The organism is Kitasatospora kazusensis (assembly GCF_039529945.1).
Taxonomy (GTDB): domain Bacteria; phylum Actinomycetota; class Actinomycetes; order Streptomycetales; family Streptomycetaceae; genus Kitasatospora; species Kitasatospora kazusensis.
The window spans coordinates 1-114356 of the sequence record NZ_BAAANT010000017.1; the positions used below are offsets into that span (position 1 = coordinate 1).

Below are 114356 nucleotides of genomic sequence, written 5' to 3' on the forward strand. Positions count from 1 at the left end.
ACGAGCCGCTGGTCGACTACATCTCACCCACCGGCGGCGGCTACTTCTTCGTCCTGCCCGGCGTCCGGGACGACGCCGACTGGCTCGGCCGCGGGCTCTTCGCCGCCGCCTGACCGCCCCTCCACGGCTCCGGCCCCCGGTCACGACCGGGGGCCGGAGCGCTGCTTTTCTTCCGGCCTGTCACAGGTACCGGCGATGATGGTCCGGATACGACGACCGACGGACGGAAGGACACCCCCACATGAGCTGGTGGAAGGAGCCACTGGTCGGCTTCGATCTGGAGACCACGGGCACCGACCCGGCCGAGTCCCGGATCGTCACCGCCGCGCTGGTCGACACCCTCGGCGGCCATCTGGAGCTGGTCACCAACTGGCTGATCGACCCGGGCGTCCCGATCCCGGCGGAGGCCGCGGCGATCCACGGCATCACCGACGACCAGGTCCGGGCCAAGGGCCGGGGGCCCGCCGAGGCGGTCGAGGAGATAGCCGAGGCGCTCTGCGCCCGGCTGTCGGCGGGGCGGCCGGTGGTCGCCTTCAACGCCCCCTTCGACCTCTCGCTGCTCGACGCCGAGCTGCACCGCCACGGGCTGCCGAGCCTGTCCGAGCGCCTCGGCGGCGAGGTCGGCCCGGTGGTGGACGCCCTGGTGATCGACCGCTCGGTCGACAAGTACCGCAAGGGCTCCCGGACGCTCCAGCACGTCTGCTCGGTCTACGGCGTCGAGTTGGCGGACGCCCACGAGGCCGGCAGCGACGCCCTGGCCGCCGTCCGGGTCGCGGTGGCCCTCGGCGAGCGCTACCCGGCCCAGGTCGGCGGCCTGGCGCCGGCCGAACTGCACCGGCTGCAGGCCGGCTGGTACCGGGACTGGGCCGAGGGGCTGCAGTCCTGGCTCCGCAAGGGCAAGGACGCCGAGGCGGTCGTCGACCGGCGCTGGCCGCTGCGCTAGCCGCCGTGCCGGCCGCTGCGCCGGCTGGGAGGGTGCCGGGCCGCCGCCTTCCGCCAGGGGAGGGCGGGTCAGAGGGCCGGGAAGTCGAAGGTGTAGCCCTGCGCGACCAGCCAGGGGAGCAGTTGGCGCAGGGCCGCGACGGTCTGGGCGCGGTCGCCGCCGCCGTCGTGCATCAGCACGATGCCGCCGGGCCTCAGCTGGTGCTGTACGGCGGCGACGATCGCGGGGGTGCCCGGGCGGGCCCAGTCGCGGGGGTCGACCGTCCAGCCGAGCGGGCGCATGCCGTCCTGGGCGGCGATCAGGCGGTTCTCGGCCGTGAAGTCGCCGCCGGGGGCCCGGAACCACGCCACCTTGGAGCCGGGGCCGCCCGCTGTGGTGATCATGTCCTTGGCGGCCGTGATCTCGTACACCTGCCGGTCGTGCGGCAGGGTGTGCATCGGCTGCGGGTGGTGCACAGTGTGGTCGCAGAGCTGGTGGCCGTCGGCGAGGATCCGCCGGACCACCGCCGCGTACGCGGTGGCCTGCGGGCCGATCTCGCAGAAGGTGGCCCGCACGTGGTACTGCGCGAGCAGGTCGAGGATCTGACCGGTCGCCGGGCCCGGGCCGTCGTCGAAGGTGAGCGCGACGCTGCGGCCGCGGGAGGCGGTGCCGTACACGATCGAGGTCGAGCCGGCCGGAGGCACCGATCGCGGGGAGGGGCTCGCCGAGCGCAGGCCGGGGGCCGGGTCGTCCGAAGGGGCCGACGTGCCGGGCCGGGGCACCGAGGGGGCCGGCGCGCCGGGCCGGGCCACCGACAGCTGCGCCGTCGCGCCGGCGGGCGTGCCGGAGGCCGCGCCGGGCCCGCCGCCCGCCGGGGCGCAGCCGGCGATCAGGGCGGGGGCGAGCAGCGTCGCGAGGCCGTACCGGCGGATGCGTCGGATGTGGTTGTCGAGTGCCGGCCGAGGGCTGGGTATCCGCATCGCGAGGCCTCCTGACGACGTGTCGGCGCCCTTGGGCGGGCGTCTGTGCGCAAGGACGCCGTGGTGCACGAACCGGTTCCGCCCGTCCCGAGCGGTTCCGCGCGGCTCCCGGTGCGCTTCGGTACGGGGGACGCCTACCGGTGGCGACCGGTCAGAAGGGGTACCAGCGAACGGCCGTCTGCCCGTCCCGCAGTGAGTCGACCCGGCGCCGGAACTCGGCCGCCGCCGCCGGATTGCCCGGCACCCGCTGGGCCACCCACGACGCGCTCGCCGTCTCCCGGGCGCCGCGCAGCACGGCGAAGCCGGGCCAGTCCCGGACGTCCCAGCCGTACCCTGCGGTGAACGCCCGGTACTCCTCGGCCGGGACGCCGTAACGGTCCTGGCTCAGGGCGAGCACCACCAGGTCGTGCTCCCGCAGGTCGGCCGAGACGGTCTCCAGGTCGAGCAGGACGGGCCCGTCCGGGCCGACGTGCACGTTGCGCGGCAGCGCGTCCCCGTGGATCACGCCGGGGACCAGCTGCGGCGTCAGCCCGTCCAGCGCGGCGGCGAACTCCTCCTTGCGGTGGCGCAGGAACGCGGCGTCCGCAGGATCGACGTGCCCTTCGGCGGCGGCCAGCCAGCGGTCCACCGGCGCGAGCAGATCGCGCCGCCCGAGCGGGAAGGGCGGCGCGGGCAGCCGGTGCAGGGCCAGCAGCAGCGGGGCGAGGTCGGCGGGGCGGGCCGGGGCCACCGCCGGGGCGAGCCGGTGCCAGAAGGTGACGGGGTGTCCGTCCGCCGTCCACACCCCGGCCAGGTACGGACGGACCACCGGCACGCCCTCCCCGTCCAGCCACCGGGCCACCGCCAGCTCCTGCCCCGCCCGTCCGGCGAGTTCGGCCCCCCGCCCGACCTTGGCGACCACCGCCGGACCCGCGAGCTCGAACACCGCGTTCTCGCCCAGCGCCAGCAACCGGGCACCCGCCGGCTCCGGCAACCCGGCCGCCGCACAGGCGGTGGCCAGCAGGGTCCGGGCGAGCGGTTCGTCGAAGGGCGTCATGTCCCGAAGCTTAGGGACCGGAGCCGCCGGGAGGCCGCGCCGCTCCCGCACCGGCGGCAGCGCCCGGTCCGCTCCCACACGCGTCCTCGGTACCGGACACCCGTGCCGGGGGCCCCGTACCGCAGGGCCCCCGGCGCTGTCCGTCAGTGCGGGACTGTGCTCGTGCGTTCCTCAACCCGCCTGTGCTGTACGGGAGTCCGAGGTCCGGGGTGGCGTTCGGAGCGGCGCCAGTTGCGTTCGCCGAGCAGGCTCATCACCGAGGGGAGCAGGACGCCCCGGATGATCGTGGCGTCGATCAGGACGGCCACCGCGAGGCCGACGCCCATCTGCTTCATGGACTGCATGGAGAGGGTGCCGAAGACCGCGAAGACCGCCACCATGATCGCCGCCGCGCTGGAGACCACCCCGGCCGTGTTGCGGATGCCGTAGGAGACGGCGGCCCGGGTGTCCAGGCCCCGGTCGTGGGCCTCCTTGATCCGGGAGACCACGAACACGTGGTAGTCCATGCTCAGCCCGAAGAGGATCACGAAGAGGAAGAGCGGGACCCAGGACTCGACCGCCCCGGCCCCGGCGGCGCCGAGCAGTGAGGCGCCGACCCCGTGCTGGAAGACCAGGGTGAGCACCCCGTACGCCGCGCCCACCGAGAGCAGGTTGAGCACCACCGCGGTGAGGGCGATGACCGGCGAGCGGAAGGAGGCGAGCATCAGCAGGAAGGCGAAGGCGACCACGAAGCCGAAGACCGGGAGCATGCTGCCCGACATCTGCCGGTTGAAGTCGTACGAGCCCGCCGTGCTGCCGGTGACGGGCGCCTCGGTGCCGGGGACCTTGAGCAGGGTGCCGGGCACCACGTCCTCGCGCAGGCTGCGCAGGGCCGCGGTGCTGGCGGCGTCGTTGCCGGAGCCCGCCAGCGGGACGTCGATGGTGGCGACGTTCTGCGCCTTGTGCAGGGTGACCTGGATCGGGCCGTGCATCCGGCCGCCGGCCAGCGCCTTGGTCCGGAAGTCGGCGATGGCCTGTCGCATCGCGGGGGAGTCGATGTCGGTGGCCTTGACCACGACGGTCGCGGGATCGGGGCTGCCGGGGAAGGCGGCCTGGATCCGGGCCGAGGTGGCGGCCAGCGGGTTGCCCGGGGGCAGCAGCTGCTGGAAGGTCAGGTTGGCGGTGTGCATGGTGAGCAGCGGCGCGGCCAGGCCGAGCAGCAGGCCGCCGGCGAGCACGGTCGCGGCCAGCGGGCGGCGCAGCACGGGGGTGAGGACGGCGTTCCAGATCCGTCCGCCGTCACCCCGGTCGGCCTTGCGGAGCTTGTGCAGGAAGGGCACCCGCCCCTTCTCGACCCGGTCGCCGAGCATCGAGAGCAGGGCGGGCAGCACGGTGAGCGAACCGAGCACGGCGGTGACCACGACGACGATGGTGGCGAAGGACATCGCCTGGAAGTCCGCGATCCCGGTGAGGAACATCCCGGCCATCGCCACCACCACGGTGACACCCGAGACCAGGACCGCCCGGCCCGAGGTCGCGGCGGCGATCCGCAGCGCGGCTTCGGGGGAGTGCCCGGCGGCCCGCTCCTCGCGTTCGCGGCGCAGGTAGAAGAGGCAGTAGTCGACGCCGACGGCGAGTCCGACCAGCAGCATGACCGAACTGGCGTCGTCGCTGGTGTGCAGCAGCCCGCTGCTGAGCGCGACCACCCCGCCGGCCGCGACGAACGCGGTCATCGCCAGCACCACCGGCAGCACGGCGGCGACCAGCGCGCCGAAGGCGATCAGCAGGATGCCGAGGGCGAGCGGCACGGCCGTCCACTCGGCGCTGCTGAAGTCGTTCTTGAACTGGTCCTGGACCCACTTGCCCGAGCTGGCCTCGCCGAGCTCCACCACGGTCAGGTTCCGGTGCCCGGCCTGGACGGCGGCCACCGCGTCGAGCACGGCGGGCACGTTCTTCACCGCCTCCTGGTTGTCGGCGCCCACCACGGTGAACTGCACCAGCGCGGAGTGCCCGTCGGCCGAGACGGCTTTGGTGTCGTACGGGCTGCGCAGGTCGGCGGCCTTGCCGGTGGCGCCGACGGCGGCCACCGCCTGGTCGACCACCGCGCGGAAGGCGGGGTCCTGGGCGGTCAGGGTGGCGCTCTGGACCAGGACGGTCTCACCGGCCGGGCGTTTGATCCCGGCCTCGTCCAGGATCCTGGCGGCGCGGGCGACCTGCCCCGGCATCGATTCGGAGTCGGTGACCGTGGTGCTGCCGTGCGCGCCGCCGAGGTAGGCGGCGAGGACGACGAAGAGCAGCCAGCCGAAGACGGCGGTCTTTCTGTGCTTGGCGCTCCAGGCGCCCATTGCGGCGGCGAGTCCCAGTTTCACGGTGTTCTGTCCCCCCGGGGAGAGCGGCGGCCGGTGGTACGTCCAGGGCCGCCTGCGCTGTCGCCGGGCTGTGGTCCGGCGGTGCAACCGAGCCTAGAAAGAGGGGACTTGGAGCGGGATCCGGCTGGCAGGTGAGTGCCCCCGGTGCTTTCCCCCAGAAAAGGGGTGGGGTTGTCCCTACCCCTCTCAGGGGGCGCTCTCCTTCTTCGGGGCGGCTCCGGGCCGGCCGAGGTCCACCCTGAGGGGGACGAGTCTCCACCCGGAGTACGAGGTGGAAAGGGGTGGGCGCGGGTCAGGATGGGCCGAGGCCGGTTTCCCGGTCTCCAGGGGCTCACACCCGACGGGGGTCGCTTGCCGGGCGGCAAGCAAGCTGCCGTAGGATGCTCACACTTATCACTTACCTGCCGACCGGCTAAGGGCGCACCGCTCTGCCCGGTCCAGCCGTCGCCCGGCTTCCCGTCCCCCCAGGGCTGCGGTGAACCATGCCCAGGAGGCACACGAGCATGTTCCACCGGATAGGACAATTCGTCGTCAGCAAGGCCTGGTGGGTGATCGGGGCCTGGATCATCGCGGCGGTGGCGATCATCGCCACCGCGCCCACGCTGACCGCCCAGACGGACGAGAGCAGTTTCCTGCCCAAGCACTACGAGTCCATCCAGGCCTCGCTGGTGCAGGAGAAGGCGTTCCCCGGCAACTTCACCCCGGCCGCGATGCTGCTCTTCGAGCGTACCGACGGCGGCACCCTGACCACGGCCGACAAGGCGGCCATGGACAAGGTGGTCCAGGGCCTCGGCGACAAGCACGTCAACCTGGTCGAGAAGGTCGTCCCGGTCAGCGCGCAGACCACCTCCAAGGACGGCAAGTACGCCCTCTCCATGATCGCGATGGAGAAGAACTCCGAGCACAAGCCGGAGGCCGGTGACACCGCGAAGCAGCTGCGCGACGACGCCCAGCAGCTCGCCGCGGGCACCGGCCTGAAGGCCCAGCTCGGCGGCACGGCCGCCCAGGTGCTGGACCAGAAGGACTCCTCCGACCTCGCCAACAAGCTGATCGGCATCGGCACGGTGGTGATCATCCTGCTGACGCTGGGGATCATCTTCCGCAGCCCGATCATCGCGCTGCTCCCGGTCTTCCTGATCGCGATCTTCTCGATGGTCGCCAACGGTCTGATCGCGGACGCCAGCAAGCTGTTCGGCCTCCAGGCCGACCCTTCGGTCTCGGCGATCCTCATCGTGGTGCTGTTCGGCGTCGGGACGGACTACTTCCTGTTCCTGATGTTCCGCTACCGCGAGCGGCTGCGGGCCGGTGACGAGCGCAAGCAGGCCATGGTCAACGCGGTCGGCCGGGTCGGCGAGGCGATCGCCTCCGCCGCCGGCGCGGTCATCGTCGCCTTCAGCGTCCTGGTGCTCTCCAGCCTCGGCATGTTCAAGGCGCTCGGCCCCTCGCTGGCCATCGCGGTGGCCGTCACCGCCCTCGCCTCCGTCACCCTGGTGCCGGCCGTGCTCTCGCTGATCCCGGAGCGGGTGCTGTTCTGGCCGTCCAAGGCCTGGCAGCGCGAGCCCCGGAACGCCAAGTTCGCGGTGCTCGGGAACCTCGTCCAGCGCCGCCCGGCCCTGGTCGCGATCGTCTCCGGCGCGCTGATGGTGTTGCTGTCGTTCGCCGCCCTCGGCTACAAGGGCACCTTCGACCTCGCCTCCGGCTCGATGCCGAAGACCAAGGAGTCGATGGTCGTCCAGGACACCATGATGAAGGCGTTCTCGGCCGGTGCCTCGGACCCGAGCCACGTCTACCTCACCAGCACCCAGGACGGCGTCAAGCTCGACCCCGCCTCGCTGGACGGCTACACGGCCGCCCTCGGCAAGGTCGACGGGGTGGCCCAGGTCAACCCGAAGCCGAACCTCAGCAAGGACGGCGCGACGGCGGACTTCACCGTCACGCTCAAGGACGCGCCGGCCACCAACGCCGCCATCGACACCGTCGGCAAGCTCCGCAGCACCGCGCACGCCTCCGCGCCGCAGGGCACCCAGGCGTACGTCGGCGGACAGACCGCCGTCTACAAGGACATCAACACCGCGATGGCCCGCGACTACTCGCTGGTCTTCCCGATCGCGGCACTGCTGATCATGCTGATCCTCGGCCTGCTGCTGCGCAGCGTGGTCGCCCCCTGGTACCTGATGGCGGCGGTCGGCCTCGGCTTCGGCGCCACCGTCGGCGCCACCAGCCTGCTCTTCCAGCACGTGCAGGGCGAGGCCGGCCTGATGTTCATGCTGCCGATGTTCATCTACCTCTTCGTGGTGGCGATCGGCACCGACTACAACATCCTGATGATCGCCCGGCTCCGCGAGGAGGCCGCCGAGGGCCACAGCCCGCGCGAGGCGGCCGGCCTGGCGATCCGGCACGGCGGCCCGACCGTCGCGGCGGCGGGCAGCATCCTCGCCGCGACCTTCGGCACGATGCTGCTGGCCGGTAACTCGCTGTTCAGCCAGATCGGTTTCTCGGTCGCTTTCGGTATCGCCGTCTCGGCCTTCGTGATGGCGCTCTTCTTCACCCCGGCGCTCACCGCGCTGCTCGGCCGGGCGGCCTGGTGGCCCGGTCACGGCGAGGTCTCCGGGCATGCCGAGCCCGCCGGGCTGCACCTCCTCCAGGGCGATGCCCAGGGAGAGCCGGAGCCGGCCGGCCGTCGCTGACGGTCACCACCCGTCACCGGGCTGATTGATCTTCCCTGTGGGGAGACCCGCCCTGGTCAGGGGGCATGCGGACGCTCGCGCCGCGTGCCCCCTTCGGCGTTCTGGTAAACCCGATCCGGGGCAGATCCGCGCTCGGATCTGCGTGAGGAAAACCTCTTCGATCACCCGGGTGCACCGTGCTACAGTCGAAGCAGTTGCAGTTTTGGTTCCCATGAACGTACGTGTGCGCCTGCTGGTACCAACCAACAGGCGCATTTGTTTTGTCCGGTGTTTTGTCTCCGGATGGGGATCGCGGCTACTTGGGGTCCACGAGGTGTGGGCTCTGATGCCCCAGAGAAGGAGACGGTTATGGCTACCGGCGTCGTGAAGTGGTTCAACAGCGAAAAGGGCTTCGGCTTCATCGAGCAGGAGGGTGGCGGCCCGGACGTCTTCGCCCACTACTCGAACATCGCTGCCCAGGGTTTCCGTGAGCTCCTTGAGGGCCAGCACGTCGAGTTCGACGTGACCCAGGGCCAGAAGGGCCCGCAGGCCGAGAACATCCGCGTCATCTGAGTCCAGCTCCACAGCTGACTCACAGCGCGAGGCGAGGGCCCGTACCGCACGGTGCGGGCCTTCGCCCATGCCGCCGAACGGCCGAGGCGGCGCCTCTCGAGATTCCTTCCTGTCGGCCGACCCCATCCCCCAGCCTCCGGCCGGGGGGCCTCCAAGGTCTTCTGCCGCGCGTCCTCGTACCCGCGGCCTTCGGCCGATCAGGAAAGTGAACTCTGCATGTCAGATCAAGCACGCCCGCAGCGCGACCGTTCCGCCGACCGCTCCGGCGGCCGCAGCCAGAGCGGTGGCGGCGCCCAGGCCGGCCGTGGCCGTGGCCGTTCGGGTGCCGGCAGCAGCAGCGGCGGTTTCAGCGACGCCCAGCGGCGCAGCGGCACCAGCAAGGGCGGCCTGCGCAGCGCCGCCGGCAGCACCGGCCGTGGCCGTGGCGGCTCCTCCTCCCGCGAGCGCGCCGTCGAGGCGCCCGCCGACTTCGCCGTCGTCGAGGGCACCCCGGCCCGCCCGCCGGCCGCGACCTTCGCCGAGCTGGAGATGCCCAAGGGCCTGCTCTCGGCGCTGACCCGCGAGGGCGTCACCGAGCCGTTCCCGATCCAGTCGGCCACCCTGCCGGACGCGATCGCCGGGCGCGACGTACTCGGCCGTGGCCGTACCGGCTCCGGCAAGACCCTGGCCTTCGGCCTCGCGCTGCTGGCCCGCACCGCGGGCAAGCGCGCCGACGCCCGCCGTCCGCTGGCCCTCGTCCTGGTGCCGACCCGCGAGCTGGCCCAGCAGGTCACCGACGCCCTGACCCCGTACGCGACCGCCGTGAACCTGCGGATCGCCACCGTGGTCGGCGGGATGTCGATCACCCGGCAGGCCAACGCCGTCCGGCGTGGCGCCGAGGTGCTGGTCGCCACCCCCGGCCGGCTCGACGACCTGATCAACCGCCAGGACGTCCGGCTCGACGACGTGCAGATCACCGTGCTCGACGAGGCCGACCAGATGGCCGACATGGGCTTCCTGCCGCAGGTCACCAAGCTGCTGGAGCAGGTCGCCGAGGGCGGGCAGCGGATGCTGTTCTCCGCCACCCTGGACCGCAACGTGGACCGGCTGGTCCGCCGCTTCCTGACCGACCCGGTGACGCACTCCGTCGACCCGTCGGCCGGCGCGGTGACCACCATGGACCACCACGTGCTCCAGCTCGACGCGGCCGACAAGGCCTCGGTCGCGGCGCACATCGCGGCCCGCGAGGGCGGCGTGATCATGTTCGTGCACACCAAGCACGGCGCCGACCGGCTCGCCAAGCAGCTGCTCGCCACCGGTGTCCGGGCCGCGGCCCTGCACGGCGGCAAGTCGCAGCCGCAGCGCAACCGGACCCTGGAGCAGTTCCGCGAGGGCCAGGTCACCGCGCTGATCGCCACCAACGTGGCGGCCCGTGGCATCCACATCGACGGTCTCGACCTGGTCGTCAACATCGACCCGCCGATCGACCACAAGGACTACCTGCACCGTGGCGGCCGCACCGCCCGGGCCGGCGAGTCCGGCACCGTCGTCACGCTGGTGCTGCCCGAGCAGCGCCGTGACGTCACCAAGCTGATGAGCACCGCCGGCATCCGCCCGACCACCACCAAGGTGCGGCCGGGCGACGTCGAGCTGGCCCGGATCACCGGCGCCCGGACGCCTTCGGGTGTCGCGGTCACCATCGCGGTGCCCGCGGCGGCCGCCCCAGCCCCGGCGGCCGTCGGCGCCCCGCGCCGCCGCCCGGTCAAGCGGTCCGGTCTGCCCGCCGACGTGGACATCAACGGCAACGCCCGCCGCCCCCGCCCCAAGCAGCGGATGGGCGCCGCCGGTGGCGGCACGGCCGGCGGTTCCGGCGGCTCCCGTACGGCGGCCGGCTTCCTCGGCAAGTCCTCGGCCGGTTCCAAGCCGGGCTCCGGCTCGCGCAGCGGTTCCAACTACGCCACCGGCCGCCAGCGTCGCAAGACCGACTGACCTCAGAGCGACCGAACAACGCCGCAGGGGCGCCGGATCCACGGGATCCGGCGCCCCTGCGGCGTTCCCGCCGTCGGCTGCCGTCAGCCGTGGGCGGCTACGGACGGCGCAGCGCCCAGGGCAGGACGAACCAGAGCCCGGTGAACATCAGCGCGGTGGCCGCCGTGATCGCCACGGCCGCCGGGCGGCCCAGCACGACGTCCATCAGCAGCAGCACGGCGCCGTTGAGCGCCAGCGCGAGGAAGAGCAGTCCGGCCAGGGTGAAGCGGGCGGACAGGGCCACGATCCGGCGTTTGGCACCCCGGTGGAACAGGCCGCGGTGCACGGCGACGGGCGTGGCGAGGACCGCCGAGGCGACGACCGTGAGCAGCAGCGTCGTGACGTAGATGTCCTGCTGCGTGTCGTCGAGCTGCGCGAAGCGCGGGGTGAACGCCACCCCGAGCAGGAAGGCGAAGACGATCTGCACACCGGTCTGCAGCACCCGCAGCTCCTGGAGCAGCTCGACCAGGTTCCGGTCGGCCCGTTCGTCGGCCGTTTCGTGGCGCGGCTCCGGGGTGCTCTCCGGTGGTACGGACATGGGTCCCGCTCTCTGCCGGAGCCCGAGCCGGCCGACGGTGGGTCACTCGGCCCGGACCTGTGACGCCTGCATGCCCTTCTGCCCCTGCTCGGGGACGAACGAGACGGCCTGCCCCTCGACGAGGGACTTGAACCCCTCCGACTCGATCGACCTGAAGTGCACGAAGAGGTCCTCCCCGCCACCCTCGGGGGTGATGAAGCCGAACCCCTTCTCGTCGTTGAACCACTTCACTACCCCGCGCTGCCTGTCCGCCATTGCCGCTCCTCAGCTCGCACACCGCTCACCTCGGCCACTACGGGCCGTCACGAACCTGATCATGCCTCGGGCGGCCCGTCGGTAAGCGTCGGGTAACCTGTTCGGCCGCAGTCCGCCCACCCTGTGCCGGTCGGTCCAGGGTGCAGGGCCGGAGCGGGTGACCGAAGGACGGGTACGGGATGGATCAGGGCGCGCGGCTGACCTTGCAGGAGAGCTGCCTCGACGGGCTGCTCGCGGAGCTCGGCCTGGAGTGGGCCGAGGCCGAGGACCCCCGGATCACCGCGCTGGCGGCGCGGCAGCCGCTCTTCCCGCAGTACCACCGGATCGGGCACAAGCGGCAGTTGGCCGTGCAGGCGTTGACCGGGGACCGGGCACTGGTCCAGCGGCACTACGAGCGGGTGCTCGCGGTGCTGGTCCACGACGACGACCCGAACTCGCCGCGCTGGCTGGCCGCCCTGCTGGTACCGGCGATGGGCCGCCGCCGGGTGCTGGAGGACCTGCTCCGGGTGGTCGAGGACGGGACGCCGTACCGGCGGGCCTGCGCGGCGGCGGCCTGGAAGTGGGTGGAGCCGCCGCTCCGGTACGCGAGCGAGGACGCCCTGCGGGCCGGGCGTCCGACGCCCAGCAGCCTCGCGGAGCGGGCGGCGTTCGCCGATCTGGAGCAGCGGTTCCGCGAGGGGTGCGCGCGGCTGTAGCCCTCGGGGGGCTCTCCCGGGACGGGTCCGGGGCCGTCGCTCCGCCGCCTGCCCCTGGCCGGGTCAGGCGCTGAGCGCGGTCACGGCCGGGAGCGCGAGGCGGGCCCGGTCGTAGCGGTGCAGCAGCAGGCGGGCGATCTCGGGGGCCGCGCCGAGGACGGGGGCGACGAGGTCGGCGGAGCCCGCGGCGGCGGCGATCCGGTCCGGCAGGACTCCCGGTGCCAGCAGGTACGGTGCGACGGCGACCTGCCGGACGTCCGGGCGGGCGCGCAGGGCCGAGACGGCGTCGGGCACCTGCGGGGGAGTGGCCGAGGCGTACGCGACCTCTACGGCGGCCCAGCCGCGGGTGCGCCGCCACTCGGCGGCGACCGCGCGGGTGGCGGCGTTGGCGGCCCGGTCCGAGGATCCGGCGGCGGCCAGCACGACTCCGGTACGGGCCCGCACGGCGGCGGAGCGGACGTCGAGCCCGGTCTCGGCGAGCCGCCGGTCGAGTGCGTCGAGCAGCAGCGGCGAGGGGCCGAGCACGTCCGCGAGCGGGAGGTCGGCGCCGGCCGCCCGCAGCGCGGCCGGGATGTCGCTCTTGGCGTGGAAGGCCCGCCCGAGCAGCAGCGGTACGGCCACCGCGTCGTCGAGCCGGCCGAGCACCTGCGGGATCCGCGGCGCGCAGTGCTCCAGGTACGCGGTGGCGGTCTCCAGCGAGGGCCGCAGCAGCCGGAGCCGTCCGGCCAGCGCCTCCACGGTGGCGGCGTGCCGGGCGTCCCGGCTGCCGTGCGCGATCAGCAGCAGAGCGGGCTGGGAGCTGTCCATCTGCCGTGCCCTCAGCGGTTGTTGGCCAGGAGGCCGCGGCTGCGCAGCACGCGGCGCTCGACGGGTGTGAAGACCAGCAGGTCGATCGCGATGCCGACGAACAGGATCAGGATGATGCCGAGCAGCACGCCGGCCATGTCGTTGGACTCGCGCTGGTTCTCCAGGTACCGGCCGAGGCCGAGGCCCAGGTCGGGGGAGGAGGCGACGAGTTCGGCGGCCATCAGCGAGCGCCAGGAGAAGGCCCAGCCCTGCTTGAGGCCGGCCAGGTAGCCGGGGAGGGCGGCGGGCAGCAGGACGTGCCGGGCGCCGGCGAACCCGGTGGCGCCCATCGTCCGTCCGGCGCGCAGGAAGAGCGGCGGCACCTGGTCGATGCCGGCCACCAGGCCGTTGGCGATGGAGGGGACGGCGCCGAGCAGGATGACGGCGAACATCATCTGGTTGTTGATGCCGAGCCAGATGACGGCGGCGGGCACCCAGGCGACCGAGGGCAGCGACTGGAGGCCGGAGAGGATCGGGCCGATCGCGGTGCGGACCGGCTTGACCCGGGCGACCAGCAGGCCGATCGGGGTGCCGATCACCACGGCGGCGGCGAAGCCGGAGACGCCGCGCCACAGGCTGGTCCAGATGATGTCGAAGAGCGTCCCCGCCTGCCAGAGGTCGACCACGCTCTGCCAGACCATGCCCGGGCTCGGCAGCTTGTAGGAGTCGGTGACCTTCAGCGCGAAGGCGAGCTGCCAGGCGCCGAGCACCAGCAGGACGGCCAGGACGGGCGGCAGCACCTTCTTGCGCAGCGTCTCGGTGAGCGGGACGCGGGGCAGGACGACGGCGTCCAGGGCGTCGAGGCCCGCGCCCAGGTCGTCGGGCGGGGTCTCCTTGGCCAGGGAGGGCGCGGAGGTGTCAGTGCTGGACATGGCGGCGGATCTCCCCACGCAGTTCTTCGGTGATCTCGATGGAAAGGTCCGCGACGCCGGCCGACTCGATCCGGCGCGGCTGCGGCAGGTCGATCTTCCACTCGCGGGCGACCCGGCCGGGGCGGGAGGAGAGCAGCACCACGCGCTGGGCGAGGCGGACGGCCTCGCGCACGTTGTGGGTGACGAACAGGACGGTGAGCTTGCGCTCGGCCCAGATCCGGGTGATCTCGTCGTGCAGCACGTCCCGGGTGATGGCGTCGAGCGCGGCGAACGGCTCGTCCATCAGCAGCACGTTGCTGCCCTGCGCGAGCGAGCGGGCGAGCGCGACGCGCTGGCGCATGCCGCCGGAGAGCTCGTGCACCCGCTTGCCGTACGAGCCGCCGAGCCGGACCAGCTCCAGCAGGCGCTCGGCCTCGGCGCGGCGCCCGGCGCGCGGGACGCCGGCCAGGCGCAGCGCCAGCTCGATGTTGCGGCCGGCCGTGAGCCACGGGAAGAGCGCGTGCTCCTGGAACATCAGCGCGGGCCGGGCGCCGGGGACCTCGATGGTGCCGGCGGTGGGCCGGTCGAGTCCGGCGACCAGGTTGAGCAGGGTGGACTTGCCGCAGCCGGAGGCGCCGAGCAGGGTGACGAACTCGCCGGGGGCGACATCGAGGCAGATGTCGTCGATCACGTGGTTGGCGGCGCCGGGGCGGCCGAAGGACTTGTGCACGTGCGAGATCCGGATGGCGGGCGGGCCGTCCGGCGCCTCGACGCGGGGGGCGTCTTCCGAGATGGTCAGTGCCTGGGACATCTGGGCACCTCCTGCTGTGAGTGGTCCGGCGGGTCGGGAAGGTCTGGGGCCGGGGTCCGGCCCCGCCGCGCCTCGCGATTGGGCATCGACAGAGGCGGGGCGGGGAGCCGGACCGCGGAGCTTGCGGGAACCGCTACCCGGTGGGGGTCACTTCGCGCCGAGGCCGGCGTCCGCGACGGCGGGCTGGCCCTTCGCGGCGAGGACCTTGTCGAGCAGCGTCAGGTCGTAGATCCCGGTCAGGACGGGCTTCTTGAGCAGACCGGCGGTGACCGCGTGGTCGGCCTCGGACTGCAGGGTGCCGGCCAGCGGGTCGTCCAGGAAGTCGATGCTCTGCCAGGCCGGGTCGAGGACGGCCGGCTCCAGCGCGGCGCCCCCGGTGGCCTTGATCGCGTCGTTGGCGTCGGTCTTGGCCTTGTCCGGGTTGGCCTTGATGAAGGCGTTGGTGTTCACCGAGCCGCGCAGTACGGCCTCGACGACGTCCGGGTGCTCCTTGAGGAACTTCTGCGAGACGACGATGTTGGTGATCACGAACTTCTTGTCCGGCCAGAGGTCCTTCTCGTCCAGCAGGACCTTCGCGCCGAGGGTGACCAGCTTGGAGGCGGTCGGCTCGGGCACCCAGGCGCCGTCGATCGCACCGGACTTGTACGCGTCCGGGGTGACCTTGTTGTCGGTGCGCAGCACCGAGACGTCGCCCTTGCCCGACTGCGGGTCCTCCTTGAAGCCCTTGCCCGCCAGGTAGTTGAGCAGGGCCACGTCCTGGGTGTTGCCGAGCTGCGGGGTGGCTATCTTCTTGCCCTTGAGGTCGTCCAGGGACGTGACCTTGGAGGGGTTGACCACCAGCTTGACGCCGCCGGACGCCGAACCGCCGATGATCTTCAGGTCCTCCCCGTTCGACTTGACGTAGCCGTTGATCGCCGGGGACGGCCCGACCCAGCCGATGTCGATCGAGCCGGCGTTCAGCGCCTCGATCTCGGCCGGACCGGCGTTGAAGACCTGGGTCTTGACCTGGGTCGCGCCGAGCTCCTTCTGGAACAGGCCCTCCTTCAGCCCGACCAGCGGAGTCCCGTGGGTCAGGTTGGCGAAGTAGCCGATCTTCACCGAGTCGGCGGAGAGCTTCACGCCGGAGGTGGCGGCGGCCGGGGCAGCCGCCGCGCTGTCGCTGCTCTTCGAGCCGTAGCCGCAGGCGCTCAGCAGGCTGACGGCGGTCAGAGCGGCGGTCACCGCGACGGCGGACCGTCTGATCCGGCCGGAGCCGAGGCGGGTGACGATATGCGGGAAGGCGGAGTGCGGTGCCATCGGAGTCGTCCTGTTCATGGAGGTCCCGCGCCGTCAGGGGTGCGGGCCGGTGAAGGAAGCGGCAGTTGCGGTGCGTCGGCATCGTGATGCCGGGCAAGCCGGGCGGTCAGGGGAGCGACGGCCCGGTGACAGGGGTCAGCGCCCCTGTCCGCCCGCACATCGGGTCAGTCCGCCCAGGCCGCTGCCCAGGGCGCCGCTGCCGATGCGGCCGCCTTCCTTGTCCATGTCCGAGAACGCCTCGCTGGGCATCAGACCCAGTCCTCCTCTGCGGCCGGGGCCGCTACGGTCCGGAAGGACTCGCCCGCCATGCCGGCGGTGAGGGTGGTGCCGTCGGCCGGGTCGATCAGGAGGAAGGACCCGGTCCGGCGGTTCTGCGTGTAGCCGTCCAGTGCCAGCGGCTCGCTGGTGCGCAGCACCACCCGGCCGATGTCGTTGACGCTCAACCCCTCGGCGCCGGAGCGCTGTTCGAGGGTGTCGATGTCGATCCGGTACGAGATCTCCTTGACCAGCGCGCGCACCGTGCGGGTGGTGTGCTTGAGCAGCACCTTGTCCCCGGCCCGCAGCGGGCGCTCGTGCAGGTGGCTCACCGTGGCGACGACGTCCTTGGTGGGCGCCGCCGTCGGGCCGGAGGCGATCAGGTCGCCGCGCGAGACGTCGATGTCCTCGGTGAGGCGGACGGTGACCGACTGCGGGGCCCAGGCGATGTCGGTCTCCCGGCCGAGCGCGTCGATGCCCGCGATCGTCGTGGTGTGCCCGGAGGGCAGCACCGTGACGGTGTCGCCGGTGCGCAGCACGCCGGAGGCCAACTGGCCCGCGTAGCCCCGGTAGTCGGGGTGCTGCTCGCTCTGCGGGCGGATCACGTACTGGACCGGGAACCGGGCCGGCTCGCCGCTCGGGTCGGAACCGACCGGGACGGTCTCCAGGTGCTCCAGCAGGGTGGGGCCGCCGTACCAGTCCATGTGCGCGGACGGTTCCACCACGTTGTCGCCGGCCAGCGCGGAGATCGGGACGGCGACGATGTCGCCGATGCCCAGCGAGGCCGCGTACGCGGTGAACTCGGCGGCGATCGCCGCGAAGACGGGCTCCGCGTAGTCCACCAGGTCCATCTTGTTCACGGCCAGCACCACGTGCGGGACGCGCAGCAGCGCGGCGACGGCCGCGTGCCGGCGGGTCTGCTCGACCACGCCGTTGCGGGCGTCGACCAGGACCACGGCGAGCTCGGCGGTGGAGGCGCCGGTCACCATGTTGCGGGTGTACTGCACGTGCCCGGGGGTGTCGGCGAGGATGAACCGCCGCCTGGCGGTGGCGAAGTAGCGGTACGCCACGTCGATGGTGATGCCCTGCTCGCGTTCGGCCCGCAGGCCGTCGGTGAGCAGCGCCAGGTCCGGCGCCGCCTGCCCGCGGCCCAGGGACACCCGCTCGACGGCCTCCAACTGGTCGGCCAGCACCGACTTGGAGTCGTGCAGCAGGCGGCCGACCAGGGTGGACTTGCCGTCGTCCACCGAGCCGGCGGTGGCGAAGCGCAGCAGCGCGGTGGCCGAGGCCTCCTCGCCGAAGGGGTCGTTGGACGTCACGTCGTCGACAGTCAGGTTGGTCGTCATCTTAGAAGTACCCCTCGCGCTTGCGGTCTTCCATGGCGGCCTCGGACACCTTGTCGTCCGCCCGGGTGGCGCCGCGTTCGGTCAGGCGGCTGGCGGCGATCTCGGTGATCACGTCGGCGATGGTCGCCGCGTCCGAGTCGACCGCGCCGGTGCAGGACATGTCGCCGACCGTGCGGTAGCGCACCAGGCGCCGCTCGGTGGTCTCGCCCTCCTTGGGGCCGCCCCACTCGCCGGCGGTCAGCCACATGCCGCTGCGCGCGAACACCTCGCGCTCGTGGGCGTAGTAGATCCCGGGGAGCTCGATGCCCTCCCGCTCGATGTACTGCCAGACGTCCAGCTCGGTCCAGTTGGAGAGCGGGAAGACCCGGACGTGCTCGCCGACCGCGTGCCTGCCGTTGTAGAGCGACCACAGCTCGGGGCGCTGGCGGCGCGGGTCCCAGGCGCCGAACTCGTCGCGCAGCGAGAAGACGCGCTCCTTGGCGCGGGCCTTCTCCTCGTCCCGGCGGCCGCCGCCGAAGACCGCGTCGAAGCGGTTCTTCTCGATGCCGTCCAGCAGCGGCACGGTCTGCAGCGGGTTGCGCAGGCCGTCCGGGCGCTCGCGCAGCCGGCCGTCGTCGATGAAGTCCTGGACGTGCGCCACGTGCAGGCGCAGGTTGTGCTGCGCCACCGCGCGGTCGCGGTAGGCGAGCACCTCGGGGAAGTTGTGCCCGGTGTCCACGTGCAGCAGCGAGAACGGCACCGCCGCCGGGTGGAAGGCCTTCAGCGCCAGGTGCAGCATGACGATGGAGTCCTTGCCGCCGGAGAACAGGATCACCGGACGCTCGAACTCCCCCGCCACCTCGCGGAAGATGTGGACGGACTCCGCCTCCAGCGCGTCCAGGTGCGACAGCGCGTAGGGGTTCTCCGACGCCTCGGTCAGGATATGGGTCGCGGTCGTCATGCGAGACTCCTAACGCTCCGCTTAGCGATGGTAAGCTCTGCGTGTCCGGTCGGCTGGCTGGATCTACCGCCGGGCTGGCGGGAAGTGAGGCCTGTGGAGCTGGTGTAAGACCTCGGCTTGGGTTCGTCCCGGGGGCTGTCGGTGGTGAAGCAGGAAGATTCTCCGGGCAACCGGGGGAGACTCCGCTTCTTCGGGGGCGGGGTGGAGGTCAAGCCAGGCCCCTCGTCGTCAGCAGGGCGTGCAGCGCGGTGGCCGATTCGGCCACCGACTGTGCCTGGGTCTCGATGCGGAGCTCCGGTGCGACCGGCGCCTCGTACGGGTCGTCGACACCGGTGAGGTGCGCGATCTCGCCCGCCGCCTGCTTGGCGTACAGGCCCTTGACGTCACGCTCCGAGCAGACCTCGACCGGCGTGGCGACGTGGATCTCCAGGAACTCCGTACCGGCCACCGCGTGCTGGTCGCGGACGGCCGCGCGGGAGTCGGCGTACGGGGCGATGACCGGGGCCAGCACCTTCACTCCGTGCGAGGCCAGCTTCTGCGCGACGAAGCCGATCCGGGTCACGTTGGTGTGCCGGTCCTCGCGGCTGAACCCCAGCCCCTTGGACAGGAACTCGCGGATCTCGTCACCGTCCAGGACCTCGACCCGGTGGCCCTCGGCGCGCAGCCGCTCGGCCAGGGCGAAGGCCAGCGTGGTCTTTCCCGCGCTGGGCAGCCCGGTCAGCCACACCGTGGCGCCGCGCTCGCAGGGGCCGGCTGCGGGGGCCGCCCCTGCGGCTCCGCCGGCGGCCAGTGTGTCTGTGGTCACGGTGAACTCTCCTGGAAGTAGCTTGGACTGACGGTTGATCAGAGGTGGATGCCGCACTCGGTCTTGCCCGAGCCGGCCCAGCGTCCGGAGCGCCCGTCCTCGCCCTCGGCGGGCTTGCGGGTGCAGGACAGCGGCGAGCAGCCGACCGAGGTGTAGCCCTCCCACAGCAACGGGTTGAGCAGTACCCCGTTGGCGGCCACGTACGCGTCCACGTCCTGCTGGGTCCAGCGGGCGATCGGGGCGATCTTCACCTTGCGGCGCTTGGCGTCCCAGGCCACCACCGGGGTGTTCGCCCGGCTCGGCGACTCGTCCCGGCGCAGCCCGGTCGCCCAGGCGTCGTAGGCGCCGAGCCCCCGGTTCAGCGGCTCGACCTTGCGCAGCGAGCAGCACAGGTCCGGGTCGCGGTCGTGCAACTGCGGCCCGTACCGGGCGTCCTGCTCGGCCACGGTCAGCAGCGGCTTGAGGGTGATGACGTTGACCGGCAGCACCGCCGCCACCGCGTCCCGGGTGCCGATGGTCTCGGCGAAGTGGTAGCCGGTGTCGAGGAACACCACGTCCACGCCCGGGAAGACGGAGGAGGCGAGGTGCGCGACGACCGCGTCCTCCATCGAGGAGGTGACGCAGAACCGCTTGCCGAAGGTCTCGGCGGCCCAGCGGAGCACGTCCTGCGCGGACGCCTCCTCCAGGTCGCGGGCGGCGGCGGTGGCCACCGCCTCCAGGTCAACCGTGCTGGTCATGTCCCGTGCCCCCGTTGGTCGGTGCCGACGGACTGCTCGGTGACAGCAGTCCGAGGAACTTCAGCTGGAAGGCGCGTCGGCAGGACGCGCACTCCCAGGCGCCGTGGCCGCCCTCGGCGGAGGGCCGCAGGTCCTCGTCGCCGCAGTACGGGCAGTGGAAGGGTGCAGCGCGCTCGCTCATGACAGTGCCTCCTCGTCGGCCCGGGCCGTCCACTGGGCGAAACGCTCGCCCTCGTGGCGGTCGGCCTGGTAGCGGGTGAGCACCCGCTCGACGTAGTCCGGCAGGCCGGCGCTGGTGACCTTGAGGCCGCGGACCTTGCGGCCGAAGCCGGCCTCCAGGCCGAGCGCGCCGCCCAGGTGGACCTGGTAGCCCTCGACCTGCTCGCCGTTCTCGTCCGTCACCAGCTGGCCCTTGAGACCGATGTCCGCGACCTGGATCCGGGCGCAGGCGTTCGGGCAGCCGTTGATGTTGATGGTCAGCGGCTCGGCGAACTCCGGGAGGCGGGCCTCCAGTTCGTCGATCAGGGTGCGGCCGCGCTCCTTGGTCTCGACGATCGCCAGCTTGCAGTACTCGATGCCGGTGCAGGCCATCGTGCCGCGCCGGAAGGGCGACGGCGTGACCCGCAGGTCCAGTGCCTCCAGCCCGGCGACCAGCGAGTCGACCTGATCCTCGGCGATGTCCAGTACCAGCATCTTCTGCTCGGCGGTGGTCCGCAGGCGGTCCGAGCCGTGGGCGGCGGCGAGGTCGGCGATCTGCCCGAGCAGCCTGCCGTCCACCCGGCCGACGCGCGGCGCGAAGCCGACGTAGAAGTTGCCGTCCTGCTGCCGGTGCACGCCGACGTGGTCGCGCCAGACGCCGGTGGGCTGCTCGGGCGCGGGTCCGTCGATCAGCTCGTACTTGAGGTACTCGTCCTGCAGCACCTGGCGGAACTTCTCCACGCCCCAGTCGGCGACCAGGAACTTGAGCCGCGCGCGGTTGCGCAGCCGGCGGTAGCCGTAGTCGCGGAAGATGCCGATCACGCCGCCGTAGACGTCCGCGACCTCGTCCAGCGGGACCCAGGCGCCCAGGCGCACGCCCAGCTTGGGGTTGGTGGAGAGCCCGCCGCCGACCCAGAGGTCGAAGCCTGGGCCGTGCTCGGGGTGGTTGACGCCGACGAAGGCGACGTCGTTGATCTCGTGCGCGACGTCCAGCAGCGGCGAACCGGAGACCGCCGACTTGAACTTGCGCGGCAGGTTGGAGAAGTCCGGGTTGCCGATGAAGCGGCGCTGGATCTCCTCGATGGCGGGGGTGCCGTCGATGATCTCGTCCTCGGCGATGCCGGCCACCGGGGAGCCGAGGATGACGCGCGGGGTGTCGCCGCAGGCCTCGGTGGTGGAGAGGCCGACGGCCTCCAGCTTCTGCCAGATCGCCGGGACGTCCTCGATCCGGATCCAGTGGTACTGCACGTTCTGCCGGTCGGTGAGGTCGGCGGTGTTGCGGCCGTACAGCTCGGAGACCTCGGCGATCGCCTTCAGCTGGGCGACGGTGAGCCGGCCGCCGTCGATCCGGACGCGCAGCATGAAGAACTCGGCGTCCAGCTCGTGCGGGTCCAGGATCGCGGTCTTGCCGCCGTCGATCCCCTCCTTGCGCTGGGTGTACAGCCCCCACCAGCGCATCCGGCCGCGCAGGTCGGACGGGTCGATCGAGTCGAAGCCGCCCTTGGCGTAGACCGTCTCAATACGTGTCCGTACGTTGAGACCGTCGTCGTCCTTCTTGAACTGCTCGTTGGCGTTGAGGGGGGTGAAGTGGCCCATGCCCCACTGACCCTCGCCGCGGTGGCGGGTGACCTTGCGGGCGGCGGCGGGACGGCGCGCTTCGGCGCTGTCGACCTGGGGCTCGGCCGGTTCGGGCGTGGGGGCCATGGTGTCGTCCTTAGGCAGCTGGCTCTGGGGCTGGGTGCTGGCGTGCTCTGAGCGTGGGCCTGCCTCTGACCTGCGAGATCACGGGTTGACCGTGGCGGGTGCGGGGAGACAGTGACCTGGCCCGGGGAGCGCGCGGGCACCCGCGAAGTGCGGGTGGGGCGGGGTGGTACGCCGGGTGCGGTGGTGGCGGCGGGGTGGGGCTCAGGTCACCGGACAGATGGCGCTGGACACGCGGAGAAGGTCGACGTGGAGTCGACCGACCAGGGTGGTTCCGGCGCTAGGCATGGCAAGAGATTCGCATGGCGAACGACCCACGGTCCACTAACGTCCGAATCGTGGACATTATGGTTTCGAATAGCGAGATAGCGGTCACCAGGCCCAGTATGGCGGCCCGCCCGGCGCCGAAGGGTGAGGCGCACCGGTCGGCCCCGGACGGTGCCGCGGCCCGGCGGCCCGGGGGACCCTCAGGGTCCTGGTCGAGCCGCTCGGGGATCCGGGCCGAACCGAATCGGACACTTCGCTGTGTCGTGGCACGGTAAGTGGTAGACAACGGGATAGCTGGGTGCCTCCAGGGGGGAGCGTGACCCGTGATCATCCGCCCGGACCGAGAGGCACCCACCGCATGCGCGACCAGGCACCGAGCACCGCCACCGATCCAGGATCCGACCGGCTGCGGGCGGTGCTCGACGGCTGGCGGGACTCGCTGCTCGACCTGGGCGGGCGGAACCGGCTGCTGAACTTCCGGCACACCCGAACGGCCACCCTGGAGCTCGGCGCCCCCGCCGCGCCCGCACTGCTCGCGGGCCTGGCCCGGGGCTGGGACTTCGCCCCGGTCGTCGGGGCCGACGTCGAGGTCGGCGGCGGGGTCGACCGTGCGGCCGACCGCCTTCCGGAGCCGACGCCGGAGCGGACGCCGGAGAGAGTCGCCGACCGCGTCCCGGGCCTGGCCACCCAGAAGACCACCCAGTCCGGCCTGGACGCGGCGCTCACCCAGCTCCGGCGCAAATCCGGCCAGATGTTCAACGACTACGGCCTCTGGGTGCTCTGGCTCGGTGTCGGGATGCTCGACTGGCGCGAGCCGGGGGCGATCGAATCGAGCGCCGCTCCGCTCGTCCTGGTCCCCGTCGAGCTGCGCCGGGACCGCGCTGGCCGGACCAGGCTGCACGAGGCCGAGGGGCAGGACCCGATCCACAACCCCGCTCTCGCCGTGAAGCTCGCCCGCCTGGGGGTCGACTGGAGCGAGGTCGGCGAGGCCGACTGCACGGACGTGGCCGCCGTCCTTGCCGCCGCCCGCGCGGCCGTCCGGCGCCAGGACGGCTGGGAGGTGGACGAGCGCGTGGTGCTGGGTCTGTTCGCCTCGCACCGGGAGGCGATGTACCGGGACCTCCAGCAGAACGAGCGGCTGATCCTCGCCCACCCCCTGGTACGCGCCGTCGGCCTCGGCCCGGACTCGGGCCTGCCCGACGACCTGATCGGTTTCGAACCGCCCGCCCTCGACCGGATCGACGAGATCCAGCTGCCCGAGCGGACCCCGCTCGTCCTGGACGCGGACGCCTCCCAGCGGCAGTGCATCGCGGCGGCGATGGCCGGCCGCTCGTTCGTCATGAACGGGCCGCCCGGCACCGGCAAGAGCCAGACCATCACCAACATGATCGCGGCCCTGATGCACGCGGGCCGCAGCGTGCTCTTCGTCAGTGAGAAGGCCGCCGCCCTCGACGTCGTCCGCAACCGGCTCACCGAGGTCGGCCTCGGTGACCTCGTGCTGGCCCTGCACAGCAGCGACACCGGCAAGCGGGCCGTCGCGCAGGAGTTGAACCGGGTGCTCACCACCGAGCTGCCCGCCGTCGGTGCCGCGCCGCACGAACTGGAACAGGCCCGGCGGCTGCGCGAGGAGCTCTCGGCGTACGCGGCGGCGATGAACGAGTCGCGCCCCCGCCTCGGCCGCAGCCTGCACGACGTGCTCGGCCGGATCGCGCTCCTGGAGCGGGCCGGCGTCCGGCGCCTCGCGCTGCGGCCGGGCAGCGGTGAGGCCGCCTCGGCGCTCAGCGCCGAGAGCCTGCAGGAGCTGCTCACGGCGGCCGACTCGCTGTCGCGGAGCTGGCGGCCCGTCCTGCTGGGGGAGGAGTTCGTCTGGCACGGGCTGCGCGCCCGTGCCGAGCTGCGCGACTCGCCGACGACCGTACTCGCCGAGGCGGAGGACGCACTGGCCGAGCTGGGCCTCGCGGCCCGCCGCCACCCGCTGGCATCAGCCGTCGCCGCCCCCCGCAGCGCACAGGAACTCGACCGGGCGGCGACCGCGCTGCGCGCCCGGCTGCCCGAGCACCGGAAGGCCCCCGGCCCGGCGGCCGGTCTGCCGGGGGACCAGGGCGCGGTGCTCGCGGACCTGGCGGGCCGCCTGGGGCTGGCCGAGCCGGCCGACGTGGACGAGGCGCTGGCGCTCTGCGAGCTGACCGACTTCGCGCAGGCGCCGCACCGTCCGCTGCCCGGCTGGTTCGAGCCCGCGGCCCTGGCCCGGGTGGTGGCGGCCGCGGCGGAGCTGCGGGAGGCCGTCGCGGTACGCGACACCGCCCGGGAGGCGGCGGCGGACCTGTTCGGGCCGCAGGCGGTGGCGTACGCCGGGCTCCCGGAGCTGGCCCGGCGGCTGGCCGAGAGCCACGGACTGCTGGCCCCGCTGCACAAGCAGTACAGAGAGGACAGGTCGGCGGCGGCCGGTCTCACCCACGGCGGTCGTTGGAGCAAGCAGCTGCTCACCCGGCTGCCGCAGGCCGTCGCCTGGCAGCAGGCCGAGACGCGGGCCGGCGGGCTGATCGTGCTGCACCGCGAACTCCTCGGCCGGTACACGCCGGAGACCCTCGACGCCTTCGAGCCGCTCGACCGGGCCGTGGCGACGGCGGCCCGGATCGCCGAGCTGGCCGGGGGCGCCGCCCGGCCGGCGCTGCTCGCGGCCCGGCTCGGGGACGGCGTGCCGCCGGACGGGCTCGCCGAAGCGCAGGTCCAGGCGGTGCGAGCGGCTCTCGGCGACTGGTGCGAGGCGGCCCGGATCCGTGGCGACAGGTGGCGGAGCGCCGTCGCGGCGCTGCTCGCGCTCTTCGAGGACACCCGGCGGACCCGGCTCCAGCCCGCGCTGCTCGCCGGTCTCGACCAGGCGGGGGAGGCGCTGGCCGTGCTGCGGTCGGATGCGGCCGGGGTGGAGGAGTGGCAGGCGTACCACAGCGGGCTGACGGTGCTCGCCCGGCACGGACTGGACGACCTGCCGGCCCGCAGTGCCGAGCGTGGCATCCCGCCGGAGCGGTTCTCCGGGGCCGTCGAGCTCGCGGTGCTGAGTCTCTGGGCGGACCGGCTGCTCGACACCGACCAGCGGCTGACCGTCAGCCGGGCCGAGGACCTCGACGCGCGGGTGACGGCCTTCAAGGAGGCCGACCAGCTCCTGGTCAAGGCCGCCGGAGGCGCGGTGGCCGCCGCGTGCAACGCCCGCCGGCCACGGAACATCGGCGCGGGCGCGGCGGCCCGGATCACCCGTGAGGCGGAGAAGAAGACCCGTCACCTCCCGGTGCGCGAGCTGCTCGGCAGTACGCGTGAGGTGGTCGGGGCGGTGAAGCCCTGCTTCATGATGAGCCCCTTGACGGTCAGTCAGTTCCTGCCGGCCGACTACCGGTTCGATGTGGTGATCTTCGACGAGGCGTCGCAGGTCAGGCCGAGCGACGCCGTCAACTGCATCTACCGGGGAGCGTCCCTGGTCGTCGCGGGCGACGAGAAGCAGCTGCCGCCCACCTCCTTCTTCGGCTCCTCGGCGGAGGACGACTCCGACGAGTACGACGAGGAACTCCCCGACTCCTTCGAGTCGTTGCTGGACGCCTGCAAGGCGGGCGCGATGCGGGCCCTGCCGCTGCGCTGGCACTACCGCAGCCGCCACGAGGACCTGATCACCTTCAGCAACCGGTCGTTCTACCGGAACTCGATGATCACCTTCCCCGGCGCGCAGGAGAGCGGCGCGGACGTCGGTGTCGCCTTCGTCCACGCCCACGGCGTCTACGACCGGGGCGGCCGCCGGGACAACCGGATCGAGGCCGAGGCGGTCGCGCGACGCGTACTGCACCACTTCGACACCCGCCCGGGCCGCAGCCTCGGCGTGGTCGCGCTCTCCCAGGCCCAGGCGAGCGCGATCGAGCTCGCCGTCCAGCAGGCCCGGCTGGGCCGCCCGGATCTGGACCACCGCTTCACCGAGAGCCGCCTCGACGGGTTCTTCGTCAAGAACCTGGAGTCCGTCCAGGGCGACGAGCGCGATGTGATGATCATGTCGATCGGTTACGGCCCGGACGAGCGGGGGCAGCTCGGCCTCAACTTCGGCCCGATCAACAAGGAAGGCGGCTGGCGTCGGCTCAACGTCGCCGTCACCCGCGCCAGGTACCGGATGGAGGTCGTCTCCTCCTTCCAGGGCGTCCAGCTCAAGGAGAGCGGCAACCCCAGCGTCCAGCACCTGAAGCGCTACCTGGAGTACGCGGAGCAGGGGCCCTCGGTGCTCGCCCGCGACCTGCTCCAGGCCGACGCCGAGCCGGACAGCCCGTTCGAGGAGTCGGTGCTGGGCGTGCTGCGCGACTGGGGCTACCAGGTCCAGCCGCAGGTCGGCGTGGCCGGTTTCCGGATCGACCTGGGGGTGCGCCACCCGGCCGCCGAGGGCTCGTACGCCCTCGGCATCGAGTGCGACGGGGCGATGTACCACTCCTCCCGGGCGGCCCGGGACCGGGACCGGCTGCGCGAGCAGGTGCTGATCGGCCTCGGCTGGCGGCTGCACCGGATCTGGGGCACCGACTGGTACCGCAACCGTGCCGAGTCCGAGACCCGGCTCCGGGCGGCGGTGGAGAGCGCGGTCGCCGTCTCCCCGCTCGCCGAGCCGCTCGCCGCGCCCGCCCGGTCGGTCAGCGAGGCGGAGCCCCCGGCGGGATCCGTGACGGAACCCCCGGCGCAGCCCGTCCGGGTACCGGTGGAGCGCGACTACGTCCGCGCCTGGAGCAGCGTCTACCGCACGGCCGACGTCCAGGTCACCGGCTCGGTCGAGCTGCACACCCTGGAGGCCCGGCGGCCGCTGCGGCGAGTGCTCGGGCAGATCATCGAGACCGAGGGGCCGATCCACGTGGACCTGCTGGTCCAGCGGGTCCGCGAGGCCTGGCAGGTCGGACGGGCGGGCAGCCGTATCCGGGAGAACATCGAGCAGGTGCTGCGCGAGCTGGTGAGCAGCGGTGCCGCGAAGCGGGCGGGGGAGTTCCTGGGCAGTGCCGAGGACCGTGAGCCGACGGCACGGGAACCGGTCGAGCGCTGCGCCCGGAAGGTGAGCCAGGTGCCCGGGGCCGAACGGCGGCTGGCGGTGGTCGAGCTGGCGCGCGAGTCCCCGGGGATGACCGAGGACGAGCTGATGCAACAGGTGCGCGAGTTCTTCGGCTGGAAGCGGATGGGCGCCGACATCCGGGAGGCGCTGGCCGGGGACATCGCCGAGCTCCGCGCGACGGGGCTGCTCTCGGACACCCGCACCGGGCTGGTGGCCGGGCCGTGAGCAGCTGGCGGCGGGGCCGGACGTCCCGGACCGCTACCGTAGGGGCGTGCAACCAGCAGGGGAGACGACCAGAACGGCGGCCGAGCGGCCCTCGCGGCGACGGGGCAAGGGCTCCCGGCGCGCGGCCAGACGTGCCACCTGGCGCACCACGCTCTGGGCCCTGCTCAAGGACACCACCAACACCTGCGTCGAGTACCGGGTCACCGGGCTCGCGGCGGAGGCGGCGTTCTTCACCCTGCTGTCGATCCCGCCGCTGCTGCTCTGCCTGGCGGGCACCCTGGGCTACCTCGACGACATCCTCGGCGCGGGCACCATCGACAAGCTGAAGGAGGACATCCTCTCGGCCTCCGGGACGGTCCTCTCGCCCAGCTCGGTCAAACAGACCGTCCAACCCCTGCTCGCCGGAGTCTTCGACAACGCCAGACCGGACCTGATCTCGATCGGCTTCCTCCTCTCCCTCTGGTCCGGGTCGCGGGCGCTGTACATCTTCATCGACACCATCACCGTGATGTACGGGCTGGACGGCAAGCGCGGCCTGGTCAAGACCCGGCTGATGTCGCTGGGCCTCTACCTGGGCGCGCTGGTGATCGGCTCGCTGGTGCTGCCGCTGCTGGTCGCCGGCCCCGGGCTGGTGATCGGCGCCCTGCCGTGGTCGGGCGGCGTGCTCGCCGCGCTGTACTGGCCGTGCGCGATCCTGCTGCTGGTGGTCTTCCTGACCACCCTCTACCACCTCGCCGTTCCGGTCAGCACGCCGTGGCGTGAGGACATCCCGGGCGCCCTGGTCGCGCTCGGGATGCTGGTGATCTGCAGCGTGCTGCTCCGGCTCTACCTGGTCAGCTCGGTCGAGGGCCACTCGGTCTACGGGTCGCTGGCCGCGCCCGTCGCGGTGCTGCTCTGGATCGGCGTGGTGGCGCTCGCGGTGCTGATCGGCGCCGCGATGAACGCCGCGATAGACCGGCGCTGGCCCACCGTCGAGACCGCCGACGCCCGGGCCGAGAACGAGCGGGCCAACGAGGAGGCCGCGGCCGCGGTGGTCCGCGAGGTCACCGCCCGGCGCGCCGTCGAACGGGCCCGGCGGGCCCGCGAGCTCGGACTCGCCGAGGGCGTCGAGGACGAGTTCGAGGACGAGGACGACGAGGGCGACCCGCCCTCGGAGTACCCCGAGCGCTGGGCCGACTTCCTGCCGCCGACCAACGTCCGCAGCCGCCTGCGCCCGCCCGGCACCCACCGCCGCCGGACCCCGCCCCCGCCGGACAGCGACCGGCCGGCCCCCACCACGGTCAACCCGCACCACAATCCGTGGGGCGGGATCTAGGGGGTCCGGAGCGGGCTCCAGGCCTGCTCCGGCCGACCGTGCCCGGGGTGAAACCGCAGGTCGAAAATGGGATGCGCCGACCGCGGCTGTGCCGCTAGGGTCTGAGCCGACATCAGATCGGGGCCCTGTCACAGGGCCGGGAACGAAGCAGGAGGTGAGCCCCATGGCTGTCGCCGTGATTACGGCTGCCCAGGGCAGCAAGCGCACTCACCTCCCCCTCCCGGCCGCCGGCTGACGCACGAGAGCACCTCTCGCGCAGCCGTAGACCCGCCGGGACCGCATTCCTCCCGAAGGGCCCCACTGCGTTGTCGTACGCGACTCTGAGCACCACCAGCACCACCAGCACTACCGACTCCACCCTGTCCGGCCACGGCTGGACTCCCGAGCTCGAAGAGCTCTTCACCCCCCTCGCCGAGGCCGGGCTCACCCCTGCCCGGATCGCCCGGGTCGACCGCGGCCAGTGCGACGTCGTGCTGGCCGACCCCGGAACGGGCGAACTGCGTACCGTCCGCGCCGACACCCGGCCGGTCCGCGACCCCGACCCGGTCAACTGCCCGTGCACCGGCGACTGGGCCGCCGTCGACCTGGCCGCCGAGCCGATGCCCACCGTCTCGGCCCTGCTGCCGCGCGGTACCGCGATCATCCGCAAGGGCGCGGGCGGGCGCTCCGACGGTCAGGTCCTGGCGGCCAACATCGACACCGTCCTGATCGCCGTCTCGCTCGCCGCCGACCCCGACCTGGGCCGCATCGAGCGCTTCCTCGCCCTCGCCTGGGAGAGCGGCGCCGAGCCCGTGGTGGTCCTCACCAAGGCCGACCTGGTGGACGACGCCGAGTTCGTCCGCGCGGATGTCGAGGGGATCGCCCCCGGCGTCACCGTCCTGGCCGTGAGCGCCGAGACCGGTGAGGGCGTGGACGTGCTGCGCGCCTGCACCCCCGGCTCCACCGCCCTGATCGGGCAGTCCGGCGCGGGGAAGTCCACGCTGACCAACGCGCTCGCCGGGATGGACGCGATGACCGTCCAGCAGACCCGCGCCAGCGACGAGAAGGGCCGCCACACCACCACCACGCGCGAGCTGATCCCACTGCCGGGCGGCGGCGTGGTGATCGACACCCCCGGTCTGCGCGAGGTCGGCCTCTACGGCGGCCAGGGCCTGGCCCAGGCCTTCTCGGACATCGAGGAACTCGCGGAGAACTGCCGCTTCCACGACTGCGGCCACCACTCCGAGCCGGGCTGCGCCGTCAGCGCCGCCCTCGCGGACGGCACCCTGCCGCAGCGGCGGATGGACAGCTATCTCAAGCTCCAGCGCGAGAACGAGTGGATCGCCTCCCGCAGCGACGCCCGGCTGGCCGCCGCCCGGCTGAAGAAGTGGAAGGCCACCATCAAGTCGGCGGGCCCGATCCGCCCCTGACACACCGCTACGGCCGACCGTACGATTTGGCCGCCCCGGGCTCGACCACGAGCCCGGGGCGGCCAAGTCCGTATGTCGGCTCCCGTTCGTACGCCAGGGCTGGTCAGGCGCGGGTCGGCTCCAGGTGCTCCAGCAGCCGGAACCGGACCAGCACCAGCGGCGTCGCGTCGTCGACCGTGAACTCCGGGTCGCCGAGCGCCTCGCGCAGCTGCGCGCTGTGCCAGTACTCCTCGTGCTGCGCCCGCCACTCGGCCACCGAGCGGTAGCCCTCGCCCTCGTCGACCGCGTGCCGCAGGTCGACCGCCGCGAGCGGTGCGAGCCGGACCTCCGTCACCTCGATCACGCCGACCGGCCGCTCCGCGGAGTCGACCACCACCTGCCGCTCGCCCACTTCGGGCAGCGCCTCGTCCTCGACCGCGTAGTCGGCGATCAACCCGGTGGTGGTGGTCTTGGACCCGTCCAGCACGGCCGCTACCAGCTGGTCCCGCAAGGGGCCGGGGAAGGCGAACTGGGCTTTCGGGAGCGCGGAGAGAGTGTCGTCGGTCACCGTACGATCGTCGCGGCCCGGCTTTCGCGGGGCAACTGGTGAGGCCGTACGCCCCTGCCGGCCCCCGGCGCCGTCACAGGAGGATGATGCCCTGGCTCGCCGGTTGCAGCGAGCCCACGGTGAAACCCGCAGTGGAGACCGTCAGCTGCGGGACGCTCCGGCCGTTCAGCCCGGAGATGGTGGCGGTCAGCTGGGTGGTCTCGTCGGGCGGGGTGACCACGATCGCGCCCAGCACGTGGCAGCTCGGGTCGCCCTTGTCGCAGCTGCTCCACTTCAGGCCCGAGAACGCGGTGGCCCCCGGCTTGAGGGTGGTCCTCGTGGGCGGCCCGGGGTGGGCGACCCGGCTGGTGGACAGGACGACCTTGCTGTTGTCCGCCAGCAGCCCGCCGTAGCCGAGGTAGCCGAACACCGTGCAGGTGTGCGCACCGGTGTTGGTCAGCATCACCATCGCCGATCCGGGGCCGCCCGGCTGGATCTGCACGTCGGCCTTCAGATCGCCCGTGTGGCACCGGTCCGTCGCGGGACTGCCCGGGGCCGGGGCGGACGGCTGGGTGCCGCTGCCGCCGGCGGCCGAGGAGCCGTTCGACGGAGCAGCCGGGGCGCCGCCCGGCGCGGCGGAGCCGGTACTTCCGGGGCCAGCACTGCCGGAGCCGGCGTTTCCGGGGCCGGAGGCGGCGCTGCCGGGACCGCCGGCGGCGGTCGTCGCCGCCGGGTGACCGCTGGAGCAGGCGACCGCGCCGAGGGCGAGCACCAGGGCGGTCGCCGCCACGGCGATGTCCCGGACGGGGAAGGCGGTGCGGGGGTTCGTCGTTTTGGTCACGACCCTGATCACGGCGGCGGGGCGGCGGTCAGTTCTGGCCCGTCCGTCCCGACCTGGTAACAGGCGCGGGCGCTGTCCGGGCCGGGTGGCGGAGCGCTGACGGCGATGTCCGATTTCCGCCGGTCGAACCCGCCGCCGGTGCCGCAGACTGGAGTACGTGATCGACGACGAGACCAGATACCGGGCCGTGGACAGCCGGGACGCCCGCTTCGACGGGGTGTTCTTCACGGCCGTCCGCACCACGGGCATCTACTGCCGCCCCAGCTGCCCGGCGGTGACTCCGAAGCGGGTCAACTGCGCCTTCTATCCGACCGCGGCCGCCGCCCAGGGCGCGGGCTTCCGGGCCTGCCGCCGCTGCCGTCCGGACTCCGTACCCGGCTCGCCCGAGTGGAACCACCGCGCCGACCTGGTCGGCCGGGCGATGCGCCTGATCGGCGACGGCGTGGTGGACCGCGAGGGAGTCGCGGGCCTCGCCGACCGCCTCGGCTACAGCGCACGGCAGCTCCAGCGGCAGCTCACCGCCGAACTCGGCGCCGGCCCGATCGCGCTGGCCCGCGCCCAGCGCGCGCAGGCCGCCAGACTGCTGCTCCAGACCACCGGACTCCCGGTCACCGAGGTCGCGTTCGCGGCCGGCTTCGCCTCCGTGCGGCAGTTCAACGACACCGTCCGTGAGGTCTACGACCGCACCCCGAGCGGCCTGCGCGCCGAGGTCGCGGCCGGTCGGCGCGGCGCGGCCCCGGCGGGCGCGCTCAGCCTGCGGCTGGCCTACCGGGGAGCGCTCGACAGCGACCACCTGATCGACTTCCTCGCCCTGCGCGCGGTGCCCGGCGTCGAGGAGGTGGTGACCGGCGGCCGACGCGGCATCCGGACGTACCGCCGCACGCTCGCGCTGCCCTACGGGCACGGCATCGCCGAGGTGGACGGCCTCGCCGCCGGCGTCCGCCCGGACCGGGGCTGGCTGGACTGCCGCCTCAAGCTCACCGACCTGCGCGACCTGACGACCGCCGTGCACCGGATGCGCGCACTGTTCGACCTGGACGCCGACCCGGACGCGGTCGACGCGCAGCTGGGCGCGGACCCGCTGCTCGGCGAACTGGTCCGGGCCCGTCCGGGCATCCGCTCGCCGGGCCACGTCGACCCGCACGAGCTGGCCGTCCGCGCCGTCCTCGGCCAGCAGATCACCGTCGCGGCCGCCCGCACACTGGCCGCCCGGCTCACCGAGCGCTACGGCGTCGCGCTGCCGGAGCCGAGCGGCGGTCTCCGGCTGCTCTTCCCGACCGCCGCCGCCCTGGCGCAGGCCGACCCGGCCGACCTCGCCATGCCCGAGGCACGCCGCCGCGCGCTGCGCGGTCTGTGCGCCGCCCTGGCGGACGGGACGGTCCGGCTCGACGGCGGCGCCGACCGGGAGGCGGCGGCAGCGCAGCTGCTCGCCCTTCCCGGCATCGGTCCGTGGACGGTCGGCTACCTTCGGATGCGGGCCCTCGCCGACCCGGACGTCTTCCTCCCGGGCGACGCCGGTGTCCGGCACGGGCTGCAGCGCCTCGGCCTGGCCGGGGACCCCAAGTCGGCCGCTGCGGCGGGCGCGGCTTGGGCGCCGTGGCGCTCCTACGCCGTGCACCGGCTCTGGGTCGCGGCGTCGTCGGCCGGTCCGGCGGGCGCTGCCGTCCCCGCTGTCCCCGCTTCCGCTGCCTTCGCTGTTTCGCCCGGCGCCACCGTCGCCCTTGTTTTCCCCGAATCCGCCGAATCCGCTGAATCCGTTGTGCCCGCTTCTGCCGCCGGTTCCTGCTCGGAGAGTGACAACGCATGACAACTGTGTTCACGACCATGGAGAGCCCGCTGGGCCGCCTGCTGCTGAGCGGTGTCCTGGACGGGGACGGTCCGGCGGCCCTCGCCACCGTCACCGCCCCCGGTCAGAAGGGCGCGCTGGCGGAGCCGGCCGACGACTGGATCCACGACCCGGAGCCGCTCGCCCCGGCGATCGACCAGCTGACGGCTTACTTCGCCGGCGAGCTGACCGCCTTCGACCTGCGGCTGGCCCCGGTCGGCACCGAGTTCCGGCACCGGATCTGGAACGCCCTGGACGACATCCCGTACGGCACGACCGTCACCTACGGCGAACTGGCACGGGCGGCCGGACAGTCGCCGCGCGCGGTCCGCGCGGTCGGTGGCGCGGTGGGGGCCAACCCGTTGCTGGTGGTCCGCCCGTGCCACCGGGTGATGGGGGCGAACGGCACGCTCACCGGCTTCGCCGCTGGGGTCGACAGCAAGCGCCGGCTGCTGGAGCTGGAGGGCGGGTTGCCCGAGGCCGGATCGACGGCGCGCGAAGTCCGGCGCGGTGCACCCGCGCCGACGCTGTTCTGACCGGCCGGATCGTCAGCCGGTCGGATCGCCCGGCCCGGTGGCCGCGCGGGTGGGTGCGGGGGCTGCCGTGGGCGCGGGCGCGGGGGAGGTGGTGCCGCCGGGGCCGGAAGCCAGGGCCTTGGCCAGCAGTTCCAGACCCGGGAGGGCGCCCATCACGGCCTCGCGGTTCACCGGCGAAAGGCTCGCCAGCGCGTCGGCGAGGCGGCGTTCGTGCGCGTGCTGCCAGTCCCGCAGCTGCTGGTGGCCCGCCTCGGTCAGGGCGATCCGCGCCGTGCGGCGGTCGCCCGGATCCGGCTGGCGGTCGACGAAGCCGGCCTCCAGCAGCTTGCCGACCAGCCCGCTGACCGTGTTCGGCGCCAACCGCTGACGGGCCGCCAGCTCGCCGACCCGCAGCGGCGCCGCCGCCAGCGTCTGGAGCAGCTCGACCTGGGCCATCGGCAGCGACTCCCACGGGTAGTCGGTGCGGATGCTGCTGCGGAGCGCCCGGCGCAGTCGGGTGATCACATCGGTGAGGCGCTGTGCGCGCTCGATCGCCGCAGCCTCCTCCAGCACGGAGCCACCGTCGGAAACGGTGCTGGTGGGGGTGGGTGAACCGGGGCTGGGCAGCGACGACATGGCGGAAAGCGTAGCGCTTGCCGACAGATGACTCGTCCGCTGACCAGCTCTGCCGACGAGTACCTCTCCCGGCGAACACCTCTGTCGACGAGTGGCTCTGTCGACGAGCGGTTCTGCGGACGACTGCTTCCCCTGACGAGTAGCTCTGCCGACGACATGCTCGACGCCGACCGGGGTGCTCGACGCCGACCGGGGTGCGGCGGACGAATCGTCCGACGCACCCCGGAAGGCCGGTCACCCCGCCCCGACGGCAGGCCGTGGCTACGGGAGCGGCTTGGCGCCCCGCTCGGCGAGCATCTGGGTGATCATGTCGATCTCGGAGAGCTGCCCGTTCACCATGGTCTGGGCGAGCCGCTTCTCGACCGGGTCGGCGCTGAGGTCGACATACCCCTGCGCCATCTCGACCCCGCCCTTGTGGTGCTGCACCATCAGCTGGAGGTAGAACACCTCGGCGTCCCGCCCGCTGAGCGTCCGCAGCTTCGCCAGGTCGGCGTTGGTGGCCATGCCGGGCATCAGCGACCCGTCGTGGGCCACGTAGGCGTGGTCCATCTTCATCCAGGCCATCGGCTGGTCGCCCGAACTCTGCGGCAGCCCCCAGTGGTCGAGCCACCCCATCAGCATCCCGCGCTGGTTGGCCTGGGTGTTGATGATGTCGAACGCCAGGTTCCGTACGGCACTGTCCTGCGTCCGGTCCCGGACGATGAAGGACATGTCGATGGCCTGCTGGTGGTGGGCCGCCATGTCCCGGGCGAACCCGGCCTCGGCCGAGGTGTTCGACGGCGCGGCCGCCGACGTCCCGGAGGCGGAGGGCCCGCTCGCCAGCAGCGCCGGAACGCCCAGGCAGAGCGCCACGGCCGTGGCCAGCGCGGCCGGCCACCACACCCGCCGCGCCCGGGAGCGCGCCGGTACGGCCTCGGCGGTGTCGGGCTCCACCGCCGGGTCGGCGTCGGTGCCGGCCGCCGACTCGTCTGCCCCGGTCACTGGGTGCTGCACGACGCACCCGGCTCCTGGGTCTGCGGACCCTGGACGTACTTGGTGAAGAACTCGGCGACCCGGGGGTCGCTCGCGCTGTCCAGCACCAGCTGGGTGCCCCAGGCGGTCAGCGTGATGGTGCCCGCCTCGGTCGGGTAGGGGCTCATCAGCGAGTACGGCGTGGTCTTCACCCGGTCCGACAGCGCCTTGATGTCGGCGGGGGTCGCCTTGCCGTTGTAGGTGACCCAGACGGCGCCGTGCTCCAGCGAGTGGACGGCGTTCTCGTTCACGACCGGCTGGTCGTAGACCGTGCCCGTGCAGTTCAGCCACACCGGGTTGTGGTCACCGCCGACCGGGGGGACCTGCGGGTAGTTGACCTTGGTCTGGACGTGGTTGCGGGTGAGCTTGTCGTACGTCTTGACACCCGGGATCGGGGCCTTGGCCGCGGCGATCTTGGCGTCCCGCTTCTGCTTGGCGTCCACGGCTATCCAGATGCCGCCGCCGACCATGCCCGCCAGCAGCACGGCGGCGGCACCGATCGCGATGAACTTGTTGCGGCGGTCGCGGCGCTGCTCCTCGGCGCGCAGCTCGGCGATTCTGGCGCGACGGTCGGTCGCGCCGGGGCGGCCTCCGGACGCGCCACTGCTCGACTTGTTCGACTGCTTGGAGGCGGAACCCATGGAAAGTGTCCTTGTCCCCGCCGGCGCTCAGGGCACGGCGGTATGAGGGGGTGGCAGGGGAGGCGGAGCCGCCGGTCCGCCCAGGGGCGGGGTCGGCGGTGGGTTCCGCTAGGCCCGGTGGACCTGCAGGGTGTGGAGGTCGGGCGCGTGGTCGGGACCGACCTGGGTCGCGACCACGAGGGCGGACGGTACCGCCCGCTCCAGCACCAGCCGGGCCGGCACGATGGCCGTCGGCTGGGGCGGTGCGTTCGGGAGCTGGCTCTCGGCGCCGCGGAACGGCTGGTCCGAGCAGCCGTCGCCCGGCTGCGGGTGCCGGCCGTCGGCCGAGCACCAGGTGAGCGCCGGGTCGGCGGCTTCCGAGGCGGCGGCCGCCACCTGGGCGTGCGCCGGTGGCCGGGCGTGGGCCGAGTGCGTCGTGCCGCTGCCGCTCCGGGCGGACAGGGCCGGCAGGCCGGTGACCGCGGTGGTCCCGGCCGTCGGGCCGAACATGGTCCCGGCCGCGCTCGGCGGAGTCTGCGCTCCGGCGGGTACGCGGTCCGCGCACGGCAGCAGCGCCAGCAGGGCCACGAGCAGCAGCGCCCACACCGCGATCACCGGGTGGCCCACCTGGGTGGTCCTCCCCGGCGGCGGTGCGGTCGTTCCTGGCGCGGTCATGCGCACATATTAATCAGCCGAAGGAGTGAAGCGATGCCCCTTACCGGCCTTCATTTTTCCGCTTTCCCCCTGCTCGGCCCCGGTGAATCGGCCCTGCTTGGGGCACTTCCGGGCAGGTCGGACGGATCGGACCGGCGTGCGGCCGGAATGCGACACCCGCCGAGTGACGGGTTGTCCCCGAATCCCGGACACCGTCGTTCTCCTTGGGGACAATGACGTCGAGTCCGGCACAGAGCCCGCTCGGCAGACGGCAGACACGGACGAGGAGCCGCCAGATGAGCAAGCAGGGCGCACCGCCACAGCACCGGTCGGAGGACGGCTGGTGGCAGGCGGTCTACACGGGCCCGGCGGACACCCTGCCGGACACCCCCGGCGCCGTGGCCGACGAGGGCAGTGTCGACGACTGGTTCGACTCGGCGGCGGGCATGATCGGCGCCCAGCGCGGTACGGAGCGGCGGGAGCCGGGCGCGGAGCCGGAGCCGGATGTGGAGCCGGAGCCCGCCGTCGAGCCTGCTGTGTCCCCTGAGCCTGCTGCGTGGGCTGCCCCGGCGGAACTCGCGGTACTCGCCGAACCGGATGCGGTTGCCGACGAGAGCGCCGAACTGCCCGAACTGCCCGAACTGAGCGTCGACGAGTGGTTCGACACAGCCGCAGGCATGATCGGCGCTCAGCGTACGGAACAGAAGCCGGAGCAGCGCACGGAGCAGCCGCCGGCTCCCCGTACCGCCACGGCCCGGACTCCCGTCCCCGTCACCCCCGCCGCGTCCGCCGAGGAGCCGCCCCCGGCGCCGGTCGCGCCTGCGCCGACGCCCGGGCGTCCGGCCACCCGCCAGCCGGAGCAACCCCCGGTCCCGCACGTCGGTGAGCGCCCGCCCACCTACGGCCCCGAGCCCACCGCACTGCCCGACGCCGACCCGGACGGGCTCGCGGCGGTGGTTCCCGACACGGCGCTGGAAGGCGCGCAGTACGGCGGCACCACCCTCCGGGCGGTCTCCGTCCGGGGTGACTCGGCCCGCTACCGGGGGGAGCCGCGACGCGACGCGCTGCTGGTCACCCGCTTCGGCGACGGCCCCGACGGCCTCCTGCTGGCCGTTCTGGGCGCGCCGAGCCGCTCGCAGCCCCCGTCCGTCGCGGCGGCCGAGGCGGTCCGCCAGCTCACGGCCGCCGTCGGCCGCAGCAGGCTCGAACTCGCCGCAGACCTGCGGGACGGCGCCCGCGACCGCCTGCGCTACGGCCTGCAACGCCTCGCGGCCCGCGCCGCCGCCCCGCTGCGCGCGGCCGCCGGCAGCCGGCCCTCCGACGGCCCCACCTCGGACGGCTCCGCGCCCGTCTCGCCTTCGGCTTCGCCTGCGCTCCCGTCCGACGCCCTCGGCCCGGTCGGAGGCTCGCCGGAGGACGTCTCACCGGAAGACGGTTCCCCCGACCTGCCCCCGCTCGACACCGGGTCGCTGCACTGCCTGCTGGTCCCGCTCGACCCGGCCGCCACCCACCGTGCCGCGTTCGGCGTCGGCCCGGGCGGGCTCTACCTGTTGCGTTCCGGGCACTGGATCGACGCGTACGCCGCCCGGCTGCTGCACCACCCGGACGGGGAGCAGCCCATCCCGGCCGCCGGTGGCGCCGCGCCGCGCCCGTTCCGGTTCCGCCTGGTCCCGGCCACGCCCGGTGACATCCTGCTGCTCTGCACCCCGGGGCTGGCCGAGCCGGTCGCCGAGGAGCCGGCGGTGGCGCACTTCCTCTCCAGTCACTGGGCGCACCCGCACCCGCCCGGCACCGTCGACTTCCTGCGCCAGGTCCAGGTGCGGGCCAAGGGGTACGCCGACGACCGCACGGCCGTGGCGGTCTGGACGGAGTAGTGCCGGTCGCGGACCGGAGCGCAGCCGGCGCGACGGGTCAGCGCCCGCCGAGCAGTGCGGCCGCGACGGAGGCGACGTGGGCGGCGGCGGCCTCGCGGCCGGCGCCGGGCAGGCCGATCGCGATCGGCACCGCGAAGCCGTCCAGCAGCGCCCGGATCTGCACGGCCCGGTCGTCGGGTGCCACGGCCGAGAACGTCCCGGCCGCCGCGCCCTCCTCGATCAGCGCCGCCAGGTCGGCCTGCCAGGGTGCCTCGATCTCCAACTGCCCCTGCCGGATCTCCGCACTGGCCGGGGACCGGCCCCACACCTCCAGCCAGAGGATCCAGCGCGGATCGCCGGGCCCCTCGGGGAGGTAGAGCTCCGTGTACGCGGCCAGCCGCTCCCACAGCCCGGCGCCCTCCCGGCCGAGCGCGGAGCGGCGGCGTTCGCCGAGCTGCTCCTCGCTCCAGCGCAGGGTCTCCAGCAGCAACTGGTCCTTGCTGCCGAAGTAGTACAGGAGATGACCGGCACTCATCTGGAGCTGCTTCCCCAGCCCGGCCATGGTCAGCTTCGCGAGCCCGTGCTCCGCGACGGCCGCCCGCGCGGCGGCGAACACCTCTTCACGCGGTCGCGCAGCACGGCGCGCCCGTGGCTCCGCCATCTGCTCTTCCTCCTGGCTGCCGGGACCGGGTCCCCACGATACGGCCGAAACGTGCCCGGCCCCCGGCGCCGGGAACCGGACGGGCGCCCGGCACCGCGCCGACCCGCAGGCCCCGGGCGATCGGTGATCGGCGCACGGCCGACCCTACCGGCACAAGGGGCCGGGCCCTGCCCGGAGCGGATCACCCGGCCGGGGCCGTCACGTCGGGAGGATCCACGCGTTAGGCAGCCGACGCTGTGGGTAGCGTTCCGGTGGCTGAAACGGAACGGTCGGGAGTTGCAGTGGGTATCTATGGTCAGGACTGGGCGTCGTACCAGGACAGTCGGCCGGACACGAGCGGCCTGAGCTTCGCGTTCGTGAAGGTGACGGAGGGGTTGTCGTACGTCAATCCGGAGTGGGTCTCGCAACGTGACCACGCGAAGGCGGACGGCCTGGTGTGGGGCGCCTACCACTACCCCCACATGCACAACAGCGACCGCAGCGAGGCCGACTACTTCCTCGCCCAGGTCGCCTGGCAGCCGGGGGACATGGTGGTCCTCGACTGGGAGGGCTACGACTCCGCGAACCAGGACGTCAGCGCCGCGGACCAGTTGGCGTACAAGGAGGACTACCTCGGCTACGTCAAGGGGTGTCTGCCGCACAATCCGGTAGGGCTCTACTGCAACACCGACTACTGGAACCGTGTCGACACGACCGGCCACGTCGGCGACTTCCTCTGGATCGCCACCGCCGGACGCGCCGCCGGAGACCCCGGCATCCGCGCGAACTGGCTGTTCCACCAGTACACCGACAGCCCGGTCGACAGCGACTACTGCCCGCTCGGCAGTACGGACGAACTCCGCTCGTGGGCGCTGTCGTTCGCCCCCGGCAACGCGCCGACACCGGCGCCCCAGCCCCCGCCGCCGCCCGTCGAGGAGGACCCCATGGCCGCATTCACCGAGGCCGACCTGCGCCGTTTCATCCACGAGGAGACCCTCAACGCGGTCACCTCCCAGCCGGGCCGCGACAGCGTCGCCTTCGCGGTCTGCTGGTGGCTGCAGAAGGCACTCACCAGCGCCCCCGTCCCGGCCGCCGCCGGTGAGCCGTGGGGCGACCTGCTGCCCAAGCTGACCGCCGCCCTCAACTCGCTCACCCCGGGCGTCCGGACCGAACTGGAGGCCGCGATCGCCGCCGCCCTCCGGGAGGCGGGCTCCCAGCCCCCGGCCACCACCGGCGGGACGCCCACCCGGCCGCCGACCGTGGTCTGAGCCACCGGGCGCCGCGCACCCGGGCCCGGTCGGTCTCAACGACGGCGTATCCGCTCCGCGTCGCCCCCGGACGCCGGCAGCAGCCCGAGCGCGCGGCGCAACTCCGCCCGGGCCTGTCGGCCGGTGGACGCGATCGTGCCGAGCGCCTCCTCCGCCCGGTGCGGCGACTTGTCCATGACGTACCTGGCGCCGTCGGCCTGCACGACCATGGCGGAGACCTCGTGCGCGACCACGTCGTGCAGCTCACGGGCTATCCGGGCCCGCTCGGCCGCGAGCACGGACTCGGCCCGTGCGGCCCGTCCGCGCCGCACGCGCTCCTCCAGCCCGGCCAGGTGCGCCCGGCGGGCCCGGGCCTGGTGGCCCCAGACCCAGCAGAGTACGAACGGCGCCGACAGCAGGGGGCCGAACAGCAGCAGGTCCGCCAGCAGGCCGGCGGCGTGCGCGCCGGAGTCCTGCAGCAGGACCGCCAGCGGGCCGCCCGTCAGCGCGCCGACGAGTGCCGCCCGGGAGATCCGGCGTGAACCGAAGGCGGCGCCGGTGTAGGCGAACAGGAGACAGCCGGGGCCGGAGACCGTCCAGTCCGGGTCCAGGCCCGTGAGGAGCTGCCCGAACCCGAGGGCGATCACGGCGCCCGTGGCCGCGTCCGGACGGTGGCGGCGCAGGAGGGCGAGGCCGCAGAGGAGGAGGGCCGACGAGACGTGCGCGACCTGCTGCGGGCCGGTCGCATCCTGCCCCTGGACCGCCGCCCGCAGGCCGAGGTACAGGAACAGCGCCGCCCAGAGGGCGTCGGGCATCAGGGGAAGCTGCTGGAGCCTCGTGCCGAGTCGGTCCACAGCGCAAGCCTAGGAAGTCGCGGCCGTCCGCGAGTCAGTCCGGAGGGTGGTCCGTTCTCCACCTGGAGGAGTATCCGTACGAACAGACTCCTGCTGCCCGGAGGCTGCCGGGCGGCAGACGCGCGGTCACCACCCGGCGGCCTCCGCGACCGCCGCCAGCGCCGCGCTCCACGGGTACGTCGTCCGGTCGCTCTGCTTCGGCGCGTCCGGGACGAAGGCCCCCTCCCCGAGCAGCACCCGAACCCCGGCGCCCCGCAGCGTACCGATGCTCCGGTCGAACTGCGGATGTCCCGTCAGTCCGGTGTTGACGCACGGCATCATCACCAGCGGGAGCCCCCTGCCGACCGCCTCCGAGGCGAATGCCACCACCCACTCCGAGGTGAGGCCGAGCGCCCACGAGTTGATCGTGTTGAAGGTCGCCGGAGCGATCAGGGCGACCGTCGCCGGCGGCCACGGATCGGCCTCCTCCGGCGTGCGGTGCCGGTGCCTGATCGGATGCCCGGTCAGCTCCTCCAGCTCCGCGAGGTCGCCCGCCAGCCAGTCGGCGGCGGTCGACGTCAGCCCGAGGCACACGTCCCAGCCGGCGGCCTGCGCCTGCCCGATCACCGGGCGCACGTCGAACACCGGCGGAGCGGCGGATCCCAGCAGATACAGCACACGGTCGGATCGCATGGGCCCAGCCAAGCAGACCGGCGGCGGGACCCGGCCCCCCGGGGCCTCCGGGCCGGCCCCCGGGAGCGCCGCTCTCCCGCTCTCCTCCGGGAGACCGGGAGAGCGGGAGATCGGGAGAGCGGGCAGGACGGGGGAGGCTCAGCCGGCCTTCGGCTGCTGCTGGGTGATGCAGTGGATGCCGCCGCCGTTGGCGAAGATCTCGCGGGCGTCGACCAGCTCGATCTTGCGGCCCGGGTAGGCGTCGGCCAGGACGGCCGCGGCGACCTGGTCGCGGGGGTCGTCGAAGGCGCAGAGGATGACCGCGCCGTTGGCGACGTAGTGGTTGATGTAGGAGAAGTCGACCGGCTCGCCCTCCTCGTCGGTCAGGACGGTCGGTGCGGGCACCTCGATGACCTCCAGGAGCCGGCCGGCCGCGTCCGTCGAGGTGCGCAGGAGGGCGACCAGTTCCTTGCAGACCGCGTGGTCGGGGTGGGCCGGGTCGGGCTGGACGTGGGCGACCACGACGCCCGGGCGGACGAAGGAGGCCACGATGTCGATGTGGCCCCGGGTGCCGAACTGGTCGTAGTCGCGGGTGAGTCCGCGCGGCAGCCAGATGGCCTTCGTGGTGCCGAGGAAGGCGTGCAGCTCGGCCTCGACGGCCTCCTTCGTCCAGTCGGAGTTGCGCCCCTCGCCGAGCTGGACGGTCTCGGTGACCAGGACGGTGCCCTCGCCGTCGACGTGGATGCCGCCGCCCTCGTTGATCAGCTTCGAGGCGAAGCGCTGCACGCCCGTCAGACCGGTGATCTCCTCGGCGATGTGCTGGTCGTGCTCCCAGCGGGCCCAGGACTGCGCCCCCCAGCCGTTGAACACCCAGTCGGTGGCGGCCAGTTCGCCGTTGCCGCCGAGCAGGAAGGTCGGGCCGATGTCGCGCATCCAGGCGTCGTCCAGCGGACGCTCGACCAACTCGACCTCGGGCGAGACGTACTTGCGCGCGTCCGCCAGTTCACCGGTGTTGACGATCAGGGTCACCGGCTCGTACCGGACGATCGTGTTGGCGACCCGGGCCCAGGCCTCGCGGGCGGCGTGCAGGTGCGCGGGCTCGTCGAAGGTCGGGTTGTCGGTGGGGAAGGCCATCCAGGTGCGCTCGTGCGGGTGCCACTCGGCGGGCATCCGGTAACCGAGGGAGGCGGGAGTCGTCATGAGGGTGAAATCCTAAGCAGTGAAGGGTGGTTACAGGAAGTAGAGGCGGCTGAGGGAGACCGTGTCGGCGGGGTCGGAGCGCAGTGGTTCGCCGTCGAGGGTGACCAGGCCGGTGGTGGGTTCGACGTGGACGTTGCCGGTGCGGGCGTTGCGGATCATGTTGCGGGGGCCGATGCCGCGGGTGTTGCGGACGCCGACGCGGCGTCGGCGGGTGGGGAGTTGGTCGGCGGCGGTGTCGAGGTAGGAGGCGTCGGCGGCGGCCTGGGCGACGAAGGCGACGGAGATGTCGGCCGCGGTGGTGCCGTGGGCGCCGAACTGGGGGCCGAGGACGAGGGGTTCGCAGCGGTCGGTGGAGGCGTTGGGGTCGCCCGTGACGCCGTAGGCGGGGAAGCCGGCCTTGAGGACGAGTTGGGGCTTCGCGCCGAAGTGGTCGGGGCGCCAGAGGACGATGTCGGCGAGTTTGCCGGTCTCGATGGAGCCGACCTCGTGGGCGAGGCCGTGGGCGATGGCGGGGTTGATGGTGAGTTTGGCGATGTAGCGCAGGACGCGCTCGTTGTCGTCGCCGGCGTGGTTGGTGCCGTAGGAGCCCTGGCCGTCGAGGGGGCCGAGTTCGGTCTTCATCTTGCCGGCCATGGCGAAGGTGCGGCGGACGGTCTCGCCGGCCCGGCCCATGCCCTGGGCGTCGGAGGAGGTGATACCGATGACACCGAGGTCGTGGAGGACGTCCTCGGCGCCCATGGTGCCGGCGCGGATGCGGTCGCGGGCCATGGCGGCGTCGCCGGGGAGGTCGGTCTTGAGGTCGTGGGCGGAGACGATCATGCCGAAGTGCTCGCCGAGGGCGTCGCGGCCGAAGGGGAGGGTGGGGTTGGTGGAGGAGCCGATGACGTTGGGGACGCCGGCCATCTTGAGGACGTTGGGGACGTGCCCGCCGCCGCAGCCCTCGATGTGGAAGGCGTGGATGGTGCGGCCTTCGAGGACGGCGAGGGTGTCCTCGACGGAGAGGCACTCGTTGAGGCCGTCGGTGTGCAGGGCGACCTGGACGTCGTGCTCCTCGGCGACGCGCAGGGCGGTGTCGAGGGCGCGGGTGTGGGCGCCCATGTCCTCGTGGACCTTGAAACCGGAGGCGCCGCCCTCGGTGAGGGCCTCGACGAGGGGCGCGGGGTCGGAGGAGGAGCCGCGGGCGAGGAAGCCGATGTTGACGGGCCAGGCGTCGAAGGCGTTGAAGGCGTGCCGCAGCGCCCAGGGGGAGTTGACGCCGACACCCCAGACGGGTCCGAACTCCTGGCCGATGATCGTGGTGACACCGGAGGCGAGGGAGGCCTCCATGATGCGGGGGGAGAGCAGGTGGACGTGGGTGTCGATGGCTCCGGCGGTGGCGATCATGCCTTCGCCGGAGACGATGGTGGTACCGGTGCCGACGACGACCTCGACGCCGTCGAGGGTGTCGGGGTTGCCGGCGCGGCCGATGGCGGCGATGCGTCCGTCGACGATGCCGATGCTGGTCTTGCGGATGCCCTGCACGGCGTCGATGACCAGGACGTTGCTGATGACGAGGTCGCAGGTGTCGCGGACGGCGGCGGCCTTGAGGTGGAGGCCGTCGCGGGCGGTCTTGCCGAAGCCGGCCAGGAATTCGTCGCCGGGGGCCTGCGAGTCGGATTCGACGCGGACGATGAGGCCGGAGTCGCCCAGCCGGATGCGGTCGCCGGTGCGGGGGCCGTGGACGGCGATGTAGTCATGGGGGGTGATGGCGGTCATGACTGGGGCTCCGCGTTGTCGTAGGTGGTGAGGTAGCCGGTGGCGCGGGCCTTCTCCAGGGCTGCTTCGCGGGCGCCGGGCGCGTCGAGGGGGCCGTCGACGAGGCCGGCGAAGCCGATGGCGACGCGGGTGCCGCCGATGGGGGTGAGGCCGATCTCGACGGTGGCGCCCGGGTCGAAGCGGACGGTGGAGCCGGCCGGGACGGCGAGATGGGTGCCGTAGGCGGCGGCGCGGTCGAAGGCGAGGCGGGGGTTGGCTTCGAAGAAGTGGAAGTGGGAGGTGACCGAGATCGGGACGCCGGAGGTGTTGTGGACGGGGAGGCGGATGGTCTCCTCGGTGGGGTCGTAGCCTTCGCCGCTGCCGGGCAGGGCGGTGCCGGGGGCGTCGTCGCCGAGGGAGCCGTGGCCCTGGAAGGGGTCGTTGACGACGGCGAGGCGGGTGCCGTCGTCGAAGACGGCTTCGACCTGGATGACGGTGACGACGTCGGGTACGCCGGGGAGGACGTCGTCCGCGGTGAGGACGGTGCGGCCGGCGTGGATGGCTTCGGCGAGGCGGCGGCCGTCGCGGGCGGCTTCGCAGACGGTGTCGGCGATGAGCGCGGTGGCTTCGGGGACGTTCAGCCGGACGCCGCGGGCACGGCGCGCGCGGGCCAGTTCGGCGGCCGTGAAGATCAGCAGCCGGTCCCGTTCGGTCGGTGTCAGTCGCATGGCGCCTCGCTCACGGTTGCCGGGGACTCGGAGTGGTTAGAACGACGTTCAAACATCTCCGGCCATTGAACCCGGGTCGCGCCGCCCTGTCCAGCGTTGCCCACCGCGAACCGTTCGGCGCGCCGGAGGCCGCAAGGGAGTAGTCGGTGCCCTCTATGTATCAGGTGCCTGATATACATAAGGCATCTGTTTCAGTGTTGTGAGCCGTGAGGAGCGCCGTCATGCGCGCAGTCCGCTACACCCGCACCGGTGGCCCCGAGGTCCTGGAGACCGCCGACGTACCCGTGCCGCAGCCCGGGCCCGGCGAGGTCGCCATCGACGTCAGCCACGCCGGCGTGCACTTCGCCGACGTGATGTTCCGGCGCGGGCAGTTCCCGCTGCCGCTGCCGGCGGTGCCCGGCCTGGAGGTCGCCGGTACGGTCGCCGAGCTCGGGGAGGGGGTGACGGGCCTGCGGGTGGGCCAGCCGGTGGCCGCCGTGGTGACCGGCTTCGGCGGCTACGCGGAGCGCGTCGTCGCCGGCGAGGTCACCACCGTCCCCCTGGAGGGTGAACTCGCGGGCCTGAGCCCGCTGCTCGCCGCCGCCACCGCCTGCAACGCGGCCACCGCCGTCGGCACCCTGCGCGGCGCGGCCCGGCTCGCCGAGGGCGACCGGGTGCTCGTCCTCGGGGCCTCCGGCGCGCTCGGCACACTGCTCGGCGGGCTCGCCCGCGCGTACGGCGCCGCGCTGGTGGTCGGCGCCGCGAGCACGCCCGAGCGGGCCGCCCGCGCGGCCGCGAGCGGTTACCACCACACGCTCGGCTACGGCGAGCTGGCCGACCGCACCCCCGGGCTGACGGACGGACAGGGCTTCGACGTGGTGATCGACTCGGTCGGCGGCGAACCGCGCGAGCAGGTGCGCGGGCTGCTCGCCGTCCTCGGCCGGCACGTCGTCATCGGCGACGCCGCCGACCGGGACATCACGCTGGGGGCCGACCAGGTCTGGTACGACAGCTTCACCCTGGCCGGCTACAACATGGGCGGCGTGCTGGCGCGCCGCCCCGACCTGTTCCGCGCGCACCTGCTGGAGGGGCTGCGGATGGTCGCCGACGGCACCCTGCGGGCCGAGGCCGAGGAGATCGGCTGGGACGGCGTGGTCAGGGCGCACGAACTGCTGGAAGGGCGGGCGGCGACCGGGAAGTACGTCCTGCGGACGGCGTGAGCGTCCGCGCGCCTCACCCGGGCGGGTGACCGCGATACTGGTCGGGGCCCGCCCGGGTTCGAACCGGACCGCCGAGGAGAGGCAGCCGCCATGACCACCGACCCCGCCGAGATGCTGGCCGGCCCCCGAGGGGCGCAGCTGCGCCTGGGGCTCGCGATCAAGCGGGCCGAGCAGGCCATGATGGCGGCCAAGACCGAGGCGCTGCGCGAGCTGGACCTGACGGTCCCGCAGTACGCGGTGCTGCTGCAGCTCACCGAGCGGTCCGGGATGTCGGGTGCCCAGCTGGCGCGCGGGGCGGCCGTCACCCCGCAGACCATGGCGGGGGTGCTCGCCAACCTGGAGGCCAAGGGGCTGGTCGAGCGCGAGCAGTCCGAGGTGCACAGCAAGGTGCTGGTCACCCGGCTGAGCGAGGCGGGGCGCACGCTGGTGGCGGCGGCCGACGCGCGCGCCGTGGAGATCGAATCGGCGCTCTGGACGGCGTTCGAAGGGGGGGAACGTGAACTGTTCCGTTCCTTCCTCGAACGGGCTGCCGCCGTCCTGCACGGAAAGCACCGGCCGGCTCCGCCGGTGGGGTGACCCGCCGTCACCCCGGGTTCCGGCAGACGGGAGGGGTGGCCGTGCGGGACCGGCGCGGTGCGTCCGGGACGGGCGGCCCGGCGGTTGCCCGGCCGCGTTCTCGAACTGACGCCCGTTCACCATTTGCCGGTCGGACCGGCCGCAAACCTCCACGGCGCCGTCAATTGGATCACTTCAGCGCCCCCCAACTCCCGTTTCACCCCCGATGACCGCGTACGCACTGTTGCGAACGGCGCGGGGTGGGCATGAGGATGGTCGTCAGCAAGAAGGGGTCGGCCCGGCCGGTGGGGGACTCGGCGCGGTGGCCACCCGTGAGAAGGCGGGGGCGTACGGTGATGGATGGTCAGGCGAGGTTTCCGCGCCAGCGGACGTCTTCGAACAGTGACACGGCCGCGCCGGCCGGACTCGGTGACGTCCCGGCTCCGGTCCGCGATCCGGAGTGCTCGCTGCACCGGCGGCTGCACACCGCGCTCGAACCGGCCGACCTGCTCGCGGTCGGCGCCGTCCGGCACCGGCTGCGCGCGGCGCTGACGCTCTGGGGCGTGCCCGAGCTCGCGGACACCGCCGAGCTGCTGGCCGCCGAGCTGGTCACCAACGCGCTGCTGCACACCGAGCGCGGAGCGGTCTTCGACGCCGTCCTCACGCCCGAGCAGCGGCTGCGGGTCGAGGTGCAGGACGGCACCTCCCGGCTGCCCGGCCGCCGGTCGCCGGCCGAGTTCGCCACCTCCGGGCGGGGGCTGATGCTGGTCGAGGCGCTCGCCGACGACTGGGGCGTGCAGCTGCGCGGGGACGGCAAGGTCACCTGGTTCGAGCTCGGCGCGCACTGAGCGGCCCGGGCGCCCGGCAGGATCGGCCGGGCTCCGACGCGCCCGTCCGCCTTTCCGGTCCCGGGTGGTGTGTCTGCGCACCGTACGCCGCTGCGCGCCGACTTTCGGGAGGCGGGCGCTCTCGGTCGAAACGGGACGGTACTAGTAATCTTTCGACAGGATAGTGAGAATGTGTGGCCACGCGGTCCGCCCGGACGGCAGTGGCACGGCAGCGGTAGGAGAAGCATGGCGACAGAGCCCGAGCCGCAAGGGCCCGCACGCCGCACCCCACCGGCCCAGACGGCGAGAACCGCGGCGGCCTCCGGCGCCCTGCGCACCGCGTCCGGCCTGGTGGCCGGCCGGGCCGCGCCCGCGGTCGCCAGGGGGCTGCCGACCCGCAGCGGCGAGTCCACCCCCGACTGGCTCGAACCCGCGATGGCCGCCAACGGCATCGGCTCGTTCGACTGGGACATCCGCCACGACGTCCTGGAGGGCGACCCCAGGGCCTGCGCCATCCTCGGCCTGGCGGCCGACCGCTTCGACCGCAGTTCCGCCGCCTTCCTCGCGATGCTGCACCCCGAGGACGCACCCGTGGTGCGCCGCCGGGTCGAGCGCGCGGTCACCGAGCTCGGCCAGTGCGGCGCCTACTACCGGACGGTCTTCCCGGGCGGGGAGATGCACGCCGCACGGTTCCGCGGCCGGGTGCTGGCCGACGCCTTCGGCCGGGCCTCCCGGATGGTCGGCTTCGTCTGGGACGCCACCGTCGAACTGCACAAACGCGTCCGGGCCGGCGAGCTGGCCGCCCTGCGGGAGGAGCGTTCACGCTTCATCAAGGAGGCCGCCCGCGCCCTCTCCGAGGCCGTCACCGTCCGGGACGTGGCCCGGGTCTTCACCGAGCTGCCGCTCCCCGGCCTGCCGCCGGACGGCCTGGTGCTGGCCTCGCTGGAGGCGGGCCGGCTGCAGATCCTCGGCGCGACCGGCTACCGGCCCGAGGACATGCACCCGTACGACCGCTCGCCGATCGTGGCCAGCCACCCGGCCGCCGAGGCGATCCGCACCCGGGGCCCGGTGGTGATCGCCAGCCGGGACGAGTACCGCGAGCGCTACCCCGAGGCCTGGCCCCGGGTCAGCGAGACCGGCCGCAGCGCCTGGGTCTTCCTGCCGCTGGTCGCCAGCGGCCGGGTGATCGGGGTCTGCCTGGTCAGCTTCGACGACGACCGCGAGCTGGACGCGGACGAGCGCACCCTGCTCGCCACCCTCGGCGGCCTGGTCGCCCAGTCCCTCGCCCGCGCCCGGCTGCACGACGCCGAGCACGAGCTCGCCGCCGGGCTGCAGCGCGTCATGCTGCCCCGGACGGTGCCCTCCGTCCCCGGGGTCACCACCACCGTCCGCTACCTGGCGGCCGGCTCCGGGCTGCAGATCGGCGGCGACTGGTACGACGTCGTGCCGCTGCCCGGCGGGCACGTCGGGCTGGTGATCGGCGACGTCCAGGGCCACGACGTGCACGCCGCCGGGATCATGGGCCAGCTCCGGATCGCCCTGCGCGCGTACGCCGCCGAGGGCCACCCGCCCGCCGCCGTGATGGCACGGGCCTCCCGCTTCCTCGCCGACCTGGACACCGACCACTTCGCGACCTGTCTGTACGCCGAGGTGAACATCGACTACGGCGTGGTCTACGCCGTCCGGGCCGGCCACCTCGACCCGGTGGTCCGCCGCGCCGACGGCAGCACCGCCGTGGTGCCGGTGGTCGGCGGGCTGCCGCTGGGCGTCGCCTCGGACGAGGAGTACCGCGTCACCAGGTTCAGCCTGGACCCGGGCGAGACCGTGGTGCTCTGCACCGACGGCCTGGTGGAGGCCCGCGGCATGGACCTGGACACCGGGTTCGCCCGGCTCTGCGAGGCCGTCTCCCGGGACCTGCCCGCCCGTGGCGAGTCCGCCGCCGACCCGCTGGACGTGCTGGCCGACCGGATCGCCTCGCAGGCGGCCGACTCCACCGAGCGCGAGGACGACATAGCGCTGCTGCTGCTCCGCTGGGACGGCCCGGCCGGCGGCCTGGCCGCCCAGCAGCTGCGGCGCCGGATCGGCCAGGCCGACCTCGCCCGGATCTCCGAGCTGCGCGGCGAACTACGGGACGCGCTGCGGCGCTGGGGCGTCCCGGAGCTGGTCGACACCGCCGAACTGCTCGCCTCCGAACTGGTCACCAACGCGATCCGGCACACCGACCGGGACGCGATGTTCACCGCACGGCTCTACCGGGACCCCGAACAGGGCGGCGGGGCCAGGCTGCGGATCGAGGTGGAGGACGAGTCCGACCTCTGGCCGACCCGCCGCACCCCGGGCGAACAGGCCTCCTCCGGACGCGGGTTGATGCTGGTCGAGGCGCTCGCCGACGGCTGGGGCGTGGAGCCCCGGGGGTCGGGCAAGCGGATGTGGTTCGAACTCTCGGCGGAGCCGGAGGGGCCGGCGGCCTGAGGGGCCCCTCCGGGGCGGGTTGACCGTTCAGGACTGGGTGCCTTCGGCGGCGCGGAGAACTGCGTGACCAGGGCACCACGTAGGTGGACGGTTGTGCGCGCAGTTCTCCCCCAGCCTTCGGCCGGGAGGTACCCCCACGCGCCCCTGTTGTGGTTGCCCCGAGCTGTACGGTGCCGGGGTCCGGGAGGTCCCGGGTACCGGAGGGGCCGGGGGTCAGCCGAACTGCTGCTCCAGGTCCTTGAGTTTCTGCTCCAGGGAGTCGAGGCGGGGGAGGGTCATGGTGTCCTCCTCCGGGGTGAGGTCGACGCTGAGGCGGGCCTGGCGGGCGGGTAGGCCGGGCTGGGTGACGGTGCCCTCGGCGGGGGCCTCGGGCAGGGCCGTCCCGGCCGGGGGTATCGCGGACTCCGAGCCGCCGGACTCCAGTTGCGCGGGCAGTGCCCGCGCGCCGGCGCGCGAGCGCCATGCGCCGCCGTGCTGCCGCCCGAGCGCGCGGATCTCCGCGCGCTCGCGCCGGCTCGCGAGCCGTTGACGCTCGCGGTTCGCGGCGGCCTCGCGCTTGTCGTCGCGGACCTCCTCGACCGCCTCGTCCAGCGTGCGGACGTTCTCCAGCAGCATCAACGACCAGGCGGCGTACGTCTCCAGCGGAGCCCGCAGCCAGCGGACCATCCGGATCTGCGGCAGCGGCCGGGGCACCAGCCCCTGCTCCCGCAGCGCGGCCCGCCGGGTCTGCTTGAGCGCCCGGTCGAACAGCACGGCGGCGGACAGCGACATCCCGGCGAAGAACTGCGGGGCCCCGTCGTGGGCGCCGCCGCGCGGCGCGTGCACCCAGTTGAACCAGGCGGAGGCCCCGGCGAAGAGCCAGACCAGCATCCGCGAACCTAGCGCAGCGTCCCCGTGGCTGGCCTCCCGGACGGCCAGCACGGAGCAGAACATCGCCGCGCCGTCCAGACCGAACGGCACCAGGTACTCCCAGCCCCCGGAGAGGTCGAGGTTCTGGATCCCGAAGCCGACCAGGCCGTGGAAGGAGAGCGCGGCCGCGACGCCGGCGCAGCAGAACAACAGGGTGTACGAGGCGCCCCCGTACAGGGACTCCTTGCGGCGCCGGCGGTCCTCGCTGCGCTCCCAGGAGTCCGGGCCGCCGGCGCGGTCGGTGGCCCTGTTACGGGCGAAAGCCACCAGCACGGCGGTCACCACCAGTGCGACCACGCCCGTGATGGCCCAGCCCAGCGGTATGTCCGACAGTTTCATGACCTGCACCAGCCTCGCTTTCCTGCGTAATGACGGCGGGGACCATCATGGCGGAACAGCGACTTGTTGATGGCTGATTTCGTGTCAATGTACCGGGGAGAGGGAATTCTCCCCGATCTGCCATTTGATTATAGGATTACTGAGGGGCTGTTAATTCCGGCCCGGGCAGGACCGGGGGCAGCTGAAACAGGATTCGGCCGCACCCACGGTGTAGAGCAGGCAGCAGCTGAGCCGGGTACGGGCGCGGAGCGGCGGCGAGCCGGGCCGCTCCAGCAGCCGGAAGTCCGGGCCGCCGGTGAACCAGGACGCGTCGCCGGGCAGCAGCCCGGCCAGCGCGGCGGCGGCCCGCTCCTCCTCGCCGAGCAGGCTGCCGACGTACCAGAGGCCCTCGATCACGTCGTCCGTCGCCATGGCCCGGAGGGTGTGCGGTCCGCGCCGCACCTCGGGGCGGAAGGCGGCCAGCACCGGCGCCAGGTGCTCGGTCAGCGCAGCGCGCAGCCCGGCCCGCAGGGCGGCCTCGTCCGGCACCACCCGGGCGGCGGGCAGCGCGGCCGCCGGATCGTCCGGGAGGCAGAGGAAATCGGTGGCCTGCACGGTGAGTTCGCCCGTGCGGCGGCGGATCGAGACCTGCTCGGCCGGGATCCGCGGCACCCGCCGCTCCAGCAGCCAGGGCAGGGTGAACAGCAGTGCCACCGGCCAGCAGTAGCGGTGCAGGCAGAACCCCGCCGCGACGTCCGGGCGCAGCGGCGCGCCGTACCGGGCCGGGCCCTGGCGGGCGTCGAAGGCGATCAGCTCGCGCAGGGTGTCGCGGTCCCGCAGGAAGTCGGCGGTACGGATCCAGCCCCGGCCCGAGCGCGGCGGCCCCGGGCGGATCCGCAGCCCGGGGAAGACCTCGCCCAGGCGGGCGTAGCCGGCCAGCAGGGGTGGTCCGTCGGCCGTCCGTCCGGTGCCCGCCTCGGCGCTGCGCACGGTCATGCTGGGCCCCATCCGATCGGACCGGGGCTCGGGGAGCTCGGCGGCGGCAAGGTGAACCTGCCCGAGGGCCGCCTCGGGCAGGTTAGGCTCACCTTAGCTGATGGAGTCTCCGACTTCCTGTCCGACGCGGCTGTCCGGGGGAGTGCCGGGGGCGGGGAGGGAGCTCAGGCGGCGTGCGAGCCAGACCGGGACACCGCCCAGAGCCTGCATCAGCCGCGCCGCCTCCGCACGCAGCCGCGCCGCCTCGGCCGGCTCGGACACCTCGGCCAGCGCAGCGAGCGCCGGTGCGACCCCGACCGTGAACCCCAGCTCCTCGCGCAGCCGCAGGGAGGCCCGGAAGCCCTCCCGGGCCCGTTCGAGGTCGCCCGCCACCAGTGCCAGCGCCGCCAGGTGCCGCCAGGTGTACGAGCGCAGCAGCCGGTCACCGCACTCGCCGGCGCCCTCGTGCGCCCGCCGGTAGGCGATCCAGGCGGCGGTCGGATCGTGCAGCAGGTTCTCCGCGACCAGCCCGCGCCGGAAGTCCAGCAGCGGTCGGCCGGGTGCCTTCGGCGGGAGCAGGGCCGAGGTGCGCCCGAGGGCGGCCTGGGCCTCGTCCAGCCGGTCGCGCGGGCCGAGGATGCTCGCGACGTACGCCAGGAAGCCGCGCGCGCAGGACGCCGCCGCCCGCTGGCCGGCGCTCGCCACCCCGGCCTCGGCCAGGCGTAAGGCCTGCTCGGCCTGTTCCCAGTGTCTGGCGGTGAACAGGCACTGCTCGATCAGTAGTTCGGCCCGGTCGAGGGCTGCGACAGGGTCCGCCGCGGCGCTGGGCCGGAGTAAGTCGGCGGCCTCCTGCCAACACCCGCGCGACCGAAGCCGCCAGACCGTGTCCGCAGTGCCCCCCGGGGCCGTACCGTGCTCCGACAACGCCACCTCCTTGTGCGCGTGTCCAGCGAACGGAACTGCTGTGGCCGCAATTCAACACGGGGGCGAGCTTGTGCACCAGATCACGAACGTCGGAGATTCCGGCGGGGGGCTGTCGGTCCGGGAGTCGGTCAGGGGTGCCGGAGGGTCCGTACGGCCCCCGTCAGGACGTCCACCCCGTCTCCATCAGGGCCTCCGCCGCGCCGTTGGCGGGCTGCGGGATGCCTGCGAGGTCGAGCCGGAACAGCGCCACCAGCAGCTGCTCGCCGCGTACCGTCGCCTGGTGCGAGAAGCCGCCCAGGACGAACATCGCGGCGGCGATCTCCTCGGCGTGCAGGGTCTGCAGCCAGAGGCACTCGACGGCCTTGATGTCGGCCGGTTCGGATCCCGCGTCCACCAGGGCGACCATCCGGGAGCCCAACAGCGTTACCGGGACGTCGGCCTGATGGTCCGCCAGTTCCAGGTCGTCGAAGCCGAGCCACTGCAGGTAGCGGGCGGCCGTCAGCACGGCGTCCTCCGGGCTGCGGACCGGGTGCGGCCGGAACGGCGCCCGTGGGCCGCCGTGGCGATCGCCCGGCCGCCCGTCCTGCTGCCCGTTCTGCTGTCCGGTGTGGTGCCCGCCGTGGCCGCTCAGGGACCGTTCCGCCGGGTGGGGGCCCGGGTGGGCGCCCGGGTGGCCCTGCGGAGGCACGGTCGGGACCACGCCGGTGGCCGGCCGGGCGGTGTGCGGGTACGGCGCCGCGCCGCCGTGGTGCTGCGGGAGTTCGAACTGCGGGGCCGGTCCGAGCAGGCCGGTGCTCTGCAGGCGCGGGGCGCGGTCCACCGGAAGGCGCACGGTGGCACCGCAGTTGCAGGTGAACTCGGGCTGCGGCCACTGGTCGTTGCGGCCGCAGTGCGGGCACCGCATGCTCAGCCAGGAGTCCTCCCAGGACCTGAACCGCACCTGCACCGGCACGCCGCCCCGCAGCAGCGGCACTCGGAGCTGCGCGCCGCAGGGGCAGGGCAGTGAGGGTGGTTCGTACAGATGCTCACGCCGGCAGGCCGGGCAGCGGATCGCGCTCGCGCCGCCGCTGTGCCCGCCGCCGTGGGCGCCGGAGTTGAACCGAGCCGGGTCGCTGAAGTCGTCTGGCAGCGGTACTCCGGGCATGGCTCGCACCGTCCGTTCGGGTCGGCTGGGCAGGTCAGGTCGTTCCCATCGTCCCCGATGCGTGTCGGGTTCGGCAGCGTTTGCGCTAATCCCAGGGACAGATCAGGGGTGGTCGGCCCGGCGGTCTACCGGTGGCCGGTCTCCGCCGGGCAGGCTCCAGCGCGCGAGGTCCGCCGGGGTGTCGAGATCGTCGGGCACGGCCACGTCGCCGCACTCGACCAGCTCGATCTCACCGGCGTGGGCCGCCAGCAGCGCGCGGGCGCCGGCGTCCCCGGTCGCCCCGGCGGCGGCCTCCGCGAGGTGCCGGGCGCCGATCAGGACGGGGTGCCCGCGCCGGCCCGCGTACGCCGCCGCCGCCAGCTCGGCGCCCGCGCGGTGCGCGGCGAGCAGCCGGGCCACGGCGGCGGGGGTGACTCCCGGGGTGTCCACCAGCATGACCAGGACGGCCGCGGTCTCCGGCGGCAGGGCGGCCAGACCGGCGCGCAGCGAGGAGCCCATGCCGCTCTCCCAGTCCGGATTGTCGACAAGTCGGCAGTCGCCGAGCTCCGCCGCGGACCGCACCTGACCGGCGGCGGCGCCCAGTACCGCCACCGTCGACCGGCAGCCGCCGGCCCGGACCACCGCGAGCGCGTGCTCGATCAACGGCCGCCCCCGGTACGGGATCAGCGCCTTGGGCCGTCCGCCGAGCCGCCGCCCGCCACCTGCGGCCAGCACCAGGGCGGGCACCAGGGCAGGTGCCGGGGCGGGCGCCGACTGCTGTCGATCTTCCATGGGGACAGTCTGGCCGCCCCGCCCGGACGGCGACAGTTAGAGGAATCTACAAGGCAAACCCGCAGGTCGGTGCGGTGGCCCGGCTCTTCCACCGCTGGATCTCCGGCACGCAGGGCCCGTCTACTGGGCAGATGGCACCTCTGGCACCCCGTACCGAGCAGACGCAGACGCAGACGCAGAAGCGCACGCGCCGGCAGACGCGCCCGCGCACGCCCGCGCCGACGCCCGGCGCACCGGCCGCACCCGGCGCACCGGCCGCACCGGCGCCGCTGGTCGACCGCTTCGGCCGGGTCCACACCGACCTGCGGGTATCCCTCACCGACCGCTGCAACCTGCGCTGCACGTACTGCATGCCGGCCGAGGGTCTGAACTGGCTGCCCAAGGCCGAGGTGCTCACCGACGACGAGATCGTCCGGCTCGTCCGGATCGCCGTCCGGGACCTCGGGATCAGGTCCGTCCGGCTCACCGGCGGCGAGCCGCTGCTGCGGCGCGGCCTGCCCGGCCTGGTGGCCCGGCTCGCGGAGCTCGGCCCCGAACTGTCCCTCACCACCAACGGCATCGGGCTCGCCCGGATGGCGGCCGACCTCAAGGCGGCCGGGCTGCACCGGGTCAACGTCAGCCTGGACACCCTGCGGCCGGACCGCTACGCGGAGATCACCCGCCGGGACCGGATCGCCGACGTGTTCGCCGGGATGGCCGCCGCGCAGGCCGCCGGGCTGGCGCCCGTCAAGGTCAACGCCGTGCCGGTGCGCGGGGTCAACGACGACGAGATCCTCGACCTGGTCGAGTTCGCGGCCGGGCACGGGTACCGGATGCGCTTCATCGAGTCCATGCCGCTGGACGCCCAGGGCGGCTGGAGCCGCGACCGGATGATCACCGCCGACGAGCTGCTGGAGATCCTCGGCCGCCGCTGGGAGCTCGTCCCGGTCGGGCGGCACGGCAACGCGCCGGCCGAGGAGTTCCGGATCGCGGGCACCGACACGGTGGTCGGCGTGATCGCCTCCGTCACCCGGCCGTTCTGCGGTGGCTGCGACCGCGTCCGGCTGACCGCCGACGGCCAGCTGCGCAACTGTCTCTTCGCCACCCAGGAGTCGGACCTGCGTGCGCTGTTGCGCGGCGGCGGCGAGGACGCCGCGATCGAGCGGGCCTGGCGCAGTACCATCGCCCGCAAGGGGCCCGGCCACGACATCGGCTCGGCCGACTTCGTCCAGCCCGACCGCCCGATGTCCGCGATCGGCGGCTGACTCCGGCCCCCCGGGCCGAGCCCGGTCCGCCGCGCGCCGGGGCGTGGCGGGGCCGGATTTCGACCTCCTCGCAATGTCCCCGTTGCGCCGACTTGACCCGGTGTGAGGCGGCTGGTCTGCTGGTGCGCCGTCAGACGTCACATCATCGGGGGAAAATCCGTGCCAGCCCGTCGTACCGCCGTGTCCGTCGCCGCTCTGCTGCTCGCCGTACCCGTCCTGGCGGGTTGCGCGGGCGGCAGCCCGACCCAGGACCCGGTCCCGCTCTCGCTCGGCACCAGCCCGCTGGCGAACCCGGACGGCACCAGACCGGGCCTGGCCCCGATCACCTCCGACGCCGACCTCAGGGCGGCCAGCGCGCTGATAGCCAAGCTGAAGACCGCCCCGGCCGGACCCAGGACGGGTTACGACCGGGACCAGTTCGGCCCGGCCTGGACGGACAACGTGGACGGCGTACCGCTCGCGCACAACAACTGCGACACCCGGGACGACCTGCTCGCCCGCGACGGCAGCTCGGTGCAGCGCAAGGCCGGTTCGTCCTGCGTGGTGACCGGGATGTCGATCTACGACCCGTACACCGGCAGGACCGTGCACTGGACGAAGCAGCAGGCCACCAGCATCCAGATCGACCACGTGATGCCGCTGTCCTACGACTGGCAGATGGGCGCGGCCAAGTGGGACAAGGGCAAGCGCCTGCAGATCGCCAACGACCCGCTGAACCTCATCCCCGCCGACGGCTCGCAGAACGCCTCCAAGGGCGACTCGGGCCCGGCCTCCTGGCTGCCGGCCAACGAGGCGGTGCGCTGCTCGTACGCGGTGCGGTTCGCCCAGGTCGCGCTCAAGTACCAGCTGCCGGTGACGGCCGCCGACAAGAAGAGCATGGTGCGGCTGTGCGGTGGTTGAAGAGCGCACCGGTCGAGGCCGGTCCTGGATCACGATCACCTGATACGCCACGGCGGCGGTCTGCGGCTCGACCCGCGCCAGTGGGAGAGTGTGGGCTGACGGGCGGGCGTGGCCTGACGCCGCGTGTCCAGGGGCGGTAGGCCCCCGGACGCGCAGCTTCTGGGTGGGGCAGGCCCCGGCGCGCGGTCGCTCAGGCGCCGACGCGGGCCACGTACTTGCCGGTGGCGTGGCCTGCGGCGAGCAGGTCGTGGGCGGCGGGCACCTCGGCCAGGGACGCCAACTCGTTGACGGGGAAGGTGAGTCGGCCGTCCGCGAGGAAGCCGAGGATGCGCGCGGTCGCCGCGGCGACCCGGTCCGGTGCGGCGGCGACGAGGCCGCGGTGGCTGAAGCCGCCGATGGTCAGGTTGCCGCTGAGCAGGCGCCCGGCGGGCGGCAGTGCGTCCACCGCGCCGCCGCCGGCGTTGCCGAACAGGACGATCCGGCCGCCCGGTGCCGCCACGTCGAGGTCGAGTGCGAGGGCGGTGGTGCCGAGCGGGTCGAGCACCAGGTCGACGCCCCGCCCGTCGGTCGCGGCGCGGACGGCCGCGGCGAGGTTCTCGTCCCGGGGGAGCGCCAGGTGGTACCCGCCCTCCTGCACGCCGGCCGCCTTCTCCGGGCGGCCGACGGTACCGATCAGCCGGCCGCCGCCCAGCAGCGGCACGAGCTGCGCGACCGCGCTGCCGATGCCGCCCCCGGCCGAGTGCACCAGGACGGTGTCGCCGGGGGTGAAGCGGCCGGCGTCGGTGAGCAGCAGCAGCGAGGTGGCCAGCCCGAGCGGCGCGGCGGCGGCCTCCCGCAGCGGGACGCCGTCGGGGACGGGGACGACCAGTTCGGCCCTGGCCACCGCCACCTCGGCGAGGCCCCGCCCGGTCGGTACGGCCGCGACCCGGTCCCCGACCGCCAGGCCGGTGACCCCGGCGCCGAGTTCGCGGACGGTGCCCGCGATCTCCAGGCCGGGCCGGTGCGGCCACTCGACGGTGTAGCCGGCGTCGCCGCGCCGGGCCATCACGTCGACGAAGTTCAGACCCGCGTACGCGACGTCGACCGACACCTCGCCCGGCCCCGGGCGTGGTGTGCCGACCTCCCGCACCTCCGAGTTCTCCGACCCTCCGGGTGCGGTCATCACCAAGGCACGCATCTCCGGCTCCCCTCCAGTAGGTACGATGTTCTACGAACGACGAAATTAGTATGACTCGTACTTCGATGAATGTCGAACATGGAGGTGTCCCGTGCCCCGTCCCAGCCGGCGCCGCGCGCCGCTGACCCACCCCGAGCCGGCCGACATCGACCTGCTCGATGTCCTGCACGCGCTCTCCGACCCCACCCGGATGACGATCGTGCGGATCCTGCGGGCCGAACAGGAGCGTGCCTGCGGCACCTTCCCGGTCGAGGTGGCGGCCTCCACGCTCAGCCACCACTTCAAGGTCCTGCGCGAGGCCGGCCTGATCCACCAGCGGGAGGAGGCCAACCGCAGGCTCACCGCCCTGCGCGGCGCCGACCTGGAGGCCCGCTTCCCCGGCCTGCTGGACGCGATCCTCGCCGCCGCGGCCACGATCCCGGACCTGGGCGTGCAATCGGACCTGCGCCCGGACCCGGCCGCCGCCGCAGTCGCCGCCGTGCTCGCCGACTCCTGACCGGCGGGCACGCACGAAAGCCGTCCGCCCCAACGGAGTTGCCCGGTGGGGCGGACGGCTTTCAGCGGAACTGACGCAGCGTCAGCTCTTCGGTGCGGTCAGGTCGTACACCGTGGTGCCGCCGACCGTCTCGGCGGTGAAGTGCGCCGCCACCCAGGTCGAGATCTGCTCGGAGTCGGAGGTGGTGCCGGACGAGCGGCCGCCCATCCGGCCGCCGCCGCCCATTCCGCCGCCGCCGATGAAGTAGTGCACCTGGCCGGCCTGGACGTCCTGCTGGAAGGCGCTCAGGCTCAGCGACGGGTCGGTGCCGTTGAACCCGCCCAGCGCCATCACCGGCTTCCCGGTGGCGAGTTGGTAGCTGGCCTGGTTCTGCGAACCGATCGTGGCCGCGACCCAGGTGTACGAACCGGCGTTCCGCTCCAGCAGGGCGGCGAGCTCGCTGCTCACCTTGGCGCCGTCGATCAGGCCGCCCATCCCGCCGCCCGCCCCGGCGGCCGGGCCGCCGAACCGGCCGCCCTCCCGGACACCGCCGGTACCGCCCGCCGCCCCGCCGCCCGGGAACCCGCCAGGGAAGTTGCCGCCGCCCGGGAACCCGCCCGGGAACCCGCCCGTCCGCTGTCCGCCCGCCTGCTGCCCGCCCGGGAAGCCGCCGCCGGGGAAGCCCCCGCGCTGCCCGGTCCGGCCGCCCTTGCCACCGAAACCGCCCCTGCCGCCGAAACCGCCGGGGCCGCCGAAGCCCGCACCGCTCACCCGGGGCCCGGCCGTCGGGATCGAGCCGGTGTGCCCGGTCGAGACGGTGTCCAGCGCGTACGCCGTCGGCCCGCCGAACGAGGCGGCCAGCGCGACCAGGCCGGCCACCGCCGCCAGCCGCCCGGCCAGCCGGGTGGTCAGCAGCAGCGCACCCGCCGCCGCCAGCCCGCCGAGCAGCACGGCCCAGCGCAGCCACGGCACGAACGCCGAGCTGCGTCCGAGCAGGACGTACGACCAGACGGCGGTGACGGCGACCACGGCGGCCAGCACCGCCGCGTACGGCAGCCGCCTGCGGGCCCGCCACAGGCCGTCGGCGCCCATGCCGGTCAACGCGGCCACCGCCGGGGCGAGTTCCACGGTGTAGTACTGGTGGAAGATCCCCGACATGAAGCTGAAGACCAGGCCGGTGGAGAGCAGCCAGCCGCCCCACACCAGGAAGGCCGTCCGGGCGCTGTCCGTCCGGGCGTACCGGCGGGTCGCCCAGAGGCCGGTCACCAGCAGGATCAGCGCGGCCGGGAGCAGCCAGGCGATCTGCCCGCCGATGTCGGTGCCGAACAGCCTGGTCAGGCCGGTGGCGCCCCAGCCGCCGCCTCCGCCACCGCCGCCGACGCTGCCGGTCTCGTTGCCCGTCAGCCGGCCGAAGCCGTTGTAGCCGAAGGTGACGGAGAGGAAGCTGTTGTCCTGCGAGCCGCCGATGTACGGCCGGGACGACGCGGGCACCAGCTGCACGATCGCGACCCACCAGCCGCCCGCCGCCGCCATCGCCAGCCCCGCGTACAGGAGTTGCCGCACCCGCCGCCAGACCCCGGTCGGCGCGACCACCAGGTAGATCACCGCGAAGGCCGGGAGGATCAGGAAGGCCTGCAGCGTCTTGGTCAGGAAGCCGAAGCCGAACATCACCCCGGCGAACACCAGCCAGCGGGTGCTCGCCGTCTCGGTGGCCCGCACCAGCCCGTACGCGGCGAGTGTCATCAGCAGCGTCAGCAGGGCGTCCGGGTTGTTGAACCGGAACATCAGCGCGGCCACCGGGGTGAGCGCGAGCGCCGCACCCGCCACCAGGCCGGCGGCCGGCGAGAAGCGGCGGCGGACGGTCGCGTACACCGTGCCGACCGTGGCCACCGCCATCAGCGCCTGCGGCGCCAGTACGCTCCAGGAGCTCAACCCGAAGACCCGGGCGGCGAGTTCCATCGGCCACAGCGACATCGGCGGCTTGTCGACGGTGATGAAGTTCGCCGCGTCCGAGGAGCCGAAGAAGAACGCCTTCCAGCTCTGGCTGCCCGCCTGGACGGCCGCCGAGTAGAAGGAGTTGGCCCAGCCGGAGGCGGACAGGTTCCACAGGTACAGCACCGCGGTGAGCGCCAGCAGGCCGAGCAGCGCCGGGCGGGCCCAGGCCGGGTCGTCCGGGCGTCCGCGCCGGGCCCGGGCGGGCAGGGTGCGCAGCCGTCCGCCCCAGGACGCCGGGCCCCTGGGGCCGGGCTCGGGGAGGGCGGCGGGCGGGAAGAGCGCGGCGACCGTGCCACTCGCCGGGGCTTGCGGCGGTGGGTAGTTCACGCCCTCGGGCCACAGTTCACTGGTCCGAGGGGGACTGGTCGGAGGAACGGAACCGGTCGTGGTCATGGGGGATACGCTCGGTGGCCGCACTGAGATTTCCATGAGACCCGGCTGTGAGCGCGGTGTGATCTTCCGCCGATGTCCCCGCTCCGGTGTTCCGGCAGGTCAGGCGGTGTGCACCTGCTGCGGCGGAGTCAGCCGCTGCCCGAGCCAGGCCAGCGCCGGCGGGATCTCCCTGGTCCAGGTGTGGAAGTTGTGGCCGCCGCTGTCCAGGGTGATGGTCGACAGCTTGGTCGGCGCCTTGAACGCGGCGATCATCTTCTGCGTCGCGGCGTAGTCGTCCTCGTTCGGGCTGGTCGCCAGCAGCAGCGAGACCGGCGGGGCCGGGGTGTTCTGCATCCGCCAGAGCAGGTCGTTCTCCTGCTTGAGCTGCGCGCTGCCCGAGAACAGGTCGCCGGTGGTCGGGTCGATCGGCGCGGTGTAGTAGCCGGAGAGCGAGACGGCCGCGCTGTACGCGCCGGGCTTGCGCAGCGCGAACTTCAGCGCGCAGTACCCGCCGGTCGAGTTGCCGATCACCGCGCGGGCCTGCGGGGTGTCGGTGATCCGGTACTCGCCGGACATCGCCTTCGGCAGGTCCTGGGTGAAGAAGGTCTCCACCTGCGGGCCGTTCGGGACGTCCATGCACTCGGTGTCCCGGTTGCCGTCACCGGCGACGGTGGTCCGCATCATCACCAGCACGGTCGGCGGCAGCTGCCCGGCGTCGATCGCCTTGAGGGTGGAGGCCGGGTACGCCATCAGCGAGATCAGCTTCTCGGCCGAGCCGGGGTAGCCGGCCAGCACCAGCGCCATCGGGAACTGCTGCCGGGCGAAGCCGGGCTGGAAGTACTGCGGCGGCAGGTAGACGTACGCGGTGCTGCTCAGCCCCGAGCTGGCGCCTTTGATCGAGACGGCCTGGATCACCCCGGAGCGGTCCTTCGCCGACCCCTGCGAGGAGTACATCTTCTGCTCGCCGGTCACCGAGATCGCCTTGCCGGGCTGGTGGTCCACCACGACCCCGGGCTTGCCGTCGAGGCCGAGCAGGTCGCTCCAGGTGGTGTAGAACCCGAAGTACGAGTTCGCCACCAGCCCCATCGCGACCAGCACGGCGACCTGGGTCAGCAGGAACGCGCCGATCCTCCCCGCCCACGCCCGCCAGCCGCGCCCGGCGAGCTTGGGCCAGAGCCACATGGTGGCGGCGAAGACGGCCACCGCCAGCACGGCGGCGATGATCTGGAGCGGGAGTCCGGTCAGGCTGGGCATTGGCCGATCGTAGTGGACGTTTCCGGCCGGCCCGAGCCGAGGTCCCTCGCCCGCAGGACCTCGCCGGTGTCGTCGTCCACCACCTCCCAGCCGAGCCGTTCGGCGATCCGCTCCGCCAGGGACCGTTCGGCCGCGAAGCTGCTCCGGGACGAGGAGCAGATCAGCTCGACCAGGTTGATCTCCGCCGGCAGCCGGTCCGGATAGGCGGCGTAGCCGCCGGACGGCGCGCAGGAGGCGATCACCAGCTCGACCGAGCCGAGCGGCCCGGTGGCCGCCGTGTAGCCGGACAGGTCGGTCCGGCGGAGCTCGGGCAGCGAGTCCAGGTACGCGGTCAGGGCGGAGGCGGGGACGCTCTCGCCGTAGCGGGCGTCCGAGCGGATCACGAGGTACCAGGTCATGCCGCCATCCTCGGGGACGGCGGCTCCGGTCAGGAGGCGGTTCGCGGGATCCGCCGCTCCCAGTCGCGCCGGAAGACGACGTCGCCGCCCTCCAGGGCGGTGAGGTGGTCGCGGGTGGTGAAGTGGGTGGCGTCGCAGCTGATCTCGGAGCGGGTGCGGACGGTGACGTCCCAGCCGATCCCGGGGCGTTCGAGCCGGACCGTCCGGTCGGTGCGGGCGCCGGCGCTGAGCGGGTCGTCGGAGCGGATCCGGTACGCCTCGACGGCCTGCTCGTCGTGGACCAGCCCGTCCGGGTAGGTGCGGGGTCCGTCCCGGTGGGGGGTGGTCTCCAGGCGCCATTCGCCGGCGGCGACGTCGTGCACGACCAGGCGTTCGGGGTGCGAGGTGAGCGGCTCGACGACCTGGACGTCGAGGCCGGGGTCCTGCTCGGCGGGCCCGAAGGCGATCGGCGGGTTCCCGGCGTCGGCGGCCAGGTGCCGGACGGGGAGGGTGAGCACGCTGTGGCCCGGGTCGAGTTCGAAGCCGCCGGTGCCGGGCTGCGGCCAGATCCACGGCCAGTACGCGCTGGAGAGCGCGAGCCGGAGCCGGTGCCCGGCCGGGAAGGCGTGCGCGATGCCGGCCAGGTCGAGGCCGACGTCCTCGACGGCGCCGGGGGACCACTCCACGTGCCGGTCCGGGCCCTGCCGGGCGGAGAGGTTGAGCGCGCCGCGGGTGACCAGGGTCGACGAGCCGTCGGGCGCCACGTCGCAGAGCCGCGCGACCACCTGCCCGCGCCGCTCGTCGCAGCGCACCCGCAGCCGGATCCCGGCCCGTCCGAGGATCTCGACCCGCTCGGGCAGCGGGGCGGAGTCGAAGCAGACCGACCGCCCGTCCTCCTCCCGCTGGTCCGGCGGCAGGTCGCAGTCGCGGCCGGACGGGCGGGGCCGCCCGGCGTCCACCCCGGTGTGCTGCGGCGAGCGGACCCGGACGAAGCGGTCGCCGGAGGGCGTCCCGGCGCCGCGCAGCGCGCCGTCCAGCCCGTAGCGGACGTCCCGGACGTCCGGCGAGGGCCAGCTCTCGTCGCCGACCCAGCGCCCGGGGCGGTTGGCGTAGACCGTCGCGGGCGGGACGGACTCGTTCATCCAGGTCCGCAGGGCGGGTTCGGCCATCACCCCGGTGTCGGCGTCTCTCAGCCAGTGGTCCCACCAGCGCAGCGTCTCCTGGAGGAAGCCGATCGCCGGGCCCGGCGGCAGGCCGCCGTCCGGGTACTGGTGCGACCACGGGCCGATCAGCCCCCGGACGGGCGCGTCCAGCTGCCGGACCAGGCGCAGCACGGTGTCCCGGTACGGGTCGGCCCAGCCGCCGACGGCCAGCACGGCGGCCCGGACGGTGCCGTAGTCCTCGCGGACGCCGGCGCGCCGCCAGTGGTCGTCCCTGGTCTGGTGGGCGAGCCGGCGGTGGACGGGCGGTTCGACGGCCGCCAGCCGCTCCAGCCACATCCGCCGCCAGTCGTCCCCGACGTACCTCGGGTCCGGCGGTTCGGCGGCGCGGGCCAGCAGGGCGGCGGACCGGGAGTGCGTGCCGGCGGCCAGCAGCGAGCCGCCGCAGTAGTGCGGGCCGTTGTCGTAGGGGTCGTCGGTCGAGCAGACCGTGACGACGGCCCGCAGCGCGTCGGGTGCGAGCGCGGCGATCCGCAGGCTGTCGCAGCCGCCCCGGTCGATGCCGAACATCCCGACCCGCCCGCTGCACCAGGGCTGCCGGGCCAGCCACTCGACCACCGCGACGCCGTCGGCGGGCTCCTGCGCGTCGTACTCGTCCCCGGGCAGCCCGCCCGAGTTCCCGTACCCCCGGACGTCGACCCGGACGGAGGCGTACCCGTGCCCGGCGTACCAGGGGTGGCGCTGGGCGTCGCGCTGCGCCGTCCGGTCGGTGAGGCGGTGCGGGAGGTACTCCAGCAGCGCGGGCACCGGCTCCTCGGTGACGGGCCGCCAGATCCTGGCGTACAGCTCGGTGCCCCCGGGCAGCGGGATGTGCAGGTCCTCGCGGGTGGTGGGGTGGGGGTACGCGGCGGGGTGCTGCATGCGGCTGCTCCCAGGCGGGTCGGCGGGACGGGGCGCGCGGTCCGGCGCGGTGGTGGTCACCGAAATCCGACAATAGTGGACGGTCCAGCTGATTTCCTGACCAATCGTGACCTTGGTGGCCGTCAGGGCGGGCGCGCGGGCTCATGGCGGGGGCTCGCAGTTGCATACAAGTTGCAACTGCTACGAGCTCCGAGGAAAGATGGCCCAGCTCAGCCGCCACATTCTGCGAGAGGAACCGCTATGCCAGTGCCAGGCCGCCTGCGTGACAGGCTCACCCGGGACGAGTGGCTCCGCCTCGCCGGGATGGGCGGCTTCATCCTCGCGCTGCACGTGATCGGCTGGTTCACCCTGCTGGCGGTCATCGCGCCCAAGCACTACGACATGGGCGGCCAGGTGTTCGGCGCCGGCATGGGCCTGACCGCCTACACCCTCGGCATGCGGCACGCCTTCGACGCCGACCACATCGCGGCCATCGACAACACCACCCGCAAGCTGATGGGCCAGGGCAAGCGCCCGCTCTCGGTCGGCTTCTGGTTCTCGCTCGGCCACTCGTCCGTCGTCTTCGGACTCTGCGCGCTGCTCGCCTTCGGCATCCAGTCGCTGGCGGGCCAGGTCGAGACCGACGGCTCCTCGCTGCACCGGACCACCGGCCTGATCGGCACCACCGTCTCCGGCACCTTCCTGGTGCTGATCGGCCTGATCAACCTGGGCGCCTTCAACGGCATCCTCAAGGTCTTCCGCAGGATGCGGCTCGGCGAGTTCGACGAGGCCGAGCTGGAGAAGCAGCTCGACAAGCGCGGCTTCATGAACCGGATCCTGGGCCGCGTCACCAAGGCCGTCACCAAGTCCTGGCACATGTACCCCGTCGGCCTGCTCTTCGGCCTGGGCTTCGACACCGCGACGGAGGTCTCGCTGCTGGTGCTCGCGGGCGGCGCGGCGGCCTTCTCGCTGCCCTGGTACGCGCTGCTGGTGCTGCCGGTGCTGTTCGCGGCCGGGATGAGCCTGCTGGACACCATCGACGGCTCGTTCATGAACTTCGCGTACGAGTGGGCCTTCTCCAAGCCCGTCCGCAAGATCTACTACAACCTCACCGTCACCGGGCTCTCGGTGCTGGTCGCGCTGGTGATCGGCATGATCGAGCTGGTCGGGCTGCTCGGCCAGCGGATGGACATCACCACCGGCCCGATCGGCTGGATCGCCTCGCTCGACCTCAACCTGGTCGGCTACGCCATCGTCGGCCTGTTCGTGCTGACCTGGGCCGGCGCGCTGGCGTTCTGGAAGTTCGGCAAGGTCGAGCAGAAGTGGTCGGCGAGTGTGCCCGAGGCGGGTGCGCGCGAGCCGCTCGCGGTGGAGAACGACTGAGGCCGGCCGGCGTACGAGGACCGGCGGGACCGCTGTCGCGGCCCCGCCGGTCCGTCGTGGCGCGGGTCAGACGCAGGTCAGCTGCGGCGCGGCCCAGTCCGCGTGGTCGGAGGTGTTGCCGTCGCCCCCGTCCGTGACCACCAGGCGCAGCTCGTTGCCGCCGGTCAGGTCCGCCGTCAGGTGCTTGGCGTTGTCGTTGAAGGTCAGCAGGCCGCTGTCGGCGACCAGGGTGGCGTCCCGGTAGATCTGGAAGACCACCGAGCCCTTGGTGGCCGACTCGTCGTCCACCCCCACGTCGGTGCTCACCTTGGTGCAGTCGCCGCCGAGGTAGTAGTCGACCTCGCTGTAGGCGTTGGTGCCCAGGCCCTTGGCGTAGACCACGCCGTTGACGGTGATCGGCCCGCCGTCGCCGGCGCCGCGCTCGCCGTTGCTCATGTCGCGCTCGACCGGGCCCCAGCCGTTGACCGCCGAGGTCCAGGTCAGGTCGCTGACCGCGTGCACACCGGCCGCCGGGCCGTCGCCGCAGGCGATCCTCGGGCCGGCCCAGTCCGCGTGGTCGTAGGTGTTGCCGTCCCCGCCGTCGGTCACCACCAGCCGCAGCTTCGTGCCGCCGGTCAGGTCGGCGGTCAGGTGCTTGACGGCGTCCTTGCCGGTGACCAGGCCGGAGTCGGCGACCAAGGCGGAGTCCCGGTAGACCCGGAAGTCGACCGAGCCGTGCCCGTAGGCCTCGTCGTCGACGCCGACGTCCACGGTGAGGTTCTTGCAGCGGCCGCCCAGGTAGTAGGAGACGTCGCTGGAGGCGTGCACCCCGAGGCCCTTGTCGTAGCTGGTGCCCCGGATCGCCATCGTCCGGCCGTCACCCGCCTTGATGTCGCCGTTGCTCTCGTCCCGCTCGACCGGGCCCCAGCCGTTCAGCGCCGAGGTCCACGCGAGGTCGCTGAGCGCGCTCATCCCGGTCGGCGGCGGCACCGGGCTGCCGGGGGTGACCCGGAGCATGACCGTCCCGTGGGCCGGGACAAAGGCGCTGATCGCGCCGGTGGTCGAGCCGGTCTGCTTGGACCACAGGTCCTTGAGGCCGTACGAGCTCGCGCCGCCGATGCCGAGGGTCTGCACGGTGGTGGAGACCGTGGCCGCGGAGGAGTTCTCGTTGGTGAGTGTGACGGCGCGGCCGCCGTCCGCCAGCGGCTTGGACATCACGACCTGGCCGCCCGAGGAGGAGACGACGGTGCCCTGGCGGCCCAGGGTGTCCTGGTCGACGGCGATGACGTCGGTGTTCGTCAGGATGTCGAGTGTGGCCTGCGAGGCGGTCCGCAGGTCGCTGCCGATCAGCAGCGGCGCGGCCATCTCGGACCAGAGGCTGAAGTGCGTCCGGTACTCCGCGTCGGTCATGCCGCCGTTGCCGACCTCCAGCATGTCCGGGTCGTTCCAGGCGCCGGTCCGGGCGTAGGGGGCCAACTGCTGGTTCTGGTGCGCGATGCTGATCATGCTCGACCAGTTGTCGCTGATGTCGCCGGTGGTGCGCCAGGAGTTGCCGACCGGCTGCGCCCACGTCCAGGGCTCGGTGCTGCCCCACTCGCAGATGCTGAAGAGGATCGGACGGCCGGTGGCGTTCAGCGCGTCGCGCATCGTCTTGTAGCGGGTCTGGGCGTCCAGGCCCTCGTTGTTGCAGTTGTCGTACTTGAGGTAGTCCACGCCCCAGGAGGCCCACAGGTTGGCGTCCTGCTGCTCGTGGCCGAGGCCGCCGGGGAAGCCCTGGACGTCGCAGGTCGCCGAACCGGCGCTCGAATAGAGCCCGAACTTCAGGCCCTTGCTGTGCACGTAGTCCGCGACGGCCTTGATGCCGTGCGGGAAGCGCACCGGATCCGGGACGAGGTTGCCGGCGGCGTCACGATGGGGCAGGGCCCAGCAGTCGTCGATGTTGACGTACTGGTAACCGGCCGCCTTGAGGCCCTTGCTGACGAAGATGTCGGCGATGCCCTCGACCATCGTCTCGTTGAAGTCCGCCCGGCAGTGGGTCGAGTTCCAGTTGTTGAAGCCCATCTGCGGGGTCAGGTCGAGCCCGTTGTCCAGGGCCATCGCGGGTGGGGCGGCGGCGAGTTGGACGGCGACGGTGGTCAGGGCCCCGCCGCCGGCCATCAGGGCGAGCGAGGTGAGCGCCGCAGCCGAGCGGCTGCGCCAGGACGTCCGGCGGGACGCCCGGGCGGACGCCGTGGGGGACGGTGGCAGGGAGGGGGAGGGGGATGGCACCGGGCGGCTCCTGCGGTGTGAGGGTGAGCGTCGGCAACGAAAGGCATCAAAGCTCGACGAGTTCCAACGAAGACCGACTCGTTCCAACGGAATGCAACATATAACACCGGCCTTTCAGGTCCGCGTCAAGAGTCAGGACGGGATCCCGATGGGATCGGAGTACGCCATATGTGGCTCTGTGGCAGGGATCTGACGATAAATCGGACAGATCCGAGCGATCCTCAGGTGGATGTTTGAAAATGTTCAAACGTGGCACCGGCTGGTCGTGAGAGTGAGCCGTCGGGCGCGCCGGGCGGTGGGCGCGGCGACCGGCGGGGCGCCAAGAGTTAACGTCCGATCCCTTGTCGCGTCATTTTCTACGCGCGTATCTTGAGCCCTTCGAGTGAAGCCCGACCCCTGCGCTACGCGGGTAGTGCCGGGTTTCGCCGTGCGCACCGCCGTTCTGACCTCCCCTCAGCGTCAAGGAGCCATGTCCCGGTGACCAAGTCCACCGCTCCCCGCCCCCGCTCGCGCCGGTCACTGCTGCGCGCGACGTTCCTCCCCGCCGGCGTCGCGGCCTCGCTCGTCCTCGTCCCGCTGCCCGGGGCCTTCGCGGCGCCGTCCGCCGACGCGGTGGTCTCCGAGGTCTACGGCGGTGGCGGCAACTCCGGCCCGACCGAGCCCGGCAGCGTCCGGATCCACGACATCCAGGGCAACACCCGGACCTCCCCCGAGGCCGGCAAGACCATAGCCGGTGTCCCCGGCATCGTCACCGGGGTGCGCACCTCCGGCTCCAAGGGCTTCTGGATGCAGGACCCGCACCCGGACGCCGACCCCGCCACCAGCGAGGGCATCTTCGTCTTCACCGGCAGCGCCGTCCCGGCCGTCAAGGCCGGCGACTCGGTGCTGGTGACGGCGAAGGTCAGCGAGTACTACCCGGCCTACGCCTCCGGCGGACAGTCCGTCACCGAGCTGACCGGCCCGGCGGTCACGGTGCTCTCCTCCGGCAACGCCGTCCCGGCGCCGGTGGTGCTGGACGACGCCAGCATTCCGGCCGCGTACGCCCCCGACGCGGCCGGCGGCAGCATCGAGGGCCTGACGCTGAAGCCGGACGCCTACGCGCTCGACCTGTTCGAGTCGCTGGAGGGTATGAACGTCCAGGTCAAGAACGTCCGCGTGGTGCAGGCCACCGACAAGTACAACGAGCTCTGGGTCGAGGCGCGCAGGAGTGACACCAAGAGCACCCGGGGCGGCGCGCTCTACCTCGGGTACGACGCCCCCAACTCCGGCCGGCTGATGGTCCAGTCGCTCGCACCGGCGAACCAGCCGTTCCCGTCTGCCAACGTGGGCGACCAGCTGCTCGGCACCACCACCGGCCCGCTGGACTACAACCAGTTCGGCGGCTACACCCTGGTCGCGAACTCGCTCGGCACCCTCAAGGACAACGGGCTGCAGCGCGAGGTCACCGCGCCCGCCCCGGACGGCACGGCCACCATCGCCACGTACAACGTGGAGAACCTGTCGCCGGCCGACCCGGCCGACAAGTTCGGCCGGCTCGCCCAGGGTGTCGTCACCAACCTGCGCGCGCCCGACGTGGTGGCCCTGGAGGAGATCCAGGACGACAACGGCCCGGTCAACGACGGAACGGTGGACGCGACCGTCACGATCACCAAGTTCATCGACGCGATCAAGGCGGCCGGCGGCCCGGCGTACGAGTGGCGCTCCATCAACCCGGTGGACGGCCAGGACGGCGGGCAGCCCGGCGGCAACATCCGCCAGGTCTTCCTGTTCAACCCGCAGCGGATCTCCTTCACCGACATCCCCGGCGGCGACTCGACCACCGCCGTGGACGTCACCGGCACCGGCGCGGACACCGCGCTGACCGCCTCACCCGGCCGGATTGACCCGGCCAACCCGGCCTGGGCGAGCAGCCGCAAGCCGCTGGTCGGGCAGTTCAGCTTCCGGGGTAAGAAGATCTTCCTGATCGCCAACCACCTGGTCGCCAAGCTCGGTGACCAGGGGGTCGACAGCCGCTTCCAGGCGCCGGCCCGCAGCTCCGAGGTGCAGCGCGTCCAGCAGGCCGCCGTCGAGCAGGCCTTCGTGGCCAAGCTGGAGGCCGCCGACCCGGACGCGAAGATCGTCTCGCTCGGCGACTACAACGACTTCCAGTTCTCGCCGGCACTCACCACCCTCACCGGTGGCGGTGTGCTCCGGGACCTGGTCAACTCGCTGTACCCGAGCCAGCGTTACACCTACGTCTACCAGGGGAACTCGCAGGTGCTCGACCACACGCTGGTCAGCCCGGCGCTGACCAACGTGCAGTACGACGTGGTGCACATCAACAGTGAGTTCGCGGTGCAGGCGAGCGACCACGACCCGCAGATCGTGCGGATCCGCCCGTAGGGCTCGGCCCACGAACGCTGAAGGGGCGCGAGGGGCTGCGGCGGGGTCGGAAGGCGTGGGGTTCGCCGCTTCCGGATTCGCGCAGCTCCTCGCGCCCCTTCGGGTGCTTGGTGCTCGGTGTTCGGTGTTCGGTGTCTCGGGTCAGTGGCCGAGGGCGGCGAGGACCGCGTCGGCCATGGCCCGCTCGCCGGTGGCGTTCGGGTGGAACGGGACGGCGGGCGAGCCCGGGAGGGCGCCCTCGATCCAGCGGTCGTCCGAGCAGACGTCGTGCCCGGTGGTGGCGGCGGTGGTGTCCACGAAGGTCGCGCCGTTGGCGGCGGAGGTGTCGGCGAGCATCGAGTTGACCTTGCCGAGGATGCCGTGCAGGTAGGAGACGTCCCCGACCGTGATCGGCTGCCGGCCGGCGCAGCTCGACGCGTCCGCGGGCAGCACCTCGGGGTAGCCCACGACCACGACCCGGGCGTTCGGGGCCTTGGCGTGGATCTGTTGCAGCGTGTCGGCGAGTTGCGGGGCGGCCGCGTCGATCCGGTCGACCAGGGTGTCGTCGCCGTACTCCCAGGCCCAGTCGCTCCAGTTGAAGTACTTGTGCCCGTAGTAGTTGTGGCACGGCGTGCCGAACGGGTCGATCACGGCGCCCGAGACGCAGGCGGCGATCACGTCGGCGATGCCGAGGTCCGAGGTGCCCAGGTCGTTGCCGCCGATCCCCAGGGTGATCAGGGTGGTGGACGGGCCGACGGCGTTCAGCTGCGGGTCGTTGACCCGGATGAAGGCGTCGTACTGGGCCGAGGTGATCGACTTGATCTTGGCGGCCGCGCAGGTGACGTCCGTGTAGCTGCTGCTGCCCAGTGCGGCGGCCACCAGGTGGCCGTAGTTGTGGTCCGAACGGAGGCAGAGTCCGGCGGACTGGCCCGGAACACCGGCGCCGGCGGCATAGGAATCGCCGAGTGCGACATAGTTGCCGGCGTCGACGGCGTGCGCGGAGGCGTGCGTGGCGGAAGTGCTGGCCTGGGCGGCCGGGGTCGACAGCGCGGTGAGCGCAGCGGCCAGGACGACACCGCTGACCAGCGTGGACGTGCGCTTCAGGGCAGGACTGAGCACGGTTCCTCCTGGGGGAGAGAAACGAAAAGGACGGGTGGGGGGAGAGCCGGGCCAAGGCCCTACTCATTGGTAAGTTACCGTCAGGTTAACTAGCTGTCCAGACAATGCCGGTGGATTTCCGAATATCCGTCAGATCGCATTCGGAATTACGCTCCACGGTGGAGCGCTGGTAATTCGGATACGGGGTGGAGCGTAATTCGGGTCCCGGCTTGTTACCGACCGGTTGACCGCAGGCCCCGCAGGCCACAGAATCCACTCACCGCCGATCCCCAGGAGCGCTCGTGGCACTCGACGCCGACGTCATCGTCATCGGAGCCGGACTCGCGGGCCTGGTGGCCACCGCCGAACTCGCCGACGCCGGGCGCAAGGTGATCCTGCTGGACCAGGAACCCGCCGCCTCGCTGGGCGGCCAGGCGCACTGGTCCTTCGGCGGCCTCTTCCTGGTCGACTCGCCCGAGCAGCGCCGGATGCGGATCCGCGACTCGCACGAACTCGCCTGGCAGGACTGGCTCGGCACGGCAGGCTTCGACCGCGCGGAGGACAACTGGCCGCGCCAGTGGGCCGAGGCGTACGTCGCGTTCGCCGCCGGGGAGAAGCGCGCCTGGCTGCGCGCCCAGGGCGTGCGGTTCTTCCCGGTGGTGGGCTGGGCCGAACGCGGCGGGCTGCTGGCCACCGGCCCCGGCAACTCGGTGCCGCGCTTCCACATCACCTGGGGCACCGGCCCCGGCCTCGTCGAGCCGTTCGCCCGGCGGGTGCTGGCGGCGGCCGCCCGCGGGCAGGTCGAGCTGCGCTTCCGGCACCGCGTCACCGGCCTCGCCGCGACCGCCGGGGTGACGGACACCGTCAGCGGCGAGGTGCTGGTACCCAGCCGGGCCGAGCGGGGCGTGTCGAGCTCACGCGAGGTCGCGGGCGCCTTCGAGCTGCGGGCCCAGGCGGTGATCGTCACCTCCGGCGGCATCGGCGGCAACCACGAGCTGGTCCGCAAGGCCTGGCCGGCCCGGCTCGGCACCCCGCCCGAGCGGATGCTCTCCGGTGTCCCCGCGCACGTGGACGGTCTGATGCTGGACATCACGGCCGCCGCCGGCGGCAACCTGGTCAACGGCGACCGGATGTGGCACTACACCGAGGGCATCGAGAACTGGAACCCGATCTGGCCGATGCACGGCATCCGGATCCTGCCCGGCCCGTCCTCGCTCTGGCTGGACGCGCGCGGGCGGCGGCTGCCCGTCCCGCTCTTCCCCGGCTTCGACACGCTGGGCACGCTGGAGCACATCATGACCACGGGTTACGACTACACCTGGTTCGTCCTCACCCAGAAGATCATCGAGAAGGAGTTCGCGCTCTCCGGCTCCGAACAGAACCCCGACCTGACGGGGAAGAGCATCCGCGACGTGCTCGGCCGGGCGCTGCCCGGCGCCACCGGGCCGGTCGAGGCGTTCAAGAAGCACGGCGCGGACTTCGTGGTCGCCGACGACCTGACCGCGCTGGTGCGGGGGATGAACGCGCTGGCCGACACGGCGCGGGCCCCCGAAACGCTGATCGACGAGGCCGCGCTGCGCCGCGAGATCGAGGCCCGCGACCGCGAGATGGCCAACCCGTTCAGCAAGGACCTCCAGGTCACCGCCATCCACGGCGCCCGCCGCTACCTCGGCGACAAGCTGATCCGCACCGCGAGCCCGCACCGCCTGCTCGATCCCAAGGCGGGCCCGCTGATCGCCGTCCGGCTCAACATCCTGACCCGCAAGTCGCTCGGCGGCCTGGAGACCGACCTGTCCGCACGGGTGCTGCGGACGGACGGCTCGGTCCTGGACGGCGTGTACGCGGCGGGCGAGGCGGCCGGCTTCGGCGGCGGCGGGATGCACGGCTACCGCTCGCTGGAGGGGACGTTCCTCGGCGGCTGCCTGTTCTCCGGGCGGGCGGCGGGGCGGGCCGCGGCGCGGGCCACTGCGTAGTGCCTGGCCGGTATCCCACGAGGCGCGGGGAGCTGTGCGACCAAGGTTCTCCGTAGTGCCTGGCTGGTCGCGCAGTTCCCCGCGCCCCTGAGGGTGCACGGCGGGGGGCTTCAGTGGCTGACGTAGACGCTGTCCATGAAGTTCATGATCTGCTGGTCCGTCAGGTGATGGCCCTCGCGGTGGCCCTTGGCGAGGTCGGCCTCGCTGATCATGCCGACCAGGCGGTCGCCGTCGATCACCGGGATGCGGCGGATCTGGTGCTGTTCCATCTTCTTGAGGACGGTGTCCATGTCGTCCTCCGCGCGCACGCAGTGCAGATGGCCGCCGAGCTCCATCGCCTTCATCATCGACGGGTCCTTGCCCTCGGCGATACATCGGACGATGATGTCACGGTCGGTGATGATGCCCTTGAGCTTCTGGTCGCTGCCGCAGATGGGCAGCGCGCCGACGCCCATGTCGCGCATCATCTTCGCCGCGTCCATCAGGGTCTGGTCGGCTGCGATGCACTGGGCTCCGCTGTGCATGATGTCACGCGCTGTGATCACGGTGGATCCTCCTCGTTCGCTCCCGCCGGCCCGGCGCGCCGGTCGCGGCCGGGCAGGCGGGAAGCAGAGTGTGATGGTGCGGTCACCATAAGCAGCCTCCCGGTGGCCCCGCACGCCGAAGGGCCCCGCCGCGGTGGCGGCGCCGCCCGGTGGGGCAGAATCTCCGGCGTGCGGGGGAGTCGTACGGTCACGGAGCTCCGCCGCGCGTACCGGACCCAACGGCCGGCGGCCGGCGCGGTTGAGCGCGCGGCGGCGGGCCCTCTCGGAAGGAAGCCGATGGCCCGTCGTCCCCGCAAGGAGACCGCCGCTCCCACCGCGCCCGTCACCGTCACCGTCTGCCGGGGCTGTTGCTGCGGCGTCGCGGCGAAGCACCCGGACGTGGACCACCCCGGGCAGCTGGAGCGGCTCCGCGCGGGCGTCGGTACGGCGGGCCGGGTGCGTGCGGTCCCGTGCCTGGACGCCTGCGACCACTCCAACGTGGTGGTGGTCAGCCCGTCGGCCGAGGGCCGCAAGGCCGGCGGCCGGCCGGTGTGGCTGGGCTGGGTGCTGGCCGACGACATGCTCGACGAGATCGCCGACTGGGTGCAGGCCGGCGGTCCCGGTGTGGCCGAGCCGCCCGGCACGCTCGACCTCCAGCAGTTCGCGGTCTCGCGCCGGGTCGGCCAGGGCCTGCCGAACTGAGCCCGGACGGGCCGAGTTGACACCGTCCGGCCGACTGGATCGAGTGCCCGGACCCCGGCTGGAATGCTGGGGCGCATGGAGGAACTTAACGGCAGACCGGTGCGCTCCGAGGAGCTCCGGTCCCTCGCGCTGACCAACTACGGGCACTTCACCACGCTGCGCGTCGAGGGCGGCCGGGTCCGCGGACTGCGGCTGCACGTGGAGCGGTTGGTCCGCGACTGCCGGGTGGTCTTCGGGGCCGAGCTCGACCCCGGGCGGCTCCTGGGCTACCTGCGCCGGGCGGTGCCGGCCGACGGTGGCGCGGCGGTGATCCGGGCGACGGTCTTCGACCCGGCGCTCGACATCGGGCACATCGGGTGCAACGCCGTACCGGCGGTGCTGGTGACGGCCCGTCCGGCGGGCGGTCTCGAACTGCCGCCGATCCGGGTGCGCTCGGTCGAGTTCGTCCGCGACCTGCCGGAGGTGAAGAGCGTCGGCCTGTTCGGCGCGCTGCACGAGCGTCGGCTGGCGCAGCGGGACGGCTTCGACGACGTGCTGTTCGTCGACGGCCGGGCGGCGGTCTCCGAGGGTGCCACCTGGAACATCGGCTTCGTCCGCGGCGCCGAGGTGGTCTGGCCCGAGGCGAAGAGCCTGCCGGGCACCACCATGCAGCTGCTCCGGCAGTTCCGCCGGTGCGGGAAGGAGCGGGTGACCCTCGGTCAGCTGGACGAGTTCGACGCGGCCTTCGCGACCAACGCCGCGATCGGGGTCCGGCCGATATCCGCCGTGGACGGAGTCGAGTTCGCGGTGGACCACCCGATGGTCGCCGAGCTGGGCAAGGCCTTCACCGGCCTGCCGCGCGACCTGCTGTAGGGGCGGGCCGCCCGCCCGAGGTGCGGGGGCTGCGCGGGGGCGGGCCGCCCCCGCGTCGGCCCGGCCCGCTTGAGCTGCTGTCAGTCCGGCTGCGCTCCGGGCGGGTTCGGTAGGGCACGGACGGGCCTGATGTGAACATGCGGTCGAAAATTTGCCATCCGGTAGGCCGACAGGACGACTGTTGTTCACCGGATGTCCGTGTACGGGTCATCAGGCGCTGAGAATCTCCCCGCATGGATATCCCACGCATGGGCGTGCCCGAGAAGCTCGCCGACCGTATGAGCATGGCCGAGCAGCACGAGTACCTCCGGAGCAAGTTCTCCCGTCGCAAGGCCCTCCGCTCCGGTGCGATCACCGTGGGCGCGCTGGCGGTCGGCGGCGTGCTGGGCAGCGGCTCGGCCTCCGCCGCGACCACCACCCCGAGCCTGGTCACCAGCGCTCTCACCAGCGGCATCAACGGTTCGATGGTCACCCCGGTCGGCCGCCACCTGGCGTTCGGCGGCGAGGCGGACACCCAGATCCGGGTCTCCTGGCAGGTCCCGGCCCCGGTCAAGCGGGCCTTCCTGCGTTTCGGCAAGACCCCGTGGGACCTGAGCCACAAGGTCGTCGCGGACACCCGCGCCCTGCACACCCCGGCGCTCACCCCGACCGGCGCTCCGGTCGACCAGTACTACCTGCACGTGTCGCTGCACGACCTGGAGCCCGACACCACGTACTACTACGGTGTCGGCCACGACGGCTTCGACCCGGCCTCGCAGCAGGCGATCAGCACCCTCAGCACCTTCCGCACCGCGCCGGCCCGTGGCTGGCGCGGGGGCAAGGCGTACGAGCCGTTCACCTTCACCGCCTTCGGCGACCAGGGTGTCAGCGCGCACGCGGCCGGCAACGACCACGTCATCCTGGCGCAGAACCCCTCGTTCCACCTGCACGCGGGCGACATCTGCTACGCCGACCCGATGGGCCAGGGCCAGGACGGCGACAAGGTCGCGTACAACGCCAAGACCTGGGACGCCTTCCTGGTGCAGACCGAGACGGTCGCCTCGAAGATCCCGTGGATGGTCTCCTACGGCAACCACGACATGGAGGCCTGGTACTCGCACAACGGGTACGGCGGCGAGAACGCCCGCTTCTTCCTGCCGACCAACGGCCCGGACCCGCGTACCGTCCCCGGCGTCTACTCCTTCAAGTACGGGAACGTCGGCGTCATCTCGCTGGACGCGAACGACGTCTCGTACGAGATCCCGGCCAACCTCGGCCTCACGGCCGGCAAGCAGACCAAGTGGCTGGACCGCAAGCTCCGCGACTTCCGCGGCGACGAGTCGATCGACTTCGTCGTGGTCTTCTTCCACCACTGCGCGTTCTCGACCACGCAGGCGCACGCCTCCGAGGGCGGGGTCCGCGAGGCCTGGGTGCCGCTGTTCGAGAAGTACCGCGTCGACCTGGTGATCAACGGTCACAACCACGTCTACGAGCGGACGGACGCGATCCTCGGCAACAAGGTCTCCAAGGCCGTGCCGAGCGGCGAGACCATCGAGCCGGTCAAGGACGGCATCGTCTACGTCACGGCGGGCGCGGCCGGCCGCAGCCTGTACAGCTTCGGCGCGCCCGACACGTACGAGGGCCACGAGCACCGGGTCGACTCGATCGACACGTTCCACTTCGCCAAGGGCTCGGTGAAGGTCACCGAGACCGTCGAGTGGTCGCGGGTCCGCTACACGGGCTACTCGTTCATCAAGGTCGACGTCACCCCGGCGCACGCGGGCGGCAAGTCCTCGATGAAGGTCACCGCGCTGGCCGAGGACGGCACGCAGATCGACAACTACACGATCCTGCGCAAGGCCGGCGAGACCTCGCACCAGCACTGACGACGCGTCGGCGGAGCGGGCCCCCACAGCATCGCGGGGCCCGCTCCGGCCGTTCATCCGGCCGTTCATCCAGCCGTTCAGCCCCGGAGTGCGGCGAGCTGCGCGGTCAGGGTGTCGCTGTGCTGGAACGTCAGGCCCGCGAGCGCCACGTGCTTCCAGCGCACCGCGCCGTCCGCGTCCAGGATGAACACCGACCTGCGCAGGCCGAGCCCGGGCACCGCGATCCCGTACGCCTTGGCGACCGCCCGGTCGGTGTCGGCCAGCAGCGGGAAGGCCAGCCGGTGCTTGCGCGCGAACGCCTCGTGGCTGTCCAGGTCCTGCGGGCTGATGCCCCAGACCGTCGCGCCCAGCTCCTTGAACCGGTCCAGGTCCGAGGTGTACGAGCAGAGCTGCTTGGTGCACACCGCCGTGTCGTCACCGGGGTAGAACACCAGCACCAGCGGGCTGCCCTTGGCCTCGGAGAGCTCGTAGTCACGCCGCTCGGCGGCGCCGTCGCTCGCGCTGAGCAGCAGACCGGGCAGGGTGAAGCCGGGCGCCTGGGCGCCGGCCTCGGGGGGCTTGGGCATGGGGGTCCCTTCGGGGAGTCGGGGGTGCGGCGGGCACGTCCGCCGTCGCGGGGAGGCCTCGGTAGTACGGTGGCACAGTAACGGCTGAAGGAGTTGACGATGACCGCCATGGCCACCGACCGGCCGCAGATGCGGGTCGAGGAGTTCGAGCAGATCGCCGCAGCGGCTCCCGAGACGGTGACGCTGGAGTTCATCAACGGACGGTTGGGCGTCAAGGCCGTGCCCGACGGCGACCATGGCGCGATCATCATGTGGCTGCTCCGGCAGTGCATGCAGCAACGGCCCGAACTGGACCTGCACATCGAGCAGGGGCTGCGGGTCGAGCAGTACCGCAGCGGGTGTGCCCGGCCGGACGGTGTGCTGGCACCGGTCGCCCACTTCGCCGGGCAGGGGGAGTGGGCGGCGCCCGAGGGTGTCCTGATGGCGGTGGAGATCACCTCCTACGACACCGACACCGACCGCGGCGACCGGGTCGAGAAGCCCGCCGCGTACGCCCAGGCCGGTATCCCGGTGTACCTGCTGGTCGACCGTGAGCGCTGCGAGGTCGCCGTCCGCAGCGACCCGCGCGGCGGGCGGTACCGCACCACGGTGACCAGGGCCTACGGCGACCCGGTCGACCTTCCCGCTCCGGTCGGGTTCAGGCTGGAGACGGAGCTCCTCAAGACGTACGTGCGCTGAGCCGCCGCCCGGGTCCCCGCGTCGTCCGGCTCAGCGGCGCGGGCCGTACATGATGACCGCGACCCCGGCGAGGCAGACCAGCGCGCCGGTCACGTCGTAGCGGGTCGGCCGGAAGCCGTCCACGACGACGCCCCAGAGCAGCGAGCCGGCCACGAAGACCCCGCCGTAGGCGGCCAGCACCCGGCCGAACTGGGCGTCCGGCTGGAGGGCGGCCACGAAGCCGTAGCCGCCGAGCACGACCACCCCGATCCCGGCCAGCCACCACGGGCGGGACTCGCGCACGCTCTGCCAGACCAGCCAGCAGCCGCCGATCTCGGCGAGGGCGGCCACGGCGAACAGGGCGATCGAGCGCAGGACGGTCATGACGCGTGAGCCTAGATCACTGCCGGTAGGTGGTGAGGAACCGGCCGATCCGGCTGATGGCGGTCTCCAGGTCGTCCGCGCGGGGGAGGGTGACGAAGCGGAAGTGGTCCGGGCGGGGCCAGTTGAAGCCGGTGCCCTGGACGATGTGGATCTTCTCGCGGAGCAGCAGGTCCAGCACGAACTTCTCGTCGTCGACGATCCGGTGCACCGCCGGGTCCAGCTTGGCGAAGGCGTACAGGGCACCCTTGGGCTTGACGCAGCTGACGCCGGGCAGCTCGTTCAGCGCCCGCCAGGTGACGTCGCGCTGCTCGGTGAGGCGGCCGTTCGGCAGGGTGAGGTCGGTGATCGACTGGTGGCCGCCGAGCGCGGCCTGGACGGCGTACTGGGCCGGGACGTTCGGGCAGAGCCGCATGCCCGCGAGCATGGTCAGCCCCTCCAGGTAGTCCTTGGCGTGCTGCTTGGGGCCGGAGACCACCAGCCAGCCGCTGCGGAAGCCCGCCACCCGGTAGGCCTTGGAGAGGCCGTTGAAGGTCAGCGTCACCACGTCGTCGGCGAGCGCGGCGAGGCAGTGGTGCTCGACGTCGTCGTAGAGGATCTTGTCGTAGATCTCGTCGGCGAGCACCATCAGGCCGTGCCGGCGGGCGAGTTCGAGGATGCCCTCCAGCAGTTCCTTCGGGTAGACCGCGCCGGTCGGGTTGTTCGGGTTGATGACGACGATGGCCTTGGTGCGGTGGCTGATCTTCGCGGCGATGTCGTCGAGGTCGGGGTACCACTCCGCCTCCTCGTCGCAGAGGTAGTGCACCGCCTTGCCGCCGGCGAGCCGCACCACCGCCGTCCAGAGCGGGAAGTCCGGTGCCGGGACGAGGACTTCGTCGCCGTCGTCGACCAGTGCCTGGACGGCCATCTGGATCAGCTCGGAGGCGCCGTTGCCGAGGAAGACGTCGTTGACCGTCACGCCCTCGACGCCGCGCTGCTGGTAGTACTGCACCACGGCCCGGCGTGCGGGCAGGATGCCGCGCGAGTCGCTGTAGCCGTGGGCGTTCGGGAGGTTGCGGATGATGTCCTGGAGGATCTCCTCCGGCGCCTCGAAGCCGAACGGCGCGGGGTTGCCGGTGTTCAGCCGGAGCACGCTGTGCCCGGCCTCCTCCAGTGCGTTCGCCTGGTCGACCACCGGCCCACGGATCTCGTAACACACGCCCGCCAGCTTGCTGGACTGCCGAAACTCCACAGCGGCCTCCCGACCGTCACCACGCACCATCGTCTGGTTGCTTTGTTCTACCAAGTAACCACTTGGAAAGTCCAACCTTTTGGCTATGCTGATCCGCATGTCACGCCGAAGCTACGACCAGTACTGCGCCGTCGCCCGCGCCCTGGACGCCGTGGGTGAGCGCTGGAGCCTCCTGATCGTCCGTGAACTCCTGGGGGGCCCGCGCCGCTACACCGACCTGCACGCCGACCTGCCCGGCGTCTCCACGGACATCTTGGCCACCCGGCTCAAGCAGCTGGAGGGCGAGGGCCTGGTCGTCCGCCGCAAGCTGGAGCGGCCTGCCAGCGCGATGGTGTACCAGCTGACGGAGCGCGGACTGATGCTCCGCCAGGTGGTCGACGTCCTGGGCGCCTGGGGCCTCGACGCACTCGGCGAACCCCGCCCCACCGACGCCGTCCGCGAGCACTGGGTCACCGCACCCCGGCCCGCCGGGGCCGCGCCGGTGGACAATCCCGCCGCCGCCGTCACCGCTGGTGCAGAATCGTAGAGTTGGGTAGCCGTTCTACGGATCGTTGCAGTCAGGGGGAAGCATGCCGGAGATCACAGGGAGCTGGGAGCCGCTGGGCACGGCGGACGCACCCGGGCCCGAGGCGTACGTGATCCGCCCGACGGGTGCGGTGCTCGGGTCCGTGGTGGTCTGCTCCGAGCTGTACGGGGTCAACGAGTACGTCCGGGAGGTCTGCGACCGGCTGGCGGCCACGGGGTACGCGGCGGTCGCGCCGGACTACTACTGGCGCCAGGCCCGCCGCCCCGACTTCCCCTACACCGCCGAGGGCCGCGAGGACGGCCTCGCGCTGATGCGCAGGCTCGACCGGGACGAACTGCTCGCCGACGCCGCGCTCGCGCTGGCCGCCGCCCGTGCGCTGGCCCCCGACCGGGGCACCGCGTTCCTCGGCCTGAGCATGGGCGGGCACATCGCGCTGCGTGCCGCGACCGCGCTCCGCTTCGAACTGGCCGCCGTCTTCTACCCGGGCTGGGCCCTGAACAGCGGCTTCCCGCTGGTCGGGCCGGTCCCGCCGGTCGAGCAGAGCGGCGACATCGCCGCCAACGGCGTCTTCGTGCTCGGCTTCGTCGGCGACCGTGACCACATCGTCCCGCAGGAGGAGTGGCAGGCCGTCGAGCGCCGCCTCACCGCCGCCAGGGTCCCGCACGAGCTGGTCACCTACCCGGGCGCCGGGCACGGCTTCGCCTGCGAGGACCGCCCGGCCGACTACGAACCCGCCGCCGGCGACGACGCCTGGCGCCGGGTCTTCGAGGCCTTCGGGCAGTACCTGTGAGGGGTGGCCGGAGCCGGCCCGGCGGAGCTCCGCGCCCCTTGGCGGGCCCGGCCCGGCGGTTCTACCGGGCGGAACCGGCGGGATGCTCGCGCTCCTGGGCGGCCGCCAGTGCGGCGGTCAGCCAGACCTCGGCGGCGCCCATGTCGGGATCGCCGGCCGGGCGCAGCTCGGCGGAGTGGGACCAGTAGGCGGCCATCTCGTGGTCGGCCGCGAGGGCCGGGCGGTGGGCGAGGGTGCGGCGGAAGGCGGGGGTGTCGGCCCGGTGCTTGGCGCGGGCGTAGACGCCGACGAAGCAGTCGAGCGCGTCGCCCGGGCCGGGCGGGGTACCGGCGAGCAGATGGCGGGTCGTCAGCGCGTAGGCCTCGCCGAGGCCCTCGTAGAACTGGACGAAGTCGATCTCGAAGCCAGCCGTCGCGTTGCGGATACCGGCCGCCACGGCGCGGTCGGCGGTGAGCGCGTGCAGCCGCGCGTACGCGACCGCCTGGGCGGGGGTCGGGTCGGCGGGCAGGTCGGGCACCGAGGCGTCGATGATCGAGGTGGTGAGGCGGCGCGGCAGCCGCAGCGGGAGGATCCGCCGCCAGAACTCCACGAACGTGTCGGTGGCCGGCGTGGACCGCAGCGCCTCCCCGAGCAGCGGCAGCAGCGCGGGGTCGCCGCCCACCTCCGTGAGGGCGCTCAACGAGGCCTCCCGCCAGCGCAGTTCGGTCAGCTGGCGGGCCAACTCGGCGCGCTGGCGGGCCAGCACGCCGTCGAGCCCGGTCTCCTCCCGCAGCAGCTCCGCGATGGCGGGCAGCGCCACCCCCAGCGCGCGCAACCGGCGTACGGTGAGCAGCCGTTCGAGGGCCGGGCGCCCGTACCGGCGGTGGCCGCCCGCGCTGCGCCCCGACTCCGGGAGCAGGCCGGAGTCGGAGTAGAAGCGCACGGTCTTGACGCTCACCCCGGCGGCTTCGGCGAGTTCGCCGATGCTGAGCGGGCGGTCGCCGCTCGCGGTGCCGTCGTCGCGGTGAGTGCGGTCGGTGCTCGTGGGCGCGCTCATAGGCCACCCAGGTTACTCGGCGATCAGCGCGGTGCCGACCCGGCGGAAGCCCAGGCGGCCGTAGAGGCGGGCGACTTCGTCGTCGCTCGCCGAGAGGAAGACCGTCCGCACGCCGCGCGCGCGGGCGTCGGCGACCAGCGCCGCCGTGACCGCGAGCCCGAGGCCGCGCCGGCGCTCGCTGGGCAGGGTGCCGACGCCGACGATCTCGCTGACCTCGCCGACCGGCTGGTGCTGGCCGGTGCAGTGGGCGGTGCCGTCGGCCACCGCTGCGGCGTACACCGTCAGGCCCGCCTCGATCCGTTCGGCGGCGCGCGCCACCAGGCCGTCGCGGGCGCAGGTCCTTATGGTGTCCGCGAGTTCGGCCGGACCGGCGGCGCCGATCGCCGTGCCCGGCTCGGCGAAGGCCAGGTGGGGCACGGCCACCGCGCCGGCCAGTGCGGGGTCGGCCGGGCCCAGGATGCGTACCGCCGGGCCGTCGGGCAGGTCACCGGACAGGTCGGCCGACGGGCCGGACGGAGGGGTCGGGGCGGCGGCGTCGAGCGCCAGCAGCGGGTGCTCGTGGACGGTCAGCCCGGACGCCTCCACCGCCGCCCGCAGCGCCGGGGTCGTCTCCGCGACCCATTCGAACGCTTCGGGGACGCCCAGCTCCCGCTGGCGGGAGCGGACCCGGTGGACGTCCGCGGCCTCGACCGGGCCGGACCACCCGAGGGCCGGGCGGGCGTAGAACGGCCAACCCGCGCCCTCCCGGACGAAGAGCGAGAGCGGGCCGAAGTCCTCGGCCCGGGCGCCGTTGCGGGGCACGGCGTCGTAGTAGGACTCAAGCCGGTCGAGGAGTGCGGGAGGATCCTGGTCTGTCACGCCCCGCATCCAAGCAAAGCGGGCCGCCTGCGGCCAGTGCTTTTCCGGCACGGCACGGCACGGCACGGCCCTCGCCCCCCGCCTCCTGTGGTTGAAGCTCCCCCTGGGGGAGTTCCTACCCTCTGACCACCCGATCGCGGGTGATCACAGGAGGAGTCGTCATGTCGACATTTGTGCTGGTGCCGGGTGCTTGCCTGGGAGCCTGGGCCTGGGAGGCCGTCGCGGCCGACCTCGCGGCGCGCGGCCACCGTGCCGTACCGCTCACCCTGGCCGGCCTGGCGGAACGGGCGGGTGCGGACGGGCCGGAGCCGGAGCTGCTCACCCACATCGCCGAGATCGAGGCCGCGATCGACGCCGAGTACGCCGAGGACGCCGAGCCGGTCGTCCTGGTCGCGCACAGCTACGGGATCTTCCCGGCCCTCGCGGCGGCCGACCGCCTCCCCTCCCGGGTCAGCCGGGTGGTCTTCGTGGACTGCCCGATCCCCGAGGACGGCGAGTCCGCCCTCGACCAGCTCTTCCAGGCCGACCCCGTCCGCCACGCCGAGGTGGGCGAGCACGGTCTGTCCGTCGGGCCGATCGCCGAACTGCTCGCCTCGGGCATGCTGGCCGGCGTCCCCGAGGCCGAGGCGGCCCGCTACGAGCGGCTGGCCACCACGCACCCGCGGCTGACCCTGTCCCAGCCCGTCCCGCTCACCGGCGCCTGGCGGGTGCTGCCCACCACCGGGGTGTTCTGCCTCGGCAACGGCCTGAGCATCGAGCTGGCCCGTGCCCTGCACGCCACCGGCGCACCCCGTTTCGCCAAGCTCGCCGAGCCGGGCGTCACCTTCTTCGAACTGCCGACCGGCCATCACCCCATGCTCTCGATGCCGGCCGAGCTCACGGACGTGCTGGTCCGCGCGGCGGCGGGCGAAGGCCGGGGGCTGCACGACTGACGACGGCCTGCTGCGCGTACGATCGGGGGCGCTATGGACGAGACCACTGCCGCCGCCCCCGCCGTGTACCGCAGCTATGTCGCCGTCGGCGACTCCTTCACCGAGGGGATGTGCGACGAACGGCTCCCCGACGGCCGGTTCCGGGGCTGGGCCGACCGGGTCGCCGCCGCGCTGGCGGCCGAGGCTGCGGCCGGCCGGGCGGGGGAGCCGTTCCGGTACGCCAACCTCGCCGTCCGGGGCAAGCTGATCGGCCAGATCCACGACGAGCAGCTCGACCGGGCCGTCGCGCTCGGCGGCGAGCTGGTCACCCTGGCGGGCGGGCTCAACGACGTGCTGCGTCCGGGCTGCGACCTCGCCCAGGTCAGGGACCTGCTGGGGCGGACGGCCACCGCGCTGCTGGCGGGCGGGAGCACGGTGGTGATGTTCACCAGCACCGATCCGACCCGGCGGCTGTCCGGCAGCGCCCGGCTGCTCCCCGCGATCCTCGGGATGAAGGCCTACGTCGAGGAGCTGGCCAGGGAGCACGCCGGGCGGCTGGTCGTGGTGGACCTCTTCTCCGCGCCGTGCTTCGACGACCGCCGGCTCTGGGACGAGGACCGGCTGCACCTCTCCCCGGAGGGCCACCGCCGGGTGGCGGCCGCCGTGCTCGAAGCCCTCGGCCGCCCGGCCGGCTTCGACTGGCGTGCGCCGCTGCCCCCGGCGCCCCCGCGCGGCCGGGCGGAGCGCCTGCGGGCGGACCTGCACTGGCTGCGGATCCACCTCGGCCCGTGGATCGGCCGCCGCCTGACGGGCCGGTCCTCCGGCGACGGCCTGGCCCCCAAGCGGGCGGAGCTGCTGCCGTACGAGGGCTGACACCCCTCGGCCGTGCGGGGCGGGCGAGTGCGGCGGGCCCGTAGCAGAGGGCAGGGGACGGGGGCAGGGGACGGGGGTAGGGGGCTCAGTCGGCGAGGGTGATCCGGATCGCGACCGTGCCGCTCTCGCCGCGCCGCAGGCGGCTGCCGAACAGGGTCAGGCGGCCGACCAGGCCGTACTTGCGCTGGACCAGCTTGCGGTAGGCGGCGGTGGTCGCGGCGTCGCAGATCTCGGCGGTGGCGGGGAACTGACCGCCCGTCGCGTTCCCCCGGATGTCGCAGGGCCCGACCAGGACGTCGCTCCGGTTGCGGATGCGCTTGACCTTCCAGGAGTCGGCGGCCGTCCAGATCCCCAGCGCGGCGCCGTCCCGGACCACCCAGACCGGGGTGGGGACGCCTGTCCCGTCCTTCCTGTAGGTGGTGACGAGCAGGTACTTACCGGTGCCGAGCTGCTCCAGCAGCGTCTGATCCATGATCCGGGAGTCTAGTCAGCCGTCACCTCCGGTTGGCCGCAACGACGTGCCGTGGATGTCCAGCGTTGATCCAACTCCCGTTGTCGGTAAGGAAATTCATGGCAAAGTCAACGGCCGGACCTTGTCTGGACATGCTCAACAGCTGAAGGATGGCCCCCGCGACCCAGCAGCCGTGTTCCCCCGAGCGAGGAGACAATCCGTGCGCGCGAAACGCCTGACCTCAGCCTTTGCCACCCTGGGGCTCCTGACCGGACTGACCGGGCTGACCGGCCTCGCCGCCACCGCGGCGACGGCCCGGCCCGCCGTGGCGGCGGCCGCCACCACCGCCTCGGTGCCCCGGCCGGACCACGTGGTGGTGGTGATCTTCGAGAACACCTCCGAGGGCTCCATCATCGGCAACGCCAACGCGCCGTACTTCAACCAGCTCGCCAGCACCGGCGCGAACTTCACCAACGCCTTCGCGATCGAGCACCCGAGCGAGCCGAACTACCTCGACCTGTTCTCCGGCTCCAACCAGGGCGTCACGGACGACTCCTGCCCGCACACCTTCAGCACCGCGAACGAGGGCGCCCAGCTGATCGCCAAGGGGCTGACCTTCACCGGCTACTCCGAGAACCTGCCCTCGGCCGGCTCCACCGCCTGTACCGCCGGTACCAGCGGCTACGCCCGCAAGCACAACCCGTGGGTGAACTTCAGCAACGTCCCGGCCGCCGACAACCAGCCGTTCTCGGCGTTCCCGACCGACTTCACCAAGCTCCCCACCGTCTCCTGGGTCGTGCCCAACCTGTGCGACGACATGCACGACTGCTCCACCGCCACCGGTGACAGCTGGCTCAAGGCGCACCTCGACAGCTACGTCCAGTGGGCCAAGGCGCACAACAGCCTCCTGGTCACCACCTTCGACGAGGACGACAGCAGCGGCCCGACCAACCAGATCGCCACCATCATCAACGGCCAGCCCGTGAAGACCGGCGTCTACACCGAGCACGTCGACCACTTCGGTGTCCTGCGCACCATCGAGGACATGTACGGCCTGCCGTACGCCGGTGCCGCCGCGAGCGCCACCTCGATCACCGACGCCTGGAACACCGGCACCACCGGCACCGTCACGGTGACCAACCCCGGCAGCCAGACCGGCACGGTCGGCACCGCCGCCTCGCTCCAGATCAGCGCGGCCGACACCGCCGGCGGCACCCTGGCCTACTCCGCGACCGGCCTCCCGGCGGGTCTGTCGATCGACCCGGCGACCGGCCTGATCTCCGGTACGCCCACCACCGCGGGCACCGGGTCGGTCACCGTCACGGCCACCGACTCCACCGGCCCGACCGGCAGCACCTCGTTCAGCTGGACGGTCAACCCGGCGGCGGGCAACACCGTCACCGTGACCAACCCGGGCAGCCAGACGGGTACGGTCGGCACCGCCGCCTCGCTCCAGATCGGCGCGAGTGACTCGGCCGCCGGCCAGACGCTGAGCTACTCCGCGACCGGCCTCCCGGCGGGTCTGTCGATCAACCCGGCGAGCGGACTGATCTCGGGTACGCCGTCCGCCGCCGCGACCGGCACGGTGAGCGTCACCGCCACCGACACCACCGGCGCCTCGGGCAGCACCTCGTTCAGCTGGACGGTCAACCCGGCGAGCGGTGGCTGCACGGCCGCCCAGCTGCTCGGCAACCCCGGCTTCGAGACCGGCAGCGCCAGCCCCTGGACCGCGTCCTCCGGTGTTATCAACAGTGACACCGCCTCCGAGCCCGCCCACTCCGGCAGCTGGGACGCCTGGCTGGACGGTTACGGCAGCAGCCACACCGACACCCTCTCCCAGACGGTGACCGTCCCGGCCGGCTGCGCCAACGCCACCCTGACCTACTGGCTGCACATCGACACCGACAAGACCGGCACCACCGCCGCCGACACCCTCAAGCTCCAGACGGTCAGCGGCGGCACCACCAGCACGCTCTCCACCGTCTCGAACCTGAACGCCAACGCCGGCTACGCGCAGCAGACCGTCAACCTGTCCCAGTACGTGGGCAAGACCGTCACGCTGAAGTTCACCGGCACCGAGAACTCCAGCAGCGCCCAGACCAGCTTCGTCATCGACGACGCCGCGTTCAACGTCTCCTGAAACGCCTCCCGAGACGTCTCCTGAGGCCCTTCCTGGCCTGACGCCACGCAAGCCGCCCGTCCGCGAGACGTACCTTCGCGGACGGGCGGCTTGCGGTTCACCGGCCGGGGGCCGGCCCCGGGGTGCGGGCAGGCGGTCAGGCGACCCGGACCGGACCCTGTCGGAGTTCGTGGGCGGCCGGCTGGAGGGCGGCCACGGGGGAGACCGTGGTCCGCCAGAGCCGGGTGGCCGAGCCGGCGGCGGCGGTCAGCAGCAGCCCGTTGCGCAGCACGATGACCGCGGTGGCGGACCAGCCGCCGTGGATCAGCGAGTCGAAGAAGAGCGGGTAGTCGATGGTGGTGACGCCGACCGCGAGCAGGACCAGCAGGGCGGTGGGGCGCTGGGAGGAGCCCCGTACGGTCAGGCAGATGGCGGACAGGCCGATCAGCCAGATCAGGTACTGGGGGCTGATCACCCGGCTGGTCACGGTGAACATCAGCACCGAGGTCAGCGCGGCGTCGTACGGCGTCGCGGCGGACCAGCGGCGGGCGCGGAAGCGCCACAGCAGCAGCCAGCCGAACGCGAAGCCGGTGAGCAGCAGCGAGGCGTCGGCGATGGCGTGCACGTGCGGTCCGAGGAACTCCAGCGAGCCGTAGTGCTGGTCCACCTCGCCCGGCCAGCCGAGCTGCCGGGCGACCTGGAGCACGCTGCCGCCGAGGGACTCGATCTCCACGCCCCGGCCCTGCTGGGCCGTCAGGAAGTCGAAGGCGCCGCGGAAGAGCGTGCAGAGCACCAGCAGCAGGGCCGCCGCCGACAGGCACATCGCCGTCCACGCCTGGCGGGTGCTCCGCCCGCGCGGGGTGCCGAGCACCACCAGGGCGGGCCAGACCTTGATCATCGCGCCGATCCCGGCCAGTACGCCGCCGGTCCGGGGGCGGCTCGGCAGGAGCAGCAGCGCGAGCATGGCGAGCGCGGTGACCGGCAGGTCGTACCGGCCGTAGGGCAGGCCGAGCAGCAGCGGCAGGGCCAGCGCCCACATCCAGGCCCCGGCGGTGGAGCGGCCCCGGTGCACGCCGCCGTTGCGGCGCAGCGAGACCCGGACCAGGACGCCCTGGGTGAGCGCGTCGGTGATCAGCATCAGGACGGCGAAGGCCTGGAGGTAGGTCAGGAAGGGCAGCAGGCCGGGCGCCAGCATGGCCAGGGCCGCGCCGGGCGGGTACTGCCACGTCACGTCGCCCACCGGGTAGGTGCCCTGACTGAGGATCTCGTACCAGTGGAAGTAGGTGCGGTGTACCTCGATGGCCTGTTCGGCCTTGCCCGAGCGCAGCATGCCGACCATCACCAGCCGGCTGGCGATCCAGTAGCCGGTCAGGGCGAGCGCCTCGCGCGGCCAGGTGGCGGGGTTGGTCCAGCGGAACGGGCCGGCCTGTGGGATGCCCCACTGAGTGACCGGCGTCGGGGCCTGAGCCACCATCGCCTCCACGAGAAGGTTTCTGTATGTGATCCATCTAATATCAGACAAATCAGAGCAAACGGGTCGGATAATCCATGGTCGGCTGCGTGTCACCACCGTCTCCGCCGGATCGGCAGCCGTCCGTACAACGCGCCACGCCGCCCTGAGGGCACGACCGAACCTCGTCCGGTCCGGCCACCTGCCAGAATGCAGGGCGAAACTCCGAGTCGAACGGGCCCGGACGGGCCGGACGCCCGGCAACCGCCGTACCCGCACGACCGGCTGAACCCGCTGTGCCCGCTGTGCCCGCTGTGCCCGCACGACCCGCACGACCCGCACGACCCGCAGAACCCGCTGCACCCGTTGGAACCCAGGAGAAGGTGGCCGGCTTCGTGACCATGCCAGTCGAACGCAAGATCGCCGAAGAGCTGGGCGTCCGCGAAGGGCAGGTGAAGGCCGCCGTCGACCTGCTCGACGGCGGCGCGACCGTCCCCTTCATCGCCCGGTACCGCAAGGAGGCCACCGGCGAGCTGGACGACACCCAGCTGCGCGCGCTGGAGGAGCGGCTGCGCTACCTGCGCGAGCTGGAGGAGCGCCGGACGGCCGTCCTGGAGTCCATCGAGGCCCAGGGCAAGCTGGACGACGCGCTGCGTGCGCAGATCCTCGGCGCCGACTCGAAGGCCCGGCTGGAGGACATTTACCTCCCGTACAAGCCGAAGCGGCGCACCAAGGCGCAGATCGCCCGCGAGGCCGGGCTGGAGCCGCTGGCCGACGCGCTGCTCGCCGACCCCGGGCTGGAGCCGCAGGCCGCCGCGGCCGGCTACCTGAACGAGAGCGTGGCCGACCAGGCTGCGGCGCTGGAGGGGGCCCGGTCGATCCTGGTCGAGCGCTTCGGCGAGGACGCCGACCTGGTCGGCACCCTGCGCGAGCGGATGTGGACGCGCGGCCGTGTCGTCGCCACCGTCCGGGCGGGCAAGGAGCAGGACGGCGCCAAGTTCGCGGACTACTTCGACTTCGCCGAGCCGTACACCAAGCTCCCCTCGCACCGGATCCTGGCGATGCTGCGCGGTGAGAAGGAGGAGGTCCTCGACCTCGAACTCTCCCCGTTCGACGGCTCCGAGGAGGGCGACCTGCCCGGCGCGAGCGACTACGAGCAGCGGATCGCCGCCCGGTTCGGCATCGCCGACCGGGGCCGTCCCGCCGACAAGTGGCTCGGCGACACCGTCCGCTGGGCCTGGCGCACCCGGATCCTGGTCCGGCTCGGCATCGACCTGCGGACCCGGCTGCGCCAGGAGGCCGAGGACGAGGCCGTCCGGGTGTTCGCGGCCAACCTGCGCGACCTGCTGCTCGCCGCCCCCGCCGGCACCCGCGCCACGATGGGCCTCGACCCGGGCTTCCGGACGGGCGTCAAGGTCGCCGTGGTGGACGCCACCGGCAAGGTCGTCGCGCACGAGACGATCTACCCGCACCAGCCCGCCAACAAGTGGGACGCCTCGATCGCCACGCTCGCGGTGCTGGCCGCCAAGCACTCCGTCGACCTGATCGCGATCGGCAACGGGACGGCCTCGCGGGAGACCGACAAGCTCGCCGAGGACCTGATCAAGCGCCACCCGGAGCTGAAGCTCACCAAGGCGATGGTCTCGGAGGCAGGCGCGTCGGTGTACTCCGCGTCCGCGTTCGCCTCGCAGGAACTGCCGGACCTCAACGTCTCGATCCGGGGCGCCGTCTCCATCGCGCGGCGGCTCCAGGACCCGCTGGCCGAGCTGGTCAAGATCGACCCCAAGTCGATCGGCGTCGGCCAGTACCAGCACGACCTGAGCGAGCTGAAGCTCTCCCGCTCGCTGGACGCCGTGGTCGAGGACTGCGTCAACGCCGTCGGCGTGGACGTCAACACCGCCTCGGCGCCGCTGCTCTGCCGGGTCTCCGGCATCACCGCCGGGCTGGCCGACAACATCGTCACGCACCGCGACACCAACGGGCCGTTCATGACCCGGCGTGCCCTCAGGGACGTCGCTCGGCTCGGGCCGAAGGCGTTCGAGCAGTGCGCGGGCTTCCTGCGGATCCTCGGCGGTCCCGACCCGCTGGACTCCTCCAGCGTCCACCCGGAGGCGTACCCGGTGGTCCGGCGGATCCTCAAGTCCACCGGCGGGGACCTGCGCTCGCTGATCGGCAACGGCGACGCGCTGCGGGCGCTGCGCCCGGCCGACTTCGCGGACGACACCTTCGGCATCCCGACCGTCCGGGACATCCTCGGCGAGCTGGACAAGCCCGGCCGCGACCCGCGGCCCGCCTTCAAGACCGCGACCTTCAAGGAGGGCGTCGACAAGATCGGCGACCTGGAGGTCGGCATGGTGCTGGAGGGCGTCGTCACCAACGTCGCCGCGTTCGGCGCGTTCGTGGACGTGGGCGTGCACCAGGACGGGCTGGTCCACGTCTCGGCGCTGTCCAAGACCTTCGTCAAGGACCCGCGAGAGGTGGTCAAGCCCGGCGACATCGTCCGGGTCCGGGTCACGGCGGTGGACGTTCCGCGCAAGCGGATCGGGCTGACGCTCCGTCTCGACGACGAGACCCCCGCCCCCGGTGCCCCGTCCCGCCCGAAGGGCGAGCGCGGTGCCCGCCCGCCCCGCCAGGACCGCCGCACCCAGTCCCCGGCCCCGCCCGCCGCCAACAGCGCCATGGCCGACGCCCTCCGCCGCGCGGGCCTCACCGGCCGGTAAGGCGGACAGGCCGTACGCAACTGGGTACCCCCAGGGGCGCGGGGCGAACTTCACGCAACTGGTCAACCGACGGGGGCGCGGGGAACTGCGCGACGAGGGCCAACGTACGTGCACGTTCGCTCGCCGATCAGCCACGCACCACCCAGGGGCGCGGGGAACTGCGCGACCGAGGCATGACGAAGGTGCACGGTTGCGCGCGCAGTTCCCCGCGCCCCTGTTCGGGTTGACCAAGTGCGTACGTCAACCCTGTGGTCAGCTGTGGTTGCTCCGGGACTCGACTGCGAGCGCAATGAGCTCCCCCCACCAGGCCTCGCGGCCGCGGGTGAGCAGCCGTCCCGCCTCGGCGGGCGGCATCGCGCGGACCTCGACCACCTGTTCGCCGTCGGCGGGGTTGGTCGGGGCCGAGTCGACCGTCACCTCCGCCCAGCCCCAGAGCCAGGCCTTCTCGGGGTGCGGCTGCCAGGGGCGGTACGGGACCGGGCTGTCCGTCACGCAGCGGTGCGCGCCGAGCCAGACCGGCGGCCCGGCCAGCCCCGCGCCGGCTTCCTCGCGCAGCTCGCGGGCGAGGCAGGACTCGATGCTCTCCGCCTCCTCCCTCGTCCCGCCGGGCAGGAACCAGTGGCCGCGCGCGTCGCGGCAGAGCACGACCTGCCCCTGGGAGAACCCCACCAGGTGGATGTTGGTGATCAGCCCGTCCGGCGGCAGTTCCGCCGAGAACTGGGCGTCGATGCCGCCCCACGCCCACCGCTGGGGGGCGTGCAACGCCGGGAACCGGGCCGCCAGGTCCGCGAGTTCCCCTGCTCTGTCCGTGGTGTCCGTCATCGGGTGATCGTAGTCCCAGCGGGGCACGCCGGGGGCCGGTCCGGGGACGGCGGAGGCGGTGGTGCGGCCGGTACGGCCCCCGGGCGGGCGGGTGAAGGCCTGGTGGTAGCCTGCGTCCGCTCATTCATCTGTTTTTCACACTCGTGCCTCTCCGAGCGAACCTGTCCAGGTCCGGATGAGGCCGTGTCAACGGGGGTTCGATGTCCGGCAGATCCATGCCTGAACGACGTCCGGGGAATCCCGGGCGCCGACCGGTGGGGCGCATCGCCTCACTGCTCTGTTCGTTCACCGTCGCAGCCGCGGCGATGATCCCGTCCGGCGTCGCGGCCGCGGCCGTCGCGCCGCAGCCCACGGCCGGCCCGAGCGCCGCCGCGAAGGCCGGCGCCGCCGCCCCTTCGACCGGCGCGCAGCCGGGCGCCGCGACCGTGACGAAGGCCCCGCTGCCGCCGCAGGCGGCGCTGACCGGTCCGGTCACCGCGAGCAGCACTCCCAAGCCTCCCGCCCCGGCGGCGCCGAAGGCGAACGCCAAGTCGCCCGCCGACGCCGGCCTGTGCGGCGGTGCGCTGGCCTTCGGCGTCCCGGTCGCCTGTGCCGCCGCCAACCCGGCCCAGCCGCAGACCTACACGGTCACCACCACGCTGCCGCACGACCACCTGCGGCTCTGGGTGCACGGTGACGGCACCGCGAGCGGTGTGCTCACCGACGCCGGCGGCACGCAGATCTGCGGCGTCAACGACCAGTACAACCCGACCGACTGCGCCGTCGACGCCGTCGGCACCTACACCCTCTCGGTGAGCGTGCCGTACGGGCAGTCGCCGTACACCGTGGCGGCCGACTCCGTCCTCGCCGGGCAGTGCACCACGCTGCCGGACAGCTTCTTCGCGATGTCGCAGGCCGCGCGGACGGGCACCCTCCCCGCCGGTTCGACCGGTGACTGCTACCGCTTCACCCAGCCGGCCGGGAGCCGGCTGATGGTCGACGTGCAGGACACCACCCCGTCGTTCTGGGCCCAGCACACCGTCACCGACTCGACCGGCGCACCCGCCTGCACCGTCGACGCGTCCGGGTTCTGCCTGCTCGGCGGCACCGCGCCCTACACCCTCCGTACCTACTCCGGCTACGCCGCCGCCGGGTCGTACAGCCTCCTGCTGACCAGGGCGTCCAACCCGGACAACTGTGCCGCGCTGCCGATCGCCCCGTTCGGCGACCCCGGGAGCTCCGTCGCCCAGAACACGCTGAACGCGCTCGGCGGCACCGACTGCCGCACCGTCAGCGCCAAGGCCGGCGCACTGGCCGTCCGCGGCGGTGCGCCGAACAGCGGCTCGGTGGGGATCCGCTGGGCGCTGTACGCCAAGGACGGCACCAACGTCTGCCGGCAGAACTCCGGCTTCGACCTCTGCACCGTGCCCGCCGACGGCGACTACTCCCTGGTGATGCCCGGGTTCGCCTACGGCCAGCCGGAGAGCTACTCCTTCACCGTCCGCGACCTGGCGAGCAGCGCGGGCTGCGCCGCCTCCGTCGGCACGGGATTCGACTCGGCGACGCTGACCGGCACTCTCAAGAGCGCCGACGAGGTCGACTGCCAGCCGTTCGCCGGTGTGCCCGGCGAGCGGGTGATGACCCCGGCCAACGGTCTGATGGCCTGGATCACCGACCTGACCGGCGCCCGGATCTGCGCGGCGGACTACACCCAGGACGGCTGCGTCCTCCCGGGCGCGGGCCCGTACCGGGTGATCTCCTACGGCGACATGGGATGGGGTCCGCCGAACAGCTGGCCGTCCCCCTGGGCCCTGCAGATCCGCCAGCTCTCGCACGCCACCGGCTGCCCCGCCCTGGACCTCCAGGCGTACGGGACCGCCGCTGACAAGGGCACGGTCCGCTGCCGCACCGTCACCGTGCCGAGCGCGGGCGCGTACACCGCGACCGGCTTCAGCACCACGCCGGCCAACACCGTGGCCGCCGAGGCGGTCCAGCTCTACGGGCCGGACGGCAAGCGCGCCTGCACCGACGACAACGGGCGCTGCCGACTGGCCGCTCCGGGCACCTACACCCTGCTGCTGGGCGGCGCCGCCGAGGTCGTCCAGGGCGCCGTCTCCACCCAGTTCGTCTCCGCCGCCGAGACCCGGGGCTGCGTCGCGGCCTCCGACACCGGCTGGGTCGACGGCCCGATCGCGGGCAGCACCGGCGCGCCCGGGCAGTACAACTGCCTGACGCTGCCCACCGCGAGCGGATCGGCCCTGCTGCTGCACGCGTCCCCCAAGGCGCCGGGCACGCTGCTGCCGTTCGACCAGGTGGTGGACGCGACCGGCACCGTCCAGTGCGACAACAAGTACGGCTACTCGATGACGGACTGCCCGCTCACCGGGCAGGCGCCGTTCCGGGTGCTGTTCAACACCGGTACGGGTGCCGGAAGTTACGCGGTCAGCATCGGGCGGACCGACGGTCCGGCCGGCTGCGGGTCCTTCCCGCAGACCCCCTACAGCGGTGGTGTGCCGACCAAGCTCTCGCTGAGCACGGTGCAGCCCGTCCGCTGCCTGGGCATCCCGGCGAACGCGCACGCGACCGCCGAGCAGCTCGACTACGCGTACAGCCCGGCCCCGGCCTCGCCGCCGCAGACGCTGCCCGCCGAGTACCACGTCTTCGACGCCTCGGGGAAGCGGGTCTGCCAGAGCTACGCGTTCAGCAACTCCGCCACCACCTGCCAGCTCACGGCGGGCAAGGCGTACACCGCCCTGCTGGTCGGGGACGGCACGAACGAGGACTACCAGCTCGTCCGGCGTGACATCACGCAGTCGGCGCCGTGCGCCACCCCGGCCTCGACGGTGATCGGCGGCGCCCCGAGCACGGGCGTCCTCGACTCCTCGCTGAGCGCCGCCTGCACCAAGATCTCGGCGGCCGCGACCGACCGGTTCCGGATCTCCGCGCTGAACAGCACCGGCCAGGCCATGGTGGTCGTGACCGACGCCACCGGGCGGACGATCTGCACCTCCACGGTGTACGGCCCCTGCGACGTCACCGGGTCGACCAGCTACCAGGCGATCGTCACCGCGTACAACTACGTGGGCACCCCGATCGACTATCGGCTCGACACCTGGAAGACCGGCAGTGCGGCGGGCGTGCCGAGCGAGTGCCCGGCCGTACCCTCCGACGCGAAGGGCTTCGGCCCGCTGACCGGAACCCTGACGGTGGACCACCCGGGCACCTGCCTGGCGCTGCCGGTGAAGGCGGGCGACCACTTCTCGCTGACCGGGACGTACGCCGGGCCGGGCACCACGGTGCCCAGGGCGCAGCTGATCGGCGCGGACGGCACCAACTACTGCGTCGACACGCAGAGCACGCAGGGCTTCACCACGGAATGCAACGTGCCGTACAGCGTCACCGCCGGCTCGGCGACGTTCCTGCTCTCGCTGCGTCCGGGCACCCAGCAGGTCGCCTACAACGTCACGGCGGCCTGTGTCGGTGGGACGTGCGGTCCGGCGATGCCCGCCGACGGTGTGGGGACGGCCTTCTCGCCGCTCAAGCCCGCACGACTGCTGGACACCCGCTCCGCCATCGGGCGCCCCGGCAAGCTGCCGGTCGCCGCGGGCGGCACGGTGGCACTCCAGGTGACCGGCCAGGGCGGCGTGCCCGCGACCGGGGTGACCTCGGTGGTGCTGAACGTGACCGTGGCCGACCCGACGGCGGCCGGCTTCGTCACCGTGTGGCCCTCCGGAGCCTCGCGTCCGAACTCCTCGATGCTCAACTGGTCCGCCGGGCAGGTCATCCCGAACCTGGTGACCGTACCGGTGGGCGCGGACGGCAAGGTGGACCTGTACAACGGCAGCAAGGGGACGGCGGACCTGGTGGCCGACGTCTTCGGCTACTACTCCGACTCGCAGCCCGGCAGCACCTTCGTCCCGGCCGGGCCGACCCGGCTGCTGGACACCCGCGCCGCCATCGGGACCCCCGGCAAGTCGCCGGTGGCCTCGAAGGGCACCGTGCAGGTCAAGATCGCCGGTAACGGCGGCGTTCCGGCGACCGGCGTGTCGGCGGTGGTGCTCAACGTGACGGCGACCGACGCCACCACGGGTGGATACCTGACGGCGTGGCCCTCGGGCGTCGACCGTCCGCTCGCGTCCAACCTGAACTGGGTGGCCGGCCAGGTCGTGCCGAACACGGTCGTCGTGCCGGTGGGTGCCGACGGGACGGTGAGCCTGTTCAACGGCGCCCCGGGCACCGTCGACCTGGTCGCCGACCTCGCCGGCTACTACACGGGCGGCACCGCCGGCGCGCTCTACCGCAGCGCCGGTCCGGTCCGGGTCGTCGACACCACCGCCGGTACCGGTGCTCCGGCCCAGCCGGTCGCCGCACACGGGCAGTTGGTGCTGGACCTGAACGGGACCCCCGCGGTGGCCAAGGCCAAGTCGGTCGTCCTGGACGTCACCGTGAGCGCCCCGACGGCCTCGGGCTTCCTCACCGTCTGGCCCTCGGGCCTGGCGCGGCCGCTCGCCTCGAACCTGAACTGGGCACCGGGCCAGACGGTCACCAACCAGGTGGTCGTCCCGGTCGGTGCCGACGGGAAGGTCGACTTCTACAACGGCAGCCCCGGAACGGTGCAGCTGGTGGTCGACCGGATCGGGTACTTCTCCTGACCTGACCGTTCGGCGGCAGCAGTGACAGAGCCGGCCTCCGGGACTTGTTCCCGGAGGCCGGCTCTCCGCGTTCCCGGCGGTGCCCGTCAGTGGTCGCCTGTCTCGTCCCCGGTCACCAGGCGGCCTCCCGGTAGTCCTTGAGGAACACCCCCGAGACCGGTGCCCCCGCCTCGCCGCGCACGATGGGGTCGTAGATCCGCGCGGCGCCGTCGACGACGTCGAGCGGCGGCCGGAAGCCGAGACCGGCGAGGTGGGCCTTCTTCGGTGCCGGGTTCTCGTCGGTGATCCAGCCGGTGTCCACCGCGCACATGTGCACGCCTTGGGCGGCCAGATCGGCGGCGCTGGTGCGGGTGAGCATGTTCAGCGCGGCCTTGGCCATGTTGGTGTGCGGGTGGTTGCCGGTCTTGTTGCGGACGGTGAACTGGCCCTCCACCGCCGAGACGTTGACGATGTACCGGTTCGGGTGCGGCGCGGCCAGCAGCAGCGGGAGCAGCCGGTCGCAGAGCAGCGCCGGGGCGAGGGCGTTGACCAGCTGGGTCTCCAGCATCTCGGCGGCGTCCAGCCCGCCGAGCCGGGCCGACCAGGAGTTCTGCGGCGCGGTGTCGGGCAGCAGCCCGGACTCGTCGGCGTACGGGGCGAGTCCGCCCGGCGTCCCGGCCGCTCCGGGTATCGCGGCCGGAAGGGGGGCCGGCCCGGGCTCGGCTGCTGCGGACTCGGCTGTTGCGAGGCCGGCCGGGCCGAGCTCGGCGGCCGGCCAGGCCGCCGAGAGCGCGGGCATCGGCCGGAAGCCCGGGGCGTGCCTGACCGGGCTGCCCGGCGGCAGGGGCGAGTGCTCCCCGACGGCCAGCAGTGCGTACGCCTCGGGCGCGCGCCGGATGGTCTGGGCGGCGTTGTTGACCAGGATGTCCAGCGGCCGGCCGTCGGCGCGCAGCTGCTCGCACAGTCCGATGACCTGGCGCGGGTCCCGCAGGTCGATGCCGACCACGGTGAGCCGGTCGAGCCAGTCGGCGCTGCCGGGGGCGGCCCGGAAGCGGCGTACGGTGTCCTGCGGGAAGCGGCTGGTGACGATCAGGTCGGCGCCGTCCCGCAGCATCATCAGGGCGAGCTGGAAGCCGATCTTCACCCGGCCGCCGGTGAGCAGCGCCCGCCGGCCGCTCAGGTCGGTCGAGAGTGCGCGGCGCGAGGTGTTGTCGGCGGCGCAGTCCGGGCAGAGCCGGTGGTAGAACCGGTCGGCCTGACGGTATGTCGACTTACAGACATAGCAGTGCCGGCCGCGCCGGAAGGAGCCGAGCGGGGAGGCGGCGGCGGGCAGTGCGAGCGGCGCGTCCTCACGGCGGGTCAGGCTGCCGGTGACGGTCGCGGCGGACAGCAGGGCGTCGGCGACGGTGGCCTCCACCCGCCGCTCGCGGCGCCGCTCCCGGCGGCCTTCGCGGACGAAGGACTTGGCGATCCGTTCGGCCCGCAGGCGTGCGGGGTGGTCGGCGGCCAGCAGCCGCAGCCGCCCCACCGTTGTCGCGTAGGCGGACAGTTCCTCGTCCGTCGGCTCGACCTGCATCACTTCTCCCGGCGCTTCGGTGGCCCCGGCCGGGTGCGGGCCGATCTGGCAGCCGTGCGGCGGGGCAGTGGGGACTGCCCGGGGCCGGATTCGAACCGGCGTGGTCCACGATGCCGTCGTGGCGCGTCGGCCGCTGCGCTACGCCGGGCAGTGCCGTGCATATTAGCCGTCCGATCCGGAGGGGCCGTACGCATTTTCGGGTGCGCGTCCCCGGACGCGACGAGGCCGGCCGGCGGAGGGGTGCTCCGCCGGCCGGCCCGAGGGCGCGCAGGTCAGCCGGTGTACTTGGAGAAGATCTTCGAGAACTCGTACGGCTGCTGCGGGACGTTGGTGCACTTGTACAGTGCACCGGTGCAGGCGTTGGCGTCCCGGGACTCCTCCCAGAAGGCCAGCTCGCCGAGGTGGTGCTGCTGCGCGAAGGTGACCAGCTGCTGGGCGGCGGCCTGGTTGAACACCTGGCCGTCGTCGTTCTGGCCGAGCATCGGGGTGACGCCGACCATCGCCCAGAGCTGGGCGTCGGTCCTGGCCGGGTAGAGCGCCTTGAGCTGGTCGTGGGTGCTCTGGGCGGCCTGGACGGCCGCGTCACCGTAGTTGGTGCCCGGGCGCCCGTAGTCCATCGCCATCACGTTGACCAGGTCGACGGCGACCCCGGCGTCCCGTGCGGACTGGACGATGGCGACGCCGTCGGCCGTCAGGCCCTCCGGCAGCACCGGCAGGGTGAGCGAGACCTTCAGCCCGGGGTGGGCCGCCTGGAGCTTGGCGAGCGCGGCGGAGCGGCGGTCGTTGGACGCCTTGTCGGCGACGGCCGAGCCCTCGATGTCGAAGTCGACGTACTTCAGGTTGTAGGCGTTCACCACCGCGTCGTACTGGGCGAACAGCGAGTCCACCGTGGTGCAGGCGGCGGCCAGTTCGGTGCCAGACTCGCCACCGAAGGAGATCTTGACGTCACCGCCGGCCGCCCGGATCGCGTCCACCTGGTCCTTGGCCCAACCGGTGGTCGGGTCCCAGGCGTTGAACCAGCTGGCCTTGCAGCCGACCGAGGTCACGAAGGCCAGCGTGAACGACTTGAGGTTGCCGCCGGTCGCCATGTCCTTCAGTACCGGCACCGGCCAGGCACCCATGTCCACGTACGGGGCCACCGGGACCGCCACGTTCGGCGGTGGGGGCGGCGTGCTGCTCGAACTGGGCGACGGCGAGGGCGAGCTGCTGCTCGGCGGCGGCGAGCTGGGCGGGGGAGTGGCGCCGGGCAGGCTCAGTGACACGTCGTCGGCGAGGTAGGCACCCTGGCCGTACCAGCCGTGCAGGTACACGCTGACGCTGGTGGTGCTCGGCCCGGTGGTGAAACTCGCGTTGAGCTGCTGCCAGTTGCTGCCGCCGGGCGTCCAGACCGCCGGGTCGGTCACGCCCGCGCCGGTCGCGCCGAGGTAGACGTACTGGCCCTGGACCCAGGCGCTCAGCGCGTACTTGGTGTTCGGCTGGACGGCCACGGTCTGGCTGCACTGGGCGGTGTCGCTGTTGCCCGCGGCGCCCTTGAGCGCGTACGAGCCCGAGTGCACCGGGCTGCCGACCACGGATCCGGTGCCGGTGGAGCAGGTCCAGCCGCTCAGCGAACCGGTCTCGAAACCGGCGTTGGTGAGCAGGTTGCCGTCCGTGGCGGTCGCGTTGGCGTTGACGGCCAGGGAGGTCAGACCGCCGACCGCGAGGACGGCGGCACAGCCCAGTGGGATGAGCTTCGCCCGCCGGGGGGCGGCGTGGCGGTTGAGCGCGCGTGGCATGTGGGGTGCCTCTCGGGACGTGCCGGGGCCGCCCGGCACGGGTGGTGGGGGTGTGCCGGGGGCGGGCTGTGGGGTGGTCCTGAACAGGGCAGGGCGGGGCACAGTCACTGGACGTGTCGCCAGTTCGGGCTGCGCCGCCCTGAGTTCAAAAATGGACTAGACCAACTGTGCACGTCAAGAACCCGGCTGCGGTTTACGCCGGTCTTAAGGTTGGCGCAGGGGAAGTGAACGATCCGTTCAACATACTCCGTTGACAGCATGCCGTTCACCGACCGATGCTGGGTGACATGTCGTCAACTCACCTTCCTTCCCCGCAGTCCGACCCCGCCGCCGCCTCCGACCCTGCTGCGGACCCCGCCGCCGGTGCGGATGTCTTCGATGCGCCGGATCCGGAGGAGGCCCGGGCTCGCCGGGTGTACGCGTCCCTGTTCCGGATCGCCGAGCGGCACGCCGCCACCGACGACCAGCGCCGTCGCCAGGTGCACCCGGCCGTCCTCGGGCCGCACGAGGCGGTGCGGCTGGTGGCCTTCCTGCTCTCCGGTGCGGCCGAGGCGGCCGACGGCGAACCGGCCGTCGACCGGGCCGACATCACCGCCGCGCTGACGCTGCTCCCGCTGGTCCGCGCCGAGTTGGACGAGCTGGAGACCGGCCTGCTGCGGATGGCGCGCGGGCGCGGTATGACCTGGCAGGAGGTCGCCTTCGGCCTGGGCCTGAGCAGCCCGCAGGCGGCCCGGCAGCGCCACGAGCGGCTCGCGGAGCGCACCGACCCGGACCGGGTCTGAGCCCGGTCGGCAGAAGCTCCCCGGCGCCCCGCGCCGGCGGGCGGGCGCGGGGCGAGGAGCGCGGCCGTCGGCCCCCGGAGCGGTCACGGGGGCCGACGGTGTGTCAGTGGGCCGGCCGTCAGACCCCGGCCGGCTCGGTGATCCAGATCAGCTTGCGGCCGCTCTCGGACGGGGCGGTGATCGCGGAGTCGATCACCCGGTCGAGCCGGTAGCCGAGCTTGCGCGGGACGGCGGCGCTGGCGCCGTTCGCCTCGTCGCAGTGGATCTCCACCCGCTCGATGCCGGGCAGCGCGAGGGCGGCCTCGGTCAGCGCCCGGGCACACTCGGTGGCGATGCCCCGGCCGTTGTGCGCGGCGTCGACCCAGTAGCCGATCTCCAGCGCGCCGGCGCCGATCCGCCCGTGCAGGCCGAACGCGCCGATCACGCTGCCGGGTACGGCGTCCAGGCCGATCAGGTACATGAAGTCGGTGCCCTGGTCCCAGGAGACGATCCCGGCCTCGACCATCGCCTCGCTCTGCTCAAGGGTCGGTTCGAGCTTGGCCCAGGGCATCCACGGACGGAGGTGTTCGAGGTTGGCGCGCACGGCGGCGTTCAGCTGCTGGGCGTCCCCCACCGCGCGGCGGCGCAGGGAGACCCCGCCCGCGAGCGGGAGCACCTCCGGCGGACGGCCGGTGCTGACAGGGGTGACAGGTTCTTGGGCAACGTGACTCATGGCAGGATTATCGCCGTCAGCAGCCGGTCCGACCAGCGCTTTTCCTCGACCATGTCAGAGCCGGACCAGCACCTCGTCGAGGTCCTTGCGGCGCAGATCGGGCACTCGGGCGCCCTCGGCCGGGTAGCCGACCGGGATGACGTACGCGGCCCGCTCCTCGGCCGGGCGGTCGCACACCTCGTTCAGGAAGCGCATCGGGCTCGGCGTGTGGGTGAGGGTGGCCAGGCCCGCCTGGTGCAGCGAGGCGAGCAGCAGGCCGACCGCGATGCCCACCGACTCCTTGGTGTAGTACGGGCGGGGCGAGTCCGGGCCCTTGTGCACCTCGAAGACCACGATCACGGCGGGCGCGTCCTGGAGGAAGGGTTTGCGCCAGTCCGTCCCGATCGGCGCCAGCGCGGCGAGCCACTCCTCGGAGGCCCGGTGCGCGTAGAACTCGCGCTCCTCGGCCTCGGCCGCCTCGCGCAGCCGCCGCTTGCGCTCCGGATCGGTCATCACCACGAACCGCCAGGGCTGCACGTGTGCGCCGCTGGGCGCGGTCGACGCGGTGCGGATCGCCCACTCGATCACCTCCTCGGGGATCGGGCGGGTCGAGTAGTCACGAACCGTCCGGCGCTGGGCCATCACGTCGTGGAAGGACCTGCTGCGGGCCTCGGCCTCGTGGGCGGGGACCGTCATGGGCTGGAGCGGGACCGTCGGGTGGGCATCGTCAACCATGGGCGACAGCACACCACACGACGGCCCGATTGGACCAGACCACTTGGGCAATCGATCAAGCGAAATCAGGGGCGCGTGGGGGTGCCTCCCGGCCGAAGGCTGGGGGAGAACTGCGCGAAGTCGGAAGGTGCGGACCGTTGCCCTGCCGCTTCGCGCAGTTCCCCGCGCCCCTGTCTATGGCTGATCGAGTGCCGAATGGCGAAGCCTCAGCTCTCGCTGACCTTCCCGGCCGCGACCTCGATCCGCCGGTTGACCGTCACGGCCTCCAGCATCCGCCGGTCGTGCGTCACCAGCAGCAGCGTGCCGGTGTACGAGGAGAGTGCCGACTCCAACTGCTCGATGGCAGGCAGGTCCAGGTGGTTGGTCGGCTCGTCCAGCACCAGCAGGTTCACCCCGCGCGCCTGGAGCAGCGCCAGCGCCGCCCTGGTCCGCTCGCCGGGTGAGAGGGTGCCGGCCGGGCGCTGCACGTGGACCGCCTTCAGTCCGAACTTGGCCAGCAGCGTGCGGACCTCCTCCGAGGTCAGCTCGGGCACCGCCGCCTCGAACGCGGCCGACAGCGCCTCGTCGCCGAGGAACAGCCCACGCGCCTGGTCCACCTCGCCGACCACCACGCCGGAGCCCAACGAGGCGCTGCCGCCGTCCAGTTCGAGCCGCCCGAGCAGGGCCGCCAGCAGGGTGGACTTGCCCGCGCCGTTGGCGCCGGTGATCGCCACCCGGTCCGCCCAGTCGATCTGCAGGTCCACCGGCCCGAAGGCGAAGTCCCCGCGCTGCGCGGAGGCCCCGCGCAGGGTGGCCACCACCGAACCGGAGCGCGGCGCGGCGGCGATCTCCATCCGCAGCTCCCACTCCTTGCGCGGCTCCTCGACCACGTCCAGGCGCTCGATCATGCGCTGGGTCTGCCGGGCCTTGGACGCCTGCTTCTCGGTCGACTCCGCCCGGGTCGCGCGGGCCTGCTTGTCGTTGTCGCTGGACTTGCGGCGGGCGTTGCGGACGCCGTGCTCCATCCACCCGCGCTGCATCCGGGCCCGCGCCTCCAGGCCGGCCTTGGTGTCGGCGTACTCCTCGTAGTCCTCCCGCGCGTGCCGCCGGGCCACCGCGCGCTCCTCCAGGTACGCCTCGTACCCGCCGCCGTACAGGTTGATCTGCTGCTGGGCGAGGTCCAGCTCCAGCACCTTGGTGACGGTGCGGGCCAGGAACTCGCGGTCGTGGCTGATCAGCACGGTGCCCGCGCGCAGGCCCTTGACGAAGGACTCCAGCCGCTCCAGGCCGTCCAGGTCCAGGTCGTTGGTGGGCTCGTCGAGCAGGAAGACGTCGTAGCGGGAGAGCAGCAGCGAGGCGAGGCCGGCCCGGGCCGCCTGCCCGCCGGAGAGCGCGGTCATCGGCAGGTCCAGGCTCACCTTCAGCCCGAGCGAGTCGGCGACCTCCTCGGCCCGCTCCTCCAGGTCCGCGCCGCCGAGGTCCAGCCAGCGGTCCAGGCTGGTGGCGTACGCGTCGTCGGAGCCGGGACGCTCCTCGACCAGGCCCTCGGTCGCCTCGTCCAGCGCGGCCTGCGCGGCGGCCACCCCGGTACGGCGGGCCAGGAAGTCGCGCACCGACTCGCCCGGGCGGCGGTCCGGCTCCTGCGGCAGGTGGCCGATGTTGGCGGACGGCGGGCTGAGCTTCAGCGACCCGCCCTCGGGGGTGTCCAGCCCGGCCAGCAGCCGCAGCAGCGTCGACTTGCCCGCCCCGTTGGCCCCGACCAGCCCGATCACGTCGCCGGGGGCGACGACCAGGTCCAGGCCGGAGAAGAGGGTGCGGTCGCCGTGGCCGGCGCTGAGGTCCTTGACTACGAGAGTGGCGCTCATGATGCCCCGATTCTACGGGCCCCGGGAAAAGCCGTTGCGGCCCCTCGGGCACGGTCCTACCGTGGGTACCCGCCGGCACCGAACAGCCGGCACTGAAGACTGGAGAAGGCCGTTGCTCTACTGAGGTCATGAGACACCGCCCCCCGCGCACGCTCTCCGAGCGACGAGCGCGGCGTGTGAGCGTGCGACCTCAGCCCTGAGCAGGCTTCCCGTGTACTCCGCCGGGTCCTGCCCGCTCCGTCGCCCGTACCAGCGGTGTCTCCCGTGTTGCTACCTCCACCTCTCAGCAACCACCCCAGGAGGCCATCCATGGCGCATCCGACCACCTCCATCCTCTGCACCGACCTCCGCTTCGAGTGGCCCGACGGCAGCACCGTGCTGGACGGTTTCCACCTCGCGGTCGGCCCCGGCCGCACCGGGCTGATCGGCCTGAACGGCGCCGGGAAGTCCACCCTGCTGCGCCTGCTGGCGGGCGAGCTGACCCCGGCCTCCGGCACCGTCCGGGTCGACGGCGAGCTCGGCTACCTCCCGCAGGGGCTCACCCTCGACACCGGGCAGCGGGTGGACGAGGCACTCGGCATCCGGGCCGCCCGCGCCGCGCTGCACGCCATCGAGTCCGGCGACACCGACGAACGGCACTTCACGGCCGTCGGCGACGACTGGGACGTCGAGGAGCGCGCCCGCGAGACCCTCGACCGCCTCGGCCTGGACCGGCTGGACCTCGACCGCACCACCGGCGAGCTGTCCGGCGGCGAGGCGGTGCTGCTGCACCTCGCCGCACTCCTGCTGCGCCGCCCGGACGTGCTGCTGCTCGACGAGCCGACCAACAACCTGGACCGGCGGGCCCGGGCCCTGCTGTACGAGGCGGTGGCGGGCTGGCAGGGCGCGCTGGTCGTGGTCAGCCACGACCGCGAACTCCTCCAGCACGTCGACCGGATCGCCGACCTGCGGGACGGCGAGGTCACCTGGTACGGCGGCAACTTCGCCGACTACGAGCGGACGGTCGCCGCCCAGCAGGAGACCGCCGAGCGCCTGGTCCGGGCCGCCGAGGCCGACGTCCAGCGCCAGAAGCGCGACCTGGCCGAGGCCCGGATCAAGTTGGAGCGCAGTGCCAGTTACGGCAAGAAGCGCGCCGTCACCCGCAACGACCCGAAGATCTTCGCGGGCAAGTTCAAACGGCAGGCCGAGGAGACGGCGGGCCGGGTGAAGGGCATGCACACCGAGCGGCTGACCGAGGCGAAGGAGCGGCTCACGGCGGCGGAGGACGCCGTCCGCGACGACGCGGAGATCCGGATCGACCTGCCGCGCACCGCCGTTCCCGAGGGGCGGACGGTCCTGAACCTCGACCACGTCCGCCTCACCCACGGCGGCACGGCCCACCTGGAGCTGCGCGGACCCGAGCGGGTCGCCCTGGTCGGACGCAACGGCGCGGGCAAGACCACGCTGCTGCGGACCATCGCGGGCGAACTGAGCCCGGTCGAGGGCGAGGTCGGCACACCCGTACCGCTGCGCTACCTGCCGCAGCGCCTCGACCTGCTGGACGACCGGCTGTCGGTGGTGGGCAACGTGAAGGCGTACGCCCCGGCGGCCGGCGACAACACCGTCCGCGCCCGGCTGGCCCGCTTCCAGTTCCGGGGCGGCCGGGCCGACCAGCCCGCCGGCACCCTCTCCGGCGGCGAACGGTTCCGGGCGACGCTCGCCGCCCTGCTGCTCGCCGATCCGCCGCCGCAGCTCCTGCTGCTGGACGAGCCGACCAACAACCTCGACCTCGCCAGCGTCCGCCAGCTCACCCAGGCACTGGCCTCCTACCAGGGCGCGCTGATCGTGGCCGGCCACGACCTGCCGTTCCTGCGCGGGATCGGCGTCACCCGCTGGCTGGAGCTGGACGGCGACCTGCGGACGGTGGACCCGATGTAGCCGCCGTCCGTCCGGCGGGGCGCCCGAGACGGCGGCCCGCCGGGCGGCGGCAGGCTGCCGTCCGGGCGTCCGGAGGCCGTTCCCAGAGCGGTACCGCTCCGGTACCATCGGGCCCATGCCAGCGCTCAACATCGAGTACACCGAGCACGAACTAGCCGCGATCCGCGAGGCCGCCGCCGCGGACGGCAAGAGTGTGAAGGCGTACGTCCACGATCTCAGCGTCCGGGAGCAGCAGCGGCGGACGTTCGTCAACCACGCGGTGACGTTCTGGAACGAGCACGTGGCGGAGTTCGACGCCGCGTTCCCCGAGGACGCGCCGGGCGCCAAGCGGACCGCTGTCGTCTGATGCCGCTGAACGTCGACATCCGGTGGCTGCTCGATGTCCAGGAGCAGGCCTCGCCGGAGGACCTCACCGTCCGCGACTACTCGGCGCTGCAGGCCGCCGTCGCCCGGCACCGGGTGAACACCGCGCAGCTCGGGCACGACGCGGACCCGTCCTGGTGCGCGGCGGCGCTGATGCACACCATCGTGCTGCTGCGCCCGCTGCCCGTGCGCAACAACCTCTACGCCTGCATGACGACGGCGGCGTACATGCACGCCGCCGGGGAGGGCATCGACCCGCCGTACGGCGCGCTGGTCGAGCTGGCCCGGGATGTCGCCGAGGCCCGGGCGGACGTCTTCGCGGCCGCCGACCGGATCCGCTCCTGGCGGATCTGACCGGCGGCCCGCCGTCACGCGTCGGTCGTGGCCGGTGCCTCGACGGGCGGTGCCTCGACGGGCGCCGCCGGGGCCGGCCGCAGCTTGCGGGCGGCCTTCGTCCCGAGCCGGTCCAGCCCGACCACCGCTGCCGCCAGCACGATGAACTCCACCGTGAGCTGCGCGATCTGGCCGCCGACCCAGGCGTAGCCGTTGCTGGTCGGGTCGAGGAAGAAGTAGGGGTAGGCGTTGGGGAAGTGCGGGAAGAGAGCGCCGCGCAGCAGGGTCAGCCCGGCGTAGCCGAGCGGAAAGGAGAGCCAGAGCGGCAGGTCGCGCCAGCGCGAGGCGTTGCGCGGCTTCAGGCAGAGCCAGTCGATCATCACCATGACCGGTGTGACGTAGTGCAGGAAGAAGCTCGACCAGTTCTGCAGGCGGTCCGGGCCGGAGGTCAGGCCGGGCAGCGGGTCGGCGCCGTGGTTGAGGATCACGTGGGCGACGATCCCGGTGATGGTGATGTAGAGCACGGCGGCGCCGCGCAGCCGGGGGGCCGGGGCGTCGGTGGTGCCGCGCCTGGCCATCCAGTAGAGGGCGCCCGCGAAATAGCCGAGCACGATCACGTTGCTCTCGATGGTGAAGTACACCAGCGAGGCGGTGCCGAGGATGAGCCCGAGCCCGGCCGAGAGCACGATGCCGAGGCGCCACCAGAAGGCGGGGCGGTTCCAGACTGTCATGCGGGCACCAGCTTCTTCGTGCGGATCGGTTGCCGCACTCTACCCACCGGTAGTCGGCCGGGGAAAGCCGACCGGACCGGGTGAATCCGGATCGATACGCCAGGCCCGCCGGTCCTTTCGCGGCTCGCGCCGCTCTTGTTACCGGCCGGTCGCTTCTCTATCATCGCCAGTGTTACAGCTCTACTGTCAAACCTCTCTCGGGGGTAGCGGATGACGGCGACAGCGGGCCACGGGCCGTTGGTCGGGGTGCGGGTGGTCGAACTGGCGGGCATCGGCCCCGGGCCGTTCGCCGCCATGCTCCTCGCCGACCTCGGCGCGGACGTGGTGCGGGTGGACCGCCCGACACCCCCGGCGCTCGGGCCCGACCCGGCCGTCGACGTGACCAACCGCAACAAGCGCTCCGTGGTGATCGACCTGCGCGCCCCCGAGGGCCCCGGCCTGGTCCTCGACCTGGTCTCCCGCGCCGAGCTGCTGATCGAGGGCTACCGCCCGGGCGTCGCCGAACGGCTCGGCGTCGGCCCCGACACCTGCCTGGCCCGCAACCCCGCCCTGGTCTACGGCCGGATGACCGGCTGGGGACAGGACGGCCCGCTCGCCGCCGCCGCCGGGCACGACATCGGCTACGCCGCCACGGCCGGCGTGCTCGGCCTGATCGGCGAGCCCGACGGCCCGCCCGCCATCCCCGCCAACCTGCTCGGCGACTACGCGGGCGGCTCGCTCTACCTGGTGGTCGGCCTGCTGGCCGCCCTGCACCACGCCCGCGCCACCGGCACCGGGCAGGTGGTCGACGCCGCCATCGTGGACGGCGCCGCGCACCTCACCTCGATGCTCTGGGGCCTGCGCGCCGCCGGCCTCTGGCAGGACCGGCGCGGCACCAACCTGCTGGACGGCGGCGCGCCCTGCTACTCCGTGTACCGGACGTCGGACGGCGGGCACATGGCCGTCGGCGCGCTGGAGCCGCAGTTCTACGCCGAGTTCACCCGGCTGCTGGAACTCGGCGAGGACGCCCCGGCGCAGTTCGACATCCCGCGCTGGCCCGAACTGCGCACCCGGATCGCCGCCCGCTTCGCCACCCGTACCCGGGCCGAGTGGACCGAGCTCTTCGAGGGCACCGACGCCTGCACCGCACCCGTCCTCACCCTCGACCAGGCCGCCGCGCACGAGCACCTGGTGGCGCGCGGCACCTACACCGTCCAGGACGGCATGACCCAGCCCGCCCCCGCCCCGCGCTTCTCCGCCACCCCGGGCGCACTGCGCCGCCCGCCCGCCGTGCCCGGCGCGCACACCGCCGAGATCGCCAGGGACTGGGACCTGCCCCACCTCAGCTGACAACGCAGAAGGAGAATCCGGTGCAGCGCGAGCTATACACGCAGGAGCACGAGGCCTTCCGGGAGACCGTCAAGGCCTTCCTGGCCAAGGAGGTCCTGCCGCACCACGACCGCTGGGAGCGCGAGGGCATCGTCGACCGCAGCGCCTGGCTGGCCGCCGGGCAGCAGGGGCTGCTCGGCCTCGCCGTCCCGCAGGAGTACGGCGGCGGGGGAGAGCCCGACTTCCGCTACGCCGCCGTGCTCTCCGAGGAGTTCACCCGCGCCGGGGCCAGCGGGCTCGCGCTCGGCCTGCACAACGACATCATCGGGCCGTACTTCACCGCCTTCGCGAACGAGGAGCAGAAGGCGCGCTGGCTGCCGGGCTTCTGCTCCGGCGAGCTGATCTCCGCCATCGCGATGACCGAACCCGGCGCGGGCTCCGACCTCCAGGGCATCCGCACCACCGCGACCGACCAGGGCGACCACTACCTGCTGAACGGCTCCAAGACCTTCATCTCCAACGGCATCCTCGCCGACCTGGTCGTGGTGGTCGCGAAGACCACGCCCGAGGGCGGCGCCAAGGGCCTCAGCCTGCTGGTGGTCGAACGCGGGATGCCCGGCTTCGAGCGCGGCCGCAACCTGGACAAGATCGGCCAGAAGGCCCAGGACACCGCCGAGTTGTTCTTCGACGACGTCCGCGTCCCGAAGGCCAACCTGCTCGGCACCGAGCACGGCGCCTTCCTGCACCTGATGCAGAACCTCGCCCAGGAGCGGCTCGCCATCGCCGTCTCCGCCATCGCGGGCGCCGAGTACCTGCTGGAGATCACCACCGAGTACGTCAAGCGGCGCGAGGCGTTCGGCAAGCCGCTGGGCAAGTTGCAGCACGTCCGGTTCGAGATCGCCGAGATCGCCACCGAGTGCGCCGTCACCCGCACCTTCGTCGACCGCTGCATCACCGAGCTGAACCGCTACGCGCTCACCCCCGCCGACGCCTCGATGGCCAAGTGGTGGGCCACCGAACTGCAGAAGCGCACCGCCGACCGCTGCCTCCAACTCCACGGCGGCTACGGCTACATGACGGAGTTCCCGGTGGCGAAGGCGTTCACCGACGGGCGGATCCAGACCATCTACGGCGGGACCACCGAAATCATGAAAGAGATCATCGGCCGCTCCATCCTCGGCTGACTGCTAAGAAAGGCACCCACCGTGACCACCGAAGCGTACGTCTACGACGCCATCCGCACCCCACGCGGCCGGGGCAAGGCCAACGGCTCGCTCCACGGCACCAAGCCGATCGACCTCGTGGTCGGCCTGATCCACGAACTCCGCAGCCGCTTCCCGGGGTTGGACCCGGCCGCGATCGACGACATCGTGCTCGGCGTGGTCACCCCGATCGGCGACCAGGGCTCCGACATCGCCAGGACGGCCGCCATCGCCGCCGGGCTGCCCGACACGGTGGCCGGCGTCCAGGAGAACCGCTTCTGCGCCTCCGGTCTGGAGGCCGTCAACCTGGCCGCCGCCAAGGTCCGTTCGGGCTGGGAGGACCTCATCCTGGCCGGCGGCGTGGAGTCGATGTCCCGCGTCAAGATGGGCTCCGACGGCGGCGCCTGGGCGATGGACCCGATGACCAGCTACGAGACGAGCTTCGTCCCGCAGGGCGTCGGCGCCGACCTGATCGCCACCATCGAGGGCCTCAGCCGCACCGACGTGGACGCCTTCGCCGCCGAGTCCCAGGCCCGCGCCGCCAAGGCCTGGGCCGACGGGAAGTTCGACCGCTCGGTCGTACCGGTCAGGGACCGCAACGGACTCGTGGTGCTCGACCGCGACGAGTTCATCCGCCCCGGCACCACCGTGGAGAGCCTGGCCGGGCTCAAGCCCTCGTTCGCCGGGATCGGCGAGGCGGGCGGCTTCGACGCCGTCGCGCTGCAGAAGTACCACTGGGTCGAGCAGATCGACCACGTCCACCACGCGGGCAACTCCTCCGGCATCGTCGACGGCGCCGCCCTGGTCGCGATCGGCAACCGCGAGATCGGCGAGCGGTACGGGCTGCGCCCGCGCGCCCGGATCGTCTCCGCCGCCGTCTCCGGCTCCGAGCCCACCATCATGCTCACCGGGCCTGCCCCCGCCACCCGCAAGGCGCTCGCCAAGGCCGGACTGAACGCGTCCGACATCGACCTGGTCGAGATCAACGAGGCGTTCGCCGCCGTCGCCATGCGCTTCATGCGCGAACTCGGCTTCAGCCACGAGCAGGTGAACGTCAACGGCGGCGCCATCGCCCTCGGCCACCCGCTCGGCGCCACCGGCGCGATGCTGATCGGCACCCTGATCGACGAGCTGGAGCGGCGCGACCTGCGCTACGGCCTGGCCACCCTCTGCGTCGGCGGCGGCATGGGCGTCGCCACCGTCATCGAGCGCATCTGACCCGCCTTCCGACTCCTGGAGACACCACCTCATGTCTGACAACACCCCCGCCATCCGCTGGGAGCAGGACCAGGACGGCGTGGTCACCCTCGTCCTCGACGACCCCGCGCAGTCCGTCAACACCATGAACACCGCCTTCCGCGACGCCTTCGAGGGCATCGTGGCCCGGCTCGCCGCCACCGAGGGTCTGCGTGGCGTCATCGTCACCTCCGCCAAGAAGACCTTCTTCGCCGGTGGCGACCTGCGGATGCTCTCCGCCGTCCGGCCCGAGCAGGCGGGCGAGTTCTTCGAGGCGTCGATGGCGCTCAAGCGCGGGCTGCGCGCCCTGGAGCAGCTCGGCAAGCCGGTGGTCGCCGCGATCAACGGCAGTGCGCTCGGCGGCGGCCTGGAGATCGCGCTCGCCTGCCACCATCGGATCGCCCTCGACGTACCCGGCAGCAAGATCGGCCTGCCCGAGGTCACCCTCGGCCTGCTGCCCGGCGGTGGCGGCGTGGTCCGCACCGTCCGGCTGCTCGGCATCACCGACGCGCTGCTCAAGGTGCTGCTCCAGGGCCGCCAGTACCGTCCGGCGCAGGCGCTGGAGGCCGGGCTGGTGCACGAACTGGCCGCCGACCGCGAGGAGATGCTCGCCAAGGCGCGCGCCTTCATCGACGCCAACCCGACCGCCCAGCAGCCCTGGGACGTCAAGGGCTACAAGATCCCCGGCGGCACCCCGTCCCACCCTGCCTTCGCCGCCAACCTCCCCGCCTTCCCGGCCAACCTGCGCAAGCAGCTCGCGGGCGCGCCCTACCCGGCGCCGCGCAACATCCTGGCCGCCGCCGTGGAGAGCGCCCAGGTGGACGTCGACACCGCGATGGGGATCGAGGCCCGGTACTTCACCGAGCTGGCCTGCGGGCAGACCGCCAAGAACATGATCCAGGCGCTCTTCTTCGACATGAACGCTGTCAACTCCGGTGCGGGGCGCCCGAAGGACATCCCCGCCCGGCAGGTGCGCAAGGTCGCGGTGCTCGGCGCCGGGATGATGGGCGCGGGCATCGCGTACTCCTGCGCCAAGGCCGGCATCGAGGTGCTGCTCAAGGACGTCACCGTCGAGGCGGCCGAGCGCGGGAAGGCCTACTCCGCCGGGCTGCTGGACAAGGCGGTGGCCCGTGGCCGCTCCACCGAGGCGCAGCGCGACGAGCTGCTCGGCCGGATCACGCCGACCGCCGACGCGGCCGACCTCGCGGGCTGCGACGCGGTGATCGAGGCGGTTTTCGAGAATCCCGAGCTCAAGCACAAGGTCTTCCAGGAAGTCCAGGACGTGGTGGCACC

At 73.0% G+C, this 114356-nt stretch carries 95 protein-coding genes, 1 tRNA gene and 2 pseudogenes (1 of these 98 running past the window's edge); 41 read left to right on the forward strand and 57 right to left on the reverse strand.

All coding sequences use genetic code 11. The features are described 5' to 3' along the window. Positions 1-241 precede the first annotated feature (241 nt). Positions 242-943, forward strand: coding sequence for an exonuclease domain-containing protein (locus ABD330_RS16405; RefSeq protein WP_344465570.1), 702 nt, complete (start codon positions 242-244; stop codon positions 941-943). 68 nt (positions 944-1011) lie between these two features. On the opposite strand, the gene ABD330_RS16410 is transcribed toward ABD330_RS16405, so the two are convergent. From ABD330_RS16410 to ABD330_RS16420, 3 genes are all read right to left on the reverse strand, one after another. Further along, complete coding sequence (locus ABD330_RS16410) at positions 1012-1902, reverse strand: polysaccharide deacetylase family protein (protein ID WP_344465572.1); 891 nt, start codon at positions 1900-1902, stop codon at positions 1012-1014. A 151-nt stretch (positions 1903-2053) separates the two neighbouring features. Next, on the reverse strand, positions 2054-2938 hold the full coding sequence (locus tag ABD330_RS16415) for a phosphotransferase (protein WP_344465574.1): 885 nt from the start codon (positions 2936-2938) through the stop codon (positions 2054-2056). 143 nt (positions 2939-3081) lie between these two features. Then, positions 3082-5262 carry an MMPL family transporter gene (locus tag ABD330_RS16420; RefSeq protein WP_344465797.1) on the reverse strand — a complete coding sequence of 727 codons (2181 nt, stop codon included), beginning with the start codon at positions 5260-5262 and terminating at the stop codon, positions 3082-3084. Positions 5263-5789: 527 nt separating this feature from the next. Between ABD330_RS16420 and ABD330_RS16425 the strand changes: the two genes are divergently transcribed. From ABD330_RS16425 to ABD330_RS16435, 3 genes are all read left to right on the forward strand, one after another. Next, entirely contained in the window at positions 5790-7973 is a 2184-nt protein-coding gene (locus tag ABD330_RS16425; protein WP_344465576.1) for an MMPL family transporter, read from the forward strand. 348 nt (positions 7974-8321) lie between these two features. Next, a complete protein-coding gene (locus ABD330_RS16430; RefSeq protein ID WP_344465578.1) occupies positions 8322-8525 on the forward strand; it encodes a cold-shock protein in 204 nt (67 codons plus the stop codon). A gap of 216 nt (positions 8526-8741) precedes the next feature. Further along, the gene (locus ABD330_RS16435; RefSeq protein ID WP_344465580.1) at positions 8742-10493 is read left to right on the forward strand and encodes a DEAD/DEAH box helicase; all 1752 of its coding nucleotides are present in this window, start codon (positions 8742-8744) and stop codon (positions 10491-10493) included. Positions 10494-10590: 97 nt separating this feature from the next. On the opposite strand, the gene ABD330_RS16440 is transcribed toward ABD330_RS16435, so the two are convergent. Next, the gene (locus ABD330_RS16440) at positions 10591-11070 is read right to left on the reverse strand and encodes a DUF6328 family protein (protein ID WP_344465582.1); all 480 of its coding nucleotides are present in this window, start codon (positions 11068-11070) and stop codon (positions 10591-10593) included. A 42-nt stretch (positions 11071-11112) separates the two neighbouring features. Further along, a complete protein-coding gene (locus ABD330_RS16445; RefSeq protein ID WP_344465584.1) occupies positions 11113-11325 on the reverse strand; it encodes a cold-shock protein in 213 nt (70 codons plus the stop codon). Between the two features lie 179 nt (positions 11326-11504). Here ABD330_RS16445 and ABD330_RS16450 point away from each other — a divergent pair, with 179 nt between their 5' ends. Continuing rightward, a complete protein-coding gene (locus ABD330_RS16450; protein ID WP_344465586.1) occupies positions 11505-12020 on the forward strand; it encodes a hypothetical protein in 516 nt (171 codons plus the stop codon). Positions 12021-12083: 63 nt separating this feature from the next. On the opposite strand, the gene ABD330_RS16455 is transcribed toward ABD330_RS16450, so the two are convergent. The 11 genes from ABD330_RS16455 to ABD330_RS16505 all read right to left on the reverse strand — a co-directional run bounded on the left by ABD330_RS16455 (position 12084) and on the right by ABD330_RS16505 (position 22094). Next, positions 12084-12827, reverse strand: a complete 744-nt coding sequence (locus ABD330_RS16455; RefSeq protein WP_344465588.1) for a sirohydrochlorin chelatase — start codon at positions 12825-12827, stop codon at positions 12084-12086. 11 nt (positions 12828-12838) lie between these two features. Beyond that, the gene (locus ABD330_RS16460) at positions 12839-13738 is read right to left on the reverse strand and encodes an ABC transporter permease (RefSeq protein WP_344465590.1); all 900 of its coding nucleotides are present in this window, start codon (positions 13736-13738) and stop codon (positions 12839-12841) included. After that, positions 13725-14528 carry an ABC transporter ATP-binding protein gene (locus ABD330_RS16465; protein WP_344465592.1) on the reverse strand — a complete coding sequence of 268 codons (804 nt, stop codon included), beginning with the start codon at positions 14526-14528 and terminating at the stop codon, positions 13725-13727. The genes ABD330_RS16460 and ABD330_RS16465 overlap by 14 nt, the downstream gene beginning before the upstream one ends. Before the next feature lie 147 nt (positions 14529-14675). Continuing rightward, a complete protein-coding gene (locus ABD330_RS16470) occupies positions 14676-15824 on the reverse strand; it encodes an aliphatic sulfonate ABC transporter substrate-binding protein (RefSeq protein ID WP_344465594.1) in 1149 nt (382 codons plus the stop codon). Between the two features lie 248 nt (positions 15825-16072). Next, positions 16073-17425 (reverse strand): sulfate adenylyltransferase subunit 1, encoded by a 1353-nt coding sequence (locus ABD330_RS16475; RefSeq protein WP_344465596.1) that lies wholly within the window; start codon positions 17423-17425, stop codon positions 16073-16075. A 1-nt stretch (position 17426) separates the two neighbouring features. Next, positions 17427-18365, reverse strand: coding sequence for a sulfate adenylyltransferase subunit CysD (gene cysD / locus ABD330_RS16480; RefSeq protein ID WP_344465598.1), 939 nt, complete (start codon positions 18363-18365; stop codon positions 17427-17429). 208 nt (positions 18366-18573) lie between these two features. After that, positions 18574-19155, reverse strand: coding sequence for an adenylyl-sulfate kinase (cysC, locus tag ABD330_RS16485; RefSeq protein WP_344465799.1), 582 nt, complete (start codon positions 19153-19155; stop codon positions 18574-18576). Between the two features lie 53 nt (positions 19156-19208). Continuing rightward, the gene (locus ABD330_RS16490) at positions 19209-19907 is read right to left on the reverse strand and encodes a phosphoadenylyl-sulfate reductase (RefSeq protein WP_344465600.1); all 699 of its coding nucleotides are present in this window, start codon (positions 19905-19907) and stop codon (positions 19209-19211) included. Next, complete coding sequence (locus ABD330_RS16495) at positions 19891-20088, reverse strand: hypothetical protein (protein WP_344465602.1); 198 nt, start codon at positions 20086-20088, stop codon at positions 19891-19893. Before ABD330_RS16495 ends, ABD330_RS16490 begins: the two co-directional genes overlap by 17 nt. After that, positions 20085-21809, reverse strand: coding sequence for a nitrite/sulfite reductase (locus tag ABD330_RS16500; protein ID WP_344465604.1), 1725 nt, complete (start codon positions 21807-21809; stop codon positions 20085-20087). Before ABD330_RS16500 ends, ABD330_RS16495 begins: the two co-directional genes overlap by 4 nt. A 201-nt stretch (positions 21810-22010) precedes the next feature. After that, positions 22011-22094: a putative leader peptide gene (locus ABD330_RS16505; protein ID WP_310593185.1), complete on the reverse strand. Its 84-nt coding sequence runs from the start codon at positions 22092-22094 to the stop codon at positions 22011-22013. 337 nt (positions 22095-22431) lie between these two features. On the opposite strand from ABD330_RS16505, the gene ABD330_RS16510 reads away from it, so the two are divergent. From ABD330_RS16510 to rsgA, 3 genes are all read left to right on the forward strand, one after another. Continuing rightward, positions 22432-27357: a DUF3320 domain-containing protein gene (locus tag ABD330_RS16510; RefSeq protein ID WP_344465606.1), complete on the forward strand. Its 4926-nt coding sequence runs from the start codon at positions 22432-22434 to the stop codon at positions 27355-27357. A 46-nt stretch (positions 27358-27403) separates the two neighbouring features. Further along, positions 27404-28672 (forward strand): YihY/virulence factor BrkB family protein, encoded by a 1269-nt coding sequence (locus tag ABD330_RS16515; RefSeq protein ID WP_344465608.1) that lies wholly within the window; start codon positions 27404-27406, stop codon positions 28670-28672. Positions 28673-28977: 305 nt separating this feature from the next. Next, positions 28978-30081, forward strand: a complete 1104-nt coding sequence (gene rsgA / locus ABD330_RS16520; RefSeq protein WP_344465610.1) for a ribosome small subunit-dependent GTPase A — start codon at positions 28978-28980, stop codon at positions 30079-30081. Positions 30082-30184: 103 nt separating this feature from the next. Here rsgA and ABD330_RS16525 read toward each other — a convergent pair whose 3' ends face one another. Together ABD330_RS16525 and ABD330_RS16530 are read right to left on the reverse strand one after the other, a co-directional pair. Beyond that, positions 30185-30628, reverse strand: a complete 444-nt coding sequence (locus ABD330_RS16525) for an ASCH domain-containing protein (RefSeq protein WP_344465612.1) — start codon at positions 30626-30628, stop codon at positions 30185-30187. A 73-nt stretch (positions 30629-30701) separates the two neighbouring features. Continuing rightward, positions 30702-31448 carry a DUF4232 domain-containing protein gene (locus tag ABD330_RS16530; RefSeq protein WP_344465614.1) on the reverse strand — a complete coding sequence of 249 codons (747 nt, stop codon included), beginning with the start codon at positions 31446-31448 and terminating at the stop codon, positions 30702-30704. Positions 31449-31605: 157 nt separating this feature from the next. Here ABD330_RS16530 and ABD330_RS16535 point away from each other — a divergent pair, with 157 nt between their 5' ends. Beyond that, positions 31606-33255, forward strand: a complete 1650-nt coding sequence (locus tag ABD330_RS16535; protein ID WP_344465616.1) for a DNA-3-methyladenine glycosylase 2 family protein — start codon at positions 31606-31608, stop codon at positions 33253-33255. Beyond that, entirely contained in the window at positions 33252-33809 is a 558-nt protein-coding gene (locus ABD330_RS16540; protein ID WP_344465618.1) for a methylated-DNA--[protein]-cysteine S-methyltransferase, read from the forward strand. Before ABD330_RS16535 ends, ABD330_RS16540 begins: the two co-directional genes overlap by 4 nt. Positions 33810-33821: 12 nt before the next feature. Here ABD330_RS16540 and ABD330_RS16545 read toward each other — a convergent pair whose 3' ends face one another. From ABD330_RS16545 to ABD330_RS16560, 4 genes are all read right to left on the reverse strand, one after another. Then, the gene (locus ABD330_RS16545) at positions 33822-34424 is read right to left on the reverse strand and encodes a MarR family winged helix-turn-helix transcriptional regulator (RefSeq protein ID WP_344465620.1); all 603 of its coding nucleotides are present in this window, start codon (positions 34422-34424) and stop codon (positions 33822-33824) included. A 261-nt stretch (positions 34425-34685) separates the two neighbouring features. Then, on the reverse strand, positions 34686-35417 hold the full coding sequence (locus ABD330_RS16550) for a DUF305 domain-containing protein (protein ID WP_425555553.1): 732 nt from the start codon (positions 35415-35417) through the stop codon (positions 34686-34688). After that, a complete protein-coding gene (locus tag ABD330_RS16555) occupies positions 35402-36076 on the reverse strand; it encodes a thioredoxin-like domain-containing protein (protein WP_344465622.1) in 675 nt (224 codons plus the stop codon). Before ABD330_RS16555 ends, ABD330_RS16550 begins: the two co-directional genes overlap by 16 nt. 108 nt (positions 36077-36184) lie before the next feature. After that, positions 36185-36730: a hypothetical protein gene (locus tag ABD330_RS16560; RefSeq protein ID WP_344465624.1), complete on the reverse strand. Its 546-nt coding sequence runs from the start codon at positions 36728-36730 to the stop codon at positions 36185-36187. Positions 36731-37005: 275 nt separating this feature from the next. On the opposite strand from ABD330_RS16560, the gene ABD330_RS16565 reads away from it, so the two are divergent. Continuing rightward, positions 37006-38583, forward strand: coding sequence for a protein phosphatase 2C domain-containing protein (locus ABD330_RS16565; RefSeq protein ID WP_344465626.1), 1578 nt, complete (start codon positions 37006-37008; stop codon positions 38581-38583). 37 nt (positions 38584-38620) lie between these two features. Here the strand turns inward: ABD330_RS16565 and ABD330_RS16570 are convergent, their stop codons facing one another. Further along, positions 38621-39223 carry a TetR family transcriptional regulator C-terminal domain-containing protein gene (locus tag ABD330_RS16570; protein ID WP_344465628.1) on the reverse strand — a complete coding sequence of 201 codons (603 nt, stop codon included), beginning with the start codon at positions 39221-39223 and terminating at the stop codon, positions 38621-38623. 281 nt (positions 39224-39504) lie between these two features. Here ABD330_RS16570 and ABD330_RS16575 point away from each other — a divergent pair, with 281 nt between their 5' ends. After that, on the forward strand, positions 39505-40470 hold the full coding sequence (locus tag ABD330_RS16575; RefSeq protein ID WP_344465630.1) for a glycoside hydrolase family 25 protein: 966 nt from the start codon (positions 39505-39507) through the stop codon (positions 40468-40470). Positions 40471-40505: 35 nt separating this feature from the next. Here the strand turns inward: ABD330_RS16575 and ABD330_RS16580 are convergent, their stop codons facing one another. The 5 genes from ABD330_RS16580 to ABD330_RS16600 form a co-directional block, all read right to left on the reverse strand. Further along, entirely contained in the window at positions 40506-41303 is a 798-nt protein-coding gene (locus ABD330_RS16580) for a histidine kinase dimerization/phosphoacceptor domain-containing protein (RefSeq protein ID WP_344465632.1), read from the reverse strand. Between the two features lie 126 nt (positions 41304-41429). After that, positions 41430-41975, reverse strand: coding sequence for a flavoprotein (locus tag ABD330_RS16585; RefSeq protein ID WP_344465634.1), 546 nt, complete (start codon positions 41973-41975; stop codon positions 41430-41432). A 138-nt stretch (positions 41976-42113) separates the two neighbouring features. Then, positions 42114-43154 carry an agmatine deiminase family protein gene (locus tag ABD330_RS16590; protein ID WP_344465636.1) on the reverse strand — a complete coding sequence of 347 codons (1041 nt, stop codon included), beginning with the start codon at positions 43152-43154 and terminating at the stop codon, positions 42114-42116. A 30-nt stretch (positions 43155-43184) separates the two neighbouring features. After that, a complete protein-coding gene (locus ABD330_RS16595) occupies positions 43185-44909 on the reverse strand; it encodes an urease subunit alpha (RefSeq protein WP_344465638.1) in 1725 nt (574 codons plus the stop codon). Beyond that, positions 44906-45616, reverse strand: coding sequence for an urease subunit gamma (locus ABD330_RS16600; RefSeq protein ID WP_344465640.1), 711 nt, complete (start codon positions 45614-45616; stop codon positions 44906-44908). Before ABD330_RS16600 ends, ABD330_RS16595 begins: the two co-directional genes overlap by 4 nt. A gap of 221 nt (positions 45617-45837) precedes the next feature. Between ABD330_RS16600 and ABD330_RS16605 the strand changes: the two genes are divergently transcribed. The 4 genes from ABD330_RS16605 to ABD330_RS16620 all read left to right on the forward strand — a co-directional run bounded on the left by ABD330_RS16605 (position 45838) and on the right by ABD330_RS16620 (position 50669). Further along, the gene (locus tag ABD330_RS16605; protein WP_344465642.1) at positions 45838-46815 is read left to right on the forward strand and encodes a quinone oxidoreductase family protein; all 978 of its coding nucleotides are present in this window, start codon (positions 45838-45840) and stop codon (positions 46813-46815) included. Positions 46816-46905: 90 nt separating this feature from the next. After that, entirely contained in the window at positions 46906-47391 is a 486-nt protein-coding gene (locus tag ABD330_RS16610; protein ID WP_344465644.1) for a MarR family winged helix-turn-helix transcriptional regulator, read from the forward strand. 335 nt (positions 47392-47726) lie between these two features. Then, positions 47727-48218: an ATP-binding protein gene (locus tag ABD330_RS16615; RefSeq protein WP_344465646.1), complete on the forward strand. Its 492-nt coding sequence runs from the start codon at positions 47727-47729 to the stop codon at positions 48216-48218. A 225-nt stretch (positions 48219-48443) separates the two neighbouring features. After that, complete coding sequence (locus tag ABD330_RS16620) at positions 48444-50669, forward strand: SpoIIE family protein phosphatase (protein ID WP_344465648.1); 2226 nt, start codon at positions 48444-48446, stop codon at positions 50667-50669. Positions 50670-50882: 213 nt separating this feature from the next. On the opposite strand, the gene ABD330_RS16625 is transcribed toward ABD330_RS16620, so the two are convergent. From ABD330_RS16625 to ABD330_RS16645, 5 genes are all read right to left on the reverse strand, one after another. Next, complete coding sequence (locus tag ABD330_RS16625) at positions 50883-51917, reverse strand: DUF2637 domain-containing protein (protein ID WP_344465650.1); 1035 nt, start codon at positions 51915-51917, stop codon at positions 50883-50885. A 150-nt stretch (positions 51918-52067) separates the two neighbouring features. Beyond that, positions 52068-52892 carry an iron-sulfur protein gene (locus ABD330_RS16630; RefSeq protein WP_344465652.1) on the reverse strand — a complete coding sequence of 275 codons (825 nt, stop codon included), beginning with the start codon at positions 52890-52892 and terminating at the stop codon, positions 52068-52070. Between the two features lie 93 nt (positions 52893-52985). Further along, on the reverse strand, positions 52986-53795 hold the full coding sequence (locus ABD330_RS16635) for a hypothetical protein (RefSeq protein ID WP_344465654.1): 810 nt from the start codon (positions 53793-53795) through the stop codon (positions 52986-52988). Positions 53796-53955: 160 nt separating this feature from the next. Next, entirely contained in the window at positions 53956-54939 is a 984-nt protein-coding gene (locus tag ABD330_RS16640; RefSeq protein ID WP_344465656.1) for a hypothetical protein, read from the reverse strand. A 102-nt stretch (positions 54940-55041) separates the two neighbouring features. Then, the gene (locus tag ABD330_RS16645) at positions 55042-55710 is read right to left on the reverse strand and encodes a nucleotidyltransferase family protein (protein ID WP_344465658.1); all 669 of its coding nucleotides are present in this window, start codon (positions 55708-55710) and stop codon (positions 55042-55044) included. Positions 55711-55841: 131 nt separating this feature from the next. On the opposite strand from ABD330_RS16645, the gene moaA reads away from it, so the two are divergent. Together moaA and ABD330_RS16655 are read left to right on the forward strand one after the other, a co-directional pair. Next, positions 55842-56954, forward strand: a complete 1113-nt coding sequence (gene moaA, locus ABD330_RS16650) for a GTP 3',8-cyclase MoaA (protein ID WP_344465660.1) — start codon at positions 55842-55844, stop codon at positions 56952-56954. 159 nt (positions 56955-57113) lie between these two features. Beyond that, positions 57114-57854 carry an HNH endonuclease family protein gene (locus ABD330_RS16655; RefSeq protein ID WP_425555555.1) on the forward strand — a complete coding sequence of 247 codons (741 nt, stop codon included), beginning with the start codon at positions 57114-57116 and terminating at the stop codon, positions 57852-57854. Positions 57855-58044: 190 nt separating this feature from the next. Here ABD330_RS16655 and ABD330_RS16660 read toward each other — a convergent pair whose 3' ends face one another. Next, positions 58045-59031, reverse strand: a complete 987-nt coding sequence (locus tag ABD330_RS16660) for a quinone oxidoreductase family protein (protein WP_344465662.1) — start codon at positions 59029-59031, stop codon at positions 58045-58047. Positions 59032-59122: 91 nt separating this feature from the next. Between ABD330_RS16660 and ABD330_RS16665 the strand changes: the two genes are divergently transcribed. Beyond that, on the forward strand, positions 59123-59527 hold the full coding sequence (locus tag ABD330_RS16665; protein ID WP_344465664.1) for an ArsR/SmtB family transcription factor: 405 nt from the start codon (positions 59123-59125) through the stop codon (positions 59525-59527). 81 nt (positions 59528-59608) lie between these two features. On the opposite strand, the gene ABD330_RS16670 is transcribed toward ABD330_RS16665, so the two are convergent. From ABD330_RS16670 to ABD330_RS16685, 4 genes are all read right to left on the reverse strand, one after another. Continuing rightward, the gene (locus ABD330_RS16670) at positions 59609-61894 is read right to left on the reverse strand and encodes a glycosyltransferase family 39 protein (RefSeq protein ID WP_344465666.1); all 2286 of its coding nucleotides are present in this window, start codon (positions 61892-61894) and stop codon (positions 59609-59611) included. Positions 61895-61993: 99 nt separating this feature from the next. Continuing rightward, positions 61994-63127 carry an alpha/beta hydrolase gene (locus ABD330_RS16675; protein WP_344465668.1) on the reverse strand — a complete coding sequence of 378 codons (1134 nt, stop codon included), beginning with the start codon at positions 63125-63127 and terminating at the stop codon, positions 61994-61996. Then, positions 63115-63525, reverse strand: coding sequence for a hypothetical protein (locus tag ABD330_RS16680; protein WP_344465670.1), 411 nt, complete (start codon positions 63523-63525; stop codon positions 63115-63117). The genes ABD330_RS16675 and ABD330_RS16680 overlap by 13 nt, the downstream gene beginning before the upstream one ends. A gap of 29 nt (positions 63526-63554) precedes the next feature. Further along, the gene (locus ABD330_RS16685; protein ID WP_344465672.1) at positions 63555-65585 is read right to left on the reverse strand and encodes a CocE/NonD family hydrolase; all 2031 of its coding nucleotides are present in this window, start codon (positions 65583-65585) and stop codon (positions 63555-63557) included. Between the two features lie 240 nt (positions 65586-65825). On the opposite strand from ABD330_RS16685, the gene nicT reads away from it, so the two are divergent. Further along, positions 65826-66947 carry a Nickel transporter NicT gene (nicT, locus tag ABD330_RS16690; RefSeq protein ID WP_344465674.1) on the forward strand — a complete coding sequence of 374 codons (1122 nt, stop codon included), beginning with the start codon at positions 65826-65828 and terminating at the stop codon, positions 66945-66947. 66 nt (positions 66948-67013) lie between these two features. On the opposite strand, the gene ABD330_RS32490 is transcribed toward nicT, so the two are convergent. Further along, entirely contained in the window at positions 67014-67448 is a 435-nt protein-coding gene (locus tag ABD330_RS32490; RefSeq protein WP_425555557.1) for an NPCBM/NEW2 domain-containing protein, read from the reverse strand. A 21-nt stretch (positions 67449-67469) separates the two neighbouring features. Continuing rightward, positions 67470-69083 (reverse strand): annotated as a pseudogene (locus ABD330_RS16695) (NPCBM/NEW2 domain-containing protein); the annotation flags it as partial. Between the two features lie 588 nt (positions 69084-69671). On the opposite strand from ABD330_RS16695, the gene ABD330_RS16700 reads away from it, so the two are divergent. Continuing rightward, entirely contained in the window at positions 69672-71576 is a 1905-nt protein-coding gene (locus tag ABD330_RS16700) for an endonuclease/exonuclease/phosphatase family protein (RefSeq protein WP_344465678.1), read from the forward strand. Positions 71577-71717: 141 nt separating this feature from the next. Here ABD330_RS16700 and ABD330_RS16705 read toward each other — a convergent pair whose 3' ends face one another. Further along, complete coding sequence (locus ABD330_RS16705; RefSeq protein ID WP_344465680.1) at positions 71718-72674, reverse strand: SGNH/GDSL hydrolase family protein; 957 nt, start codon at positions 72672-72674, stop codon at positions 71718-71720. Between the two features lie 281 nt (positions 72675-72955). Between ABD330_RS16705 and ABD330_RS16710 the strand changes: the two genes are divergently transcribed. Further along, positions 72956-74626: an FAD-binding dehydrogenase gene (locus ABD330_RS16710; RefSeq protein WP_344465682.1), complete on the forward strand. Its 1671-nt coding sequence runs from the start codon at positions 72956-72958 to the stop codon at positions 74624-74626. Between the two features lie 110 nt (positions 74627-74736). On the opposite strand, the gene ABD330_RS16715 is transcribed toward ABD330_RS16710, so the two are convergent. Next, the gene (locus ABD330_RS16715; protein WP_344465684.1) at positions 74737-75171 is read right to left on the reverse strand and encodes a CBS domain-containing protein; all 435 of its coding nucleotides are present in this window, start codon (positions 75169-75171) and stop codon (positions 74737-74739) included. A 276-nt stretch (positions 75172-75447) separates the two neighbouring features. On the opposite strand from ABD330_RS16715, the gene ABD330_RS16720 reads away from it, so the two are divergent. From ABD330_RS16720 to ABD330_RS16730, 3 genes are all read left to right on the forward strand, one after another. Then, the gene (locus ABD330_RS16720) at positions 75448-75852 is read left to right on the forward strand and encodes a (2Fe-2S) ferredoxin domain-containing protein (RefSeq protein WP_344465686.1); all 405 of its coding nucleotides are present in this window, start codon (positions 75448-75450) and stop codon (positions 75850-75852) included. Positions 75853-75927: 75 nt separating this feature from the next. After that, positions 75928-76704 (forward strand): aminotransferase class IV family protein, encoded by a 777-nt coding sequence (locus ABD330_RS16725; RefSeq protein WP_344465688.1) that lies wholly within the window; start codon positions 75928-75930, stop codon positions 76702-76704. A 233-nt stretch (positions 76705-76937) separates the two neighbouring features. Further along, positions 76938-78569 (forward strand): purple acid phosphatase family protein, encoded by a 1632-nt coding sequence (locus ABD330_RS16730; protein ID WP_344465690.1) that lies wholly within the window; start codon positions 76938-76940, stop codon positions 78567-78569. Between the two features lie 77 nt (positions 78570-78646). Here ABD330_RS16730 and ABD330_RS16735 read toward each other — a convergent pair whose 3' ends face one another. Further along, positions 78647-79135: a peroxiredoxin gene (locus ABD330_RS16735; protein ID WP_344465692.1), complete on the reverse strand. Its 489-nt coding sequence runs from the start codon at positions 79133-79135 to the stop codon at positions 78647-78649. A gap of 99 nt (positions 79136-79234) precedes the next feature. On the opposite strand from ABD330_RS16735, the gene ABD330_RS16740 reads away from it, so the two are divergent. Then, positions 79235-79813, forward strand: a complete 579-nt coding sequence (locus ABD330_RS16740; RefSeq protein WP_344465694.1) for a Uma2 family endonuclease — start codon at positions 79235-79237, stop codon at positions 79811-79813. 30 nt (positions 79814-79843) lie between these two features. Here the strand turns inward: ABD330_RS16740 and ABD330_RS16745 are convergent, their stop codons facing one another. Both ABD330_RS16745 and ABD330_RS16750 read right to left on the reverse strand, forming a co-directional pair. Further along, positions 79844-80176 carry a YnfA family protein gene (locus ABD330_RS16745; RefSeq protein WP_344465696.1) on the reverse strand — a complete coding sequence of 111 codons (333 nt, stop codon included), beginning with the start codon at positions 80174-80176 and terminating at the stop codon, positions 79844-79846. Between the two features lie 16 nt (positions 80177-80192). After that, positions 80193-81404: a pyridoxal phosphate-dependent aminotransferase gene (locus ABD330_RS16750; protein WP_344465698.1), complete on the reverse strand. Its 1212-nt coding sequence runs from the start codon at positions 81402-81404 to the stop codon at positions 80193-80195. A gap of 97 nt (positions 81405-81501) precedes the next feature. On the opposite strand from ABD330_RS16750, the pseudogene ABD330_RS16755 reads away from it, so the two are divergent. Together ABD330_RS16755 and ABD330_RS16760 are read left to right on the forward strand one after the other, a co-directional pair. Beyond that, a pseudogene (locus tag ABD330_RS16755) lies at positions 81502-81879 on the forward strand (winged helix-turn-helix transcriptional regulator); the annotation flags it as partial. Positions 81880-81973: 94 nt separating this feature from the next. Continuing rightward, positions 81974-82720, forward strand: coding sequence for a dienelactone hydrolase family protein (locus ABD330_RS16760; RefSeq protein WP_344465700.1), 747 nt, complete (start codon positions 81974-81976; stop codon positions 82718-82720). Between the two features lie 61 nt (positions 82721-82781). Here the strand turns inward: ABD330_RS16760 and ABD330_RS16765 are convergent, their stop codons facing one another. After that, complete coding sequence (locus ABD330_RS16765) at positions 82782-83756, reverse strand: helix-turn-helix domain-containing protein (protein ID WP_344465702.1); 975 nt, start codon at positions 83754-83756, stop codon at positions 82782-82784. Positions 83757-83768: 12 nt separating this feature from the next. Further along, on the reverse strand, positions 83769-84623 hold the full coding sequence (locus tag ABD330_RS16770; RefSeq protein WP_344465704.1) for a GNAT family N-acetyltransferase: 855 nt from the start codon (positions 84621-84623) through the stop codon (positions 83769-83771). A 152-nt stretch (positions 84624-84775) separates the two neighbouring features. Between ABD330_RS16770 and ABD330_RS16775 the strand changes: the two genes are divergently transcribed. Next, the gene (locus ABD330_RS16775; protein ID WP_344465706.1) at positions 84776-85546 is read left to right on the forward strand and encodes an alpha/beta fold hydrolase; all 771 of its coding nucleotides are present in this window, start codon (positions 84776-84778) and stop codon (positions 85544-85546) included. A 33-nt stretch (positions 85547-85579) separates the two neighbouring features. Next, a complete protein-coding gene (locus ABD330_RS16780; protein ID WP_344465708.1) occupies positions 85580-86398 on the forward strand; it encodes an SGNH/GDSL hydrolase family protein in 819 nt (272 codons plus the stop codon). Between the two features lie 85 nt (positions 86399-86483). Here ABD330_RS16780 and ABD330_RS16785 read toward each other — a convergent pair whose 3' ends face one another. Then, positions 86484-86870: a PPOX class F420-dependent oxidoreductase gene (locus tag ABD330_RS16785; RefSeq protein WP_344465710.1), complete on the reverse strand. Its 387-nt coding sequence runs from the start codon at positions 86868-86870 to the stop codon at positions 86484-86486. A 199-nt stretch (positions 86871-87069) separates the two neighbouring features. Between ABD330_RS16785 and ABD330_RS16790 the strand changes: the two genes are divergently transcribed. Then, positions 87070-88989, forward strand: a complete 1920-nt coding sequence (locus ABD330_RS16790) for a putative Ig domain-containing protein (protein ID WP_344465712.1) — start codon at positions 87070-87072, stop codon at positions 88987-88989. A gap of 136 nt (positions 88990-89125) precedes the next feature. On the opposite strand, the gene ABD330_RS16795 is transcribed toward ABD330_RS16790, so the two are convergent. Next, entirely contained in the window at positions 89126-90442 is a 1317-nt protein-coding gene (locus ABD330_RS16795) for a glycosyltransferase 87 family protein (protein ID WP_344465714.1), read from the reverse strand. A gap of 377 nt (positions 90443-90819) precedes the next feature. Here ABD330_RS16795 and ABD330_RS16800 point away from each other — a divergent pair, with 377 nt between their 5' ends. After that, positions 90820-93138, forward strand: a complete 2319-nt coding sequence (locus ABD330_RS16800) for a Tex family protein (RefSeq protein WP_425555558.1) — start codon at positions 90820-90822, stop codon at positions 93136-93138. Between the two features lie 252 nt (positions 93139-93390). On the opposite strand, the gene ABD330_RS16805 is transcribed toward ABD330_RS16800, so the two are convergent. Next, positions 93391-93960, reverse strand: coding sequence for an NUDIX hydrolase (locus ABD330_RS16805; RefSeq protein ID WP_344465718.1), 570 nt, complete (start codon positions 93958-93960; stop codon positions 93391-93393). A 254-nt stretch (positions 93961-94214) separates the two neighbouring features. Between ABD330_RS16805 and ABD330_RS16810 the strand changes: the two genes are divergently transcribed. Next, positions 94215-98591 carry a hypothetical protein gene (locus tag ABD330_RS16810; protein WP_344465720.1) on the forward strand — a complete coding sequence of 1459 codons (4377 nt, stop codon included), beginning with the start codon at positions 94215-94217 and terminating at the stop codon, positions 98589-98591. Between the two features lie 112 nt (positions 98592-98703). Here the strand turns inward: ABD330_RS16810 and ABD330_RS16815 are convergent, their stop codons facing one another. The 3 genes from ABD330_RS16815 to ABD330_RS16825 all read right to left on the reverse strand — a co-directional run bounded on the left by ABD330_RS16815 (position 98704) and on the right by ABD330_RS16825 (position 101921). Then, the gene (locus tag ABD330_RS16815; protein ID WP_344465722.1) at positions 98704-100146 is read right to left on the reverse strand and encodes an SDR family oxidoreductase; all 1443 of its coding nucleotides are present in this window, start codon (positions 100144-100146) and stop codon (positions 98704-98706) included. Positions 100147-100221: 75 nt separating this feature from the next. After that, a tRNA-Ala gene (locus ABD330_RS16820) sits at positions 100222-100295 on the reverse strand. A 123-nt stretch (positions 100296-100418) separates the two neighbouring features. Continuing rightward, on the reverse strand, positions 100419-101921 hold the full coding sequence (locus tag ABD330_RS16825) for a carbohydrate binding domain-containing protein (RefSeq protein WP_344465724.1): 1503 nt from the start codon (positions 101919-101921) through the stop codon (positions 100419-100421). A 287-nt stretch (positions 101922-102208) separates the two neighbouring features. Between ABD330_RS16825 and ABD330_RS16830 the strand changes: the two genes are divergently transcribed. Beyond that, positions 102209-102703: a DNA-binding protein gene (locus ABD330_RS16830; protein WP_344465726.1), complete on the forward strand. Its 495-nt coding sequence runs from the start codon at positions 102209-102211 to the stop codon at positions 102701-102703. Positions 102704-102821: 118 nt separating this feature from the next. Here ABD330_RS16830 and ABD330_RS16835 read toward each other — a convergent pair whose 3' ends face one another. The 3 genes from ABD330_RS16835 to ABD330_RS16845 all read right to left on the reverse strand — a co-directional run bounded on the left by ABD330_RS16835 (position 102822) and on the right by ABD330_RS16845 (position 105973). Then, complete coding sequence (locus tag ABD330_RS16835) at positions 102822-103415, reverse strand: GNAT family N-acetyltransferase (protein ID WP_344465728.1); 594 nt, start codon at positions 103413-103415, stop codon at positions 102822-102824. Positions 103416-103469: 54 nt separating this feature from the next. After that, positions 103470-104129 (reverse strand): nitroreductase family protein, encoded by a 660-nt coding sequence (locus ABD330_RS16840; RefSeq protein WP_344465730.1) that lies wholly within the window; start codon positions 104127-104129, stop codon positions 103470-103472. A 206-nt stretch (positions 104130-104335) separates the two neighbouring features. After that, the gene (locus tag ABD330_RS16845) at positions 104336-105973 is read right to left on the reverse strand and encodes an ABC-F family ATP-binding cassette domain-containing protein (protein WP_344465732.1); all 1638 of its coding nucleotides are present in this window, start codon (positions 105971-105973) and stop codon (positions 104336-104338) included. 309 nt (positions 105974-106282) lie between these two features. Here ABD330_RS16845 and ABD330_RS16850 point away from each other — a divergent pair, with 309 nt between their 5' ends. From ABD330_RS16850 to ABD330_RS16860, 3 genes are all read left to right on the forward strand, one after another. Continuing rightward, the gene (locus tag ABD330_RS16850; RefSeq protein WP_344465734.1) at positions 106283-107890 is read left to right on the forward strand and encodes an ABC-F family ATP-binding cassette domain-containing protein; all 1608 of its coding nucleotides are present in this window, start codon (positions 106283-106285) and stop codon (positions 107888-107890) included. 115 nt (positions 107891-108005) lie between these two features. Then, on the forward strand, positions 108006-108236 hold the full coding sequence (locus ABD330_RS16855) for a hypothetical protein (RefSeq protein WP_344465736.1): 231 nt from the start codon (positions 108006-108008) through the stop codon (positions 108234-108236). Further along, complete coding sequence (locus ABD330_RS16860; protein ID WP_425555556.1) at positions 108236-108607, forward strand: toxin Doc; 372 nt, start codon at positions 108236-108238, stop codon at positions 108605-108607. The genes ABD330_RS16855 and ABD330_RS16860 overlap by 1 nt, the downstream gene beginning before the upstream one ends. A 14-nt stretch (positions 108608-108621) precedes the next feature. On the opposite strand, the gene ABD330_RS16865 is transcribed toward ABD330_RS16860, so the two are convergent. After that, positions 108622-109317, reverse strand: coding sequence for a Pr6Pr family membrane protein (locus ABD330_RS16865; RefSeq protein WP_344465738.1), 696 nt, complete (start codon positions 109315-109317; stop codon positions 108622-108624). 210 nt (positions 109318-109527) lie between these two features. Here ABD330_RS16865 and ABD330_RS16870 point away from each other — a divergent pair, with 210 nt between their 5' ends. The 4 genes in view from ABD330_RS16870 to ABD330_RS16885 are tightly spaced (at most 31 nt apart) and all read left to right on the forward strand, a layout consistent with a single transcriptional unit that may run on beyond the window. Further along, complete coding sequence (locus ABD330_RS16870) at positions 109528-110646, forward strand: CaiB/BaiF CoA transferase family protein (protein WP_344465740.1); 1119 nt, start codon at positions 109528-109530, stop codon at positions 110644-110646. A gap of 20 nt (positions 110647-110666) precedes the next feature. Continuing rightward, on the forward strand, positions 110667-111809 hold the full coding sequence (locus ABD330_RS16875) for an acyl-CoA dehydrogenase family protein (RefSeq protein WP_344465742.1): 1143 nt from the start codon (positions 110667-110669) through the stop codon (positions 111807-111809). Between the two features lie 21 nt (positions 111810-111830). Then, the gene (locus ABD330_RS16880) at positions 111831-113045 is read left to right on the forward strand and encodes an acetyl-CoA C-acetyltransferase (protein WP_344465744.1); all 1215 of its coding nucleotides are present in this window, start codon (positions 111831-111833) and stop codon (positions 113043-113045) included. Between the two features lie 31 nt (positions 113046-113076). Beyond that, positions 113077-114356, forward strand: the 5' portion of a protein-coding gene (locus tag ABD330_RS16885) for a 3-hydroxyacyl-CoA dehydrogenase NAD-binding domain-containing protein (RefSeq protein ID WP_344465746.1). Its footprint extends 889 nt past the window's final position; 1280 of the gene's 2169 nt are visible here — the first part of the coding sequence; its start codon is at positions 113077-113079; its stop codon lies off the right edge, out of view.

What these genes read in the sequence shown, in the direction of transcription:
- ABD330_RS16405 (WP_344465570.1), top strand. Translation starts at nt 242, where the DNA reads ATGAGCTGGTGGAAGGAGCCACTGGTCGGCTTCGATCTGGAGACCACG.
- ABD330_RS16410 (WP_344465572.1), bottom strand. Translation starts at nt 1,902, where the DNA reads ATGCGGATACCCAGCCCTCGGCCGGCACTCGACAACCACATCCGACGC.
- ABD330_RS16415 (WP_344465574.1), bottom strand. Translation starts at nt 2,938, where the DNA reads ATGACGCCCTTCGACGAACCGCTCGCCCGGACCCTGCTGGCCACCGCC.
- ABD330_RS16420 (WP_344465797.1), bottom strand. Translation starts at nt 5,262, where the DNA reads ATGGGCGCCTGGAGCGCCAAGCACAGAAAGACCGCCGTCTTCGGCTGG.
- ABD330_RS16425 (WP_344465576.1), top strand. Translation starts at nt 5,790, where the DNA reads ATGTTCCACCGGATAGGACAATTCGTCGTCAGCAAGGCCTGGTGGGTG.
- ABD330_RS16430 (WP_344465578.1), top strand. Translation starts at nt 8,322, where the DNA reads ATGGCTACCGGCGTCGTGAAGTGGTTCAACAGCGAAAAGGGCTTCGGC.
- ABD330_RS16435 (WP_344465580.1), top strand. Translation starts at nt 8,742, where the DNA reads ATGTCAGATCAAGCACGCCCGCAGCGCGACCGTTCCGCCGACCGCTCC.
- ABD330_RS16440 (WP_344465582.1), bottom strand. Translation starts at nt 11,070, where the DNA reads ATGTCCGTACCACCGGAGAGCACCCCGGAGCCGCGCCACGAAACGGCC.
- ABD330_RS16445 (WP_344465584.1), bottom strand. Translation starts at nt 11,325, where the DNA reads ATGGCGGACAGGCAGCGCGGGGTAGTGAAGTGGTTCAACGACGAGAAG.
- ABD330_RS16450 (WP_344465586.1), top strand. Translation starts at nt 11,505, where the DNA reads ATGGATCAGGGCGCGCGGCTGACCTTGCAGGAGAGCTGCCTCGACGGG.
- ABD330_RS16455 (WP_344465588.1), bottom strand. Translation starts at nt 12,827, where the DNA reads ATGGACAGCTCCCAGCCCGCTCTGCTGCTGATCGCGCACGGCAGCCGG.
- ABD330_RS16460 (WP_344465590.1), bottom strand. Translation starts at nt 13,738, where the DNA reads ATGTCCAGCACTGACACCTCCGCGCCCTCCCTGGCCAAGGAGACCCCG.
- ABD330_RS16465 (WP_344465592.1), bottom strand. Translation starts at nt 14,528, where the DNA reads ATGTCCCAGGCACTGACCATCTCGGAAGACGCCCCCCGCGTCGAGGCG.
- ABD330_RS16470 (WP_344465594.1), bottom strand. Translation starts at nt 15,824, where the DNA reads ATGGCACCGCACTCCGCCTTCCCGCATATCGTCACCCGCCTCGGCTCC.
- ABD330_RS16475 (WP_344465596.1), bottom strand. Translation starts at nt 17,425, where the DNA reads ATGACGACCAACCTGACTGTCGACGACGTGACGTCCAACGACCCCTTC.
- cysD (WP_344465598.1), bottom strand. Translation starts at nt 18,365, where the DNA reads ATGACGACCGCGACCCATATCCTGACCGAGGCGTCGGAGAACCCCTAC.
- ABD330_RS16490 (WP_344465600.1), bottom strand. Translation starts at nt 19,907, where the DNA reads ATGACCAGCACGGTTGACCTGGAGGCGGTGGCCACCGCCGCCGCCCGC.
- ABD330_RS16495 (WP_344465602.1), bottom strand. Translation starts at nt 20,088, where the DNA reads ATGAGCGAGCGCGCTGCACCCTTCCACTGCCCGTACTGCGGCGACGAG.
- ABD330_RS16500 (WP_344465604.1), bottom strand. Translation starts at nt 21,809, where the DNA reads ATGGCCCCCACGCCCGAACCGGCCGAGCCCCAGGTCGACAGCGCCGAA.
- ABD330_RS16505 (WP_310593185.1), bottom strand. Translation starts at nt 22,094, where the DNA reads ATGCCTAGCGCCGGAACCACCCTGGTCGGTCGACTCCACGTCGACCTT.
- ABD330_RS16510 (WP_344465606.1), top strand. Translation starts at nt 22,432, where the DNA reads ATGCGCGACCAGGCACCGAGCACCGCCACCGATCCAGGATCCGACCGG.
- ABD330_RS16540 (WP_344465618.1), top strand. Translation starts at nt 33,252, where the DNA reads ATGACAACTGTGTTCACGACCATGGAGAGCCCGCTGGGCCGCCTGCTG.
- ABD330_RS16545 (WP_344465620.1), bottom strand. Translation starts at nt 34,424, where the DNA reads ATGTCGTCGCTGCCCAGCCCCGGTTCACCCACCCCCACCAGCACCGTT.
- ABD330_RS16555 (WP_344465622.1), bottom strand. Translation starts at nt 36,076, where the DNA reads ATGGGTTCCGCCTCCAAGCAGTCGAACAAGTCGAGCAGTGGCGCGTCC.
- ABD330_RS16560 (WP_344465624.1), bottom strand. Translation starts at nt 36,730, where the DNA reads ATGACCGCGCCAGGAACGACCGCACCGCCGCCGGGGAGGACCACCCAG.
- ABD330_RS16565 (WP_344465626.1), top strand. Translation starts at nt 37,006, where the DNA reads ATGAGCAAGCAGGGCGCACCGCCACAGCACCGGTCGGAGGACGGCTGG.
- ABD330_RS16570 (WP_344465628.1), bottom strand. Translation starts at nt 39,223, where the DNA reads ATGGCGGAGCCACGGGCGCGCCGTGCTGCGCGACCGCGTGAAGAGGTG.
- ABD330_RS16585 (WP_344465634.1), bottom strand. Translation starts at nt 41,975, where the DNA reads ATGCGATCCGACCGTGTGCTGTATCTGCTGGGATCCGCCGCTCCGCCG.
- ABD330_RS16590 (WP_344465636.1), bottom strand. Translation starts at nt 43,154, where the DNA reads ATGACGACTCCCGCCTCCCTCGGTTACCGGATGCCCGCCGAGTGGCAC.
- ABD330_RS16595 (WP_344465638.1), bottom strand. Translation starts at nt 44,909, where the DNA reads ATGACCGCCATCACCCCCCATGACTACATCGCCGTCCACGGCCCCCGC.
- ABD330_RS16600 (WP_344465640.1), bottom strand. Translation starts at nt 45,616, where the DNA reads ATGCGACTGACACCGACCGAACGGGACCGGCTGCTGATCTTCACGGCC.
- ABD330_RS16605 (WP_344465642.1), top strand. Translation starts at nt 45,838, where the DNA reads ATGCGCGCAGTCCGCTACACCCGCACCGGTGGCCCCGAGGTCCTGGAG.
- ABD330_RS16610 (WP_344465644.1), top strand. Translation starts at nt 46,906, where the DNA reads ATGACCACCGACCCCGCCGAGATGCTGGCCGGCCCCCGAGGGGCGCAG.
- ABD330_RS16615 (WP_344465646.1), top strand. Translation starts at nt 47,727, where the DNA reads ATGGATGGTCAGGCGAGGTTTCCGCGCCAGCGGACGTCTTCGAACAGT.
- ABD330_RS16620 (WP_344465648.1), top strand. Translation starts at nt 48,444, where the DNA reads ATGGCGACAGAGCCCGAGCCGCAAGGGCCCGCACGCCGCACCCCACCG.
- ABD330_RS16625 (WP_344465650.1), bottom strand. Translation starts at nt 51,917, where the DNA reads ATGAAACTGTCGGACATACCGCTGGGCTGGGCCATCACGGGCGTGGTC.
- ABD330_RS16630 (WP_344465652.1), bottom strand. Translation starts at nt 52,892, where the DNA reads ATGACCGTGCGCAGCGCCGAGGCGGGCACCGGACGGACGGCCGACGGA.
- ABD330_RS16640 (WP_344465656.1), bottom strand. Translation starts at nt 54,939, where the DNA reads ATGCCCGGAGTACCGCTGCCAGACGACTTCAGCGACCCGGCTCGGTTC.
- ABD330_RS16645 (WP_344465658.1), bottom strand. Translation starts at nt 55,710, where the DNA reads ATGGAAGATCGACAGCAGTCGGCGCCCGCCCCGGCACCTGCCCTGGTG.
- moaA (WP_344465660.1), top strand. Translation starts at nt 55,842, where the DNA reads ATGGCACCTCTGGCACCCCGTACCGAGCAGACGCAGACGCAGACGCAG.
- ABD330_RS16660 (WP_344465662.1), bottom strand. Translation starts at nt 59,031, where the DNA reads ATGCGTGCCTTGGTGATGACCGCACCCGGAGGGTCGGAGAACTCGGAG.
- ABD330_RS16670 (WP_344465666.1), bottom strand. Translation starts at nt 61,894, where the DNA reads ATGACCACGACCGGTTCCGTTCCTCCGACCAGTCCCCCTCGGACCAGT.
- ABD330_RS16675 (WP_344465668.1), bottom strand. Translation starts at nt 63,127, where the DNA reads ATGCCCAGCCTGACCGGACTCCCGCTCCAGATCATCGCCGCCGTGCTG.
- ABD330_RS16680 (WP_344465670.1), bottom strand. Translation starts at nt 63,525, where the DNA reads ATGACCTGGTACCTCGTGATCCGCTCGGACGCCCGCTACGGCGAGAGC.
- ABD330_RS16685 (WP_344465672.1), bottom strand. Translation starts at nt 65,585, where the DNA reads ATGCAGCACCCCGCCGCGTACCCCCACCCCACCACCCGCGAGGACCTG.
- nicT (WP_344465674.1), top strand. Translation starts at nt 65,826, where the DNA reads ATGCCAGTGCCAGGCCGCCTGCGTGACAGGCTCACCCGGGACGAGTGG.
- ABD330_RS16720 (WP_344465686.1), top strand. Translation starts at nt 75,448, where the DNA reads ATGGCCCGTCGTCCCCGCAAGGAGACCGCCGCTCCCACCGCGCCCGTC.
- ABD330_RS16725 (WP_344465688.1), top strand. Translation starts at nt 75,928, where the DNA reads ATGGAGGAACTTAACGGCAGACCGGTGCGCTCCGAGGAGCTCCGGTCC.
- ABD330_RS16730 (WP_344465690.1), top strand. Translation starts at nt 76,938, where the DNA reads ATGGATATCCCACGCATGGGCGTGCCCGAGAAGCTCGCCGACCGTATG.
- ABD330_RS16735 (WP_344465692.1), bottom strand. Translation starts at nt 79,135, where the DNA reads ATGCCCAAGCCCCCCGAGGCCGGCGCCCAGGCGCCCGGCTTCACCCTG.
- ABD330_RS16740 (WP_344465694.1), top strand. Translation starts at nt 79,235, where the DNA reads ATGACCGCCATGGCCACCGACCGGCCGCAGATGCGGGTCGAGGAGTTC.
- ABD330_RS16745 (WP_344465696.1), bottom strand. Translation starts at nt 80,176, where the DNA reads ATGACCGTCCTGCGCTCGATCGCCCTGTTCGCCGTGGCCGCCCTCGCC.
- ABD330_RS16760 (WP_344465700.1), top strand. Translation starts at nt 81,974, where the DNA reads ATGCCGGAGATCACAGGGAGCTGGGAGCCGCTGGGCACGGCGGACGCA.
- ABD330_RS16765 (WP_344465702.1), bottom strand. Translation starts at nt 83,756, where the DNA reads ATGAGCGCGCCCACGAGCACCGACCGCACTCACCGCGACGACGGCACC.
- ABD330_RS16770 (WP_344465704.1), bottom strand. Translation starts at nt 84,623, where the DNA reads ATGCGGGGCGTGACAGACCAGGATCCTCCCGCACTCCTCGACCGGCTT.
- ABD330_RS16775 (WP_344465706.1), top strand. Translation starts at nt 84,776, where the DNA reads ATGTCGACATTTGTGCTGGTGCCGGGTGCTTGCCTGGGAGCCTGGGCC.
- ABD330_RS16780 (WP_344465708.1), top strand. Translation starts at nt 85,580, where the DNA reads ATGGACGAGACCACTGCCGCCGCCCCCGCCGTGTACCGCAGCTATGTC.
- ABD330_RS16785 (WP_344465710.1), bottom strand. Translation starts at nt 86,870, where the DNA reads ATGGATCAGACGCTGCTGGAGCAGCTCGGCACCGGTAAGTACCTGCTC.
- ABD330_RS16795 (WP_344465714.1), bottom strand. Translation starts at nt 90,442, where the DNA reads ATGGTGGCTCAGGCCCCGACGCCGGTCACTCAGTGGGGCATCCCACAG.
- ABD330_RS16800 (WP_425555558.1), top strand. Translation starts at nt 90,820, where the DNA reads ATGCCAGTCGAACGCAAGATCGCCGAAGAGCTGGGCGTCCGCGAAGGG.
- ABD330_RS16805 (WP_344465718.1), bottom strand. Translation starts at nt 93,960, where the DNA reads ATGACGGACACCACGGACAGAGCAGGGGAACTCGCGGACCTGGCGGCC.
- ABD330_RS16815 (WP_344465722.1), bottom strand. Translation starts at nt 100,146, where the DNA reads ATGCAGGTCGAGCCGACGGACGAGGAACTGTCCGCCTACGCGACAACG.
- ABD330_RS16825 (WP_344465724.1), bottom strand. Translation starts at nt 101,921, where the DNA reads ATGCCACGCGCGCTCAACCGCCACGCCGCCCCCCGGCGGGCGAAGCTC.
- ABD330_RS16830 (WP_344465726.1), top strand. Translation starts at nt 102,209, where the DNA reads ATGTCGTCAACTCACCTTCCTTCCCCGCAGTCCGACCCCGCCGCCGCC.
- ABD330_RS16835 (WP_344465728.1), bottom strand. Translation starts at nt 103,415, where the DNA reads ATGAGTCACGTTGCCCAAGAACCTGTCACCCCTGTCAGCACCGGCCGT.
- ABD330_RS16840 (WP_344465730.1), bottom strand. Translation starts at nt 104,129, where the DNA reads ATGGTTGACGATGCCCACCCGACGGTCCCGCTCCAGCCCATGACGGTC.
- ABD330_RS16845 (WP_344465732.1), bottom strand. Translation starts at nt 105,973, where the DNA reads ATGAGCGCCACTCTCGTAGTCAAGGACCTCAGCGCCGGCCACGGCGAC.
- ABD330_RS16850 (WP_344465734.1), top strand. Translation starts at nt 106,283, where the DNA reads ATGGCGCATCCGACCACCTCCATCCTCTGCACCGACCTCCGCTTCGAG.
- ABD330_RS16855 (WP_344465736.1), top strand. Translation starts at nt 108,006, where the DNA reads ATGCCAGCGCTCAACATCGAGTACACCGAGCACGAACTAGCCGCGATC.
- ABD330_RS16860 (WP_425555556.1), top strand. Translation starts at nt 108,236, where the DNA reads ATGCCGCTGAACGTCGACATCCGGTGGCTGCTCGATGTCCAGGAGCAG.
- ABD330_RS16865 (WP_344465738.1), bottom strand. Translation starts at nt 109,317, where the DNA reads ATGACAGTCTGGAACCGCCCCGCCTTCTGGTGGCGCCTCGGCATCGTG.
- ABD330_RS16870 (WP_344465740.1), top strand. Translation starts at nt 109,528, where the DNA reads ATGACGGCGACAGCGGGCCACGGGCCGTTGGTCGGGGTGCGGGTGGTC.